Consider the following 113,170-nt stretch of genomic DNA (forward strand, 5'->3'; position numbering starts at 1 on the left):
CGCTTTGCGATCCGGTAAACCATGGACTGAGGTCAAACGTCGGCATTGACGTTCGTCCGCAGTGATTGATCCCATGAATAGGTGATCGATCATGCCACTACGACCAGGAGTCAGGAGATGTCGACCAATCGCAGGGTGCTCGGGTGGGCACTCACTCTTGCGTGCGTGGCGGGGGCCGTGATCGCGCTGGCCGGAATCGACACCCCTCTCCGGATCGTCCTCACTCCGCTGTTCCTCTTGGTCACTCCGGGTGCCGCGGCGATGGGACTGTTGCGTGATCGTGACCCTCTTGCGGCACTATCAGTGGGTGCGGCGGCAAGCCTGGTCGTGAACGTACTCCTTGCCGTGGCCATGCTGTCCTTTGACAAGTGGTCGCCTCGCGCCGGGGTGGCGACGATCGCGGTGCTCGGTGGGTTCATATACGTGTTACGCGTGTTGTACCGGGGGAGCGCAAGCTTGCAGACCGAACAGGGGGCCAGGTCAAGGTGAACATCGTCGTCGTTCGCCCCGGTGACCTCGGGGAGTCCGAGATATCCCGATGGCGGGAGTTGCAGGGGGCCGATCCGTCCCTCGACAACCCCTTCCTCTCCGTGGAGTTCGCCCTGGCCATGGGCCGTCTCCGCGACTACGTCCGGGTCGCCGTCATCCAGGACGGTGGCCGGACGGTCGGATTCTTTCCCTACGAGCGCCACAACTTCGGCATCGGCAAACCCCTGGGCGGTTTCCTCACCACCTGCCACGGCCTGATCTCGGTTCCCGACCTGGTCCTGGACGCCAAACAGCTGTTGCGCGCCTGCAAGCTCTCCGTCTTCGACTTCGACCACCTCGTCGCCGGTCAGCCGACCTTCGCCGAACACCAGTCGGACGTACGGCCCGCGCCGGTCATGGACCTGAGCTCGGGTTTCGACTCCTATATCGATCAGGTGAAGCAGAACTCACCGAAGAACTACAAGACCGTCCGCTACAAGGAGCGCAAGCTCGGCCGTGAGCAGGGCGAGATCCGCTTCGAATGGGACTCGACGGACCCCGCGACCCTGCGCACCCTGCTGAACTGGAAGTCGGACCAGTACCGCCGCACCGGGCGGGTGGACCGCTTCGCCCAGCCGTGGATCGTCCGGTTGCTCGACGAGATGCACGCGATGCGCTCGGAGAGCTTCTCGGGCGTGCTGACCATGTTCTACGCCGGTGACACCCCCGTGGCCGGGCACTTCGGCCTGCGTACGGCGCACACCCTGGTCGGCTGGTTCCCCGCCTACGACACCGAGTACGCCCGTTACTCCCCGGGCATCACGCACCACCTCCACATGGCGGAGCACGCGGCCGGCTCGGGGCTGCGCCAAGTGGACATGGGCAAGGGCGGCCGCGAGTACAAGTCCTGGCTGAAGAGCGGCGACCTGTACGTCGCCGAGGGCCGGGTCTCCCGCCCCTCCCCCGCGGCCGCGGTCCACTGGATGGGCCGCACGCCGGTCAACAAGGCCCGCACCATCGTCCTCGATCGACCCCATCTGTATCGGTTTGCCGATCGCGTGCTGAAAGGTTTCGGCCGTATGCGCACCTCAGCGCAGAACCAATCGGCCTCCGCGGTCGTCAAGGAACCATGGGGAGTCGGCTAGGCCGACCCCCGGTAACAGCGAACACTCCCGCCAGGACCCTTCCATGCATCCCTCACCGCATTCGCCATTCCCGCCGCCCCCTCAGGCTGTGTCTGGCTCCGGGTCCTCCCGTCAGTCGTCATGACGACCGCCGAACCGGAAGGACATGTTTCATGAGTCCCGACATCGTCAAGCACAATGCCAAACCGCCGCTGCGAGCGATGCCACCGATTGAGCGGTTCACCCCTATCACCCCTCACATGGCCATCTCTCCCACGGTCAGCGTCGTGGTCCCCGCGATGAACGAGGCGGAGAACCTTCCGCACGTCTTCGCGACCCTGCCCCAGTGGATCGACGAGATCGTCCTCGTCGACGGCAACTCCGTCGACGACACCGTGGCCGTCGCCAAGCGGCTGCGGCCCAACGTCCGCATCGTCACCCAGACCGGCAAGGGCAAGGGCGACGCCCTGGCCGCGGGGTTCGCCGCCTGCACCGGCGACATCATCGTGATGATCGACGCCGACGGCTCGACCGACGGCCGGGAGATCATCCAGTTCGTCGGCGCGCTGGTCACCGGGGCCGACTTCGTCAAGGGGTCGCGCTACGCATCCGGCGGGGGCAGCGACGACCTGACCTTCAACCGCAAGTTCGGCAACAAGGTGCTCACCGGCCTGGTCAACCGGATCTACGGCACCAGCTACAGCGACCTGTGCTACGGCTACAACGCCTTCTGGGCGCGTCACCTGGACGTGCTCAACCTGGACTGCGATGGTTTCGAGGTCGAGACCCTGATGAACATCAGGGCGGCCAAGGCCGGGCTCAAGGTGCATGAGGTTCCCAGCCACGAGCGCTGCCGTATTCACGGCGAGAGCAACCTGCACGCGGTAAGGGACGGGATCCGAGTGCTGAGAACCATCATCAGGGAGTGGCGGAACAACCCCGTCACCACCGCTCCCGAGCCTGCGGCCACCACCCCGGCGGCGGACCAGGGCGCCGCGTAGTCATGAGAACCAGTGTCGTCATCTGCGTCTACACCGAGGAGCGCTGGGAGGACATCCGGGCCGCCGTCGCGTCGGTCGAGAACCAGCGGCGCAGGCCGTACGAGATCATCCTGGTGGTCGACTACAACGCGGACCTGCTACTGAGGCTCAAGCGGGAGTATCCCGATGTGATCGTGGTGGAGAACACGCAGGAGAAGGGGCTGTCCGGGGGCAAGAACACCGGCGCGGCTACGGCCTCGGGCGACATCGTGGCCTATCTCGACGACGACGCGGTGGCGGAGGCGGGGTGGCTGGAAGCACTGGAGGAGGGCTTCCAGGATCCGGCCGTCGTCGGCGTCGGCGGGCTGACCAACCCACTGTGGGCGACGGGACGCCGTCCCGGCTGGTTCCCCCGCGAGTTCGACTGGACCGTCGGGTGCTCCTACCGGGGCATGCCCACCCGGCGGTCACCGATCCGCAACGTCATGGGCGGCAACGCCGCCTTCCGCAGGGAACTCGTCGGGCAGGTCGGCGGGTTCCACACCGGCATCGGCCGCAGTGTGCAGGGGCGCAAGCCCAGGCCCCTGGGGTGCGAGGAGACCGAGTTCTGCATCCGGCTCTCCCAGCGGATGCCCGGCGCGGTGATGCTGTTCGAACCCGCGGCGGTGATCGGCCACAAGGTGCCCGAGGCACGGGCCAGGTTCGCCTACTTCCGGTCCAGGTGTTACGCGGAGGGCCTGTCGAAGGCGCTGGTCACGCACAACGTCGGCGCCGGGGACGGACTGGCGAGTGAGCGGGCGCACGCGCTGAAGGCGCTGCCGCTCGGCGCGCTGCGGGGCCTGGGAGACGTACTGCGTGGCGATTTGTCAGGGTTCGGCAGGGCTGTGGCGATCGTGGTCGGACTCACCTGGACGACCTGGGGTTACATCGTCGGATCTCTCCGGTTGAAGGTGGCGAAATCGTGATCCGCGTGCCGATTCTGATGTATCACTCCATCTCCGACCGGCCGAACCCGGAGACGAAACCGCTGGCCGTACGGCCCTCGGTGTTCGCCGACCAGCTCACCTACCTGAAGGAGCACGGCTTCACCCCGTTGACCGTGGCCGACATGGTCGCCTCGCTGCACAGGAACAACGGGCGTTCCCTGCCCGAGCGGCCGGTCGTGGTGACCTTCGACGACGGCTACGCCGACTTCCACAGCCACGCGCTGCCGGTGCTCGAACGCCTCGGCTTCCCCGCGACGGTCTTCCTGACCAGCGGGTGGGTCAGGGACGCGGGCGAGGACGCGGCGGGCAGGCCGCTGGACACGATGCTGACCTGGAGCCAGGCCCGGGAGGCCGCCTCGTGCGGCATCGAGATCGGCGGCCACAGCCACAGCCACCCCCAGCTCGACCAGTTACCCGACGACCGGCTCCGCCAGGAGCTGCGCCGCAACAAGGCACTGCTCGAAGACAGGATCGGGGCTCCGGTCGCGACCATGGCCTACCCGTACGGCTACTCAAGCGGGCGGGTCAGGCGTGAGGTGCGGCGCGCCGGCTACTGGGCCGCCTGCGCGGTGAGCAACGCCATCGCCGCCGACAGGCACGACGTGCTCGCCCTGCCACGCCTGACCGTGGCCGAGGGCACCTCGATGGGGATGTTCAGCCGGGCCGTCGAGGGCAGCCAGGTCCCGCTGATCTACATGAGGCAACGCGTCCTGACGAAGGGTTACGCCGTCGTCAGGAGGACCCGCTACGGCCTGCGCCGGGTGCGCGGTCTGGCGTGAGGAACACGTCCTCGGACGTGGGGGGAGGCGACACATGAGCGCGACGACGGACGAGCCGCAGGGACGGCTCGCCGGGTTGCGGCAGCGGGTGACGCGCGATCTGCGCAACCCGCTCTTCCGCAACGGCTACGCGCTCATGGCCAACACCGCGATCACCGCGGTGCTCGGCATGGGCTACTGGTGGCTCGCCGCCCAGCTGTACGGCCCCGCGGACTTCGGCAGGGGCCAGGCGCTGATCACCGCCATGCGGCTGTTCGCCTCGCTGACCGCGCTGGGGTTCGTCGGGGCGCTGGCACGCTTCATCCCGGTGGCCGGACGGCGCACGCCCGCGCTCATCGTCAGGGCGTACGCGGTCGCCGGGGCGACCGGCGTGGTCGCCGCGCTCGGGTTCCTGCTCACGTTGCCGTGGTGGGGGCCGACCTACGCCTCGCTCGACGGCCTCGGCCCCGGGCTGTTCTTCCTGGCCTCGACGCTGGTCTGGTCGGTGTTCACGCTGGAGGACGTGACGCTGGCCGGGCTGCGCAAGGCCACGTGGGTGCCGGTGAGCAGCCTGTGCTACGGCCTGGTCAAGATGGCCATGCTGGTGGGCCTGGCGTTCGCGCTGCCCCGCGACGGCATCTTCGTCTCATGGATCATCCCGGCCGCGATGGCCCTGATCCCGATCAACCTCCTGCTGTTCAGGAAGGTCATCCCCCGGCACGTCGCGCGCACGGAGGGTACGGCCAGGCCGCTCGCCTTCGGCGAGGTGGGCCGCTTCCTCGCCGGAGACTACCCGGGCACGCTGTCGATCCTGGCGAGCGTCTACCTGATCCCGGTCCTGATCGCGGCCAGGGTGGACGAGGTCACCTTCGGCCTCTTCTCCATGGCCCACACGCTGGGCTCGCTGATCGAGCTGCTGGCGATGAACATGGCCACCTCACTGACCGTCGAGGGATCCTTCGACCGGGACCGGTTCGCGTCGAACTCCCGCAGGGCGCTGCGCCGGGCCTTCATGATCATTGTCCCGATCGTTATCGTGACGATCCTCGCGGCGCCCCTGATCCTGCGCGTCTTCGGCCCGGACTTCGCCGACCGGGGAACACTGCTGCTGCAGCTGATGGCCCTGGCGGTGCTGCCCAGGGTGCTGATCGAGATCTATCTGAGCGGCCTGCGGGCCCTGGGGAAGGCTCGCAGGCTCGCGTTCGTCCAGGTCTCCCTGGCCGTACTCGTGCTCACCAGCACCCTGGCGCTGTTCCCCTCTGCGGGGATCGAGGCCGTTGGCTACGCGCTGCTGCTGAGTGAGCTGCTGATCGCCGCGCTGATCTTCCCCGACCTTCGCAAAATGCTCAACGGTGGGAAAAGATCAAATACGGTCGTCACGGCCGGCTCCGTATAACCCCCATGATGTAGACGTGAGGCAACGCTCAGGTGATGACGTGAAATCGGAGGCCGCAGAGGCGGGGGAGCATTCCCCCGCCTCCGAGGAGACGCACGCCGGACCCGAGGACAGTCCCACTCCCCCGGCCGCTCCCGAGAGCCTTGAGGACCGCGACTCCAAGGACTTCGAGGACCCCGAGGGCTCTGGGAGCTCCGGAGGCCTGGAGGACGCCGAGGAGAACGTGGGGCCCGGGGATCAGGAGGAGCCGGACGTCTCCGGCGACGACGACCCCTCGCCGACCGCGGTCCTCCGCATCCCCGGCCACACGCACGAGGAGTCCTCCGAGGACGCGATCGCCTCGATCATGGGCACCTCGGTCCTCGGTTCCTCGGTCACGGACTCCTCCGTCGTCGACTTCTCGGTCGTCGACCTGCCGGGGGTCGCCGACGACGACCTCGAGAGCGAGGCGGATCCCGAGCCCGAGCCGGATCCCGAACCGGGCCCCGAGCCGGGCCCCGGGTCAGGCGAAGACGGTGACGGTGACGGTGATGGTGAGGGCGCCGACGGCGAGGACGTGGAGGCGACCGCCGAGGTACGGCTGCCCGCCGCCCGGCGTGCCGGACTCCCCGGCTCCGCCCAGAAGGCCGACCCGGAAGCCACCAGAAACGTCAGGGTGTCGGCGTCCATATCGGTGCCCACGCTCCGGCCCCGCGTCCCGTTGACGGAGCGGCTGGCGCGCTCGGCGATGGCGTGGCTCCCGCCGCTGCTGACCGTCGAGGGCCTGATCATGTACGTGCTGGCCCTGCGTGCCACGCCGGGCCCGCTGCGAGGTGTCGACCTGTCGCACATCGACGGTCTCGGGCTGATCTCCGCGCTGCCCGCAACCTCGTTCGTCGCGATCCTGCTGATGATCACGGCGTTCTTCGTCACGATCGCGCAGAACACCGACCGCAAGTTCCTGCTGCTCTTCCAGCTGGCGGTGATCACCTTCGCGTTGCACGGCGCCGCCGCGCTCATCGAGGACACACCGCGCTTCCACACGGCCTACGTCCACGCGGGCTTCGTCGAGTTCATCAACCGCACCGGGACGTCCTCACCGATCCTCGACGCCCGTTTCGCGTGGCCGGGGTTCTTCGCGCTGGTCGCGTTCGTCACGAAGGCCGCCGGAGTCACCGACCTGACGCTGGTCCTGCGCTGGACGCCACTGCTGTCCAACCTGCTCTACCTGCTGCCGTTCGTGCTGATCCTGCGCCAGGTGGTCGCGACGACCCGGGCCCGCTGGTTCGCGGCGCTGCTGTTCATCCTCGTGCAGTGGATCGGCCAGGACTACTTCTCGCCGCAGGGCTTCACCTACGCGATCTACCTGGCCTTCGTGGCGATCGTGCTGCGCTGGTTCGGCAAGGTGGAGGTCCGTGACGCGGCCGCGCCGCCCAAGGGCCGCATCCGGCGGCTGCTGGCCAGGCTGGACGGGCTGGCCCCGGGCGAGCTGACCCACTCGACCAGCGTCTACGACCGCTCGATCATGCTCATCCTGCTGATCGTCCTGTTCGCGACGGCGACGGCCTCGCACCAGATCACGCCGTTCATGATGCTCGGCGCGCTGACCGGTCTGATCCTGCTGCGGCGTTCCTCGCTGAGCTGGGCCCTGCCGTTCCTCCTCGGGCTGATCGTGCTGTCGTGGATCAGCTACCAGACGGTCACCTTCTGGAGCGGCCACATCGAGGAACTGTTCGGCGGTCTCGGCCGGATCCTGGAGAACCTCCAGCGCAACACCGGCGACCGGATCGAGGGCAGCGACAGCAGGCACACGCTGGTGCTGCTGGCCCGTCTGGGCATCTGCGCGGTCATCCTGCTGCTGGCCGCGGTCGGCCTGCTGCGCCGTCTGCGCCGGGGGGTCGGCGACCGGGCCGCCCTGCTCCTGCTGTGCGTTCCGGTGCTCGCCCTCGCGCTGCAGAGCTACGGCGGCGAGATCGGTCTGCGCATCTACCTGTTCGCGCTGCCCGGGGCGTGCATCCTCGCCGCCTACGCCTTCTTCCCGAACCTGCCCGCCGGTACGGCCGACGCCCCCGAGGAGGCGGTTCCGGCCCGCAGACGCGTCATCAGGCTCGACCCGTTGCTGACCCGCAGGATCTCACTGCTGCTCGCCGCCGCGTGCGCGATGGCGCTGTCGATGTCCTTCCTGATCGCCCGCTACGGCAACGAGCAGTTCGAGCGGGTCTCCAGCGACGAGGTCCAGGCGATGCACTACGTCTACGGGCACGACAAGCCCAGCGGCAGGGTGCTGTTCCTGGTCCCGATCATCGGGCCCGAGGTCACGCCGACCATCCCGTGGGGCGAGCGCGACTTCGACAAGATCGAGTATCAGCAGGTGCTCGTGGACAAGAACCCGGAGCAGCTGTCCTCCGTGATCGACAAGTTCCGTGTCTCCCCACCGAACACCTACCTGGTCGCGAGCCGTGGCCAGGCCGCCTACCTGCAGCTCAACCATGGTTTCCCGACCGACTGGAGCAAGCGTTTCCGGGCCGCCCTCGACGCGTCACCGGAGCTCAAGCGGGTCTTCGACAGCCCCGACGCCGCCGTGTACACGCTGAAGACGTATCCGAAGAACGCCGAGATCCCCCAGCCACGTCCTCTTACGGGCTTCGGCGACCGTGGGTCCCCTATGACCCCGATCGGCCTCGGTGCCCTCGGAGTCACCTGGATTGCACTGTTTGTCTATGAGATGCAAAAGCTGCGCGATCCCGGCCGTGTTTCGAAGAGGGGACGACGCATCCTGTTTGTCGCGGTTCCCGCATTCCTGCTGGCGGTCGCGGTGATTGTCGAACGCTTCATCGTCATCGGGTTCAACCAGATCCAATAGGCGTGAGCCTCCGGGGTCCCCCGGTATATCGACCAACTATCGCCGGGGGCGCGTGACGCGCGCGGCACGTTGAAGGACGGTTCGATGGTCATGGGAGAGCATCATCGCCTGGTGAAACCTGTCGTGGCCATGACCATGGCCGTCCAGGATCGCAGGATCGCGGCCGTGGACGCCCTGCGCGGGTTCGCGCTGTTCGGCATCGTGGTCGTCAACATCGCCTACCTGGCCTCGGGGTACCGTATGGCGGGCCTGGCCGAACCGGCCTTCTCCGCGCCGCTCGACTGGGAGGTGCGCTGGGTCGTCACGGTGTTCTTCGAGAACAAGTTCTATCTGCTGTTCTCGTTCCTGTTCGGCTACAGCTTCACCCTTCAGCTCGACTCGGCCGCGGCCTCGGGGACCGCCTTCGTGCCGCGTTTCCTGCGCCGTCTGACCGGGCTGTTCCTGCTCGGCCTGGCCCACGCCGTACTGCTGTTCCCCGGGGACATCCTGGCCACCTACGCGGTGGTGGGGCTGGTGCTGCTGGCCGTACGGAGGATCAAGCCGCGGACCGCGGTGCTCTTCGCGGTGGCGCTGACCCTGCTGCTCGCGACGGGGTTCGTCCTGATGGCCGGGCTCGCGCTGCTGGGGACGGACCTCTCGGGCACCGTGGCCGGGGGTGCCGCGCAGGCGGCCAAGTCGGACGCGGCCCTGCAGAGCTCGGTGCCCATGATCATCTCGGATCACCTGCACAAGCTCGGCAGGATCGTGGTGCTCCGGGTGCTCTTCCAGGGGCCCGCGGTGCTCGCCGCCTGCCTGGTGGGGCTGGCCGTCGGCAAGCGGCGGCTGCTCGCCGACTCCGATCGGCACACCGCCACACTGCGCCAGATCCAGTGGGTGGGATTCCCGGTCGGCATCCTGGGGGCGATCTTCTACGCGCACTCGACCTGGTCGGGCGGCACGAGCGTCCACCACATGCTCGGCCAGGCGGTCGACCTGATCACCGCGCCGCTGCTGGCCGCGGCGTACGTCGCGACCCTGCTGCGGGTGTTTCCCCGTGCCCCGCGCCTGACCTCCGTGCTGGTGCCGCCGGGTCGGACGGCGCTGACCAACTATCTGAGCCAGTCGCTGATCTGCTCGCTGATCTTCACCGGCTACGGGTTCGCCCTGATCGACCGGCTCAGCCCGCTCGCCGTCTCCTCGATCGCCGTGGCGATCTTCGCGTTCCAGGCGGCCGCCAGCGGGATGTGGCTGCGCAGCCACCGGTACGGTCCCGTCGAATGGCTGCTGCGCTGGTTCACCAACTGGCGCAGACCCGCCGTCAGGCTCCATCCCGCCCGCTCCACCTGACCTCGTACGGTTCCAGCTCGAACTGTTTGCCGTCGATCGTCGTGGTCGCGGCGGCGTCGGTGGTGTTGACCATCACGAACTGGCGTTCCTGGGCCAGCACCCGCACCGCGGGATTGGCCGAGGTGAGCGGTACCAGGGGGACGCCCTCGGGGAACCACTTGGTGAACCCGCTCAGCACCCCCGCCATCGGCAGTTCCTCCCCCGTGCCCGGACGCCACAGGCAGCCGGGGCAGTCCTCGCCCGGTTTGCGTTGCGGGTTCCAGTAGAGGGCGGTGGACGCGCCGCTGGTGGCGAACTCCATCATGGCGACGGTCTGCACGGCGGTCCTGCGCTCCTCCGTCCAGTCGGCGTTGTCCGGCGCGACGTACCATTCGGCCCACCAGACCGGCAGGCCGCCGCTCCTCTGTTTGAGCCAGGTGGTGACGGCGCCGAACTTGGCGAGCGCGCCGAAGTCGTCGGGGTGGGCCCCGGCGTCCCTGGTCATGGAGGCGCCGTCGACCACGATGAAGTCGGCGCCCTTCTTGTTGCGGATCCAGTACTCGACGGCGTCGAGGTCGCGCTGGTCGACCACGCCCCAGGGACCCTGGAGTTCGGAGCCCCGGCCGTTCTTGTCGCTGACGATCGGGATGTAGGGACCGCCGACCTTGATGTCGGCGTTCACCTCCTTCAGCGCCGTGTAGACCTTGTTGTACAGCTCGGTGTAGGCCTCGGCGTCCCAGCGGTTGGTGGCCGAGTTCCAGAATCCCTTGAACTCGTTCCACACCATGAAGTGCTCGACGGTGGGGTAACGCCTGGCGACCGTGGCGGCGAGCTTGGCGAAGTCGTCGAAGTTCTCGCGGTTCGGCGGCGACTCCAGGGTGTTCCAGTCGGTACGCCCGTCGGTGCCGCCCTTCATCCAGTCGGGGGCGCAGCACAGGGTGATGACGGGCAGGGCCTGTGAGCGGCCCATGAACTGCACCCGGCGGTCGAGGTTGCGGAAGTCGTACTTGCCGCGTACGGGCTCGGGGTTGTCCGCGCCCCAGCCCATGATGTGCTGGTTCTGCACCAGCGGGACCCGGGCCAGGAGGTGCGAGGCCGTCTCGGTGACCTCCTCCCGCTCCGCGTCGCCGCTGAACTCGGTGTGGGTGACGCCCCAGCGAGGCCAGGCGCCGAAGTCCGGGGGCTGCTCGACGGCGGGCGCGGGCTGCGGAGGCGGGATCGCGACGGCCCGCCCTCTCGGCTTGCCGTGCCCTGTCGACATGACGACGATCCCGACCAGGAGCGCGAGAGCGACGACTCCCGCTCCCGTCGCGATCAGCCAGTTCGGAATCCGCCGGCGCGGTCCGTCAGTCGGTATCACCGCTCGTCCTCGATCCTGGGCACGGTCCAATGAAGCGTTCCACAGCGACGGCGGACGTGACCGTGAGAGGACGCGGCTCACAGCCAAGCGTTATCGGCCGCATCGTCAGGCTATCCACGCGACTTGCAGAACACTTGAAACTTCTATCGCAGATTGGCACCTGACCGGTAACCCACGGTGATCATCACGGGTGGTACGGAGCGCCTTCTCCCATGGAGCCTCGGAACGTTACATCCTGGGAGAACCCTGGGAAAACCACCTACGACCCGATCCTTTACCGCTACATTACGCACCGTGCCGCACGCTGTGAGTACGCATATCCTGTGCGCATTCATGCCCGAAGGCGCATCGGGGAAGTCGCAACCCCAGTAGGAGCCCATGCACGTCTCTATCGTTCATCCTCGCGAACTGGCGGAGTCCGACATCGAGCGATGGCGGACCCTTCAGGACGCGGACCCCGCCTTCGACAGCCCCTTCCTGTCCCCCGAGTTCACGATCATCGTCGGCGAGCTGCAGGAACAGGTCCGGGTGGCGGTCCTGCAGGATGGCCGGGAGACGGTCGGCTTCCTCCCCTTCGAGCGCCACGCGATGGGCATCGGCAAACCGGTCGCCGCGGGGCTGACCGACGCCCAGGGGCTGGTCCACGTCAAGGACCTCGAACTCGACCCACGAGAGCTGATCAGGTCATGTGGCCTGGGGGTCTTCGAGTTCGACCACCTGGTGGCCGGGCAGCCGCTGCTGTCCGGACGGCACACCCGTCACCCGTCACCGATCATCGACCTGCGCGACGGCTACGACTCCTACGTCGAGACGGTGAAACGCGACTCGGGCAAGACCTACCGCTCCACGGCCTACAAGGCGCGTAAGCTTCAACGGGACCATGGAGCGATCCAACACGACTACGCCACGACCGACCGTGCGGCGCTGCGGACGCTGCTCGGCTGGAAGACCGACCAGTACCGCCGCACCGGCAGGACCGACCGTTTCGCCCGGCCGTGGATCGTCAAGCTGGTCGAACGGCTGCTCGCCACCGACACCGAACGCTTCGGGGGGGTCTTCGACGTGCTACGGGTCGACGGACAGCCGGTCGCGGGCCACTTCGGCCTGCGCACCGCCACCACCCTCGCGGGCTGGTTCCCCGCCTACGACATCGCCTACGCCAAGTACTCCCCCGGCCTGATCCACCACCTCGCCATGGCGGAGAAGGCGGCCGCCGCGGGCATCGAGGTCATCGACCTGGGACGCGGCGAGAAGGAGTACAAGGAGAAGCTCAAGAACGGGGAGTACGAAGTGATGGAGGGCCGCATCGCCAGGCCGAGCGCCGGGGCGGGCATCCACTGGGCGCTCAGCGTGCCGGTCCGTAAGGCACGGGGAACCGTCCTGGCCAACCCGGTCCTGCGGACCACGGCCGACCGGGCACTGAAGACCTTCGGCCGCCTGCGCACCTCCTTGTCGTCGTGAGCGCCCGGTGACCCCCGAGGGCCTGGTGGCCACGCGAACGGGGCGTCACTGCTTAGCCGTACCGTCCAACCGGCTCGGCCTCTATCTCGCGCTGCGGCACTGGTGCCTTCCCGGGCAGCGGCTGCTGATGTCGCCGATCTCCGCCGACGAGATCCTCTTCCTGGTGCTGGCCGCCGGGCTGCGTCCCGTCATCGCGCCGCTCTCACCGAGTGACGGCAACATCGACGTCGGCTCCGTCGATCTCGGCACCGTCGACGCCGTGCTGACCACCAACCTGTACGGCCTGCCCGACCGGGTGGCCGCGTTCGCGGGCAAGACGCTGATCGAGGACGTCGCCCACGCCATGGAGACGACGGTCGGGGGCAGGCCGCTCGGCACGTTCGGGGTGGCCGGGGTCTTCAGCATGTCCAAGCACGCGGGGGCGGGTTCCGGCGGGGTGATCGCGGTCGAGGACGAGGCCGACCTGCGTCCCCTTGAGATCGCCCGTGACCTGCTGCTGCGGCCGTACCGGCCGGTGGCCGAGGCGCGGTCGGTGCTGACCTCGGCCGCCAGGCACTCGACGGTCCGGCTCGGCCTGGTCAGGCCCGCGCTGTGGGCGATGCGCGCGCTCGGCCTGGAGGAGAAGCGCGAGGGCCTGCGGATCGCCACGCGCCCGGAGGAACTCGCCGAGGCCATGAAGCGGGTGCCCGACCTGCCGCCGTTCGACTCCTGGGTCAGGGCCGACCTGCACGACTACCGGACCAGACGGGGGCCGCTCTCCCGTCGCTACCAGGTGAGACGGCTGCGCGGGCTGCCCGGGCAGCGGGCCCGGCGGATCGCCGGGGTGCGCGCGCTCGCCGAGTTGCCCACGGTCGCCGCGGGCGTGCTCGCCCACCTCGACCAGCCGCTGTTCCGGGTGCCGCTGCTGGTCGCCGACCGGGACGCGGCCATCGCGGCGCTGGAGCGGCGCGGGGTGGCCACCGGCTACCTCTACGACCCGCCCTACGACGACTATCTGCCCGGCCTCGTGGAGCCCTCCGACGATCCGGGGGTCGCGCGGTGGTGGGGGCGGCACGCGCTGCCCGTCGATCCGCTCCAGGCCCGCCGCGCGCTGCCCGTGGTCAGGGAACTCGCTCCGGCGCCGCCCCCTCCTCCGCGAGCCGCAGCTCCCCGATCAGCTCCGCGATCACCGCTACCCCCCGCCTGACCTCGGGCAGCGAGGCGGAGCCGTAGCCGATCACCAGACCGTGCCTGTCGGCGGCGCCGTGGTCGTCGCGGTTCATCCCCTTGAGCAGGACCCCGCGCTCGGCCGCGGCGGCGACCAGCGGCCCGACCACGTGCTCGGGCAGCCCGACCATGACGTGCAGCCCCGCGGTGTCGCCCGTCACCAGCGTGCCGAGGCCGGCGACGACCTCCGCCCGGCGGCGGGCGTATTCGAGCCGCATCCGGCGCAGGTGCCTGTCGAGGTCTCCGCGTTCGAGCAGCACGGCCATCGCCTGCTGGGTCGGGCCGCTGGTGCGGTCTCCCAGGTCGGCCCGGACCTCGGCGACCGCCGCGAGCAGGCCCGGCGAGGCGACCAGCCAGCCGACGCCGACGTCGGGGGCCAGGGACTTCGACAGCGTGCCGAGCAGCACGACCCGCTCCGGTCCGAGGCCGTACAGGGCGGGCAGCGGGGCGACGTCGTAGCGGAACTCGGCGTCGTAGTCGTCCTCGACCACGACCGCCCCGGTACGGCGGGCCCAGGCGAGCAGGCGTTCCCTGCGCGGGACGGGCAGACGACCGCCGAGGGGGTACTGGTGGGCCGGGGTGGTGTACAGCACGCGCAGGTCGTCGGGGAGGGCCTCGACGATGACGCCGTCCTCGTCGACCGGGCACGACACGACATCGGCGCCCCGCGCGGCGAAGACGTTCCTGGCGACCCGGTAGCCGGGGTCCTCGACGCCCGCCCGGTCGCCGGGCCGCAGCAGGGTCGCCGCGACGAGGTCGAGGCCGTTGCCCGTCCCCCGGGTGACCATGACGTTCTCGGGACCGGCCGCGACCGCCCTGGTCCTGCGCAGATGCTCGGCCAGCGCCCGGCGGAGCCTGGGCAGGCCGTACGGGTCGGGGTTGCTCCCCGGCGGCAGGTCGGCGGCGGCGCGCCACGCCCTGCGCCAGGCCGCCCGGTCGTAGTCACGCACCCACGGCTTGCCCGGGCGCAGGTCGATCACGGGCCCGGCTGGGGCCTCCCGCGTGGGGGCGGAGACGGGTGAGGGGTCCACCGGGACCTCCGGCTCGCGCGGGGCCAGGTCGACCACGTAGGTTCCGGAGCCGTGGCGGCCTTCGAGCCAGCCCTCCGCGTAGAGCTGCTGGTAGGCCTCGGTCACGACGGTCCTGCTGACCGAGAGCTGGCGGGCCAGGGCCCGGGAGGAGGGCAGCCGCTCCCCGGACTTGAGCGTGCCGTCGCGCATCGCGGTGCGCAGCAGGTCGCCGAGCTGGGTCATGAGTGCGGCGGGAGCCTGGCGGTCAACCGACAGGGGCAGGTCAACGGGGATGCGCGGCAAAGTGGTCTCCCAGAGGCGACACGAAGTGGACGTGGTTTCGATATCCACTTCTTCCTAGGGTAGGGGGCATGCTCTCCACGACCTCACGCACCACGCTCAACCGTTCCAAGGAGCGGGGCCGTACCTCCCGCGATGATCTCTACGCCGTGCTCGACGCCGGGCTCATCTGTCACCTGGGGGTCGTGGTCGACGGAGCTCCCCGGGTGGTGCCGACCGGCTACGGGCGCGTCGGCGACACCCTCTACCTGCACGGCTCGACCGGTTCGGTCTCCCTGCGCGGCACCGGCGAGGTCTGTGTGACGGTGACGCACGTGGACGGCGTGGTGCTGGCCAGGTCGGTCTTCAACCACTCGATGAACTACCGGTCCGCGATGATCTACGGCCGCCCGCGTCTCGTGCTCGACGAGGACGAGCGCCTCGCGGGCCTGCGCGCGATCACCGAGCAGCTCGCCCCCGGCCAGTGGGACGCGGCTCGCACGCCGACCAGGAAGGAGCTCGCCGCGACCGCCGTGGTGGCCCTCTCCCTGACCGAGGCGTCGGTCAAGGTACGGCAGGGCCCGCCGAGCGACGAGCCCGAGGACTACGCGCTGCCGGTCTGGGCCGGGGTGCTGCCGCTGCGCCTGTCGTGGGGCGCGCCGGAGACCGATCCGGCCATGACGTCCGAGGTCGAGGTGCCCGAGCACGTCTCCTCCCGGCCCGCGCCGGGACGGTAGGAAGGCGGGCGAACGGGGGCCGTTCGCCGCGACCTACCGGGTCTCCCAGCCTTCCGAGACTGATTTGTGATTCATGAGTAAATTTTCGCGATCTCCGGCTAAGCTACGGTTCGCCTGTTGTGGGTGGGGGCCCAAGCAACTGAGGAGACCGCATGTACGGCACGTCATCAGGCTGGCGAGTCCCCGGATACACCGAGATACGCGAGCTGGGAGCCGGTGCCGGCGGACGCGTGGTGATGGCGCGGCACGAGGTCGACGGCATGCAGGTCGCGATCAAGTACCTGTCCGACGAACTCAGGGGTGACGTCGGGTTCGTCGCGCGTTTCCGGCACGAGGCCAGGGTGCTCAACACCCTGGACAGCCCGCACGCCGTACGGCTCTACGACTACGTGGAGACCGGTGAGGGCGCCGCCATCGTCATGGAGCTGGTCAACGGCGTCCCGCTGCGGGCGATCCTGCGCTCGGAGGGGCCGACCGGGCCTGAGGCGGCGCTGGTCGTGCTCAAGGGAGCCCTCCTCGGCCTGTCGACCGCGCACATGGCGGGCGTCGTGCACCGCGACTTCAAGCCGGAAAACGTGATGGTCGAGGCGGACGGGACGAGCAAGCTCGTCGACTTCGGCATCGCGATCCGCTCGGGCGACGGGGACACCCCCGCGGGCACGCCTCCCTACATGGCCCCCGAACAGTGGACGGGCTCACCCTCCGGCCCCTCGACCGACGTCTACGCCGCGACGGCCGTGTTCTTCGAGTGCCTGACGGGCGCCCGGCCGTTCCGGGCGTCGAACGTCGCCGCGCTGGCCAGGCAGCACCAGGTCACGCCGCCGCCGATCGAGGAGGTGCCGCCCGCGCTGCAGGGCCTGGTCGAGCGGGGACTCGCCAAGCATCCCGCGGACCGGCCGCCGACCGCCGCCGCCTTCATCACCGAACTGGAGGCCGTCGCCGCCGACGCCTACGGGAGCGACTGGCAGGAGAAGGGGCGCCGCCGCCTGGCCGGTCTCGCCGCGCTCCTGCCCGCCCTGTTCCCTGTCGAGGCCCCCAAGACCGGCACCGGTTCCTCCTCCGTCGCCGAGACGAACCTCAGAAGCGGCGGCGCGCGCCGCAGGGCGTCGTCGTCCCTGGGCAAGATGGGCGTCAAGATCCTGGTCGGCGTCGGGTGCGTCGCGGTGATCGGCGGGGTGACCGCCGTGCTGGTCAACTCCGCGAGCAGCACCGCGATCACGCCGCAGAGCCTGGTCTACTCGGCACCCCCCGAGACGGACGAGTCGCTGCTTCCCGAGAACCAGCCCGACGACCCCACTCCGACGCCGTCGAAGAAACCCACGCACAAGGCCTCAAGCCCCGCCCCCACTCCGACTCCCGCCGCGACGACCGCCGCGCCTCCCCCACCGGTCCAGCCGACCCAGGCGGCCGTCCCGTCCAAGTCGCCCAAACCCACGCCGAAGCCGTCGGCGACCCGTACCAGGAAGCCGACCAAGAGCCCGGCTCCGAAGCCCACGCCGACCGCCTCCGAGGAGGAGGAGACCTCCTCCATCGACACCTCGGACACTCCGACCAAGGCCCCGTCCAAGACGCCGACGCCGACCCCCACGCCGACCAAGACGGCCTCCCCGTCGTCGCCGTCCCCCAGGCCCACCAGGACTCCGACCCCGACGCCGACGCCGAGCAGCCCGTCGCCGACGGAGACCTCGACAGACGGGGGGACGCCTCCGAGCCTGAGCGCGTCTCCGACGCCTCCCGAGACCTTCCCGGTGACGCTGCTGGCGTTCGGCCTGGTGACGAGCGGCACCGTGCCCATCACACTGGCGGTGAGGCGCGGGATGGCCGGTCGCCACCGGAGGCGGCGCGTGCGCTAGAGAACGGCGGAACAGGTCATGGACATCGAACGGGGGAACGTCGCAGGGTTCCTGCTGACCGGCGAGAGCCGTACCGGTGAACCGGGAACGTGGTCGTCGGCGACCGCGCCCGGCGGACGGCAGGCGGGCGCGCTCAGGCTCGACCCGCGTTTCACCTCGGACCCGGCGGCGCGGGAACGGCTGGTCGCCGCGGTGCTCGCCGAACGCGCGCTGATCCAGGCGGGCCTGACCGGGCTGGTCCCGGTCACCGACCTGGTCTCGGCCGGGCGGGAGATCTGGCTGCTCACCGGCGAGCCGGTCAGCCCCACCCTCGCCGACCTGCTCGTCGCGCCCGCAGGCGCTCCTGGTCCCGGTGCGGGTGAGGCGGCCGTCGTGCTGCTGGAGACCGCGCGGACCCTGCTCGCCCTGCACGCCGCGGGGCTCGCCCACGGGGCGCTGCGCCCGGACACCGTGGTGATCTCCGCCGACGGGTCCGCCCTGCTCGCCGAACGGGGGCTGGCCGACGCGCTGCACGGACGCCCGGCCCACCCCGGCCGTGACGCGGCCGCCTGGGCCGCGCTCGCCCGTGGCCTGGCCGCGAACTGGGCCGCCGCCGACCCCGGAGCCGCCACCCTGTTCGAGCGGGCCGCGGCCGTCGCCGACGCGGACGGGCTCGGCCGGGCCCGTGACGTGCTGCTCTCCGGGCAGGACACGCTGCCCGCGGGCTCTCTGACCAGGAACGGTCTCGCCCAGGCCGTACGGCTGCGCCCCGCCCCCGGCCTCCTACCCGCGAACGTTCCGCCGGTGCCCGTCCCCGACGAGGGCGAGGTCGTCACGCTGCTGCGGGCCGACGTGCCGACCGCCGCCCAGGAGAACGTCGTCATGCGCTTCGGTCCCGGCGTGCCGCCGGAGACCACGGCGGCGCAGATCTGGCGGGCGGGCCGTGACCGGCAACGGACCGAACAGCCCTCCGACGGGTTGCGGGCGCTCGGGATCGCCGCCAGACGCAGGCGCCGCCGTACGGCGCTGGCCACCGTGGTCCTCGCGCTGATGGTCGTCGGTGTCCTGGCGGTCTGGCTGCTGCGCGGTTCGGCGACCCCGCTCGCGGTCACCGGCGTCGAGGTGAGCGCGCCGAAGAAGCAGCAGGCGTGCGACGCGACGGTCAGGATCACGGGCGTCTTCGCCACGAACGGCTCCGGCGGGGAGATCCGCTACGAGTGGCGGCGCAGCGACCGCAAGACCCCGATCGAGCAGACCGACACCGTTCCCTCCGGGGCGGCCTCGCACGAGGTGAGCCTGGAGTGGACGGTCAAGGGCGAGGGCCGCTTCCGTGGAACGGCGACGCTGCGGCTGCTCTCCCCGCTGGCCGGGGGACAGAAGGTCCAGGACAAGGCAAGTTTCACCTACAAGTGCCCCTAAGCCTCCCAAGCCACCGCAATGCACTGCTAACCGGTTCTTACTACTCTGACGGCCATGACCACGCAGACCCCTGCCGGCTGGTACCCCGACCCCTACGGTTCACCGCTGTTGCGGTGGTGGGACGGCAACCAGTGGACCGACGCCACGCACCCCAGGGACACCTCTCCCCAGGGGCAGGCCGCGCCCCTCGCCCAGCCGACGGGGCAGACCGGCCCGTTCCCCCAGCCCACGCACCCGCAGACCGGCGCCGCCGCCCAGCCTCCGGCCCAACCCGCCCCCCAGCCCGCCCAGTCCCCCGCCCAGCCCGCCGGACCGCCTGCCGGTCCCCCCGTTCCCGGCGGGCCCACCGGGCCGCAGACCAGCCCCTTCGCGGCGCCGTCCGGCCAGACGCCCTCCTTCTCACCCCCCTCGGGACCCCCCTCGGGACCCCCTGAGGGGGTGGGCCAGACCGCGCAGTGGAACGGGGCGCAGAGCCAGGCACCGCAGGGGCAGCCCTCCTGGGGCGGCGGGCCCGGGGGCGGTAACACGATGCAGCTGCCCGCCGGGGGGTACAGCCTCCCGCCGGGGACCACTCCGCGTAAGAGCAGCCCGTGGCCCTGGATCCTCGGAGGCGGCGGAGCCGTGATCCTGGTGGCCGTCGTCGTGGCCGCGGTCATGTTCCTGGCGAACCCCACGTCCAGGCCGACCGCGGACGACCCGACCCTGCCGCCCGCCGTACCCACGCAGGAGCCCACCCCCTTCCCGACCGAGCCCGAGACCACCGAGCCTCCGCAGGAGACTCCCGCGCCGGAGGCGTCCGATTTCCCCCGGCCGCAGAACGGGCGCATCCAGGACCCGGTGAGCGGCATGTCCTACGCCTTCCCCGGCTCCCCCTGGCAGATCCCCGCGAACGCGGGCACCGACCCGCTCGGTTTCACCTGGAACAGCGGGACCCTGGCGGTCGCCCAGGACGACTACGACGGCAAGGGCGGCAGGTGGCTCGGCAACATCCTCACCGGTGAGCTCCCCGACAAATACGGCTATGACGGGGTCCCCAGCATGCGCGGGATCGCCGCGACACTGCTGCACGCGACCGAGGCGGCCTACTACAGCCCCGAACACGATCGGAAGGTCGTCAAGGACGAGGCGATCAAGGTGAGCGGCCGGGACGGCTGGCTGTTCATGTTCGACCTCGACTTCTCCGCCCAGTCCAAGGCCAACGGCTGGAAGTGGAAGAAGGAACGGGCCGCCTTCGTGATCGTGGACCGGGGCGAGGGCAGGAGGCCCGCGCTTATGTACCTTTCCATCCCCGACAATCTGGACACTTCTCTCGCCGACCGGGTGGTCAAGTCGCTCAAGGTCTCCTGACGGGAGTACTACCCTGAAGGCTATGAGTGACCTGCTGGTCTGGATCGACTGTGAGATGACCGGGCTCGACCTCGGCCGAGACGCGCTGATCGAGGTGGCCTGTGTGGTCACGGACGGTGAGCTGAACCAGCTCGACGAGGGCGTTGACGTGGTCATCAAGCCTCCGCCCGAGGCTCTGGAGCAGATGTCGCAGATCGTCCGTGAGATGCACACCGCCTCGGGTCTGCTGGAGACGCTGAGCACGGGCGTCACGCTGGCCGAGGCGGAGGCCATGGTCCTTGACTACATCAAGGGGCACATCCCCGAGCCCAAGCGGGCCCCGCTGTGCGGCAACTCCATCGCCACCGACCGTTCGTTCATCTCGCGCGACATGCCGGCCGTCGACACGTTCCTGCACTACCGGATGATCGACGTGTCCTCGATCAAGGAGCTCGCCCGGCGGTGGTACCCCCGCGTCTACTTCGCCTCGCCGGAGAAGCAGGGCGGTCACCGCGCGCTGGCCGACATCACCGAGAGCATCCGCGAGCTGCGCTACTACCGCGCGGCGGTCTTCGTGCCCCAGCCGGGACCCGACTCCGCGACGGCCCGTGAGCTCGCGGAGACGATCTCGGCCACCGCCACCTGAGCGACGCGCGAAAACCAGGGGCGAAACGACTCCCAAAGACCGCTACACTTTTCATGTGCTGCTGCGGCAGACATGGTGGGCGTAGCTCAGTTGGCAGAGCGCCAGGTTGTGGTCCTGGATGTCGAGGGTTCAAGTCCCTTCGCTCACCCCATGAGAACGGCCGGTCCCCAAGGACCGGCCGTTCTGCGTTTTTCATCACTCCGGACTTGTCCACCAAAGACGGATGTCGCGGGTTATGCTCGCTGCTATCGCTACGCCGTTAGACGGGGGGGTTCGGCGACCTGAACGTGTTGCTGCAACGGAGGCCGTATGAGAGTCGACGACGCACCGTTCGACGCCGAACCCACAGTCGCGGCGAGCTTGAGCAGGCGTGAGACCGAGGTCATGGAGCTGATCGCCACCGGCTGCTCCAACTCGCAGATCGCCCAGCACCTGTTCCTCAGCGAGAAGACGGTGAAGAACCACGTCAACCGGATCTACGCCAAACTCGGCGCCGACTCCCGGATGACGGCCATAGGACTGTGGCGCAGCCGTACTGAGATATAGGCGCCGCCTTCGGCGGCGCGGGTTCGGGCGCCTCAGGCCAACGCTTTCCCTCGTCGCTCATCCGCTGCGCTCCTTCGCTCCTCAGTCCAAGCGTCGGCACGCCCGAACCGACACTCCTCACACACAGCACCGGTACCCCCAACCGAAACCCTTCACGACCCCGAACCCCTGAGGGCCGCCAACGCCGTGCGTGAAGATCTTGATCTTGTGCTTTACCGGCGCCAAGTATGAGGAGTGTCCGGCTTGGGCGCGTCGGTGCTTGGACTGAGGAACGCAGGAGCGAAGCGACGCAGTGACGAGGGAAAGCACCGACCCGGGGCGCCCAAGCCCGCGACGCCGAAGGCGGCGCAAAGAGACACCGTCACGCGGAGAGGCGAAGGTCCTGGGAGGCCTCCAGGGCTCTGGTGAGGGCGTTCGTGCCCTCGGCGAGTTCCTCGGCGGTCACCGAGAGGGCGGGGCGCAGCCGTACCGACTGGTCGCCGCAGGGCAGGACCAGCACGCCCTCCTCGCGCCTGAGCCTGGCGACCAGGCGGTCGCGGGCGGTGGTGTCCGGCAGGTCGAAGGCGCACATGAGGCCGCGACCCCTGGCGTTGCGGACCAGGCCGGGGAAGCGGGCCTGGATCTTCTGCAGCGAGGTGAGCAGGTCCTGACCGAGTTCGCCCGCGCGGGTGATCAGGTCGTCGCGTTCGATGATCTCCAGCATCCTGCGGGAACGGACCATGTCGACCAGGCCGCCACCCCAGGTCGAGTTGATCCGGCCGCTGACGCGGAACACGTTGTCGGGCACCTGGTCGACCCTGCGGCCGGCCATGATCCCGCCGACCTGGATCTTCTTGGCGAAGGCCACGATGTCGGGACGCAGGCCGAGTTGCTGGTGCGCCCACGGGGTCCCGGTGACCCCGGCGCCCGTCTGTACCTCGTCCATGACGAACAGGGCGTCGTACTCGTGGCACATGCGTTCCATGGCCTGCAGGAACTCGGGGCGCATGTGGTTGTCGCCGCCCTCGCCCTGGATGGGCTCGGCGATGAAGCAGGCGATGTCGTGCGGGTGGCGTTCGAAGGCGGCCCGCGCCTGGGCCAGTGCCCGCGTCTCGGCCGCCTCGACGTTCCCGAAGTGGATGGCGGGCACCTCGATCCTGGGCCAGTCGAACATCGGGAAGCGGTCGGTCTTGACCGGGTCGGTGTTGGTCAGGGAGAGGGTGTAGCCGCTGCGGCCGTGGAAGGCGCGGGTGAGGTGGAGCACCCTGGTGCCGAGGCTCCTGGGACGGCCCGCCGCCTCGTTGCGCCGGCTCTTCCAGTCGAAGGCGCACTTCAGCGCGTTCTCCACGGCCAGGGCTCCGCCTTCGACGAAGAACAGGTGCGGGAGTTCCGGGTCGCCGAGCACGCGGTCGAACGTTTCGACGAAGTCGGCGAGGTGGCCGGTGTAGAGGTCGGAGTTGGCGGGTTTGTTGGCGGCGATCCTGCCGAGCAGGGCCAGGAACTCGGGGTCGTCGTCGAAGGGGTTCAGGCCCAGCGGCGCCGAGGCGAAGAAGGTGTAGAAGTCCAGGTAGCGGCGATCCGTCCGGGCGTCGACGAGCCGGGAGCCCTTGCTCCGGTCGAGGTCGAGGACCAGCCGGTAGCCGTCCACGAGCAGATGTCGAGCGAGGCGGTCGTGCACGTCCATGTCCCCTCCACAGGTCTCCCCCATAGCGATTCGAAGGGATTATTCCCCGTAAATGACACTTCTATATGGAGACATTACGCGGAGAAGCTGATTTTTCGGGAGATTGTCCTGGATCACACGACGCGAGGGGTGCCCGAGGGCCCTCGCCACCGGGAGGCGAGCCCCTTGATCCGGAAGGACAGCGCCACCAGGGCGATGCCGTACAGGATGGCCATGATGCCGATGAGCCAGACGAGGGCCAGCGCGCCAGGAGCCGGCCGGATGAACAGCAGGACGCCGAACAGCACCGAGAGCGCGCCGCTGATGACGAACATCCACTCGTTCGCCGCGGTCCCGCGCAGCCTGATCCCCGCCACGATCTCCAGGACGCCGGTGACGACGGCCCAGGCCGCGATGAAGAACAGCAGGACCAGGGCCGTGATGCCCGGCCAGACGAAGACCGCGACGCCCGTCAGGATGCTGACGACGCCGTAGAAGATCATCCATCCCCGGGAACCGAGGCCCGCTCCCCTGCCCGCGCCGAACAGGGCGAAGACACCGTCCACGATGGCGTAGGCGCCGAAGACGACGACCAGGGCGAGGACGGTGATGGCGGGCCAGATCAGCGCCAGCACGCCGAACAGGATCGCGCAGACACCACGGGCCAGATACACCCACCAGGTGCGTGCCAGCTCTTCCATGTGACCTCCCCGTTCCTCGGGGATTCCTATCCGGCAACAGGACAAGACGAGACCACCGGCCGGTTAAATCGGGTTATCGTGCGATCAATTCGTCGAGCCGCCAGAAGGAATGATCGATGTCGTTTCGTGAATCCGCCGCCGACATGCGGGACGAGCTGGTCCGCCTCAGGCACTCCCTGCACCGGGAGCCCGAGCTGGGCCTCGACCTGCCGCGCACCCAGGAGAAGGTGCTGGAGGCGATCTCCGGTCTCCCTCTGGAGGTACGGCTCGGCGAACGGCTCAGCTCCGTCACCGCGGTGCTGCGCGGAGCCCTTCCCGGCCCGACCGTCCTGCTGCGGGGTGACATGGACGCCCTGCCGGTCTCCGAACGCCCCGGGGCGGGCGGGGTGACGGCCTCGCGGTTCGAGGGCAGGATGCACGCCTGCGGTCACGACCTGCACACCACCATGCTGGCCGGGGCCGCGCACCTGCTGTCCGCGGGGCGCGACCGGCTCGCCGGGAACGTGGTCTTCATGTTCCAGCCCGGCGAGGAGGGGCACGACGGGGCCAAACTCATGATCGAGGAGGGAACGCTCGACGCGGCGGGCGAACGTCCTGTCGCGGCCTACGCCCTGCACGTGACCAGCGCGATGCTTCCGCAGGGGACGTTCCTCACCAAGGGTGGCCCGATGATGTCGGCCATCGACGAGCTGACGGTGACCGTGCGCGGCGCGGGCGGTCACGGCTCGACGCCGCACCGCGCCAAGGACCCCGTCCCCGCCGCGTGCGAGATGGTCCTGGCGCTGCAGTCCATGGTGACGCGGAGCTTCGACGTCTTCGACCCGGTGGTGGTCACTGTCGGCAGCTTCCACGCGGGCACGGTCAGCAACGTGATTCCCGAGGAGGCCCGCTTCGCGGTGACGATCAGGTCGTTCTCCCCGTCCGCGCGGGAGCGGCTCCAGGAACGGACGGTCACCCTGGTCAGGGGCATCGCCGCGGCCCACGGGCTGGACGTCGAGGCCGACTACCAGGGGATCTATCCGGTCACGGTCAACGACGCCGGCGAGGCCTGCTTCGTCGCCGAGACCGTCAGGGAGGTCTACGGCGAGCAGCGCTTCCGGCAGGCGGCGAACCCGTTCACCGGCTCCGAGGACTTCTCCTACGTCTGCGACCAGATCCCCTCGGTGTTCGTCGCGCTCGGCGCGTGCCCGGCCGACCGTGATCCGGAGCGGGCCGCCTACAACCACGCCCCGGACGCGGAGTTCGACGACGCGGTGCTGCCCGACGGGGCCACGCTCTACGCCGAACTCGCGGCGCGCCGCCTGGCCGGTGCCACGGCCTGAGCAGCGGCTCGGACAGTTGACTCAAGCGGCGGCCTGAGCAGCGGCTCAAACAGTGACCTGGACCGGTCGCCTTCTTGTGACCGGTTCAGGCCTCGCCGACGATCCGGACACCGACCGTACCGTGCTCGCCCCTGCGGAACCTGCTGACGATCATCAGGACCCTGGCGAACAGGCCGTACTTCCGCAGGATCAGCCGGCGCACCCGCTCGGTCTCCTCCGCGGGCAGCACCGAGGCCCGTCCCTCGACCTGCTCGCCCCGCGTGTTGCCCCGCACGTCGCAGGCCGCCAGGACGACGCGCGGATCGGCGTTCAGGCGTCTGACCTTGCCCGAGGAGGCGACCGTCCAGACGACCAGCCCCTCACCGTCCGGCGCGACCCACACGGGGGTGGGCACCGCGGCCCCGTTCCTCCTGAAGGTCGTCACGGAGACATAGCGCTCGGCCGCGAGCTCCTTGATCGTCGTCATGTACGGCACCCTACGCCGCCGTGTAGACCACCAGGAAGACCGCGGCGTACTGCACGAGGTAGGCGGCGACGGTGAGGGCGTGGAAGACCTCGTGGAAGCCGAACCAGCGGGGCGAGGGGTCGGGGCGGCGTGTGCCGTACACGACTCCGCCCGCGGTGTAGAGCAGGCCGCCGGTCAGGACGAGGGCGACCGCGACGGCCCCGGCTCCCGCGAGCAGCTGGGGGAGGACGAGGGCGGCCGTCCAGCCGAGGGCGATGTAGAGCGCCGTGGACAGCCAGCGGGGGGCCGAGGTCCACAGCACCTTGAACAGCACGCCCGCGAGGGCCCCCGTCCAGACCACGGCCAGGACCGCGGTCCTGGCCGGGCCGTCGAGGGCGAGCATCGCGAAGGGCGTGTGGGTGCCCGCGATGATCAGGAAGATGTTGGCGTGGTCGAGGCGGCGCAGCACCCCGGCCAGGCGCGGGGAGAGGGTGCTCCGGTGGTAGGTGGCCGAGACGCCGAAGAGCAGGCCGGAGGTGACGGCGTAGACGGCCGCCGCCAGCCGGGCCTGGAGGGTCGGCCCCAGGGCGACGAGAACGAATCCGGCGATGAGGGAGACGGGCAGGGCTCCGGCGTGCAACCAGCCCCGCAGGCGGGGCTTGGCGCCCCCGGGGAGAGCGAGGCCCTCGGCGGTGGTCGTGACCATGAACCTACGCTAGCGTAGGTTACGTCTCCGTAGGTTGTGATCTGCCCGACATCGTCACAGGGCTCTGAGGAACCTGGCCGCGACGGGGACCGCCGCCTCCCCGCCGTTCTCGACGAGGACGGCGAAGGCCAGGTCGCCCCGGTAGCCGACGAACCAGGCGTGTTCCCGCCCGTCCGCCGCCCGCGCGGTGCCCGCCTTGCCCGCCGTACCCGGAGGGAGGCCGCGGGTTCCGTCGGCGGACACGGCGCCGTCGGAGGTCCCGGTGGTGTCGGCGACGGCCGCCCTCATCATGGACCGCAGGGCGGTGACCGTGGCCTCCGGTAACGAGGCCCGCCGGGAGACCTGCCGCACCCGCGACGACCGGCTGGGGACCAGCACCGGCCCGTGCCAGGAACCGTCCTGTACGGCCGCCGCGACCAGCGCCATGCACAGCGGGCTCGCCACGACCGAGCCCTGCCCGATGGCGTCCGAGGCCAGTTCGTCGACGTCGCCGGGCGGCGTGATCCTGCCGCAGGACTCGCCGAGGCCGGGCACCTCCGCGTTGAAGCCGAACAGCTCGGCCGCCCGCACCAGGCCCCGGCCGTTCGAGGGCAGGTGGGCCGCCGCCTGCTCGACGAAGGCCGTGTCGCACGACAGCGCGAAGGCCGTCGTCAGGGTGACCGCCTCCGAGGCCGGGTGGTCGGCGGCGTTGCGGAAGATCCTGCCCTTGGGGGGCGTGTAGGTCCGCGGGCAGCCGACCCGTGTCGCCGGGGTGAGCCCCTCGGAGAGCAGGGCGGTCGCGGTGACCACCTTGAACGCGGGGCCGGGGGGATACAGCCCGCGGAAGGCGCTCTGCCCGCCGTTGCCCTCGCCCAGCCGGTCGGCCACCGCCAGGACCTCCCCGGTGCCTGGCCGTACCGCGACGATGGCGGCGGGGTGGTCGACACCGTCGAGCGCCCGCGCCGCGGCGGCCTGGACGGGGCGGGACAGGCTCGTCCTGAGCTTTTTGACGTGCGGCGGCCGGAAGACGGCCAGTTCCCTCTTGCTCCCGTCCGCCGCCGTCGCCTCAAGGGCGTAGCCGGTGGTCTCCTCGGCTCCCGCGCCGAACAGCCCGCGGTAGCCCTCCGCCCCGCTGTCTTGCGGCAGCGGCGCCCCCGAACCGGTGACCGGTTCGGTCTCCGGCGCGGGGATCTCCTTGAAGGCGATCCTGCCGCCGCCCGCCAGCGCCGGGTGGAGCGTCTCCGGCAGCCACACCACCCTCCAGCGGCCCTCGCGCAGGACCATCCGCAGTGTCGACTCGAACGGCCAGTCGCCGAGGTTCCTGACCTTCCTGACGCCGTGGAAGGGTAACTCCGCGTGCAGGCCGTCCCCGCGCACCAGCGTGCCCGGGACGAGTCTCACCGACTCGATGTCCAGGTCCTGGGCGAAGTCCAGATGCCGCTGGGCGAAATCGGCGGGCGGCGAGACGACCATCCGGCCCATCTCGCTGAGGTCGCCGTCCTGCCAGGAGGCCAGGTAGGCGCGGCCCGTCTCCTCGGGCCCCGGGCCCACGGCGCGCACCTGCGCGCCGGTCGGCCGCAGCAGCACGTAGACGCCCGCGCCGATCATGATGAGCACGACGGCGACGAGCACGAGGACCGGTCGAGTACGCATACGGTTTCTCCCAGATGTGTCCTCTCGGTTGTACAGGAACAGAAGTGGAAAGTGGGGCAAAAGTGATCAGGCGGAAACCGGAGGGGCCGATGCCCGGCCGCTATCCGGTGAGCTTCGGCGAGGTCGACCTGCTGGAGGACCTGGACAGGCCCTCGGGGTGGGTCGTCTCCAAGGAGGGCGTGCCCCAGTCCTACGTCGACCTGGAGGACCCCACCTACCTCGACTTCGAGTACGTCCAGCTGATGGCCGTCGTGGTCGACCTGCTTCCCGAGGGACCTCTCGACGCCGTGCACGTGGGAGGTTGCGCGTGCACCCTGCCCCGCTACGTGGCGGCGACCAGGCCCGGGTCCCGGCAGATCGTCGTGGAGCCGGACGCCGGTCTGGTCCAGCTGGTCAGGGACCAGCTCAGGCTCAAGTCGGTGCCCCGGCTCAAGGTCAGGATCCTCGACGGCCGTACGGCCACCGCCGCCCTGCCCGACGCCTCGGCCGACCTGCTCGTGCTCGACGCGTTCAGCGGCGCCACAATGCCGCTCGACCTGGCGAGCGTCGAGTACATGGCCGAGGTCGCGCGCGTCCTGCGGCCCGCGGGGACGCTGGTCGTCAACGTCGCCGACGGCAAGGGGCTCGCCTTCGCGCGCAGGGTGCTGGCCACGATCGGCGGTTCCTTCGGCCATGTCGCCCTGCTCGGTGAGCCCGGCATCATGCGGGGGCGGCGTTTCGGCAACCTCATCGTCGCCGCCTCCCGCGTCGCGCTGCCGTACGCCGACCTGACCCGCAGGGCCGCGAGCGGCCTGACCGTGGCCCGCTGCCTGTCCGGGGAGGAACTGACCAGGTTCGTCGCCGGGGCGAGGCCGTTGCGTGACGGCGACCCGGTGGTCGTGCCGGTGCCGCCGCCCGAGGTCTTCGGCTGAGACCGTCGGCCGGGGCCTTCGGCCGGAGGACTCAGGCGGGCACCCAGGCCCGTACCGCCGTGCCCTCCCCCGGGGCGCTGGCCAGCCTCAGCCCACCGCCGAGGGCGTTCATCCGGTCCGCGAGCGCGGCCAGTCCCCCGCGGTCCGCCGTGGCCGGTTCGAACCCTCTGCCGTCGTCGGAGACCACGGCCTGCAGCCTCCCCTCCTCCAGCGACAGCCGTACCTCGATCCTGGAGGCGGAGGCGTGTTTGAGCGCGTTGGCGATGGACTCGCTCACCGTGAAGTACAGCGCGCCCTCGACCTCGTCGGGGAAGCGGCGCGCGCGCAGCCCGGGGTCCGCGATCACCGTGGTGGTCGTCGGCAGCCGTGAGCAGCGCTCCTCGACCGCCTCGACCAGCCCGCCCTGGCTGAGCACGGACGGATGGATGCCCGCCGCCAGCTCCCGCAGGTCGGTCAGGGTCTGCCTGGCCTCCTCGCGCAGCAGGGTCATGGTCCGCGCGTCCCCACCCGTCGCCCGCGCCAGCTCCAGGCCCGCGATCAGCGCAACGAGCTGCTGCTGCACCCCGTCATGGATGTTGCGCTCGATCCGCCGCCGCTCGGCCTCCTGGGCGTTGACCAGCCTGGCGGCCAGCCCCACGCTCTGGATCGCCAGGCCGACCGGCACCGCCAGCGCCCCGAGCAGCCTGCGGTCCTCCGAGGTCAGCCGCCCCACCGTCTTCGGGCCGCACACGATGCGCCCGAGCCCGGCGGGAACCGTGAGCGCGGCCTCGCCGTCCTCCTCGCCCGCGACGACCCGCGTGCCGTCCGCCAGCTCCACGGCCGCCCAGCTGGTCTCCAGCCCCGCCCGTACGGCCCCCGCCAGCCTGCCCAGTTGCTCGACCGGCTCGGTCTCCTCAAGCGACGGGCCGAGTTCGGTCAGCAGCTCGTCGACCGTCGGTCTGAGGTCGAAGACCAGGAAGATCCGGTGTCCCCTGATGCCGATCCTGATGTCGAGGAGCTGGTGCCTGAACACGGTCATGGTGATCACGATGGGCAGCGCGGCGATGGAGGTGAACAGCCCCAGCCCCAGGCCGGCGCCGTAATCGCTGGGCCCGAAGAACGTGATCAGCAGGAACCCGCCCAGGGTGCCCGTGAGCCCGGCGATCATCCAGCGGAGCACGCGGCGCCCCGCGACGTCGGCACGCCACCAGCGCAGTACCAGGGAGACCAGCACGGCCAGCGCGACCAGGTAGACCACCCCCTGCCCCACCGCACCCGCCAGGGCGGCGACCAGGCCGGGTGTGCCCTTGAGACCGATCGGGTTGCCCCTGGCGAAAATGGACTCGTAGACCGCGTCCGCGCCCAGCAGAAGACCCGCCCAGTGGACCGTGATCGCCACCGCCGCGATCCACGCCCCGACCCGCCAGCGGGGTGAGGGCAGGCGGCCGTCGGGGAAGAGCAGCGGGACGAAGACCCAGGTCAGCCCGTAGAAGACGGTGAAGAGCGAGCTCAGCACGACGGCGACGACGGCCAGTGGTCCCCGCAGCGTGGGGTCACTGATCAGCAGGCCCGCCCCGAACGCGCCGAGCCCCAGGCAGTCGGCGGCGACGAGCAGCAGCCAGCCGTAGACGTTGTCCGGCCGTCTGGCCGCGATGAGCCAGCCGACCGTGGGCGTGATCAGGCATACGGCGACGAACGCCCACACGCTCAGCGGCACGGGGAAGCCGGTCTCCAGCACCCCGCCGGCGACGATGCCGCCCGCGGCCACGGCGGCCATCGCCCCGGCGAGGGCGGCGGGCGGAATCACACGGGTCATGACCGCAGCCTGCCGCCCGGGACGGGGCGCCGTCCATGAGGTTGTCCACACATCCGATGCAGTCTGCCTCACCTCGGGAAACGGAGGACGGCCGGGTGTTCCCGCAGGTCCCGCCGTCCCTACCTTCGAATCGAGGCCGCCGAGGGTGCGGCCGGAAGAACCCGCCTCCCACCAAGGAGATCCTCGTGAGACCGCCGTTCAGATCGACGCGCATGCTCGCTCTCGCCCTCGCCGCGACCGTCGTTCCGGTGAGCACCGTGGCCGCCGGAGGGCAGAGCGTGGCCGCCACCTCTTCCGTAACCCTTTCCGGGACCGCTCTGACGGTCGCCGCCGCCCCCCGGATCCCGGACACCCCGGCGGGCAGGCAGCTGACCTGGCTCCTCGACGCGCTGTCCCGCGCCCCCCTGCCCGAGAGCGAGCTGCGGGAGCACTTCGCGGCCGGCTTCCTGCAGGAGGTCCCCCCCGACGAGATCAACAAGTTCGTCGCCGCACTCAAGGGGCTGACGCTGCAGACCCTGAACGAGGCCGACCCCACGTCGCTGTACGGCACGGCGAAGCTCGGCGGCGAGGACTACGTCGTCACGCTCTCCGTGGACGACGACGGGAAGATCAACAGCCTGCGGGTCCAACAGCCGCAGCCCCTGCCGCCCGGCCCGAAGAACTGGCGGGAGCTGGACGCCCGGATGCGTTCGGTCGCACCGAACGTCGGCTTCCTCGCCGCCGAGATCGACTCCCGGGGACGGTGCCAGGTCGTGCACGGCGTGAACGTGGACAAGCCCAGGCCGCTCGGCTCGATCTTCAAGCTCTACGTGCTGGGCGCGGTGGCCGAGAAGGTCCGCGACGGCAAGCTCAGCTGGGACACCGAGCTCACGATCAAGCCGGAGTGGAAGAGCCCCAGCGAGGGCGGCCTGTGGGAGCGCCCGGACAACAGCAAGGTCACCGTGCGCGAGGCCGCCAAGCTGATGATCTCGATCAGCGACAACACCGCGGCCGACATCCTCATCCACACCGTCGGCCGCAGGGCCGTCGAGGCCAAGGTCCGCCAGTGGTCCGACCACCCCAAGCTGAACATCCCCTTCCTGACCACCAGGGAGCTCTTCCTGCTCAAGGGGATCGACCACCCCCGGCAGGCCAGGACCTACCTGGGCCTCAGCACCGCCAAGAAGCGGAAGTACCTGCGTGACGTCGTCGCCAAGCAGGACGGCTCCGGCATGAAGCCGTGGACCACGCCCCGCGAGGTCGACACGATCGAGTGGTTCGGCTCCCCGCGTGACATCTGCCGCGCCTACGTGGGCCTGAGCAGGCTGAACTCCAAGACCCTGAACGAGACGCTGTCCGGCTTCGACGGCCTGGGCCTCGACGCCAAGAAGTGGCCGACCGTCTGGTTCAAGGGCGGCTCGGAGCCCGGCCTGCTGGACCTGGCCTACCTCGGGCGTTCGGCCTCGGGGAAGACCTACGTCGTCACCGCGCTGGCCTACGACAAGAGGAAGGCCCTCCCCGAGGAGCGGGCCGCCCCCCAGATGGTCTCCCTCGTCAAGGGCTCCTTCTCCCTGGTCAGGTCCAGGTAACCCGTCGCCGGGGCCGCGGTCAGGCCGTGGTCCCGGCGTCCACGGTGACGGAGGTTCCGGTGATGTTGCGCGCGCCGGGCCCGGCCAGGTGCGCCACGGTCGCGGCGATGTCGTCGGGGTCGCAGTAGCGGCCGAGCGCCGTGTAGGAGCGCTCCCCCTCCGCGTCCGGCCCGTCCGCCGGGTTCATGTCGGTGTCGGTCGAGCCGGGGTGGACGAGGTTGACGGTGATGCCCCGGGGCCCGAGGTCACGGGCCAGTCCCTTGGTGAGCCCGATGAGCGCGGACTTGCTCATCGAGTACAGCGTCCAGCCGGGCGAGGTCACCCGCTCGACCAGGCTGCTGCCGATGCTGATGATCCGCCCGCCGTCCCCCATGTGCCGGACCGCCGCCTGGGCCAGCAGGAACGACGCCCTCGCGTGGACGGCCAGCGTCCGGTCCACCTCCTCCAGGGTGAAGTCCTCGATCGGGCCGTAGGGGGCGATCCCGGCGTTGTTCACCAGGATGTCCAGCCCGCCCAGTGTGGAGACGGTGCGCTCGACCGCCTCCGCCAGCGCCGTCGCGTCGGTCGCCTCGGCGGGTACGGCGAGGCCCCGGCCACCGGCCGCCTCGATCTCCCGCACCACCTCCCGCGCCTTCTCCCCGGCGCGGGCGTAGGTGATCGCGACGTCCGCGCCCTCGGCCGCCAGCCTGCGTGCGATCGCCGCACCGATGCCGCGGCTGCCTCCGGTGACGAGCGCCACCCGTCCGTTGAGCATGACATTGCCCCCTCAATGCGGAATTGATTCCGTTTCAGAGAATAGGCGGAATCGATTCCGGATCGCAAGTCGATAGGGTTGGGGGGTGCCTCGGAGCCGACGACCTCAAGCAGCGGACCCCCCAGCCGGGGATCCCCCGGCCGCGGACGCTTCAACCGCGGACACCCCGTCCGCGGGCGGCTCGGCCGTGGGCGGGCCGGTCACGGGTGACCGGCCGGGCGACAGGCGCGCGGACGCGGCGCGCAACCGTGCGAAGATCCTCGCCGCCGCGGAGGAGATCGTGGCGACCCGGGGCGTCGAGGCACTGGCGATGGCGGACGTGGCCGCCGCGGCGGGTGTCGGCGTCGGCACGCTCTACCGCCGCTTCGGCGACAGGTCCGGCCTCGCCCACGCGCTCATCGACCGGCGGGAGCGGGAGTTCCAGACGACCTATCTGAGCGGCCCGCCCCCGCTCGGTCCCGGCGCGCCCGCCGCCGAACGGATCCGCGCCTTCCTGCACGCGCTGGCCCGCCGTACGGTCGACCAGCTCGACCTGCTGCTCGTGGCGGAGACCACCGGACCGTTCGCCCGCTTCGGCGGGGCCTACCACGCCTACCACCGCCACCTGGCGATCCTGATCGCCGACGCCCGGCCCGACCGCGACCCGTCCTTCCTGGCCGACGCCCTGCTCGCCCCGCTGGCCGCGAACCTGCTCGCCTACCGGCGGGACCTCACCCTCGACGGCGTCCAGGCCGGACTCGACGACCTCCTGACCGGCGTCCTGCCGGAGTAGCCGCGGCCTTCACGTCGCCGAGGTGCCGTGGGTGGTGGCCAGGTCGAGGAAGAGGGCGCTGGACCAGCCGAACCCCTGGGTGGCCCGGCAGGCCCGGCCGCCGGTGAGGGGATTCCAGTACTCGTACAGGCCGCCGCCGTCGTTCACCATCCGCAGCGTCCGCACGGCCAGCTCGTCGGCGGCCTCGGCGAAGCCGGAGCGGCGCAGCCCCTCGACGAGCAGGTGGTTGACGTTGAGCCACACCGGCCCGCGCCACATCGCGTCGGGGTCGAAGTCCGGGTCGTCGAAGGCGACCGTCGGCACCGGGCGTTCGGCCCAGAAGCTCGGCGAGAGCAGGTCGGCGAGGAGCCTCTCCGCGATCGCCTCGGGCAGGCGGCCGGTGAACAGCGGCATCAGCTCAAGCGGGGTACGGCAGGCCACCTCGACCTCCCGGGAGGTCTTGGCCAGGGTGGTGAAGCGCTCGCCGTTCCAGCGCCTGGCGACGAGCAGTTCGACGTGCCCGGCGGCCCGCTCCCGCCACCCGGCCGCCTCCGCCGTACGGCCGAGCGCCTCGGCGATGTCGCCGAGCCGGTCCGCCTGCAGGGCGAGGTAGGAGTTGAGGTCGGGGGGCTCGGCCCTGGGGCCGTGGTCCCAGATCGGGCTGTCGTCCAGGCCGGACGAGTAGGGGTGGAGATACTCGGCCAGCCCGTCCCCGTCGGGGTCGGAGACGGTCAGCCACCACTCGTGGGAGCGGGCGATCGGCTCGTAGACCTCGGCGAGGAAGCCCGGGTCAGGCGCCACCTCGTGGATCTTCCAGACGGCCCAGGCAAGCAGCGGTGGCTTGGTGACCGGCACGACGCCGCCGATCGGCTGCCCGGCCTCACCCGGCTCCGGCCCGCCGACCGCCGTACCGACGTGCTGGGCCAGGCGGGCGTGGTCGGAGCGGGGCAGGTCGGTGGTCTCGGCGAGCACGCCCAGGTCGTGCACCACGTCGGGGACGAGCCCGTCGGGGCGCTGGTGACCGAGCAGGATGCGGATCTGGTCACGGGCCAGTTCGGGGGCGCCGTGGCGCAGGCCGACCGCGTGGAAGCAGGCGTCCCAGTTCCAGACGCCGACGTAGCCGAACTTGGAGGGGACGACGCCCAGCCTGCCCCGCGCCTGAGCGATGGGCAGCAGGTTCACCCCGAGCGTCCACCACGCCTGTTCGGCCCGTTCCCGCAGGTCATCGGGTACGGCGGGCATCCGCCCGAACCACTCCCGCCACCGTGACGCGGCCCGTTCGAGCAGGGTGGGGCCGTCGAGGGTGGAGGCTCCGGTCAGGACCAGCGTCCCCTCGACCGCTCCCCCGCCGCCGTCCCAGACGGCCCGTGCGCCGGAGCCGGTCAGCACCAGCGTCTCCGCGTCGGCGAACACCAGCTCGACGCCACCCTCGAAGGTGAGACGGTCGGCGTGGGCCCCCCGTACGGGCAGTTCGACGGCGCCGGAGAACAGCCGCAGACCGGTCAGCACGGTCGTGTCCGCCAGCCGGGTCTCGTACTCGGCGCGGGCGATCCACAGGGAGCCGTCGTCGGCGGGCATCACCAGCAGCCGGGAGCCCCGGTCGGTGAAGGGGGTCCGCCCCAGGTCGCGTAGCTCGAACGTCATCAGCGTCCTCCCAGGCCGGACATGGCCATGCTGTTGAGGATGCGCCGCTGGCCGATCAGGAAGGCGATCATCATCGGGACGACCGAGATGGCCGAGGCGGCGAGGGTGAGCCCGTACTCGGTCGCGCCGTGCTGTCCGGCGAACTGGCTGACCAGCAGCGGGACGGTGGCCAGCTCGGGCGAGTTCAGGAAGATGAGCGGGAAGAAGAAGCTGTTCCAGCTCGCGAGGAAGACGATGATGCCGAGCGCGCCCATGCCGGGCCTGACGTTGGGCAGCACGATCCGCCAGAAGATCGTCCAGCGGCCCGCCCCGTCGAGACGGGCGGCCTCCTCAAGCTCGATCGGGACCGCCCTGATGAACTGGCGCAGCAGGAAGACCGCGAACGGGTTGACGTAGCCGGGCACGATCAGCGCCAGGTGGGAGTCGATCCAGCCGAGCTTGGAGAGCATCAGGTACAGCGGCACGATCGTCACCTGCGCCGGCACCATCTGGGTCGCCAGGAAGAGTCCGAACAGCAGCCCCGAGCCCCTGAAGCGGATCCTGGCGAAGGCGTAGGCGGCCATCGCCGAGGTCAGCAGGGTCAGCGCCACGTTGAGGACCGCGATGTAGAAGCTGTTCCAGTAGGCCTGGGCGAAGGGCAGCGCGCCGAAGGCGTCGGGGTAGTTCTGCGCCCGCCAGGGGTTGGGCAGCCAGTCCAGGGGCGAGTTGAGCATCTGGTGCGTGCCCTTGAACGACGTCAGCAGCATCCAGACGAACGGGAACAGCATGACGAGCCCGCCGACGGCGAGTGCGACGTGCAGGGCGATCCCGCCCAGGCGGCGGGGCAGGGAGACACCCGTGGGGATCACGGACATGGACGTCCCCCTTTCACGAGTCGTAGTGGACGAAGCGCCGTTGCACTCCGAACTGGACGAGGGTGACCAGCAGCGTCAGCGCGAGCAGGATCAGCGCGGCGGCGCTGCTCATCCCGAACTCGAACCGTTTGAAGCCCAGGTCGTAGACCTGGTAGACGATCGTGCGGGCGCCGTCGTTGTGGTCGGGGTCGACCAGCACGTAGATCTGGTCGAACGCCTGGAAGGAGCTGATCACCGCGACCACGGTCGAGAAGAAGAGGGTCGGGGAGATCATGGGCAGGGTCACCGAGCGGAAGACCCTGATCGGCCCTGCCCCGTCGATGCGGGCGGCCTCGTTCAGCGAGGGCGGGATGGTCTGCAGCCCGGCCAGGAAGATCACGACGTTGAGGCCGAGTGAGGACCAGATGGTCACGACCGCGATGGCGACGATCACCCAGTTCGGGTCTTCGAGCCAGTCGGGCGGCGTGATCCCGAACCAGTCCTGGACGGTCCTGTTCAGCACGCCGTAGTCGCCTCCGGCCAGGATGATCTGCCACATCACCGCGACCGCCACCGAGCTGGTGACGACCGGCATGAAGTAGACGACCCGGTAGAGGGTCTTGCCCCTGACGTGGTTGAGCGCGACGGCGATGAGCAGCGCGAGGCCGAGACCGAACGGGACGGTCAGGAAGGCGAGTTCGACGGTGTTCCAGACGGCCGTGCCGAAGGCGGGGTCGGACAGCTGCGCGGCGAAGTTGTCGAAGCCGACCCAGGACTTCTCGCCGAGCCCGTCCCACTTCATGAAGGCGAGCACGACGGCGAAGCCGAGGGGAAGGACCAGGAAGACGAGCAGGCCGACGACCTGCGGGGCGAGGAAGAACGCGGCCCACCAGCCGTCCCGGCTCCGCACGCGCGCCGCCGCGCGCGCGGAGCCGGGTTTCGCGGTGGGGCGCGTCTCGGTGACGACGCCTGCCACCGCTAGCCGATCTTGCCGTCGACGAGTGCCTGCAGCTCGGTCATGCCCTGCTCGAAGGGGACCTTGCCCGTCCAGACCTTCAGCAGGTGGTCGTTGATGTCCTTGGTGAGGCCGGGGATCGCCACCTCCTCCGGGTAGTTGGCGAAGCCGGTGTCGCGGACGTCGAGGAAGGTCTGGGCGTGCGCGGGGTAGTCGCCTTCGAGCACGACCTGCTCGGCCCCCTTCACGGAAGGTACGGCGCCGCCGCCCTTGAGCCGCAGGAGCTGGCCCTCCTTGCTGACGAACTCGCTCAGGAAGGTGAAGGCCTCCTTGGGGTTGGCGGAGTCCTTGTTCAGCGACAGGTAGGAGGCGGCGACCGCGCCGGGCATCGGCTGGCCCGTCTCGGACGGGAACGGCACGATGTCGTAGTTGGGCAGGTCACCGCCCTTGCGCAGGGAGTCGATCATCCAGCGTCCGCCCGCGTAGAAGCCCGCGGTCCCCTTGAGGAACTGGGTGCTGGCGCCGTTGCTCGCGGGCAGCACGTCGGCCGAAAGGAAGGTCTTGTCGGCGTAGCCCTTGGCGAGGGTCTCCAGGGCCTGGCGGGACTTGGGGTCGGTGGTGGCGACGAACTTCCCGCCGTCCCAGACCTTGCCGCCGAAGCCGCCGATGACGCTGTAGGTGGAGCCGTACCAGTTCCAGAAGATGGACCCGGCCTTGCCCGCCGCCTTGAGCTTGGCGTTCATCTCCAGGTACTTGGCCATGGTCCACTTGCCCGCGGCGTTGAGCTCGGCGGGGTCCTCGGTGATGCCGGCGTCCTTGAGGGCCTTCTTGCCGTACCAGAGGACCTCGGGGTTGGTGTCGTTGGGGACGCCGTAGATCTGGCCGTCCTTCCTGGCGCCGCCGTAGATGCCCTCGAAGAAGTCCTCCGGCTTGCTCTTGCTGTCGGGGCCGGCGAGCTTGTCGTTGAGCGGGGCGAGCACCCCGGCGGCGACGAACTTGCCCACGTTGTCGTCGCCGACGAAGAAGACGTCGGGGGCGGTCTTCGAGGTGAGCTGGGTCAGCAGCTTGGGGTGGTAGTCCTCGTACTTGGGGACGGTCTCCATCTTCAGCACGATGTTCGGGTGGCGCTTCATGAAGTCGTCGTTGAAGCCCTTGAAGAGGGCGACGTCCTCGGCCGAGCCCCAGGTCGACCATCTGATGGTGACCTTCCCTCCCTCCGCGGCGCCGCCGGTCGCGGCCTCGCCGCCACCACCGCCACCGCCGCCGCTGCCGCTGCACGCCGCGGTCGCGGCGGTCGCGACGAGGGCCGCCGCGGCCAGGAACTTCTTGGACGGGGAAAAGGACACGGTGTGCCTCCTGGAGCTTTCCTTGCGGGGGGTGGGGGTGCTTTTCTCACGAAAAATCAGGCTTTGTGGGCGATCAGGCCTCGCGAAGGGACCTGCGGAAGGTCACGCGAGGCCGCCACCGTCGACGACCAGCGCCGCGCCGGTGACGTAGCTGGCGGCGTCGCTCGCCAGGAACAGGACGGCCTGGGCGATCTCGTCGGGGGTTCCCGCGCGGCCCATCGGGCGGTCGGCGGCGTCGGCGGCGAAGGCCGTCCAGTCCTCGGACAGCTGCCTGGCCTCCTCACGGAGCATCGGGGTGTCGGTGTCGCCGGGGTTGACGGAGTTGACGCGGATTCCGGCCTTGGCGTGGTCGATGGCCAGGGCGCGGGTCATGTTGACCACGGCGGCCTTGGAGGCGCAGTAGGACAGAGCGTCGCCGCCGCCCTTGAGGCCCCAGCCCGAGCCGGTGTTGACGATCGAGCCGCCGTCCCTCATCGCGGGGATGGCGTGCTTGCACATGAGGAAGACCGAGCGGACGTTGACCGCCATGACGCGGTCCCACTCGTCGGCGGTCAGTTCGAGCGCGGTGGCGCGGCGGATGATCCCGGCGTTGTTGAACACCACGTGCAGCCCGCCGAAGGTCTCGACGGCGGTCCGTACGGCCCGCTCGCAGTCGGCCTCGGCGGCCACGTCCGTCTCGACGGCGACGGCCCTGCCACCCGCGGCCTCGATCTCGCGCGCGACCCGCTCCGCGCCCTGGCCGTCGATGTCGGCCACGACGACGGCCGCGCCCTGGCGGCCGAACAGCAGCGCGGTGGCCGCGCCGATGCCGGACGCGCCGCCGGTGACGATGGCGACCTTGCCGCTCAGCGTGTTGGTCATGATGGTCATCGGAACTCCTCGGTGGCGGATCGAATCCGGTACAGCGCGCTCTCGCGGTGCCCGGTGATGACGGGGACGTAGCCCTCGACGAGGGCGTCCGTCGCGGGGTCTCCGGTGTCGGCCAGCAGCGGTCGTCCGCCGAGCCCGGCGAGCTTGCGCTGGGTCGCCAGGACGACGAGCCCGCCGGAGGCCATGACCTTTCTCAGTACGGCCGGGCTGATCTGCTGGTTTCCCCGGCCGAGCACGAATCCCTGCCCCCCGATCACCGAGACGACGGCGTGGGTCTCCCGCCCGTCCACGAGGTCGAGGAGCTGCCCTTCTGTCACGTCGGCGGCGACCAGCGCGCCGTCCTGGACCACGTCCACGCCCAGCAGGGTGGTGGCCAGGCCGAGCCGCCCGCCGACGGCCATGGTGGTGGCGCCGGGGCCCAGGACGTAGCGGACGCCGGGCCGCATGCGGGCGACGACCTCGGCCGCGACGGCCTCCGTCGTGCCCGGGGAGGCGGCCGATCCCAGCTTGCGGCCGGACAGGCGTTCCCTGGCCGCGGGCACGCGCAGGGCCCCGTACAGCCTGGGGCCGACCTCGCCCCGCCGGTAGGCGTCCTCGTCGAGGTCGACGACCTCGGCCTCGGCCGTTTCGCGGGCGTCGGCGAACTCGGCGGCCATGGCCCCCGCGGTGGCCGGGCTGAGGGCGAAGCAGCCGGAGTAGACCTTCACCCCGGCCGGGACGCCCAGCACCGGGCACGACGGCGCCCCGTCGAGCACGTCCCGCGCGGTGCCGTCTCCTCCGGCGAACAGCAGCAGGTCGACCGCCTCCCGCATGGCCTCGACGGCCGCCGTGGTGTCCCGGCCCCCGGAGGGGGCGCCGGGAACGAACGGCACCAGCCGGGGGTCGGCTCCCGCGGCCCGCGCGCTGTCCTCCCCCATCGGCCCCGCGACGGTCAGGATCGGCGTGCCGGGCCGCCTGGCCAGCAGCGCCCGTACGGCCTGCGCCGCCCGCTCCCCCGCCTTCGGGGAGGAGCCCCTGGCCAGCGCGAGCCGCTGGGCCCGCTCGCCGTCGCTGCCCTTGAGCCCGGCCGGGCCGCCGATCCCGGCGACCGGGTTGACGAGCAGGCCGACCGTGAAGCCGGGGGCGCCGGGCCGTACGGACGTCATGTCAGATGCTTGCGGGTGTAGGCGCGCCAGGTCGGCGACCACTGCTTGGGGTCGTCGAGCGAGGCGGGGTCGATCTTGTGGATCGTCTGGTTGTAGGGGGCTCCCTTGACGAACTCCGGGTCGCGGCGGGCCTCGTCGGCGACGTGGGCGAGGATCGCGGCGTACTCGTCGAGGTCCTCCTTGGAGTAGGACTCGGTGGGTTCGAGGGTGAAGGGCTCAGGGACCAGGAAGGGGTGGTGGCTGGTCCAGTAGTGCACGCCGAAGTCGGCGGCGCGCACGCCGATCTCCTCCGAGTGCACGCCCGTCTCCTCGAACAGCCCCTGCCAGGAGTAGCGGACCTGTTCGAGGCGGTTCCTGTCCCAGTGAGCGCCCGCGCCGGGAATGTCCAGCACCTTGCGCATGAGGTAGTTGTTGTTGAGCACCGCGGTCTCGGCGACCTCGCGCAGCCCGTCGGCGCCCAGCGCCATGATCCAGGCGTAGGCGCGCACCACGTTGGGGGTGACTCCCAGGAAGGGCCGCATCTTGCCGACGGACAGCGGCCGGTCGTCGTCGAGACGGTAGCCCTCGCCGTCGAACTCGACGGTCGGGGACGGCAGGAAGGGCGCCAGCGCCTCGGAGACGCAGCTGGCCCCCGCCGCCGGGCCACCGCAGGCGTGCGGGGTCGAGAAGGTCTTGTGCAGGTTGAAGTGGCACAGGTCGAACCCGGCGTCGGCCGCGCGGGTGACGCCCAGCAGCCCGTTGGCGTTGGCCTGGTCGTAGCAGGCCAGGCCACCGGCCTCGTGCACGATCCTGACGAACTCCTCGATACGCGGGTTGAAGATGCCCGTGTCCTCGGGGTTGGTGATCAGCAGGGCCGCGGTCCTGGGCCCGGCGGCGGCGCGCAGCGCCTCGATGTCCGGGTAGCCGTTCTCGTCGGGCAGCAGCGTGATGACCTCGTACCCGGCGGCCTTGGCGCAGGCGGCGTTCGACGGGTGGGAGAACATCGTGGTGATGACCTGGTCGCGCTGTTCCGCCTCGCCCCGGGAGGCGTGGTAGGCGCGGATCATCGCGACGTTGGCGTAGATCGCGGCCGACCCTGAGGCGGGCTGGAGCGAGACCCGGTGCATGCCGGAGATCTCGGCGAGCATCCGTTCGAGGCGCCAGTAGATCTCCAGGACGCCCTGCACGGTGTCCTCCGGCTGGAGGGGGTGCAGCTCGGCGATCCTGGGGTCGTTGACGAACCGGTCGTTGACCTTGGGGCTGTACTTCATCGTGCAGGTCCCCTGGCCCACGGCGATGGCCTGGTCGACGCCCAGGTTCTCCTGGGAGAGCCTGACGTAGTGCCGCAGCACGTGCAGCTGCGACATCTCCGGCAGCCTCGGCGGCTCGGCGCGCCGTACCGAGGCGGGCAGCTCGACCGCGGGCACCCCGGCGGCCGGTACGGCCACGCCCCTGCGTCCCGGCCGTGACTGCTCGAAGATGATCGGCTCGTCCCAGCGGGCCTGGTGGAAGCGGCGCAGCGGCGGCTTCGGCGCGACCGGCAGCTCGGCGAACGGCTCTCCCGCGTGCCCACTCATGCCAGCCCCTCCCGTACGGCTGCCGCCAGCCGGTCGATGTCGTCCTTCGAGTGCAGTTCGGTCACGCAGACCAGCAGCGTGCGGTCGTCCAGACGGACGCCGCCGAGGATGCCGTGCTCCCGGAGCACGGCCAGGAGCGCGTCGCAGGACGGCACCTCGATCGTGAACTCGCGGAAGTGCACGGAGCCGGAGTGCGGCACCGTGGCCCCGGCCTCCGCCAGGCGGTCCATGGCGTAGCGGGTGCGGGCCAGGATGGTCTCGCCGATCTCGCGCATGCCCTGCGGGCCCATCAGCGCGAGGTAGACGCCCGCGGTGATGCCCCACAGGGCGGCCGCGGTGCCCACCCACTCCTTGCCCTCCTCGCGCAGGGCGAAGGAGGTCCGGTCGTAGAAGACGTCGCCGAAGCCGTACTCGCCGGGGACCGTGGTCGGCGCGATGCCGAACAGGCGCGAGGGGAACTCCGCGACCAGGCGCTCCTCGTCGCGGGTCGCGATGTATCCCGCCTGGCCGCCGCCGTAGTTCTGGTGCATGCCGAGCGACTGGATGTCGCCGCAGGCGATGTCGGCGCCGTAGGAGGCGGGCGGGGCGAGCACGCCCAGCGAGATCGGGTCGGCGGAGACGACCAGGAGGGCGCCCGCCGCGTGCGCGAGGTCGGCCAGCTCCCGGCCCCTGGTCTCCACGACGCCGTAGACGTTGGGGGTCTCCAGGTAGATCGCGGCGTAGGTCTCGTCGATCTCGACCTCGCCGATCTCACCGTCCGGCCCGACGGGGGCGACGACCAGGTCGATGTCGTGGCCGAGGAAGTCGCGCAGCTTGCTCATCCTGTCGGCGGAGACGGCTCCGCTGACCAGCGCCCTGGACCGACCCGTGTAGCGGGCCGCCATCCTGATCGCGGTCCCGGCCGCCTGGTGGCCGTCGTAGGTGGGGACGTTGACGACGTCCATCTCCAGCAGCTCGGCCATCATGCTGACGTACTCGAAGATCGCCTGGAAACGCCCGTGGTCCTCGTACGGCTCGCCCGCGTAGGCGGTGAGGAACTCGCTCCTGCCGTTGACCTCGTCGCAGACGGCCGGCACGTGGTGCGGGTAGCAGCCGTGCCCCAGGAAGCTGAGCACCTGGGTGGTGTCGACGTTGCGCGCCAGCAGGGCGCGCATGTGGGCGACCAGCTCCTGTTCCGAGGCCAGCGGCGCGGGCAGGTCGAGCGGCCTGCGCAGGCGCAGCCCCTCCGGGATGTCCGCGTATAGGTCCTCGACGCTCGCGGCGCCGACGGCGGCGAGCATCTCGGCCCGTACGCCGGGCTCGGCGTTCGGGATGTAGGGGTGTGTCACCGTGCTCCTTCGTTCGTCAGCGGGCTCTCCGTGTCCGTACGGCGGGCGCCGGAGTTCGCCAGGCGCAGCACGACGGCGTCGCGGCCCGGGATCTCGATCGGGCCCGCGAGGTCACGGCCGGTGAGCAGGTCGGTTCCCGGCTCGGCGAGGTCCACCTTCACCGGGTCTGTCGTGTGGTTGAGCAGGAAGAGGTGGTCGCCTCTGCGGGTGGCCTCGACGCCCTCCGGCACCACGGCCACCGGCTCGACTCCCGCGGCGGCCAGGACCTCCGTCAGGACCGGGGTGACGTCTTCAGGCAGGCAACCGAGGTAGACGGCGTTGCCGCGCCTGGTGATCGCGGCCTGTCCGTCCAGGTCGCCGCCCTCGTAGCGGGCGAGCACCTCGGTGCCCCCGGAGGCGTCCCCGGAGGCGTCCTCGACGCGCAGCCACTCGGCCCAGGTCCGCGCCGGTACGACCCGCCCGGCCAGCCGCAGGGGTTGGACCGTTCCCTCGGGCAGCGGCCAGAACTCGTCGACCGTCACACCGAGCAGGGCGCGCAACGGGCCGGGGGCGCCGCCCTCGTGGACCTGGTCGTCGGAGTCGACGACGCCGCTGAACGGGCCGACGACGAGGTGGCCGGGGAAGGCTTCGAGCCAGGCGGCCTGTTCCCCGGTGCACATGTAGAGGTTGGGGGCGATCACCACGCGGTAGCCGGACAGGTCGCCCAGCGGCGGGACCAGGTCGACCGCGACGCCCGCGGCGTGCAGCGGTCCGTACCACGCCTGCAGGAGTTCCTTGAGCCTGAGCCGGTTGGACGGCATCGACTCCGGCGCCTCAAGACCCCACCAGCTGTCCCAGCCGAGGACCAGGGCGACGTGCGCCGTGGTCGGGGTTCCGGCGACCTCGGCGAGCCGTTTGAGGTCGGCGCCGAGGGCGAGGGTGTCCCGCCAGCCCCGGGAGGCGACGCCGCCGTGCGGCAGCAGCGCCGAGTGGAACTTCTCCGGCCCGTACTTCGCCTGCCGCCACTGGAAGAACATGGCGCCGTCGGCGCCGTGCGCCACGGCCTGCAGGCTGTGCAGGCGCATCATCCCCGGCGGCTTGGGCGCGTTGACCTCGCGCCAGCTCACCGCGCTCGCGGCCTGTTCGAGCAGGATCCACGGCTGCCGCCGCAGCGAGCGCATGAGGTCGTAGCTGAGCGCGACGGTCACGTGCGAGGTGGGGTCGGCGGGGTCGGGGTAGGCGTCGTCGCTGACGACGTCCTCGGCCCCGGCCCACTTCCAGTAGTCCAGGCCGTGCAGGACGCTCATGAAGTTGGTGGTCACCGGGATCTCCGGGGTGACCTCCCGCAGCACCTCCCGCTCCAGTTCGAAGCATTCGAGCAGCGCGTCGGAGCAGAAGCGGCGCCAGTCGAGCAGTTGCGCGGGGTTGACCGGCCCCGGCGCCTTCCTGGGCGGGTTGACCTGGTCGAACGCGGTGTAGTGCTGCCCCCAGCAGGAGGTGCCCCAGGCGGCGTTGAGGCCGTCGACCGATCCGTGGCGTTCGCGCAGCCAGCGGCGGAAGTGCCTGGCCGACTCCTCACAGAAGCATTCGAGCGTGTGGTCGGCGTACTCGTTGCTGATGTGCCACATGGCCAGCGCCGGGTGGTCGCCGTAGCGTTCGGCCATGGCGCGGGCCAGCCGTACGGTCGCGGTGCGGAAGACCGGGGAGCTCGGGCAGTAGCTCTGCCGGGAGCCGAAGTCGAGGCGGGTGCCGGTGGCGTCCACGGGGAGCACCTGCGGGTACTCGCGGACCAGCCAGGGCGGCGGGGTCGCGGTCGCGGTGGCCAGGTCGGCGGCGACGCCGTTGGCGTGGAGCAGGTCCATGACGCGGTCGAGCCAGCCGAAGTCGTACTCGCCGGGGCGGGGTTCCAAGCGTGACCAGGAGAAGACCGCGACGGTCGCCATGTTCACCCCCGCCTCGGCCATCAGCCGGACGTCCTCGTCCCAGACGTGCTCCGGCCACTGTTCGGGGTTGTAGTCCCCGCCGAACAGCAGACCGGAAACCCTGGTCAGGCCCACCCGAAACTCCAATCTGTGCCATGTACTATTTTGTATGCAGAATTCATAGTGCAGTATTTTGTACTGCGTCAAGTGGTAGGTTTCGGTCAAGATCAATCCCGAGGAGAGCCATGCCGATCGAGCGGCGCCCCCTCCGCGAACAGATCCGCGACGAGCTCATGCTCAGGCTCGACCGAGGGGACTTCGCGGCCGGAACGGACATCAACGAGGCCGCGCTGGCCGCCGAACTGGGCGTCAGCCGTACGCCGCTGCGCGAGGCGCTGATCACGCTCGCCGGCGAGGGCGTGCTGGAGAGCAACCAGGGCAGGGGTTTTCGGTTCGCCCCGGTGAGCCGTAAGGAGTTCCGCGAGCTGTGCGCCATCGTGGCGGCCCTTGAGGCGCTGGCGCTGGACAGCTCCGACCCCGCCTACCTCGGACGGACCGCCCCCGAACTGCTCAGGCTCGCCCAGGGGTTCTCCGACGACGTCGCCGAACAGCAGGACATCGAACGGCACGACGACGAGTGGCACGACCTGCTGCTCGGCGGCTGCGGCAACGAGCGGCTGCTCGACCTGATCACCAGCGTCAAGGCGGGGATGCGCCGCTACTCACACCTGGTCGCCGGGGAGAGCACCCCGATGGAACGCGCCGCCGAGGAGCACTGCCGGATCGCCGAGTGCCTGATCGCCGGCGACCTCGAAGGGGCCGCCACGGCCCTGCGGGACAACTGGGTCAACGGCATGGAGCGGATGATGTCCCGCATCCCCGAGACGCCCTGAGAGCCGCTCGCAGGAAAGCGCCTCTCAGTCTCCCGGAGAGCGCCTCTCACTACCGGCCCACCTGACGCGAACCCATCATGGGATGCGACAGGCAAGCACGAAGGTGGTGACAGAGTGCGGTCCTCTGTGGAAGAACCCGTGAAAGAGACGGACGTCGAGCGCGTCCTCGGACGCTACGCCGGAACGTGGTCCATCTGGCGCAGCGACACCGGCCGGTGGTACGCGACCCGGCTGACCAGGGCCCTTTCCAGGGTCCAGCTGGACGCGAACCTCTCCATGACCGTCCACGCGGACGACGCCGAGGCGCTGGACGAGCTTCTCACGGAGCAGGAACGGATGGCCTCCGCCGCCCCGTCATGAGCCGCCGCGGGGACGGCGCGGCCCTCGCGGCCCGACATCCCGCGCCCCCCGCGGCTCAGCTGTACGGCGTGGCGATCTCGTCGATCCGGGCGGCGAGGGTGAGGTCCAGGTCGGTCAGGCCGCCCGCGTCGTGGGTGGACAGCGCCAGGTGGAGAGTGCGCCAGCGGATGTCGATGTCGGGATGGTGGTTCATCCGCTCGGCCTCCACGGCGACCTCGTCCACGATGCGGATGGCCGAGGGGAAGTCCTTCGCGGTGATCGTCCGGCGGATCTCGTCACCCTCGCGCCGCCAGCCGGGCAGGTCGGCCAGTCTCCGGTCGATCGCGGAGTCGTCAAGCAGGTCCATCGGTCCAGGAGATCACGCCGGTCGTCACGGCGCCAAGCCCGCACGGCGCTTCGGCGCGCCGGGAGAACGCCGAAGGCGTGTCCCGCGGAGAGGTCCGCGGGACACGCCTGTTGTTCGTTACTTGACGGCGCCCGAGGTCAGACCCGACTGGATCTGCCGCTGGAAGATGATGTAAACGATCATGACGGGGATGATCGCCATGCTCAGCGCGGCGAACAGGCCCGGCCAGTCGGCCTCGTAGCCCGCGTTCGTCGAGATGTTCGCCACGCCCTGGGTGATCAGCCACTTGTCCTCGACGTTGCCGGAAAGCAACACGATCGGCAGGAGGTACTGGTTCCACTGGCCCAGGATGTTGAAGATCGTGATGCTGATCAGGCCGGGCTTGGCCATCGGCACCATGATCTGGAAGAACGTCCTGGTGTGCGAACAGCCGTCCATCATCGCCGCCTCGGCCACCGAGGTGGGCAGCGTCTTGAAGAACGCCGACAGGAAGAACACCGTGAAGGGCAGCGAGTAGGCGACGTAGACCAGGATCACCCCGAAGTGGGTGTCGATCAGTCCGAGCTGGCGCACCACGAAGAACAGCGGCACCAGCGCGAGGAAGACCGGGAAGGTCATGCCCGAGACGAACAGGAAGTAGATCGCCCGGTTGCCGGGGAAGCTGTAACGCGCCAGCACGTAGGCCGCCATCGAGCCGAGCAGCATGGTCAGCGCCGTGCTGCAGGTCACCACGAAGACGGTGTTGAGCATGTACTGGCCGATGTGGGCTTTCTGGAAGGCCCTTCCCCAGGCGTCCCAGTGGTAGGACGAGGGAAGCGTGATGGGGTCGCCGAAGATCTCGGCGTTGGTCTTGAAGGACCCCAGGAACGTCCACAGGATCGGGCCGATGATCAGGATCGCCCAGACGAGCAGCGCCACGTGGGACAGCGCGCCGAAGGCCCCGAGGGGGTTGCGCCTGCGCCTCGGCCTGCCATGGGAGGCGGGCTTGGAAACCATCAGAACTCGATCCTCTCGCGCCTGGTCACGCGCAGGGTGAGCGCGGCGAAGGTGATGGTCATGAAGAAGAGCACCACGCCCATCGCCGACGCGTAGCCGAACTTGGAGAAGTTGAACGCGGTCCGCCAGATCTCCAGCGGCAGGACCGTGGTCGAGTTGTCCGGACCACCCCGGTCGACCGAGAGCACCTGTACCAGGGCGAAGGCGTCGAAGGCCGCGATGCCCAGATAGACCCAGGCGACCTGCATGGTGTCCCACAGCAGCGGGAGCGTGATCTTGAAGAAGAGGGTGGCGCGGTTCGCGCCGTCAAGCTCGGCGGCCTCGAAGACGTCCTTGGGGATGGAGGACATTCCCGCGGAGAACAGCACCACGTAGAAGCCGACCGCCTGCCAGACCATCACGCCGATGATCGACCACAGCGCCAGGTCGGGGGCGATCAGCCAGCCGACCGGGTCGATGCCGACCAGATCGAGCAGGCCGTTGAGGACACCGCTCTCGTCGGGACGGTAGATCGCCTGGAAGAGCACACCGACGATGGCCACCGCCAGGACCTGGGGCAGGAAGAAGATCACACGATAGACCTTCGAACCCCAGATCCCGCTCATCTTGCCCCCCCGCTGCCCTCCGCTCAGGTTGAGCAGGAAGGAGAAGAACAGGGCGATCACAATGGTGACCAGCGGCATGACAAGCAACAGAACACCATGGTGACGCACCGCGGCCCAGAAGACCTCGTCGTCCAGCAGCCGGGTGTAGTTCTCCAGGCCGATGAACTGAGGGTTCGCCGAGATGCCCTTCCAGTTGGTCAACGAGATGTAGAAAGCCTGTAGGTACGGGCTGATCACGAAGACCACGTAGAGGATCACCGGCGCGGCGAGAAAGCCGAAGATGAACCGGTACCTGCCATGCCGCATGGGGGACTACACCGTCCGCTTCTGCTTGGTGATCGAAGAGTCGGACTTCGACTTGTCGGCGGCCTTCTGCATCTTGTCGCAGAACTCGTCGGCGGAGATACGACCGAACATGAGGGCGTTGGTCTGCTTGCGCAGCTCGGTCTCCAGCTCCTTGTACCAGTTCTCGAAGGCGCTGAAGGTGACGATGTTCTGGCCCGCGGCGGTCTGCGCGGCGCTGAGGCTCGCGTTACCGGGCGACAGGTCCAGGCCGTCGGCGGCACCGGTCACGACGGTGATGTTGCCGGACTTCTCGGTGAAGCCGCGCGCGCCCTCCTTGGAGAGCATGATGCGCAGGTACTCAAGGCCGCCCTTGGGGTTCTTGGCCTTGGCGGGGACGATGTAGGCCTCGCCGGCGGCGGCGCGGATGGCCTCGAAGGGCATCTTGTCCGCGGCGGTGACGCTGGGGGTGGGCGTCAGGGCGTACTTGAACCCCTCGGGGGTCTGGCTCTTCTGCTCGTTCTCCAGCCAGGAGCCCGACGGGTAGAGGGCGACCTTGCCCTGGTTCTGGCGGGTCTGCACCTCGGTGTGGATCAGGCCCTCGAAGGACTTGTCCATGTACTTGCCGATCTCGGCCCAGGCGGCGGCGGCCTGCTTGACCGAGTCGCGCTTCCAGACGCCGTCCTCAAGGTTGTCGATGTCGATCAGGACCTGGTTGCCCTCGATCTTCGCGGCGGAGATGAGGATCATCCAGTACGCGTAGTAGGAGGCGTTCTTGCCCGCGTAGGCGAACGGGGTGATGCCCGCGGCCTTGATCTTCTCGCAGAGGGCCTTGAACTCGTCGAAGGTCTTCGGCGCGGTCCAGCCGTTCTTCTCGAACAGGGCCGAGTCGTACCACAGGCCGTAGGCCGAGAACACGTAGTTCATCAGGAACGGCTTGTTGTCGATGAGACCCGACTCGATGGTGCCCGGGGCGACGGTGTCGCGCACCTTCTTGGCGGGGTCGTCCATCGAGGGGGCGTCCCACAGCTCGGTGAGGTCCAGGAGCTGGCCCTCCTGCTGCAGGGCGCCGGTGTCCATGAGGTCGGTGCCGGAGTTGGCGATGACGTCGGGCACCTCGCCGCTGGCGAAGCGCGGCTGCAGGGTCTGCGCGATCTGCTGGGTGGCGACGTGCTTGACGGTGGCCTGCGGGAAGGCCTTCTTGTACATCGGCTCGTGGACGTCGGTGGCGTAGCTGTCGCCGAGACCGCCCTTGAAGATGACGACTTCGAGGGGGGCGTTGGCGGCGACACCGAACGGGTTGGCCGGGGAGACCGCACCGCCCGAGGAGGGGGCCGCGGAGGTGGTGGCGGCGGGAGCGTTGCTGCCCCCGGTCGCGCACGCGCTGAGCAGTCCTGCGGCGGGGCCTGCGACGAGGGCGGTCAGGCCGATCCGGCGGAGCATCTGCCGCCGGGTGATATCTCCGGGCGTACCGGCCGAGTAGGACATTGTAACCCTCCTGGGCGGGGGATCAATTAGGAAAGTTTCCTAAACGTTTGCCTGAAGGTACGTAGCCCCGGACTACAGCGTCAAGGGTTCGCAGCCGGTCTAGACCGAGCCGTGATGTCTCTGCGACAAATCCGGTAGCAACGAGACAGCAAAGCAATCCTGACCTTGGCAGATTTGCACACAGTACCCGATACTTCGCACATCGCCATTGACTCGCGACATGCGTGTGGGTAAAGAATCTAGGTCCTGAAGCAACCCTTTGGGAAGAGCCGGTCTAGACCAGATAATGACGGTTTGCCGCATACCGCCGCAAGACCCTACTTTTGGGGCATGTTGCTGGCGGAGCAGCGTCGGCTGCTGTGTGAACACGGTCGCCGGATCGTGGAGACCGGGCTCGTTCTCGGGACGTCGGGCAATCTCAGCGTCCGTCTCGGCGACCTGGTCGCGGTGACCCCGGGCGGTCTGGCCCTGGACCGGCTCGAACCCGAGGCCTGCCCGGTCGTCGGCGTCGGGGGCGACCTCGTCGAGGGAGACCTGTCGCCCTCCTCCGAGACCCCCATGCACCTGGCGATCTACGCGGCGACGGGGACGACGGCCGTGGTGCACACCCACTCGACCTTCGCCACCGTGGTCTCGGCGGTCATGACCGAGCTGCCTCCGGTTCACTACAACACGACACTGCTCGGTGGCGTGGTCAAGGTGGCGGACTACGCCACGTACGGCACCGCCGAGCTGGCCGGGAACGTCATGACCGCCCTCGGCGACCGGCAGGCGGTACTGCTGGCCAACCACGGCGGGGTGACCCTCGGCGACGACCTCCCGCAGGCCTTCGAGGCGGCCAGGCTGCTCGAATGGCTCTGCGAGGTCTACGTGCGGGCCAGGGCCCTCGGCGAGCCGAGGACGCTCACCGGGGACCAGCTCTCCGCCGTCGTACGGCGCCGCCGGGCTCCCGCCTTCCCCCTCGGCGAGGACTGACCCTCCCGCGAGCCTCCCACCAGGCCCCCCGCGGGGACGACGTCCCCGCCCTGTCGACGTGAGGATCGACGCGATGCCCCTGCAGCTCACCGGCACCCCGAGCGACCCGGACCTGATCCGGCTGCCCTGGGACATCCCTCTTGAGAACTGGCCCGACCACCATCTGGTCGCCCTGCCCCGGGGTATCTCCCGGCACGTGGTGCGCTTCGCCAGGCTCTCCGGGAAGGTCTACGCGATCAAGGAGATCAGCGAGCACTACGCCAAACGCGAGTACCGCCTGCTGTGGGACCTGAACCGGCTTGACGCCCCGGCGGTCGAGCCGGTCGCCGTGGTGACCGGCAGGACCGACGCCGACGGTGAGCCGCTCGACTCCGCGCTGGTCACCGAGCACCTGCAGTTCTCCCTGCCCTACCGCGCGGTCATGTCGGGCACCATCCGCCCCGAGACGCTCACCCGGCTGCTCGACGCGCTGGCCGTACTGCTGGTGCGGCTGCACCTGACCGGTTTCTACTGGGGTGACTGCTCGCTGTCGAACGTGCTGTTCCGCAGGGACGCCGACTCCTTCGCCGCCTACCTGGTCGACGCGGAGACCGGGGAGCTGCACCCCATGATCAGCGAGGGGCAGCGGCTGCACGACATCGACGTCGCGCACGTCAACCTGTTCGGCGAGATGCTCGACCTGCAGGCGGGCGAGCTGCTGCACTCCTCGATCGACCCCGAGGAGGTCGCCGACTCGGTCTGCGCGCGCTACCACAGGCTCTGGGGCGAGCTCACCTCCGACGAGATCATCGAGGAGGTGGACTGGCACCGGATCGACCAGCGGATCCGCAAGCTGAACGACCTCGGTTTCGACGTCGCCGAGATGATGGTCCGCCGCAAGGCGGGCACGGGACGGCTGGTCGTGCGCCCCAAGGTGGTCGACGCGGGACACCACCAGCACAGGCTGTTCAGGCTCACCGGTCTGGACGTCGAGGAGAACCAGGCCAGGCGGCTGCTCAACGACCTCGACGCCTTCCGGGTCGCGCGCGGCCTGCGCCACGAGGACGAGGCGGTCGTGGCCCACCGGTGGCTGGCCGAGGTGTTCCAGCCGACGATCGAGGCCGTACCGGCGAACATGCGGCGCAAACTGGAGCCGGCCCAGCTCTTCCACGAGGTGCTCGACCACCGCTGGTTCATCTCCGAGAAAGCCGGGCAGGACGTCGGACTGCCCGCCTCGACCGAGTCATATGTGAAGAACGTTCTTGTCCACAAACCCGACGAGAAAGCCCTCCTCCCCGACGAGTAGTAAACGTTCCCCCGTCGGTTGACAAACCTTCTACCGCCCGGCGGAATTCTTTTCCTCGCCATATCTGACTTTTCATGAATAGCTCCGGGTTCGGAGAGGTTTCCCTACGCTGACCGGGCGGCGTTGTGGAGTCGTTGGCGAGGGGGACCCCGTGCTCGGAATCGAAGGCTGCCTGGCCGAGGCCATGGCCATCCCCGGTGCGCTGGACGCGGTGCTGATCGACCAGACCGGCGGGACGGCCGTGGCGGGCGGTGGCGCGGCCCGCGAAACCGGCGCGGGCAGGGCCGTCGCGGGGCTCGGCGAGACCTTACGGGCGATGCTCGACGGCCTCGCCGTGAGCCTCCCCGGCGAGCCCACTGGAATCCGTGAAGTGATCATAACCACCGACGACGGATACCATTTACTAAAACCATTGGAAACGGTGTTCGACGGCCTGCTCGTGATTTATGTCCGTCTTGATGTACATCACGCTGATCTGGCCCTGGCGCGGCATCGTCTCCAGTCCCTGTCGGGTCACCTGACCGCCCGTGCCGGGGGTCTCACCGCCCCGCCGTTCCCGCGTGAGGAACGGCACCGGTCCGGCCCGCGAGGGTGCTTCGACACGGCCGGGCCACCGTGCCCGCCCGCGACGGGACCTCCCGCCGGGGCTCCCGGGGGGACCGTGACGGCGGGCGACCCCGCCGACGTCGACCTGCTCATCCGGCTGAGGAACGCGCTGAGGGCACTTGCCTGAGCCCGGTCCGACGCCTTCGAGGACGCCCGTGAAACCGCGGACGCCGAAGCGGACCAGAAGGAGGGTGCCGGTGGAAATCCGCGACGAGGTACGCCAGGAGATGACCCGGCTACGTGAGCGGACACCCGATGTGGACGGAAGCGTCGTGTGCGGCGCGGACGGCCTGACGATAGCCAGTGACCTGGACGGCGGTTTCGCCGAGCAGACCGGCGCCCTCTCCTCGGCGCTGCTGGCCCTCAGCCGCCGGATGGCGGACATGACGGGCAGGGGAACCTTCGAGGAGACGCTGGTCTCCGCGGCCGGCGGCTACGCGCTCCTCTACACCGCGGGCCCGAAGATCGTCCTCACGATCCTCGCCCGCCCGGGGTCCAACCTCGGATTGCTGCGGCTTGAGGGACGCAGGACGGCGGAGAACCTGGCCGCCATCACCTCCCGCACTCGGACGCCCCGGTGACCGGAGCGGCGAGGACGACCGCGAGGGACCACGCGACGCCGAGGAGAGACCGAGGGTCCGGCCCGCGGGCCGTACGGCACGGCCGGTGAACGCGGAACGAGGGCGGGCACCTGTGCGGGGTGCCCGCCCTCGTCCTTCCTGAGGGGGTCTCGGACTCCGAGGGGGATCGGAGGAGGGGTCCCGGGAGAGGAGCGGGACCTTCGGGGATCTCAGGAAGCGGGGATCCGAAGGGGGTCGGGGGTCTTCGGGGTTGGGGGATATTTCGCGATGAGGGGTTACGGCCGCGGCGCGTCGGCCAGGGCGGTCTGCGGCGGCGTGGCCGGGTTGTGGTCCATGAGCTTCCAGGCTCCGCTGGAGAAGGCCACGGGGTAGTTCTTCTTGCCGACGCCGTCGCCCCACTTGGTGATGACGTACTCGACCTTGATGTGCCCCTGGCCGTCGACACCGTCCACGCCCAGCGTGTCGGAGTTGAAGCTGCCACCGGTCAGGTCGGCGAAGGTCTTGGCGTCGAGGTCGATCATGACGCCGCTGCTCGACGGCACGCCGGGGCCGCGGTCGCCGACGAAGAACTTGGCCTTCTTGCCGTTGTAGAGGACGTAGCCCTCGGTGAACAGCGGCCAGCTCGGGCTGGCGATCATGCCCTTCTGCATGGGCTTGCCGCTCGCGGGCAGACCGGTGTCACCGGCGCGGCCGGAGGAGTCGTCCCAGAAGTAGGAGGCCTTGGTCGAGCCCTTGAGCAGGACGGGCTCAGCGGCGGCCGGGGCGGTGGCGGTGGTTCCGGTGCCGGTGTCGGCTGCGGCGGGCAGCGCGGAGACGACACCCGCGGAGGTCAGGACGCTCGCGCTCAGAAGGGTGGCGGCGAGCAGACGATGGCGCAGGGCAGCGGAGAAACGCATGAAGACAGGGCTCTTTCACGAGGGAACAGGACAGCCGCTCGTGCCGGGCCGAAGACGTTCGGCGATCAGTGGGGCACGGGGCGTGAGCGCTCACAGGGAAGAGAGGCCGCACCAGGAAACAGGCGGGCGTACACGGAGCGCGGTGCGGGGCGGGGGTGCCGCGGTCAGGCGCGGCGGAAGTCTCAGTCGATCCGCGCGAAGGCGGTGCGTGCCGGTGGGTAGGCGACGACGTGATCCATGAGGGGATCTCCTCTCCATCTCGTCTACCGGGTTAGCTGACGGGTTCGGGCGGTGGAGTTGCCCTACCGCCGCGTTGTCGCGGCGGATTCACCCCAAAAGGTGGGTCCCCGGCTCCCGTCGCCCTCGGGAGGCTTCGGGATTCGACGTCGACCGACCGCTCCTTCTCGTGAGGGGCAAGTCACCGGTCGAGAACAACTAGGACACTACCCACCACAAACGGACAAAGCAAAGCAAAAGCCATGAAAACCCCAGAAGATCTACCTTCAACCCCCAAGAAAGGGACATTGGCCAGGTCTTGACCCCACTCCGCCCATGGCGTTAAGTTCAGTGAAACTGTTAGGAAACTTACCTAATAATTAACCCGTAATCATGGGCCTGACCTGCACGTTCTCCGCCCTTATACCCCCCAGGAGAAGCCCTTCATGAACAATCGGAAGCTTGGTGCGATCGCCGTCGCGGCGGCCGTACCCGTCCTGCTCTCGACGGTCATGGCCGGTTCGGCGTCCGCCCATGGATCGATGGGAACACCCGTCAGCCGGGTCTACGCCTGCTATCTGGAGAACCCGGAGTCGCCCGACACCCCGGCCTGCAAGGCCGCCGTCGGCAAATGGGACACCCAGCCGCTCTACGACTGGGACGAGTTGAACATCGGCACCGCCAACGGAAAGCACAGGGAGATCATCCCTGACGGGCAGCTGTGCAGCGCCGGACGCGCCAAGTACCGGGCCTACGACGCGGCCCGCACCGACTGGCCCTCCACGGCCATGCCGACCGGCGGCGGCGCCTACACCTTCCGCTACCCCTACACCGCCGACCACCCCGGCACCTTCGAGATCTACATCACGAAGGACGGCTTCGACCCGCTCCAGCCGCTGAAGTGGTCGGACCTGGACTCCACCCTGCTGGCGAAGGTCAGGAACCCGTCCAAGGTCAACGGCGAGTACGTCATCCAGGGCCAGCTGCCCCCGAAGACCGGCCGCCACATCATCTACTCGATCTGGCAGCGCTCGGACAGCGCCGAGGCGTTCTACACCTGCTCCGACGTGACCTTCGGCAACGTGTCGACCCCATCCCCGACCCCGACCGCCACGGCGACCGCGACGGCGACGCCCACGGTGACGCCGACGCTCACCCCGACCCCCACCCCGACCGTCTCCCCCTCCTCGACGCCCACGCTGACGACGACCGCGACGCCGCCCGCGCAGCCCTGGGCCGCCGGTGTCTCCTACTACGCCGGGAGCGTGGTGACCTACGGCGGCTCCGCCTACCGGTGCCTGCAGGCGCACACCTCCCTGCCCGGCTGGGAGCCCGCCAACGTCCCCGCGCTCTGGCAGCGCGTGTGACCCGGTACCCGCCGTACGGGCCGTGAGGCCGTAGGGCACGCGAGCCCCTCCCATCGGCTCCCGGGCGCGGGGCCGGTGGGAGGCTCGTTCTTCCGGACATCACGGGCGAACCCGGTAGCGTGAGCGCGTGTCACTGACCCTCGGCTGTTGCCTGGCCGCGCTGGTGACCGTCGCGGCGCTCTACGCGCTGGCCCTGTACGGCACGGCGGGAACCGCGGCGGCCGGGGCCGTCGCCGTCACCCTCGTGGTGGCGATCACGATCGGCGTCGTGAACGGAAGCCTCAGGGACGCCGCCGGCTTCGGCACGCTCGCCGCGGGCGCCGCCGCCGTCGTGTGGTCCCTCGGCCGCTCCCACCGGCGGCGCAGGACGGGCCGGGCCTCGCTCGCCGCCTACCGCGCCGCCTCGGCCGCCATCCCCAGACTCGCCGCGACCACCGAGCGCGACCGGCTGGCCGCCGAACTCCACGACGTGGCCGCGCACCGGCTGACCGGCATCGCGGTCGCCTCGGCCGCGGCCCTGCGGCTCGCCGACCCCGTCATGACCGCGGAGGCGACCGCCCACGCCGCCGAGGCGGGCCGTCTGGCCGTCGCCGAACTCGACCGCCTGGCCCGCATCGACCGGCGCGGCGGCGAGACGACGCTGGCCGACGTCGACGCCCTGGCGGGCCATCACCCCGGGGCCGACTACCGGCGCACGGCCGCCTCCGCGCCACCCGGGACCGCGGCGCTCGCCCTGCGCATCGTCAGGGAGAGCCTGACAAACGCGATGCGTTACGCCACCGGCGCCGCCGTACGCGTCCGGGTCGAGGAGAACGCGGGACACCTGGTGGTCACGGTCACCGACGGGGGCGGTCCCGCCGCCGGAGGGCTCGGCACCGGAACCGGCCTGGCCTCCCTCGGCAGGGCCGTACGCGCCGTGGGAGGGACGCTGAGCGCGGGCCCCGAGGGGGCCGGATGGGCCGTCAGAGCGGCGCTCCCGCTGCCCTCCCCGGCCACGGGGCCTGCTGCGCCCACCGCGCCCACCGCGTCTTCTACGTCCCCTGAGCCCCCGCGGCCCCTGTGGTCACGCCGTACGGCGGGCTGGCGGGGCGCCGCCGCACTCGACTGGGCCCTCGTGGTGCTGGCGGTCGCACTGCCCGCGGGATTCGGGCTGCTGGCCACGGAGGCGCCGCGGCCGTTCGTCTCCCCCGCCTCGGGCACGCTGCTGCTGGTCCTGCTCGTCCTGCACGCCCTGCCGCTGCGCGGGCGCAGGCTGGCGCCGAAGCTGAGCCTGGCCGTGGCGCAGGGGACGTTGCTGGCCTGGCTGGCGTGCGACGCGGCGGGGCTGACCGTGCCGCACTCCGCCCAGCTGGTCCTCGTGTGCTGGTGGGTCGAGCTGACGCTGCTGTACACCGTCGGCGCGTACGGCTCCCGCGGCTGGCCCGCCCCGCTCGTGGTCGCCGGGCTCGCCGCCTTTCCCCTCGTCCCGGGCATGACGGGCCCTCCCCTGGCCGTCTGGGCCACGCTGAGCGCGGGGATGGCCGTACCGACGGGGCTGGCGTGGGGGTCGGGGCTGCTGGTCGGCGGGCGCAGGCGCAGGCGGTGGCGGGCCGAGGCCCTCGACCGGGAACGCCTCGACCGCCGCACGGCCGAGGCCGCGGGCGCCGAGCGGAACCGGATCGCCGCGGGGCTGCGCCGTACGGCGGGGGCACGGGCGCGGGCCGTGGTCGAGGCATCGGAACAGGGACGGCTCGACCTGGTCCTCACCGAGTCCAGGGCCGGGCTCACCGCGCTCAGGGAGCTCCTCGACGAGCTTCGCGGCGGCTGCGACCCGGCGGACGACACGCCTCCCCCGGTCGTCGCCGGGATCGCGGCGCTGGCCGTCAGGCGCGGGGCCTTTGTCGAGCACGAGGGACGGCGCCGTCCCCTGCCCGCGACGGTCGAGGTGGCCGCCTACCGCCTGGCCGAGGCGCTGCTGGCCGACGGCGTGACGGTGACGGTGACCTACCGCGACGACGGCCTGGTGCTCTCCGGTCCCGGAGAGGCCAGGAAGGTGCGTGCCATGGTGGACGCGGCGGGCGGTACGGTCACCGAGACGAAGGACGGGATTCGGGTATGGCTGCCGGAGGTGTTCCCAGCGTGATCCGGGTGACGGTCGCCGACGACCAGGCGGTGGTCAGGATCGGCATCACCGCGGTGCTCGACGCCGAGCCGGACATGACGGTCGTCGGCCAGGCCGCCGACGGCGAGACCGCGGTCGCGCAGGCCACGGCCCTGCGCCCGGACGTGGCGGTGCTGGACATCCGGATGCCCGGGCTCGACGGGCTGGCCGCGACGGCCAGGATCACCGCCGAGGTCCCGGCGACGCGGGTGGTGGTCCTGACCACCTTCGGCCTGGACGAGTACGTGTTCGCGGCGCTGCGCGCGGGGGCGGCGGGGTTCATGCTGAAGGACGCCGACCCCGGGCGGATCATCGACGCGGTCCGGGTGGTCGCCGGGGGCGACGCGCTGCTCGACCCCGGGGTGACCCGCAGGTTGATCGACCGTTTCACCGGCAGGCCCGGCCCCGAGGAGGCCGCCAGGCTCTCCGGCCTGACCCCCCGTGAGACGGAGGTCCTCCTCCACGTGGCCCGCGGCCTGTCGAACGCCGAGATCGCGGCGGCGCTGGGCATCAGCCCGGCGACCGTCAAGGACCACGTCGCGCGGATCCTCGCCGAACTCGGGGTCCGCGACCGGGTGCAGGCCACCATCGCGGCCTACGAGGCCGGTCTGGTCCGTCCCGGGGCGCGGTGACCCCCCGCCGCGCGGCGGGGTGGGAAACGGTTCTCCGGCAGGACGATCACCTGGAGTGACGTTCCTAGCGTGAGTTCCATGACAGAACCATCCCCTTCCCTGCCCGCCTCCAGGGCGCCGCTCGTACGGCGCCTGGCCGGGGGCCTGCTGCTCGTGGTCACCGCCCTGGCCGCCTCCGCCGCCGGTGTGGCCGCCTTCCTCGGCACGGCCGCCGCAACCGCGTCGGTCCCGGCGCTGTGCGCGGCGGGCCTGGTCACGCTCGTGATCGTCGCGTTCCTGCTCGGCCTGCCCTGCCTCGCCCTGTACGGCGCGCGCCGCCGTACGGTCGCCTCCGCCGTGTTCGCGGCCGTGGTCGCCGTCGTGGTCGCGGGGACGGCCACCGTCACGGTGTTCCGGCCGCTGCCGGTGATCGCCCACGGCCCCGCCCCCGCCGGTGTCGGGTTCTGGGACCTGCCGACCGGCTCCAGGATCGCCTACGTCTCCCTCAAGGCCGCCAAGCCCCGCCCCACCCCGGTGATCTTCCTGCACGGCGGTCCCGGCACCCCGGACGAGGGACTTCCCGACAGCGGCGCGGAGCTGGCCGCGCTGGGCTTCGACGTCTACTCCTACGACCAGCTCGGGGCGGGCAGGTCGACCCGGCTCGCCGACGTCTCCGGCTACACCGTCGCCCGGCACGTCGCCGACCTCGACGCGATCAGGAAGACCATCGGCGCGGAACGGGTGATCCTGGTCGGGGAGTCGTGGGGCGGCTCGCTCACCGCCCAGTACATGGCCGCCCACCCGGACAACGTGGCCAAGGCGGTCTTCGTCTCGCCGGGACCGATCTGGGAGGGCGCCTTCCCCGGCGGGAACTACGGCAGCCCCTGGGACCGGGTCGCCCCGCAGGACCGCGCCCGTTTCGACGAGCTGAACGAGGAGCCGAGGGTGCTGGCCCTGTTCACGCTGATGGGGATCAACCCTGAGGCGGCGCACGCGCTGGTCCCCGACGCCGAGGCCGACTCCCACCTGCACCGGCTCGCGCTCGCCGGCAAGGACGGGACCGGGTGCACGGCGGGCCCGCCGACCAAACCGCACGACAACCCGCAGGGCTTCTACGTCAACCAGGTCACCAACGCCGACTTCGCCGGGATCACCGACCCCAGGCCCGCCCTGCGCCAGGTGCGGGTGCCCTCGCTCATCATGCGGGGCGAGTGCGACTACGTCGCCTGGCCGGTGACCCGCGACTACCGGCGCACGCTGCCGGAGTCGAGGCTGGTCTACGTACGGGGCGCGGGGCACGCCGTCGAGCGGGGGCAGCCGAAGGTGTACCGCTCGCTGCTGCTGGACTTCCTGCTCGACCGGCCGCTCGCGCTGCCCGACCACTCCTCGGCGCAGCCTCCGAAGTGACCCGGGCGCCCCGGACGGTCAGTCCCACCAGAACGACCAGGCGTTCCTCCCCGTGATCCGCTCGGCGTAGTCGATCAGCGTGCCCGAGCTGTAGGTGACGCTGTCCGGGCAGAACGTCCAGTGCTCCGCGGCGACGTGCAGGGCGTGCTCGGGGGTGACGGGGGGCGCGGCGACGCTGAGGTCCAGGGTGTTGAACCCCAGGCCGACGACCCTGGCCCCGAACCTGTCCTCCCAGCTGCGCAGGACGGCGGCCAGCGGGACCATCCACTCGTTGTGGTTGAGCGCGCCCTGCCAGCCCATGACGGCCAGCACGTCCGCGCCCCGCTCCGCGGCCACCAGGCCGAGCGGGGCCCTGCGCTCGGCGACCAGCCCGGCGTACCAGTCGGCGACCACGTCGGGATCGGCGACGAGACTGCCCGCGGGGGCGGGTCCCGGGCACTGCGGGCCGTAGGGGGCCAGCAGGTCCAGCTGGTCGGCTCGGGCCCGTTCCACCCAGTCCGACCACACCTCGGCCATGAACGCGTCCGCGCGGTAGTTGTCGATCTCGGCCGCGGCGTCGGGGGCGATCTGCCCGGCCGACCACGGCTGTACGGAGTCCTCAAGGAGCACCGGCCACAGCCCCGAGTGCTCGTGTTCGGCCCGCAGCCTGGTCCACAGGTCGGCGGAGACCGCCTCGTCACTGAGCCAGAAGGCCGGGAGATGGTCCAGCGAGAACTGCGAGTAGTCGGGGTCGGGCCACACCAAGTCTCCCGGGGGCAACTCGGCCGCGATGCTGCGTCCCTGCCCGCCGTCGGCGAACAGCTGGCCCAGCAGCGGCGGAAGTTGCCCACGCTCGCAATCGCTCATCCCCACCGATCCGATCCTGACCACGGACCAATTTTGGCGCGTCAGGCGTGCCGAGCGACAGTTATCCCCCTCACCGACGGTAAACGCCCAGTACAGGGCTCATAGGACGGGCGCCCCGCCCCCTCGCGCAGGCGCCTGCGCGTGACGAAAGAGGGCGGGGCGCGTGACGGACAGGAAAGCGTTACGGGTGGGCGGGCCCCTCGCCGACGCCGAACCCGGCGATCACCGCCTCACGGTCGGCCCTGCTCATCGGCCAGCCGGGCGCGTCGGGGCGGCTCTGCCACGGTTTCGGCCCCTCCTTCGGCCGGTACTCGACCCCCAGCGCGTCGAGCCTGGCCGTGTGGACCTCCAGCCTCCCGGCGAACTCCTCGTACGGCGTGCGCTCCGCCGCCCACACGACCTCGGCGAACGCGCACAGCCTGGGGAAGACCATGTAGTCGACGGCCCTGGCGTCCTCCATGTGCTCGGTCCAGACGTTGCACTGGGCGCCGATCACCAGGGGGCGGTCCCGCTCGTCCATGCCGGCGGGGACGGGGTCGAAGGCGTGGACGTCCCGCAGGGTGAGCGGCGGCCCGATCGGGATGGGCTCGTCGGGCGACTCCGACTGCCGATAATCCAGATAGACCGACATGTCAGGACAGGCGACCACCCGGTGACCGGCCCGCGCCGCCACCGTCGTCGCCTTGGGCCCACGCCAGGCCGCCACCGTCGTCCCCGGCGTCGCACCGCCCTCCAGGATCTCGTCCCACGCGTACGGCGTGCGCCCGGCGGCGGCGACGTGCTCCGCGACGGCCCCGATGAAGACGGCGCGCGCGGCCGGGTCCCCCGGGCACTCGTCCCCGCCGATGCCGATGTGGGAGGAGGGGAAGAGCTCCATGACCTCGTCCAGGACGTCACGGCAGAACTCCAGGGCCGCCGGCGAGGTGAGGTCGAGGATGTCCTCGGAGACCCCCCATCCGGTACGGACCTCCGTGGGCCGCAGCCCCAGCTCCGGATAGGCCGCGACGACGGCCTGGGTGTGGCCGGGCAGGTCGATCTCGGGGACGACGGTGACGAACCTCTCGGCCGCGTAGGCGACGATCTCCCGCACGTCGTCGGCGGTGTAGAAGCCGCCATGCGGGCGTCCGACGACGGTCTCGTGCTGGCGGGAGCCGAGCATGCTCGCCGGGCGCCAGCCGCCGACCGAGGTCAGGCGGGGATACTTGGCGATCTCAAGACGCCATCCCTGGTCGTCGGTCAGGTGCAGGTGGAGCACGTTCAGCCGGTGCAGGGCCAGCAGGTCGACGAAGCGCAGCAGGTCGGCCTTGGGCATGAAGTGCCTGGCGACGTCCAGCATGCAGCCGCGCCAGCCGTACGCCGGACGGTCCTCGATCTCGACGGCGGGGGCGGTCATCGGCGCGCCCGCGACGGGGGCGCGCCGCAGCGCGGCGGGCGGCAGCAGCTGCCGGAACACCTGGGCGCCGTTGAAGGCCCCCGCCGCGTCGCCCCCGGTGATCCACACGCCGGAGGAGGTGACCCGCAGCCGGTACGCCTCGGCCCCCAGGTCCGGGTCGAGGGCCAGGGTGAGGCGCCCCTGCTCGGGCCCCTGCGGCGGCAGCAGCGCGCAGCCGGTCGGCGGGCCGAGCGTGGCGCGCAGCCAGGCGGCGACCGACGCCAGCTCCCGAGGGGCGTCGAGCGCGGTCTCCGGGACCAGGGTGAAGACACCCGGGCCCGGCTTGACCGTGGACGGTCGCGGAAGCAGGCCGTGGGCGTTCAATCCTTCACCGCCCCGCCGAGCCCGGCCACCAGCCTGCGCTGGACGGCCACGAAGAAGATCAGCACGGGAATTGTCATCAGCGTCGAGGCCGCCATGATTCCCCCCCAGTCGTTCTCGTCGGGTTTGAAGAAGACCAGCAGGGCCGCGGGCAGGGTCTGGTTGCCCGTGGCCGAGATGATGAAGGTCCTGGCGAAGACGAAGTCGTTCCAGGCCGCGATGAAGGAGAACACACTGGTCGCCACCAGACCCGGCGCGACCAGCGGAAACAGGATGCGCCACAGCACGACGGGCCTGCTCGCCCCGTCGATCATCGCGGCCTCCTCAAGAGACTCGGGGACCGCGGCGACGAAGCCCCGCATCATCCAGACCGCGAACGGCAGGCTGAAGGCCAGGTGTACCAGGACGAGCGAGCCCAGTGTGTTGAGGCCGACACCGGGCACCGCCGTACCCAGGTCGCGGATCAGGAAGAACAGCGGGATGGTCAGCGCCTCGACGGGCACCATCTGCGCGATCAGGAACATGATCAGCACCGTGGTGCGGAACCTGAAGCGGAACCGGGTCACCGCGACGGCGGCCAGGAAGGCCACCACGCCGGAGAGCACGACGACGGACATGGCGACGACGAGACTGTTGAGGAAGTAGCGGCCGAAGTTCTCCCCGTCGAGCACCCGCTGGAAGTTCTCCAGGGTCGGCGCCAGGGTCCACGGACGCACCTGGAGCGACTGGATCTCCCCCGCCGGCTTCACCGCGGACAGGACCATCCAGTAGATCGGGAAGAAGGTGACGAACGCCGCGACCACCGCCACGACGTTGGCGACCAGGCGGGACCTGCTCACAGCTTCTCCCCGTTGCGGTGGATGGCGCGGATGTAGAACAGGGTGACCACCAGCAGGATCAGCGTCATGACCACGCCGATCGCCGAGCCGAGGCCGTACTCGGAGGAGCCGAAGGCCGTCTGGTAGGCGTAGACGTTGAGCACCGAGTTCTGGCCCGCGATGCCGCCCCCGTTGGTCATCACGTAGATCTGCGTGAAGATCTTGAAGTCCCAGATGATCGACTGGATGACGACGATCGTGATCAACGGCCGCAGCATCGGCACGATGATCCGCCAGAAGGACTGCCAGACCGAGGCTCCGTCGAGTGAGGCCGCTTCGAGCACCGAGCCGGGGATGGCCTGAATGCCCGCGTAGAGGGTCACCATGACGAAGGGGAAGGAGTGCCAGACCACGGTGACGCCGACGACGCCGAAGGTGATCCACCGGTCGTAGAACCAGTTGAAGCCCTCGATGCCGAGGACCTGGTTGACCAGCCCCAGGTCGGCGTCGAACAGGAACATCCAGACGGTCGAGCCGGTCATCGCGGGCGCCGCCCACGCGGCCATCGCGGCCAGCGAGAGCAGCAGCCGGGGCACCCTGCCCGCCCTGGTGAGCACCACGGCCAGCGCCGCGCCGACCGCGAGCGTCGAGACCACCAGCGCCGCGGCGAACACCAGCGTCTGCCCGAGCACCGACCAGAAACGGCCGTCGGCGGCCAGGAGGGCGTAGTTGCCCAGCCCCACGAACCGGGTCGGCTGCCCACCGCTGACCTGGGCCTGCCGGTAGTCGAAGACCGACAGCAGGCCGAGCATGTAGAGCGGGTAGCCGAACAGCGGCACCAGCACCGCGGCGGACGGCAGCAGGTAGAGCCACGGCCGCAGGCGGCCACCCCCGCGGGCCCGGAGTCCCGGGCCCGCGGGTACCTTCGGCGTCTTGGACGCCCCCGGTGCCACGGTCGCGGTGGTCGCCGAGGTCATGACCGGCCGAAGGCGGTCTTCACCGCCGCCGCGGCCTCGTCGGTCGCCTGCTCGACGGTGGCCTGCTTGGTGGCGATCTTCTGGAGCATGGTCGGGATGACCTTCTGGTTGTCGATCTTCACCCAGGCCGGGTCGATCGGCACGAAACGGGTGCCCGCGGCGACGGTGTCGAGGAACGGCTTGAGGAAGGAGTCCTTGGCCGCCAGTTCGTCACGCGCCGAGGTCAGGGTGGGCAGGTTGCCCATGGCCTCGTACATCTTGGTCTGGTAGGTCTTGCCGCCGAGCAGCTGCAGGAACTTCACCGCCAGCGTGCGGTGCCGGCTGTTCTTCATGACGCCGAGGTTGTTGCCGCCGGAGAAGGCCGGGGCGGGGGTGCCCGCCTTCGAACCGGGCAGCGGGATCACGGCGTACTTGCCCGCCGCGGCGCCCGCGTCGACCGCGGCGCGGTTGAAGTTGCCGAGGATGCCCATGGCCGCCTTGCCGCTGGCGAACAGTTCGACGGTCTTGCCGCCGGTCAGGCTCGCGCAGGCCTGCGGCGGGCAGACGTCGTCGCTGAGCAGGTCGGTGTAGGCCTTGACGCCCGCGCGGGACTCGGGGCCTGCGAGGTTCTCGATGTCGCCGCCGGCGTCCCAGACGAACGGCATGGCGCCGAAGGTGTACTCGCCGCCGACGGCGATGCCGTACAGGTCCGGCTTCTTCTTGCGGATCTCGCGGGCGGTCTCGGTCAGCTCGCCCAGGGTGGCCGGGGGCTTGAGGCCCAGCTCCTCGAAGACGTCGGTGCGGTAGTAGAGGGCGCGGATGCCGATGTACCACGGCAGGCCGTAGACCTTGCCGTCCACGGTCGCGGACTTCAGCAGGTCGGCGCCGACGTCCTTGCCCTCGGACCAGGCCGACAGGTCGGGGCCCAGGTCGGAGAAGCCGCCGGCGGCGGCGTACTCGGCCAGGTCGGTGTTGCCGTACTCGGCGACGTCGGGCGCGCTCGCCGGGTCGTTGAATGCGCCCTTGAACTTCTCGTGTCTGGCGGGGGTCGTCGGGATGTAGGCGACCTCGACCTTCACGCCCGCGTTGGCGGCGGTGAACTCCTTGATCGCCTCACCGACGACCTTCTCCTTGGGGGCGCGGTTGGGCTCGTCGAACAGCCACACCCTCAGGGTCCCGGACTTCTCGTCACCCCCGCTCGCGGCCGGGGCGGTCGACGGCGCGCACGCGGCCAGGGCCAGCAGGGCCACACCCGCGGCGGCCCAGTTCAGGATCTTCACAGGTCTCTCCTCCCGTTGGCGGCAGACCCTAAGAAGGGGGCGCCTGTCACCGGAAGGGGGGAATGTCCTTTGTTCTGCACTGCAGAACCTTGTGTCGCAAACTGGAAAGAAGACTTCCAATTCCCATAGTTTGTGGTTCGTGCCCGACTCAGCCTGATGACCACACGTGAGGGCGTGATGAACGAACCTGCGCCGGAACGCAACCAGTCAGCCTCGCTGCGGCGAGCCCTGGCGGTACTGGAACACGTCCGTGACCACGCGGGGGCGGGCCAGGGACTCTCACTCACCCGGCTCGCCGAGGCCACCGGCCTGTCCAAGAGCACCGTGCTCCGGCTGACCCTCCCGCTCATCGAGACCAGGCTGCTCGACCGGGACCGCAAGACCGGGGCCTACCGGCTCGGGCACGGCTCGCTCCACCTGGGCCAGGCCTACCTGTCCACGCTCGACCTGCGGACCGTCGCCGCCGAGGAGTCGCACCGGCTGATGACCGAGGTCAAGGAGACCGTCCACCTCGTGGTCTACGACCCTCCCGAGGTGGTCTACATCGACAAGGTCGAGAACGAGGCCACCGTGCGGATGGCCTCGCGGATCGGCAGCAGGGCTCCCGTCTACCGCACCGCCGTCGGCAAGGCCATCCTCGCCTGGCAGCAGGACGAGGACGTCGAACGGGTCGTGGCCGCCGGGATGCCGCGGATGACCCGCCACACCATCGTGGACGCCGACCGCCTGCGCACCGAACTCGGCCGCATCCGGCAGCGGGGCTACGCCGTCGACGACCGCGAGAACGAGCCCGAGGTGCGCTGCGTCGCGGCGCCGATCTTCAACCACGCCGACAGCGTGACCTCGGCCATCTCCATCTCCGGGCTCACCTCAAGGATCACCGCCGTCCGGGTTCGCGATCTGGGACCGTTGGTCGCGGAGACGGCGCTGCGCATCTCCAGGAAGCTGGGATCGACCCGCTGACCGTTCACAGACGGGGCCCGGCGTCGGGGGGGACGCCGGGCCCGTGGAGGCAGGGGACCGCCTCCACCCGCATGTCCGACGAGACCAAAAGGACCAACCTTTGATGATCGACCTGGTGACGCTCGGGGAGAGCATGGCGCTGTTCACCGCACGCCGTACCGGGCTGCTCCGGCACGCCCGCGACTTCGGCCTCGGTGTGGGTGGCGCCGAGTCGAACCTGGCGATCGGCGTCAGTCGCATGGGCCGCCGCGCGGCCTGGTTCGGCCGGGTGGGAGCCGACGAGTTCGGAGAGCTGCTGCGCTCGACACTGGCCGGCGAGGGGGTGGACGTCCGGGGAATGATCGTCGACCCCGAGGCGCCGACGGGCCTGATGGTCAAGAGCAGGCGGACCGCCGAACTGGTCGACGTGCGCTACTACCGCTCGGGCAGCGCCGGGTCCCGGCTCCGCCCTGGCGACCTCGACCTGCCGACGTTGCGCTCCGCCCGGGTGCTGCACGTCACCGGCATCACCCTCGCGATCTCCGCCTCCGCCGCCGAGACCGTGCGCGCCGCGGTCGCCGAGGCCCGCGCCGCCGGGGTGACGGTCTCGCTCGACGTCAACTACCGCCGCGCCCTGTGGAGCCCCGCCGAGGCCTCGGCCGCCCTGCGGGACGTCGTGGCCTCCACCGACGTCCTGTTCGCCACCGAGGCCGAGGGCGGCCTCCTCGCCGAGGGCGACGACCCGGTCCGCCTGGCCAAGTCCCTGTCCGCCCTCGGCCCCCGCCACGTGCTCGTCAAACGCGGCGCGCTCGGCGCCGTCGAACTGTCCGACGGGGTGCTGCGGCACGCCGAGCCGTACCGGGTGACCGAGCTCGACCCGGTCGGGGCGGGTGACGCCTTCGCCGCGGCCTGGCTCGCCGAGACCATGGAGGAGGCCGACCCGGAACGGCGCCTGGCCACCGCCTGCGCGGCCGGGGCGTTCGCGGTCACCTCGGAGGGCGACTGGGAGAGCCTCCCCCGCCGCCGCGACCTCTCCCTGCTCTCCCCCTCCGACGCCGTCAGCCGCTGACCGTCCGAGGCGCCCGCCCCCTGACCCGCCGACGGTTCCGTGGGACGCTTGGCACGCGAACAAGATCCGATCTGGAGGACGTGAATGAGCGGCATCAGAGACGACTTCCTGTCCGCGGCGCGTTCCGCCGCCGCCCTGCTGCGTGACCCCGCGGTCACCGCGGCGTGGGAGGAGCCGAGCGCGCTGCCGGAGTTCGGCGTCGGTGCCCTGGCCGGGCACATGGTCAACCAGATCCTGCTCGTCCCCCGGCTCCTTGAGGACCCCGTGCCCGAGGAGCCGGTCGTCTCCCTCGTCGATCACTACGGCCGCTCCCTGTGGGTGGACGCCGGCCTCGACGACGAGGTCAACGTCACCATCCGCCTGGGCGGTGAGCAGATCGCGGCCGAGGGCCCGCGGGCGCTGGCGGAACACGTCGACTCGGTCGTCGAGGAGCTGGCCGTACGGCTGCCCTCCGCACCGGAGCGGCCGGTGCGCTTCCCGTGGTGGGGGCCGTGGTCGCTGACGTTCGACGACGCCCTGGTCACCAGGACGGTCGAACTGGTCGTCCACTCCGACGACCTGGCGGTCAGCGTGGGCGTCCCGACGCCGCCGCTGCCGGAGAGCGTCGTGGACAGGGTGATCGTCCTGCTGTCCAAGGTGGCCGCGCGACGGCACGGCCCGACCGCCGTCCTGCGCGCCCTCAGCCGCGCCGAACGCGCCCCGTCGAACATCACCGCCTTCTGACACCTGTCCTGTCCAGGAGGGGCTTCCCAGGCCCTTCCCGGCACCTTCTCAAGCCGCCTTCCCGGCGCCTACCGGGGTGCCGTCCCGGGTGACCACCGGGCCGTCCCCCCGGATGCCTTCCGGGCATCTGTCCGGACGCCCTCCCGGGCGCCTTCACCGGCGCCCGGGTACGGCGACGCCGGTCACCGGGACGCGGGGAGCCTGCCGAGGGCACGGGCGAGGACGGTGGCGGTCTCGGCGACGACCTTCTCCTCGTACGGCGCGCCGGAGGCACGCCGGGTGGTGTAGACGGCCATGACCAGGGGCGCGGCCGACCCGGAGGGGCGGACGACGGCGATGTCGTTGGCGGCGCCGTAGGCGGCGCCGGAGCCGGTCTTGTCCCCGACGACCCAGCTCTTGGGCAGCCCGGCGCGGATGCGCGCCCCGCCGGTCCTGTTCGCCCGCAGCCAGCCCTCCAGCCTCGCCCTGTCCTCGGCGACGAGCGCGTCCCCGAGGACGACCGCCCGCAGGTCACCCGCCACGGCCGCCGGAGTGGTGGTGTCCCTTCTCTCGCCGGGACTCCAGTCGTTGAGCTCGCTCTCCCAGCGGTCCAGGCGGGAGACCGGGTCTCCCAGCGCGCGGAGGTATCCCGTCAGCCCGGCCGGGCCGCCGATCCGCCTCAGCAGCAGGTTGCCCGCCGTGTTGTCGCTGCGGGTGACGGCCGCCTCGCACAGCTCCGCGACGGTCAGCCCGTCCCTCACGTGCTTCTCGGTGACCGGGGAGTTCGGCTTCAGGTCACCGCGCCGCCAGTGGACGACGCGCTCCATCAGCCCGGGACTCGTGGTGCGGGCCTTGTGCAGTACGGCCGCCGCCGCCAGCGCCTTGAAGGTGGACAGCAACGGGAAGCGTTCGCCGGCCCGGTAGGCGATCGTCCTTCCGGTGCCCGTGTCGAGGGCGTAGGCGCCGATACGGCCCCCGAAGGACCTCTCCAGCGCGCGCAGTCTCCGGTGGGCGTCGGCCTCGGCGGACGGGCGTGCCACCGAGGCGCGCGCCAGGTGGCCGCCGGCGGTGACCTGGCCGTACGCGGCACTCGGGCCGTACGGGAGGGTACCGGCCAGGAACGCGAGCACGGGGGCGGTCGTCCTCAGGGCCGCCGCGAGGCGGCGGGGGCGGTTGCGCATTCCTCATTCTCACCCCCGCCCGGCCCCCGGGCCCGGCACGGGGCGGAGCCCTCCAGGTGACGACGGCGTGTCGCCCCGGGTCATCTCTCCGCGCGTCGTACGGCCTCCGCGGCGTTGATCAGACCGATGTGGCTGAAGGCCTGGGGGAAGTTGCCGATGGGCTCCCCGGTCACCGAGTCGACCTCCTCGGCGAGCAGACCGACGTCGTTGGCGTACGACGCCGCGGTCTCGAACGTCCGCCTGGCCGGGCCGCTCCTGCCCGCCATGGCCTGGGCGTGGGCCAGCCAGAACGTGCACAGCAGGAACGTGCCCTCGTCCCCGGGCAACCCGTCGGCCGCCTGGTAGCGGCGCACCAGGCCGTGCCCGTCGGTCAGCCGTGTGGCGACGGCGTCGACGGTCGCGCACACCCTGGGGTCGTCACCGGGCAGGAAGCCGACCATGGGCAGCATGAGCGCGGCGGCGTCCAGGTCCCGTGAACCGAAGGCCTGGGTGAAGGCGCCCACCTCCGGGTTCCAGCCGTGCGTCAGGATCGCCTCACGGATGCGCTCCCCGGTCTCCTTCCAGGCGGCGACGCGTTCGTCCGCCCCCAGGAGCGGGGCCAGGGACACGGCCCTGTCCATGGCGACCCAGCACATCAGCTTGGAGTGCAGGTAGTGCCGCTCGGGGCCGCGCACCTCCCACAGTCCCTGGTCGGGCTCCTGCCAGCGGCGGGCCGCCGTCTCCGCGACGCCGACGAGGAAGGCACGGGTCAGCGGGTCGGGCCGGTGCGCGTTCCGGTGGAGCAGACCGGCCGCGTCGAGCAGTTCGCCGTAGACGTCGATCTGGCGCTGCCGCCAGGCGTCGTTACCGACCCGCACCGGGGCGCTGCCGCGCCAGCCGGTCAGGTGGGGCAGCGACCGTTCGCTCAGGTCGCGTTCGCCGCCGACGCCGTACATGATCTGCAGGTCGGCGCCCTGGTCAAGCTGGGTGGCCGAGGCGCGGGCGAGGAAGGTGAAGAACTCCGCCTCCTCGACGTCGCACGTCGCGGTCGCCAGCGCCTGGAGGGTGAAGCTGGTGTCACGGACCCAGGTGTAGCGGTAGTCCCAGTTACGCTCCCCGCCGATGCTCTCCGGCAGGGAGGTGGTCGCCGCGGCGACGATGGCGCCGGTCGGGGCGAAGGTCAGGGCGCGCAGCACCCGCCCGCTCCGGTCCACCTCCCGCTCCCACGGCCCCCGGTAGCCCAGGTGCGTGTCCGACCAGGAGCGCCATCCGGCGACGGTGTCCGTGATACGGCGGTGGATCCGCTCCTGACTCCTGCGCGGCGGGTCCGGCGCCCAGCCCGAACTGGCCTGCAGCGCCATGCTCAGGCGCTCGCCCGCCTCAAGCGTCACGGTGCCGTGCGCGGTCGATCCGCTCACCCGCAGCGGCACCGGGACCGACAGCGTCAGGACGTTCGCGCCGCCCCGCGCGACCAGGCCGCCGGGCACGGACTCCATCAACGGCTGGACGAGCCCGAACTCGGGGCGGGGCGCGTACTCCACCTCAAGCGTCATCCGTCCCTCGACGCACGTCGCCTCGCGCAGCAGCAGGCCCGGCGACCCGGTGCCCAGCGCGTGCCCGCGTTCCCCCTGGCCGAGGGCGAGCGCGTCGCGCAGGACCACGGTCCCGTCCCGGCCGCGGAAGGTGGTCTCCAGCACCAGGCTGTGTTCCAGGTATCCCCGCTCGACCCCGACGGGGCAGGCGGGCCGTACGGACCAGTGTCCCGCGTCCTCGTCGAGGAGCCTGGCGAAGAGGGCCGGGCTGTCGAACCGGGGCAGGCACAGCCAGTCGATCGAGCCGTCCGAGGTGACGAGGGCCGCCGAACGGCAGTCGGACAGCATGGCGTGGTCACTGATCGGTCGTGTGCTCAAGGACGTGCACCTCGCCAACCGCCGGTGAGGATCATGGGTCACGCATCCCGGGCCCGGCACACCCCATTTGCCCCAAACTCCCCTTTTTCTGGATATACCCCCAGGTAGAGAGGCCAAGCCGTACCGGCGACCGGCCTGCCCCGTACGAACCAAGCCGGGTGCCCTGTCCGCTTCAGGACAGGAGGATGTCTGATTTACGACAACACACCTGGCGGTTCCCCTGCATCGTTGGCAGAGCCGAGGCCCCACAGGAGGTTCGCCATGGAGAAGTACGGCGCGCTGCTCACCGTCGACGCCGAGAAGTTCAGCAGACACCGGGACGTCGACCTGCCCCACCTCCACATGGAGATCCGCCGCGCCCTCTCCGCCGCCTGTACGGCCTGCGGCCTGGCCGAGACCTGGGAGTCCGCCCGGTTCAAGGAGAGCACCGGGGACGGAATCCTCGCCGTCCTGCCCGGTGAGGCGATCCCCACGCTCGTCGATCCCTTCCCCGCCCGGCTCCAGGAGGCCCTGGCCGCCGCCGCGCCGGAGCTGCGGGCCAGAGGGCTGAGGTTACGGCTGCGCGCCGCCCTGCACGCGGGCCTCGTGGACGACGAACGGGAGGAGGCCCCCGGCGTCTCGGCCGCCACCGTCACCGTCTGCCGTCTCTGCGACAGCGAACCCCTCCGGGACGCCATCGGGGGGAGCGACCCCGACGTCACCTTCGCCGCGTTCCTGCTGTCGGACCAGGTCTTCCGCGACTACGTCGCCGGAGGCCGTACGGCGTTGCGGGAGAGCCAGTTCACGGAGGTCCGGGTCCGGATGGACGACAAACAGTTCTCCGAGACCGCCTATCTGCGCGTTCCCGTACCGTCCGCCGTCGCCGCGCCGCTCCCCGAGACCGGTGTTCCCGCCCGGAACGACGGAACCTCGATCAGCGGGGTGACGATCAACGGGCGGGGATCAAGAAACGCCTTCGGCAACACGGTGAACGGCGACTTCAGGATGGGCTGAGCATGACCACGATCGAGGACGTCACGATCACCGGGGACGGCTCCCAGAACGTCTTCGGGAACACCGTCGCGCGGGACCTCATCCTCAACCAGCTCACCATCGTGCGGGGCCGTCCCGCGATGGTGCTGTCCGAGGACGAGGTCGCCGAACGGGTCAGGGCCTACATCCCCGCCTTCAACCACGGCCGGATCGTCGAGATCCTCGCGGCGGACCACGTCATCGCGCTGGCGGGCCCGGAGGGGGCGGGCGTGGTCACCACGGCCATCGCGGCGCTGCGGCGGCTGCACCCGGCCCTGCGCATCCGGTTCTTCTCCACCGGGGAGGACGACGTCGAGGAGGCCGCCGCGGCGTCCACGCCCTGCGGATACCTGATCCGCGCCCGCGACGAGGAGCCCTCGCGGCTGCGGTCCTTCCTGGCCGCGGTGCGCGCGTCGAACGCGTTCGCCGTCGTCGTCGGCACGGCGGCCGAACAGCGGCACCTCACCGAGTTCCTGACCTCGGTCACCGTCGAACCACCGCCCGCCAACGCCGTCTACCGCAGCCACCTCGCCCGCCGGGGTCTGTTCGACTCCCCCTGGCAGGACTGGTCCGGAGGGACACGGCTGCTGTGGGGCGCCTCCCCCGGCGACGCCGCCCGCCTGGCCAGGATCGTCTACGAGGTGAGCCGCAGGGGCGGCGACGAGCACGAGGTCGAGCGCGCCTACCTCGGCTGGGCCGAGGAGCTGCGCAAGTGGTTCGGCTCCCACCCCGGCCTGCTGGACCAGACCCTGATGATCGCCGCGGCGACGATCACCCCCGCCGACGAGACCCAGGTGTACGGCGCCGCGTCGTCCCTGGCCAGGCACCTGGAGATCACCCTGGCGGGGGGCGGCCTCGCCTGGACCCCGACCACCGGCCTGAGCGAACTGCTCGACGCCGAACGCGACGAGGACCAGATCGTCTTCCGCCGATACGGCTACGCCGAGTCGCTCCTGCCCCACGTCTTCGCCGAGTACCCCCTGGCCAGGATGGAGCTGCTCTCCTGGCTTGCCAAGCTGCCGACCGACACCGTCCTCGCGCTGGAAAGAACGCTCGGCCACCGGCTCGTCAGGACGTTCGCCGACCTCGCGGCCAGATACAACAAGTACGAGAAGATCACCCAGATGGCGCGGGCCTGGGCCACCGGATCGGCCGCCGACCTGGCCTACATCGCGCTCACCCAGACCTGCCTGCACCCCCTCGTCGGCGGCCGGGTGCGGACCAAGCTCTACGAGTGGTCGCGGGAACGCCAGGCCCCCCAGAGCCTGAAGCTCACCGTCGTGCAGGTCTGCGAGGTCCTCGGCCAGACCCACCTGTCGATCGCCATGACCCGGCTCAAGCACCTGGCGACCCACGGTGACGAGCGGGTCAGGCTTGAGGTCCTCGACGTGGCCCGCGCCCTGGCCGACCTCGACCCGGCGGCGGTCTTCTCCACGGCGCTGAAGTGGGCCGCGAGCACGGCCCAGGGCACCGGCGCGGACATGATCGGCAGGCTCGACGTCGCCATGCGTCTCCTGCTCGACCTGCTCCCCTCCTTCGGCGGCCCCGAACTCCGTCAGGTCCTGGAGACCGTCGACCACCTGGTCACGAACGGCACCCCCCAGCTCCGCTCCCGCCTGCTGGGATGGGCCAGGGAACTGGCCGCCGGCTACCCGGTCCACGTCCTCATCCTGGCGCTGTCCCTCACCAGGAACGACATCCCCTCCGTCCGGCAGCGGACGACCTTCGGCACCGATCTCTTCCTGACCCTGACCGTCTCCCTGGACTTCGAGGAGCACTCGTCGGTGCTGGAGATGTCCGGTCCCGTCGACCCGATGTCCTGCACCCTCGCCTGGCGGGCCGCCTTCGCCGCCACCCGGGAGTTCCCCCACTTCGGTGAGGCCCTGCGTGTCTGGCTGGACACCGCGGCCGCCCGCGAGGATCTGCGTACCGCTCTGGTCTCGGCTCTCACCGACGCCGCCCACCCCAGCCCGGCCTCCCGCCAGCTCCTGACGGACGTGGTCCGTTCCTGGGCCGCCGCGGGACCCGGCCGCCGTACGGTCAGGGAGGCGATCCTCACCCGCGTCCTGCTGCCCGAGTGGCGACGCTGGCTCCTGCTCGCCTGGGTACGGCTGCGCCCCACGATCCTCTGACCGTCCTGTGCGGGCTGTCCCGTCGAGACCGTTTCAACGGGACTCCCTGTTCGTCAGGACCACTTCACCGGGGCTGTGCCGTCGGGGCTTTCGTCGGGGCTTTCGTCGGGGCTTTCGTCGGGGCTTTCGTCGAGGCTTTTTGTCGGGGGCGGCTGCCACACTGCGGGGATGGCGACATGGCAACAGTTCGAGCGTGAGGCCGGTGAGCTGGCCTCGGTGGTGAGGGCCCGGTTCGAGGCGAGCAAGAGCCACGTGCTCGCGACCCTGCGCAGGGACGGCTCCCCCAGGGTGAGCGGCAGCGAGGTCGACTTCCAGGGGCCCGACCTGTCGTTCGGCTCGATGCTCGGCGCGGTCAAGGCCCTCGACCTGCGGCGCGACGGCCGGTGCGCGATCCACGCCCACCCGCACGACGACGGTGACGCCAAGGTCGCCGGGGTCGCGGTCGAGATCACCGATCCCGGCGAGAAGCTCGCCTACACCACGGGCGACGAGCCCCCCGGCGACTTCCACGCCTTCCGCCTCGACCTCCACGAGGCCGTCCTCACCTCGGTCGAAGGCGACGAACTCGTCATCCGCCTCTGGCGCCCCGGCCAACCGGTACGAACCATCCGCCGCAAATAGGGCCGTCAGGCGGCCAGGGCCTGTTTTATGGATCTTCACCACGGCGAGGATCCGCAAAGCAAGCCCTAAGGGGGATCGGAGGGGTCTCGGCCTTCATCGTTGGTGCAGGGCCGCCGCGTCATCAGGTGCTGAGAGAGCTCCAGCCGGTGATGCAGTCCTTTGCCCAGGCGGTGAGGCGTTCTGGAAAGCCTTCGGCGGGGAACGTGCCGTCCTGGGCAACGTCGTGGATGGTGACGCTGAAGGCTGTGGGCGGCGGGATGAGGGTGACCGGTGCACCGAAGGCGGCTTCAGAGGGTCGGGTGTCGCGGTGGCTGTTGGCGCGGCGGGTGTGTTCGGTGAGCCGGGTGACGGCGGTGAGCCCTCCGTCGAGGTAGGTGTGCAGGATCGTCCAGGGACGGGTTGGAGCGGCCCCGAGCAGGCGGCTGGGATGTTGGAGCAGGAAACAGGACACCGTGACACCGTGCAGAGAACCCCAGGGTGGGAGCCGAGAGTGGTCGAGTGCGAGCACGATCTCGAAGAGTTCCTGACACGGGTGAGGCCGAGTGGGTGCTCCGCATTCGGGGCAGCGGGTCACGGGTACCTCCTGTTCTCACCGGGTGAGCGTAGGTGTTCGGCACACCTCTTGCCGGTCCTGGCCGAGGTCTGATCGACGAACGGCCGCCGACATCGGGCACATTGTTTGACTCTTGCGAACCCGTCGTCCAGGATCACCAGCTTCGCCAAGGTGAAAGCGGCTTGCGCCGACACGCTGGAGGACTCGTAGCGCAGCCGCCAGCGGCCCTTTTCCGGGACCAGGACCGCGGACCCTTGGGCCAGGTGTTCGTTGAGAACCTCGGCCACGGCGTGCTCATCGGGGAGCAGGGCCACCAGTTCGCCAAGCGACGAGACGGCCAGCGCCCGCTCAGCGTTGATCAGGACGTGGCTCCAGGCTTCACATCGTCTGGCAGACATGCCCCTCCTGTATGACGAATTCATCGATGTCAAGCAATGCGCTGCGAGGCTAGGGGCTCCCCTCGCCGGAAGGTCAAGCGAGCCGTCGGCGAGCAGCCGATCTCAGCCGACCTCGGGGATGTCGAGCAGGAGTCCATGTCCAGACGAGAGCGGACATAGGGCTGACGCGCGCCCCGAACAGGGGCTGGGACATGAACGGGATCAGCGATGAGCGGTCATTCGCATGGAGCCGATGTGGGGGACTAACCACCCTGTAAAACGACACCGGCACGCCCACGATCGGAATCGTGAACGTGCCGGTGATCTCGCTGTGCGCCGCCAGGGACTCGAACCCCGGACCCGCTGATTAAGAGTCAGCTGCTCTAACCAACTGAGCTAGCGGCGCTTGAAGCCCTTGAAGGATAGCGCACTTCGGCCACAGGCCCGTAATCCGGCGGGAGTCAGTTCATCCCGCGCGACAAGCCGGGAAGTGCCGTCCGCGCTCTCACGGCTGACGGGGTGAGGCGTCAGTTCATCCTGCGCAGGACGCGGGCCGCGGTCCTGGCGAGCACCTCGACCTGCTCCGCGTCGAGATCCATGCGTGGCCCGGCCAGGATCCAGCGGGCGACCAGGCGCGGCTTGAGCAGGGTGAGCCCCTCGGCGCTGACCGTCCGCCTGAGTTCGCCGCCGTGTACGGCCAGCAGCGGCTCGATCGTCACGGGGATGTTCGTCTCGCGGGAGAGAACCTCGGCCAGGGAGTCGGCGGCCTTGACGAGCGCCTTGGCGACCGACGTGCCGTACTTCTCGCCGAGGAACAGCCGCTCGCCGTACTTGGCGATCTCGGTGTCCGGGGACCAGGCCTCGTTGTCGACCACCCAGACGCCGCCGGGCCCGATGACCAGGTGGTCGATCGAGGCCTCTCCGGGTATGGCCCGGCCGTCGAGGACGCGGTAACCGCGCCTGCGGAGGCTGCGGCGCAGCCGCCTTCCCGTGATGGTCTCGCCCCGGCGCCTGCCCCGCCAGACCGCGGTCGCCTCGTAGGAGCGCCAGGCCCAGAACAGGTCGCCCGCGCCGACCAGCAGTCCGCACACGAGCCCGAAGAAAGCGGGCGAGGGGATGGCGAACCGGTAGGCGATGACCAGCCCCACGGCCAGCCCTCCGGCGGCCTTGAGCCCGCGCATTTTCCAGCGCTGGTCCGCCTCCTTGCGCCAGAACTGCTCGTACATGACCTGGGGGGACAACCCGTGGACCGGGTCGTCGCTCGTCACGTAGATCGATCCGCCGGGCACAGCGAACTCCCGAGAGTCGAACGGTCAGGAAGACACGTGGATCTGCGGCGTTGAAGATCCTTGGTCATCAAATACCCGGCGGAGGGTTGGGGGCACCCCGGACCGTCCAAAGGTGATGGAACTAACACAAGCCGGATAGCCTTCGGGCCCCACCGGGGTCACGCCGTCTTCGCGGCGACGGGCGAGGAGGCCTCCACGACCTTCCTGGTGACCAGCCGTCCGATCAGGGCGGAGAGCCTGCGCGGACGGTCGGGCACGATGTGGGCCATGAAGAGGTTGCCCACCCCCGGCACGACGTAGCCCCGGTCTCGGTCGAGCGCGCGCAGCGCGCCGCGGACCACCCGGTCCGGCGTCATCATGCGCGCTCCGATCGCCGCGGCCCTGGTGCCGATCACGTCGAAGAACGCGGTCTCCACCGGCCCCGGGGTGACGGCGAGCACCTTGACCCCCCGGCCCCTGTACTCACTCCACAGCGCCAGGCTGAAGTTGAGCACGAACGACTTGGACGCGCCGTAGGTCGCGAAGTAGGGCGCGACGTGGAAGCCCGCGGTCGATCCCACGTTGACGACGGCACCGCCACCGCGGGCGACCATGCCGGGGACGAACGCGTGGGTCAGGCCGACCAGGGACACGACGTTGACCATGAGTTCCTCGTGCTCGCGCTCTGCCGGGATCTCCTCGAAGCGGCCCGCGGTGCCGAAGCCCGCGTTGTTGACCAGCAGGTCGACGGTCATCCCCCTGGCGGCGACCTCCTCGGCCACCCGTGAGGCGGCGTCGGGTGCGGCGAGGTCCTGGACGACGACCTCGGCCCGCACGCCGTGCGCCCCGCGCAGTTCCCCGGCCAGGCTCTCCAGCTTCTCCGCCGAACGGGCGACGAGCACGAGGTCGTGTCCGCGCGCGGCGAGCTGACGGGCGAACTCGGCGCCGATCCCCGAGGAGGCGCCGGTCACGAGAGCGGTGCTGTTCATCGCGAAACTCCCTCAACTTGGTTTCCTGGGTCATCAAGGTAGCAGCTATGGAGTTATCCGCAACATCTATGTTGCAGTTAACTTTCGAAATGGTGCGGTGATGTAGCCTCTGAGCATGGCAACGACAGGTCGACGGCTACGGGCTGACGCGGAGCGCAGCATCAGGACGATCCTGGAGGCGGCCGAGCGACTGCTCAGCGAGAACCCCGGCGCCACCATGGAACAGATCGCCGAGGCCGCCGGAGTCGCCAGGACCACCGTCCACCGGCGCTTCTCCAGCCGCGAGGCCCTCGTCGAGACCATGGCGACCTCCGCCTGGCAGGAGATCAGCGACGCCGTCGACGCGGCCAGGCCGTACACCGCGCCGCCGCTGGTCGCCATGCACCAGGCGACCGCCAACGTGGTCCAGATCAAGTCCGGCTGGCGCTTCGCCCTCGGCACCCTGCCCCCGCCCGGCGAGGAGGCCGCCCGCATCCACAACGAGGTGATGGCCAAGTGCGACGCGGTGTTCGCGCGCGCGCTCGAAGCCGGGCTGCTGCGCCCCGGCACCGACCCGCTCTGGGCCCGGCAGGTCTACCTCGCGCTGATCAGCGAGGCGGTGCACCACTCCCCCGCCGGCATGCGGGCTCAGGCCCCCGACGACCCCGACGCCCTCGCCGCCCTGATCATCGACACCCTCCTGTACGGCCTGGCACCCCGCAGGCCCGGTCCACCCGTCGCCCAGGACACGCAGGAAGTGGACCTTTCCGCAGGTCACGACCGGCCATAAGGTCGTCTCATGACCGCGACCATGCCGTCCCCCGTGACCCTCGAAGGTGAAGCCGTACGGCTCGAACCGCTGAGCGAGGCCCACGTCCCCGACCTGTTCCTCGCCGGAGGGGGCGACGACGAGGTGTGGCGCTGGCTCCCGGCCATCACCCCGCGCACCGAGATGGAACTGGCCGCGATCGTGACGCAGCTCGTCCACGACCGGCGCCACGTGCCGTTCGCGGTGATCCTCAAGGCGACCGGCCGCGCGGTCGGCTGGACCTCCTACATCGACACCCAGGGCTTCGACGAGAGCATCGAGATCGGCTGGACCTGGTACGGCAGGGCCGTGTGGCGCTCCGAGGTGAACACCGCCTGCAAGGTCCTGCTGCTCGACCACGCCTTCGGAGAGCTCGGCCTGAACCGCGTCCAGCTCAAGACCGACATCCTCAACCTCCGTTCGCAGGCGGCGATCCGCAGGCTCGGCGGCGTCCAGGAGGGGGTTCTGCGCCGCCACCGCCGCAGGCCCGACGGCTCCTGGCGTGACACTGCCTACTTCAGCATCCTGGACGACGAGTGGCCCGCGCACCGCAGCAGGTTGTGCTCCTTCGCGGTGAGGTGACCCGAAGACCGCACGGCCGGTCACTCGACGCGGCCCGGCCGCGACGCGTCACCGCGCGCGTACACACGGGCCGATCACGCCTTCCACAGCGTTGACGTGGAGCCGCATCTCACCGCGCGTACACACGGGCCGATCGTCCCGGCGGGGGAGGAATCCCACGTCCCGGTACGCCGGGAAAAACCGGGTGAATCCCCGCCGGGGCCCTCGCTACCCTCCTTGTACGGCACACACGCCTGCATGGCTCAGTCGGTGAGAGCGCCGCACTCATAACGCGGAGGTCCCAGGTTCGAGTCCTGGTGCAGGTACTTCACCGCCGCCCTCGCCGGGCAGCATTCCCCGTAGCAGTTCGGCGAGGCCGAGGCGGAGGTCGTCGAGGGTCGGCTCGCTTCCCGCTCCGGCGACGGTGTCGAACATCAGGCCCTCCCCGAACGCGACGACCTGGCGGCCGTGCCGTACCGGGTCGGGGGACCCGGCGGCGGCGAGGACCGCGACGGCTGGGTCGCGGAAGCGGCTGCCCGCCCGGTCGTAGACCTCACGCAGTTCGGGACGCCGGGTGGCCTCCAGGGCGAGTTCGTATCGGGCGATCGTCCGGTGGCGGCCCGCGGTGAGCTGCTCCCACAGCGTCCTGGCGGCCAGCTCGACGAGTGTCTCGGGCGAGCCGGGACCGGCGGCGTCGAGGAGGGCGGCGAAGGTGGCGGCCTCCAGCTCGGTGAGCCGTTCCAGGGTCAGTTCGAGCAGCGCGAGGCGGGTACGGGCGAGGTTGGAGGTCGACCCCGGCGGCAACCCCGCCTCCTCGTCGACCGCCCGGTGGGTCAGGCCGCGCATCCCACGTTCGGCCAGCAGGGCGATGGCGGTCTCCGCGATCAACTCGGCGCGTTGGGACTTCACCGTCCAATACTACGGTTGTAGTTACCCCGGGAAGAGGAGTAACCTTCACTACGCCTGTAGTGACTACACCTGTAGTGAAGGAGTGCGACGTGGCGCGCGCTGTGGTGATCGGAGCGGGGATCGGCGGCCTGACGGCGGCGGCGGCGCTCCAGGGGCGGGGCTGGGACGTGACGGTGTGCGAGCGCGCGCCCGCCCTCGAACCGGTCGGTTCCGGGCTCGCGGTCGCGGCGAACGCCCTGCGCGCTCTGGACACGATCGGCGTCGGCGACACGGTCCGCGGCCTGTCGGCGGTCAGGGGTGAGCTGGGCCTGCGGCGCCCCGACGGAAGCTGGCTGGCGCGCACGACCGAGGAGGAGGCCTCGGCGCGTTACGGCGACTCCGTGGTGCTGCTGCGGCGCGCGGATCTCGTCGGCGCGCTGCACGCCGCCCTCGCCCCCGGCACCCTACGGCTGGGCACCACGGTCCTGGCGGCCGATCCCGGCGGGGAGGTGCACACCGAGGCGGAGACCCTGCACGCGGACCTGGTGGTCGCCGCGGACGGCGTCTCCTCCCCCGTCAGGGCCACGCTGTTCCCGGGCCACCCGGCACCGCGCTACGCCGGGGTCACCAGCTGGCGGGTGCTGGTGCCGGGCGGCGGGGCCGTCCAGGCCTCGGAGACCTGGGGCGCGGGCAGGGTCTTCGGGGTGATGCCGCTGGCGGGCGGGCTGACCTACTGCTACGCGACCGACACGGTCCCCGCCGGCACCGGCGACGGCGACCAGCGCGCCGAGCTGCTGCGCCTGTTCGGCCGCTGGCACTCCCCGATCCCCGGACTGCTCGCCGCCGCCGAGCCCGGGGACGTGCTCAGGAACGACGTGTACCACCTGACGGCCCCGCTGCCCGCGATGCACCGGGGCAGGATCGCGCTGATCGGCGACGCCGCCCACCCGATGACCCCCAACCTCGGCCAGGGGGCCTGCCAGGCGATCGAGGACGCCGTCGTGCTGGCCCACGTCGTGAGCACGGGCGGGGATCTGGCCGCCTACACCTCGGCGAGGCTGGCGCGGACCGCACGGATCACCGCCAGGTCCGCCTCGATCTGCCGGGCAACCCGGCTGCGCAGGCCGCTGGCCGTACGGCTGCGCGACACCGCGACGGCGCTCACCTGGCGGTTCGCCTCCGGGCGGATGACCGCCGCGATGGACGACGTCCTCGGCTGGCGGCCCCCGCACGACCAGGGCTAGGAGGAGACCGTCGCGGGTTCGCGCACGGCCGTACGGCTGCCGCCGTGGTCGGGGGAGAGCCGCCCCAGGGTGACGGTCCCCCAGATGAGCACCGCGGCGGCCAGCAGGGCGGGGATCACGTTGGCCGCCCCGGTCGGCATGGGCTCCTTCAGCAGGATGGCCCCGGCGAGGATCGAGGTGATCGGGTCGACGACCTGGACCGCGGCGTAGGCGATGCCGAAGTAACCCACCTCGTAGGACTTCTGCAGCAGCACCACGGCGCAGACGAGCAGCACCGGGATCGCCACGGTGAACCAGGTCAGCAACCTGCTCAGATCACCTTCGAGACCGCCGCCGACCACCCGCACGAAGGTGGAGACGCTGGCGGTGACCGCCCCCGCCCCGACCGAGAGCAACAGCGCCTTGAGCGATCCGTTGGCCTTGCGCGCGGTCAGGTGGGTGACCAGCACGATCAGCCCGACGCAGGCGAGGAAGCCGAACGCCTGGCCGTTGGTCATGTGGGGTGTCCCGGCGTGCGCGGGGACCAGCAGCATCAGGCCGAGCAGTCCGACGGCGACCGCGATCGACCCGAGGATCTCCTGCCTGCGCGGGCGCCTGCCGTGCAGCACCGCCGCCAGCGGCACCGCGAAGACCAGCGTCGCCACGCTGATCGGCTGCACCACGACCAGCGGCGCGAGGCTCAGCGCGACCGCGTGCAGACAGGCGCCGGTGAAACCGATCACTCCGCCGAGCCACCAGCGGGGCCGTCTCATCAGCTTGAGCGAGGCCCCTTCCGAGACCGCCTCGAACTGCTGAAGCGCCGCTCCGAGGGCGTAGCCGAGCGCGCCGATCAGAGCGATCGACATACCGACCCAGGTCATCGCCACCCACCGGAAGCGACCAGACATGAGTAAAGAAGCGATTCTTGGGTCATCCCGCAAGCTTAAAGCGCGCCAAGGGCGGGTAAGGGGCCTCTCTCGTGCGCCAAGAGCGATTTTGGCCACAAAAATCCGCCCTAGTCAGCTTTTCTGCGGATTTTTTCGGTCCTGCACCGCCTTGTCCCCGCCCCTCCGGTACGGCGCCCGCTCCGGCCCCTCCCCTGCGAAGGCTCCGGAGCGGACTGCCCACCGGACCTACTGCTGGGGCGGGCAGACGCAGAACAGGTGGCCCTCCGGGTCGGCCAGGACGACCCAGTGCCCTCCCGGCTGGAAGTCCGGCCTGGTCGCCCCGAGCTCCAGGTAGTCCTTGACGGCCTGTTCCACGTCGGGGACCCGTACGTCCAGATGGAACTGCTTGTCCGGACCCGGCCAGACGGCGGGCGTGCGGTCGGGGTTGCGCTGGAAGTAGATGGTCATCGTGCCGTCGCCGACGGCGGCGTAGTCGTCCTCGGCGTACTGGACCTCGCAACCGAAGACCGCCGCGTAGAACTCCGCGAGCTTCCTGGGCTCCGCGCAGTCGATGTTCACGGCGATGAGCTGAGCGATCGTTGTCATGCAGCCCATCGTCACGCCCATACCTGTCAGCTCATGTCAGGATTGCGAAATCCTTTCCCGAACGCGCCGTTCCGCCCTCGGGCTACACGATGATCCGTTCGGTCGGTACGGTGAGGCTCGTTGTGAACCTCGTTGGAACGTGAACCCGGGGACGGGCGTTGGAGGAGACGTGGCCTCGATAACTCAGCGCATCAGACGGCTCCTCGAACGTCCCGGGTCGATCGACCTGGCCCCCTTCGAGCGGATCGTCGCCGCGGCGGGAAAAAGGGAGGATCGGGTTCGCGAACTCGACGAGCTGCCCGAGCCCTCGCTCGACGACCTGACCGAGTTCTGCGCCATCGTCCGGGAGGCCGCGCGGCGGACCCTGGGGCTGCGGCCGTACGACGTGCAGCTGGTCGGCATGCTCGCCATGCTCTCCGGCAACGTCGCCGAGATGGCCACCGGCGAGGGCAAGACCCTGTCGGGGGCGATGGCCGCCGCCGGATACGCCCTGCAGGGCAAGCGCGTCCACGTGATCTCGGTCAACGACTACCTGGCCCAGCGCGACGCCGAGTGGATGGGCCCGCTGTACGAGACGCTGGGCGTCTCGGTCGGCTGGATCGGCCAGACCTCGACGCACGAGGAGCGCAGGGACGCCTACGCCAAGGACGTGACCTACGGCCCGGTCAGTGAGATCGGCTTCGACGTGCTGCGCGACCGCACCCGCGTCGACGCGGCCGACCTGATCATGCCCGACCCCGAGGTCGCGCTGGTCGACGAGGCCGACTCGGTGCTGGTCGACGAGGCCAGGGTGCCGCTGGTTCTCGCCGGGGCCACCGACCCGGGCAACGCGGTCCCGGAGATGGCGGCGCTGGTCCGCCAGCTCGTCAGGGGTTACCACTACGAGCTCGACGACCAGGCGCGCAACGTGCACCTGACGAGCAAGGGCATCGACACCGTCGAGCAGGCGCTCGGGATCGACCTCTACGACACCCCGGCCACGCTGACCGAGGTCAACCTCGCCCTGCACGCGCACGCCCTGCTGGCCAAGGACGTCGACTACATCATCCGCGACGGCAAGGTGCACCTGATCAACCCGTCCCGGGGCCGGGTCGCGCTGCTGCAGCGCTGGCCGGACGGCCTGCAGGCGGCGGTCGAGGCCAAGGAGGCGCTGCCGCCCTCGGCGACCGGCGAGATCCTCGACTCGATCACCGTGCAGGGCCTGATCACCCGCTACCCGCAGCGGTGCGGCATGACCGGGACCGCGGTCGCGGTCGGCGACCAGCTCCGTGAGTTCTACGACCTCAAGGTCGCCGTGGTTCCCCCCAACCGGCCCTGCGTGCGGACCGACGCCCCCGACCGGCTCTTCGAGTACCGGATGGACAAGGACCGCGCCCTGGTCGAGGAGATCGTCGAGGTGCACGCGACCGGGCGGCCGATCCTGATCGGCACCCTGGACGTCGCCGAGTCCGAGCGCCTCTCGCTGACCCTGAGCGGCCGTGGCCTGGAGTGCGTGGTCCTCAACGCGAAGAACGACGCCGAGGAGGCCTCGATCATCGCGAAGGCCGGTGAGCGCGGCTCCATCACGGTCTCCACCCAGATGGCCGGGCGCGGCACCGACATCCGCCTCGGTGAGGGCGTCGAGGAGCTCGGCGGGCTGTACGTCATCGGTTCCGGGCGGCAGACCAGCAGCCGCCTGGACGACCAGCTCCGCGGCCGGGCCGGGCGGCAGGGCGACCCCGGCGGCTCGGTCTTCTTCGTCAGCGGCGAGGACGAACTGATCACCCACTACGTGGCCGACGAGTACGCCAGGGGCGTGCCCGACCACAGTCTCGTCGGCCACGCCCAGCGGGTCGCCGAGGGGGTGGACATGGAGATCCACCGCAACACCTGGCGCTACACCCGGCTGCTCGAACAGCACCGGGGCCAGGTGCTCGAACTCCGCGGCAAGGTCCTGCACGGCGACTCCGCGGCCCAGGCGCTGGCCTCCGCCGCCGCCGAGCGATGGTCCTCCCTTGAGGAGACGGTCGGGGAGGAGGTGCTGAAGGAGGCCGCCAGGCAGATCGTCCTCTTCCACCTCGACCGTTCGTGGGCCGACCACCTGGCCTACCTCGCCGAGCTGCGCGAGGGCATCCACCTGCGCGCGCTCGGCCGCCTCAGCCCGATCGACGAGTTCAACAAGGAGGCCAAGCCCGCCTACGAGCGGATGCTCGCCGAGGTCGAGTCGCGTTCGATCGAGACGTTCGAGGCGGCCACGATCACCGCCGACGGTCTCGACCACGAGGAGGCGGGCATCAAACGGCCGACCGCCACCTGGACCTACCTCGTCCAGGAGAACCCCTTCGGCACCGAGTGGGAGCGCATCCTCAACCGTCTGGTCACCAAGGTCCGCCGCCGCTGACACGCTTCTCCCCCGGGGCAGTGGGTAATGGTTTTGCCAACATGCCCCCGATATCGTGTTAATTGTGACCACCACCAGCGTGTCCCGCCCAGTCGGTGAACTGCTGCGCCAGTGGCGGGAACGACGGCGGATGAGCCAGATGGACCTCGCCCTCCAGGCCGAGATCTCCACCAGGCACCTGAGCTTCGTGGAGACCGGCCGCTCGAAACCGAGCCGGGAGATGATCCTGCGCCTGGCCGAGGAGCTCGACCTGCCGCTGCGCGAGCGCAACCACCTGCTGCTGTCCGGGGGGTTCGCGCCGGTCTACTCGGAGACACCGCTCAGCTCTCCGGAGATGGCCTCGGTGCGCGAGGCCCTCGGCCAGGTGCTGAGCGGGCACGAGCCGTACCCCGCGGTGGTCGTCGACCAGCGCTGGAACGTGGTCGACCGCAACTCCGCGACCGGGCTGCTGCTGCGCGGCGTGGCCCCGGAGCTGCTCGTCCCGCCGGTCAACGTGCTGCGGCTGAGCCTGCATCCCAAGGGGATGTCCCAGCGGATCATCAACCTGGGCGAGTGGCGGGCCCACCTGCTGCACCGGTTACGCCGTCAGATCAGCCTCACCGCCGACCCGGAGCTCGGCGCCCTCTGGCGGGAGCTGGACGACTACCCCTGTGACCAGCCGGTGCCCGAGATCGACCGGCCGGGCCCCGGTCACATCGTGATCCCGCTCAGGATCCGCAGGGGCTACCGCGAACTCGCCTTCTTCAGCACGATGGCCACCTTCGGCACGCCGCTCGACATCACGGTCGCCGAGCTGGCCATCGAGGCCTACTTCCCCGCCAACCCGGAGACGGCCGCCTACCTGCAACATCAGCACCACCCGGACTGACTCCGCGGTCACGGCCCGCGACCCCGCAGGCCGGGTGCCGCGGCCCCCGGGGACCGTGGCTCTCAGGTGACGGGGGCGATCTCGGCCTCGACGAGACGGCCGTCCTCGATCCGCAGGAGGCCCACGGTGCCGTGGGGCTGGCGCCGCCGGTCGGTGGGCGAGCCGGGGTTGAAGACGCGGAAGCCGCCCTCGCTCTCGTCGAACGGGATGTGGGAGTGACCGAAGACGACGAGGTCGGCGGTGGGAAACCGGCGGCGCATCCGGGCGATCCGCCCCTTGGCCGCGCCGCTGTCGTGGATCATCGCGACCCGCAGTCCGCCGAGGTCGAGTTCGAGCGTCTCCGGCGCCCGTACGTCCGGCCCGTCGTTGTTGCCCTTGACCACATGGACCGGGGCGTAGGCGGCCAGCTCGTCCAGGACCCCGGGGACACAGACGTCTCCCGCGTGCAGGATCAGGTCCGCGCCGTGCAAGTGCTCCGCCACCCGTGGCGGGCAGGACTTCCAGCGCCGGGGCGCGTGCGTGTCAGCGAGGACGACCACCTTCACGCCACACCCCTTCCCCCCTCTCACCCGCTTCCACCGCCGGAGGGCGGCGTTTTCCGCCCGCCTCGCCGGGCACAAACCCACCATGAGTCACAAAACGGACTATCCCGCCATAATCACTCCATGTGAGGACGGGCCGCTGCTGCTCCGGGGGACGTTCACGCTGACGACTCAGGATGGAGAGGTCATCGACCCCGGCCGGGCGACGGTGGCGCTGTGCCGCTGCGGGCGTTCCTCGGCCAAGCCGTTCTGCGACGGCTCGCACAAGTCCACCGGGTTCCGGGCCACGAGCGAACCCGACCTCTGAGCGCGTTCCCCGAGCCCGCGAACCGGATGCGCGGCGGTCAGCATCCGGTGCCCCGCGTAGGGGATCCCGCCGCAGAGGAACCGGGCCACCAGAGCGGGCCAGCTGCAGACGGCCCGCTCCAGCACCCACACCGGGGCGAACAACGAGGCGGTGAAGGGGAAGACCCGCCGGCCACCCGCCCGGCGGCGGCCGATCTCCGCCACCCCCACGCAGACGGCGGCTCCTGTCAGCACCGCCCCGTACCTGCGTCGCAGCAGGGCGACGGCCGACACCGGCAGCACGGCCAGGAAGAACAGCATCCGGGGCGGCTGCGCCAGGTCGTCGTAGGCCTGCCGTACGCGCTGGGACCAGAACCTCCCGGCGGAGGGCGGCAGACGGCGGACGTAGAGATCGTGCGCGCGGTGTTCGCGCCCGCCGTTGGCGCGGACCGTGCGGATGAGTTCCAGGTTCTCGAACAGCACGTCCCCGTCGTAGCCGCCCATCTTCAGGAAGGCCGACCGGCGCACCCCGAAGGTGCCCGGGTAGTCGGCGCCGAAGCCACGGTTGAGCAGCATGCGGGCGGTGTCCCAGCGGGCGTGCCAGGGCAGCGGGTCGAAGTGGTTCTGCGGCCTGACCAGGTCGGCCGTCTCCAGCAGGGTGTCCATTCTGGCCAGTTCCGCCGCGCCGTAACGGACGTCGTCGTCGGCGATGACCACGTGCTCGGCGCGGGCCAGGCGCATCCCGGTGATCACCCCGTTGACCTTGCCGTTGGCGAAGCGGAGGTCGGCGTCGGGCCGCACGTGCAGGACGAGGCCGTTCCAGCGGGCGGCGTGCCGGTCGAAGAGCGCGGGCGGGGAGCCGTCGACGACGATGACGCGGACCCGGCTCCCCAGCCACCGCAGGTAGCCGGTCAGCTCCGTCAGGCCCGAGTCGTCCTCCCAGCGCAGCGGCAGCACGTAGTCCAGGTCCGTCACGGGCTCCCCACCGCCAGGCTCGCCTCGCGCAGCGACGTGGTCCCCCGGCTCCAGCGGTCCAGGACGTGCTCGGCGAAGAGGCGGTCGAGGGTCAGGGCGCAGGCGGCGCCGTACAGTATGTCGCCGGTCAGGGCGGGTTCGGTGGCGGCCAGATCGCCGCACATGTCGTGCGCGGCGATCTGCTCGTGTACGGCGTCGGCCAGCACGTGCTCGTCGTAGAAGCGGCAGGCCGTCGCGTCGCCGCCCAGTCTCCGCAGGCCCCGGCCGTACCTGAGGTTGGGCAGCGAGGAGGTCATCTCGAAGACCGCCAGGTGCCCGAGCAGGGCACCCCGGCGCGCGCGGTGCAGGCCGAACAGCGACATGAGGTTGACGGTCGCCAGCGTGATCGCCGGCACCCGGTCGAGGTAGGCGCCGTAGGAGTCGTCCAGGTCCAGCCCGCGCATCGTGGCCCGGAACAGCTCCGAGTGCATCCGCTCCCGGCGGCCTCCGCCGTACTCGTCGGCCTGGATCTCCGCCAGGGCCGCCTTGGCGCGGCCGCACAGCCGGGGCAACGCCCAGGTGTGCGGGTCGGCCTCCTTCAGGTGGTAGATCGAGCGGTGGACGACGAACTCCCTGAACTGGTCCGGACCGGCCTTCCTCTCCAGGAACGCCGCGAGCGGCGGCCCCTCCGCCTCGGCGACCAGATCGGTCAGGGCACGGCAGACCCGCTCCGGTTCCCCGGTCGTGGGGGGCGGCGGTACGGTCCGCGCGAGCCACTCCTCGAAGCGCCGTTCCAGCGTCCGCCTGACCGCCAGCAGCGACGGTTCCCACTCCCAGGCGTCGTCGACCTCCTCGAACCCCTGGTAGTGCAGCTCGTAACAGGTGAAGAGCGCGAGCTGCAGGTCCTCGTCGTCCTCCACGCCGAGGGACGGCGGGTCGAACGGGTGGGGCGGGCGGGTGAGCCGTTCGAAGAGCACCGTGGTGACGGGGCCTCGCGGCGCGGGCAGCCGCATCACGGCCTCCCCGGGGACGAGCGGTAGACCGAGACGTGCGAGCGGCTGTCGTCGGTGTAGGGAGAGCCGTCCCAGCCTGCCCAGCGGTGCTCACGTTCCAGGCCGGCGAGCAGCCCCATCAGGTCGAGCTCTGCGGGCCAGGCGTAGCGGTGGTTGGCGGGCAGCAACCTCAGTCCGTCGGAGGTCAGGTTGACCTTCGTCGTGTACATCATCTGGTCGGCGGCCGACAGCCGCGCCGCCTCGACCAGCACCCTCTCCTCGCTCAGCGACAGCAGACGCAACGTCGTGCCGTCCCTGAACGCCCCGGGATCGGGGACCCACGCCTCGACCACGAACCGGCCCCCCGGGCGCAGGTGGGCGGCCGCGTTGCGGAAGCAGGCGACCTGCGCCTCCTGCGAGGGCAACGCGAAGATCGTGTTGATCGCCAGGACGACCAGGCCGAACTCGCCCTCGACCCGGGTCGTGGCGAAGTCTCCCAGCGTCACCGGGACACGGTCGCCGCCGGGCTTGGCACGTAACCGCCGCACCATCTCCGCCGAGCCGTCCACGCCCGCGACGACCAGTCCCCGCGCCGCGAGCGGCAGCGCCAGCCGTCCCGTGCCGACGCCGAACTCCAGGACCGGCCCCCCGTCGGCGAGTTCCGCCAGCCGGTTCACCGCGGACTCGGTGTCGGGAATGGTCGTCCCGTAGACGCCGTCGTAGACGTCGGCGACGGCACGGCCGTACGCGGACGGGTCGAACATCTGCGCCATGGGACCCCCGTTCCCTCGCCTAGAGGCTGCCCCCTCTTTGACCTGGGAAAACGACAGGCCGGACCTCGGGGTCCCCAAGGTCCGGCCTCGTGGCGTGGCGGATCAGACGGGTTCGACCGGGACGGGGAAGCGTTCCCAGACCCGGTGCCCGCCCAGCAGGCGGACGACCTCCGCCAGCACCGCCTCGCCGCCGTCCCCGACGACCACGCCGGGCGCCGCCGGATCGATCCCGGCGGCGGTGAGCGCCTGTACGGCGTCCGCCCAGCCGCCGATCGGCTTGGCGTGCCGGAACGCCTCACCGAGCATGAGCAGCACCCGCGGGTCGGTGGGCGCCCCCGCGGTGCCGTTCCCGGCCTTGGCGTCCCTGGCGCCGTCCGCGTCCTTGCCCCGCGCCGGGGTTCCGGCCAGCAGCAGGGCGTCGAACTCGACGGACCTGGCGGTGACGAACGTGCGCTGCACCGTTACGGGGCCGTCGCCGTCCGCGCCGAGCACGCCACCGGCCGGGGCGATGACCAGCGGCACCATGCCGCCGTCCAGGACCGCCTGGCGGACGGCCTCGACCGTCGCCAGGTCGCCGTGGCCGTCGGCGACGATGCCGATGATCCGGCCGGTGGTCGGCCAGGTCCTGCCCACCTGGGACAGGGCCGGGCTCGGATCGACGGCCGGCAGGGAGTTGACCGGTTTCGGAACGGGCAGGCCGAGGCCCTGCGCCACCTGCTCGCACAGGTAGGGGTCGATCTCGGCGAGAACACGCAGGTTGCGCTCCTTGATCGCCTGCTCGTAGACCTTGCCGAGTTCGAAGGTGTAGGCGGCGATGACGTGCTCGCGTTCGACCGGGCTCAGGCTCAGCCAGAACAGGCGAGGCTGGCTGAAGTGGTCGGCGAACGACGCCGGAGCCTCACGCACCTTCCGTGCCGCGGCCACCTGAACGGGCGTCTCCACGTATCCCCCCTCGTGCGCCCCCGCGAAGAAGGGGCAGCCGCCGTCCAGCGAGTTCGGCTTGTACGGCGCCACGCCCGCGTGCACGGCGTCCTGGTGGAAGCCGTCGCGCAGCATGTCGTTGACGGGGGCGTGCGTGCGGTTGATCGGGATCTGCCCGAAGTTGGGACCGCCCAGGCGGGTGATCTGCGTGTCCAGGTAGGAGAACAGCCGCCCGGCGAGCAGTGGGTCGTCGGTGACGTCGATGCCGGGCACCAGGTGACCGACGTGGAAGGCGACCTGTTCGGTCTCGGCGAAGTAGTTCACCGGGTTGGCGTTGAGGGTGAGCAGGCCGATCGGCTGGACCGGCGCCAGTTCCTCAGGGACGATCTTCGTCGGGTCCAGCAGGTCGATGCCCTCGAACGTCTGCTCCGGAGTGTCGGGGAAGACCTGGATGCCCAGCTCCCACTGCGGGAAGGCGCCGGCCTCGATCGCGTCGGCGAGGTCACGCCGGTGGAAGTCCGGGTCGGCGCCGCCGATCAGCTGCGCCTCCTCCCACACCAGGGAGTGCACCCCGGCCCTGGGCTTCCAGTGGAACTTCACCAGCGTCGTCGCCCCCTCCGCGTCGACCAGCCGGAAGGTGTGGACGCCGAAGCCCTCCATGGTCCGGTAGGAGCGGGGGATGCCGCGGTCGGACATGTTCCACAGCGTGTGGTGGGTGGCCTCGGTGTGCAGGGAGACGAAGTCCCAGAACGTGTCGTGCGCGCTCTGCGCCTGGGGGATCTCCCGGTCCGGATGCGGCTTGGCCGCGTGGATGACGTCGGGGAACTTGATCGCGTCCTGGATGAAGAACACCGGGATGTTGTTGCCGACCAGGTCGAAGACGCCCTCGTCGGTGTAGAACTTCGTGGCGAAGCCCCGGGTGTCGCGCACCGTGTCGGCCGAGCCCCGCGACCCGAGGACCGTGGAGAAGCGCACGAAGACCGGCGTCTCGACGTCCTTGGCGAGGAAGGCGGCCCTGGTCACCGAGGCCGCGGTGCCGTACGACCGGAAGACGCCGTGCGCGGCGGCGCCGCGGGCGTGCACGACGCGCTCGGGGATGCGCTCGTGGTCGAAGTGCATGACCTTCTCACGCAGGTGGTGGTCCTGCAGCAGCACCGGCCCTTGGGGACCGGCCTTGAGCGAGTGGTCGGTGTCGGCCAGGCGCAGCCCCTGGGCCGTGGTGAGGCGGTCACCGCCCTGCGCCCGCTCCCCGGGGGACACGTCCACTCTCTGCCCCGTGGCGCTGAACGGATCGGGGCCGTGCTGGTCGGGCTTGGGCCTGAGCGGCCCCTGGGCTCGGTCGGCTCGTCGACCGACGGCGGTTCGCTTCCCGGACGGCCGGGAATCTCGGCCGAATGATCTGACAGTTTGTCAGCGATCTTGTCAATGACACCCTTGACCGGGTTGGACTTCTCCATCGTTCTCTCCTTGAGCTGCGGTGGCGGTTCCTCGGGTGAGGACCAGCGCCGGTCGGGCCGCGGAGACCCGGTGGCGGTACGCCATACCCCTGTTCGGGTGCTCAAAGCGACGACACTCGGGAAGACGGAAAAATCCTGACAGAACCATTCAGAGGAAGGCCCCTCCGGGCTCTCGGAGGGGCCTTTCCCCGGCTGTCACCGGAGCAGCTTGGCGATCTCCGGGTCGACGGCGTCCGCGACGGTGATCTTCCGGTCGATGAGGCCGTTGGCGTGGAAGAGGTCGGCGGCGCGCTGCTGCTCGGCGACGAACTCCTCGGTCACCGGGTGCAGCCCGAAGGGACGCTTGCGCAGGGCGTTCTCCCAGTGGTCGAGGTCACCGCCGTCGTCGGCGGCGAACAGCCCGGCCGCCTCACGATGGTTCTCGGTGATCCAGGCGTCGGACTCCTGCAGGGCCGCGACGATCGCGGCGAGCTGCTCGGGGTGCTTCTCGGCGAAGTCACGCCGGGTGAACCAGAGCGAACGGTGGCTGAACAGCCCGTCGGTGGCGACCAGCTCACGGACCGGCGCCTGCGCCTCGACCTTGCTGAGCGAGGGGTAGGAGCCGACCCAGGCGTCGACCTCCCCGTTGAGGAACAACTCGCCCGCGTCCACCCCGGCGTCGACGGGGACGATGTCCTTCCAGGTCAGCCCGGCCTTGTCGAGGGCGAACAGCAGCAGCGTCGTCTGCCAGGAGCCGTGCCCGAGCGCGACCCTCCTACCCTTCAGGTCCTCCAGGGAGGTGATCGGGGAGTCCTCCTTCACCACCAGCCTGCCGTTCTCGTGGCGGGAACCGGAGACGGCCACGTAGACCACGTCGTGGCCCTTGCCCTGGGCGGTGACCGGCGGCGTCGAACCGGTGCCGATGAAGTCGTAGCCGCCGTCGAAGAGGTGGTCGCCGTGGACCGAGGGCAGGCCCTTGGTCGGGTCCGTCCTGTCACCGGCCGGGAGGTCGCGCAGGTCGACCCACTCGACGTCGGGGATCGCGCGCTCCAGAATGCCCCGGTGACGCAGGACCCACAGCGAGTTGTTGTGCGGGAAGTAGCCGACGCGGACGCTCATGAGGGTGTTCCTTCCAGTAGGGGTGATGCGACGCGGAGGTCACGGCCACGCAGCAGCGGCAGAACGTTCTCGCCGACGCGGTAGGCCTCCTCCAGATGGGGCACGCCGGCGAGGATGAACGCGCCGACGCCAAGATTGATCAGTTCGTCGAGCCGTTCCGCGACCTGCTCGTAGCTGCCGACGAGCCCGAAGGCGGGCCCGCCCCGCAGCAGGTGGAAGCCGCCCCACACGTTGGGGGTGACCTCAAGGTCGCGGTGGCCGTTGACCGCGCCGGTGACGAACGACTGGCTGCGCTGCCAGCCGATGGAGTCGCCGGTCGCGCCGCGGAGCACCGACGGGTCGATGTTGTCCCAGCCTCTGCGGATCTCCTCCCAGGCCTCCTCCTCGGTCTCGCGGGCGAGCACGTCGATGCGGACGGCGAACTTGGGTGTGCGGTCGCTGTTGGCCCTGACCTGGTCGAACTTCTCGCTCAACGCGTGGAAGGGCTCCAGCCACGACAGGTAGTGGTCCGCGTGCCGCCCGGCGGCGTCGATGGCCGCCTTCGACGACCCGGAGAAGTAGATCTCGGGGAACGGCTGCCCGGTCAGCTCCTCGGGCAGCCCGGCTCCCCTGACCCGGTAGAAACGTCCCTCGAAGTCGTACGGCCCGCCGTCCCAGACGCCCCTGAGCACGTCGAGGAACTCCGAGGTCCGCGCGTAGCGGTCGTCGTGGGCGACCTTGTCGCCCCACCAGAGCTGGTCGGGGCCGCCGCCACCGGAGATGACGTTGTAGACGACCCGCCCGCCCGTCGCGCGCTGGAGGCTCGCCGACATGCGCGCGGCCTGCACCGGGTGGAGGAAGCCCGGCTGGAAGGCGATCATGAACCGGTAGGTCGTCGTCTCCCTGGCCAGCGTCGCCGCCGTCGCCCACGGGTCGTCGGTGTTGGGGAAGGAGGGCAGCAGCCCGCCGACGAAGCCGGAGACCTCGGAGGCCCTGGCGACGTCCCCCATGTGCTCGACGTAGCTGTAGCCGTCACGCCGCCCGTCCCGCACTCCCGGGGCCAGGCTGCCCGGCACGACCGGGGCCCACTCCCCCCGGCTGGCGACCCTCCTGCGCAGCGAGGGCTGGTCGCCGTGCGTGCCGATCCGCCAGTAGATGTCAACGGACATGGCTGTTCTCCTTGACCAGCAGCGGCAGCAGCCGCTCCCCGAGCCGATAGGTCTCCTCGACGTACGGCGTCGCCTCAAGGACGAAGGCGCCGATCCCCCGGTCCGCGTAGTCCCTGATCCCGGCCGCCACGCTCTCGTAGGAGCCGACGAGGCCGGGGCCGGGGAAGCCGTTCCACAGCCGGGTCTGCGGGTCGGGTTCGGGCAGGGTGTCCTCGGTGCCGCCGCCGCGCAGCCACAGGCGGCGTGCCGCCCGCCAGGCCTCGGCGTCGTCGTCGCGGGCCAGCACCGGGAGGCGCAGGCCGTAGGTGACGCCCTGGAGGCCGGAGGCCTCGAAGTCGTCGCCGGGGTCGAAGACGTGCACGTCGGCGTGGCGCGCGGACAGTTCGAGGGCCTGCGGAGAGGTCCCCGACAGGTGGACCCTGGGGAAGGCCCTGCCGGCGAGCGGCGACAGGAAGCCTCCGGCGAGCACCTGGTAGAAACGTCCCTCGTAGCCGTAGCCCTCCTGCGTCCAGACCCCCTTGGCGACGGTGAGGAACTCCTCGGCCCGCGCGTAGCGGTCCGCCCCTTCGAGGAAGTCGCCCTGCGCCCTGGCGACCTCGGGGTCGAGGTCGACGACGACCCGCCAGTCGAGCCGGTCGCCGGAGAAGCGCTGCAGCGAGGCCGAGACCTTGGCGGCGTAGACGGGGGTCGCGACGCCGGGGTGGAACCCGGCGGCGACCCGCAGCCAGCGGCTCTGCCTGAGCAGGCTCCCCGCGGCGACCAGCGACTCCTCGCCTCGGGGGTCGAAGGGCAGCAGCGCGCCGTCGAAGGCCGCCAGCTCCGCGGCCCTGCCCGCCTGCAGCAGGTGGTCGAACGGGCCGAAGGGCGCCCTGGGGTCGGTGACGAAGCCCGGCAGGTCGGCCCTGGCCCCGCGCCCGCCGTTGTCGCGGGTCGGCAGTGTGATCAGGAACGTGGTCATCGGACCGCCAGCCGTTCCCCGATGAACGCGCCGCCGAACCGGGCCGTCACCTCGCCGGGCGCGTCCGTCCAAAGGCCGTCGGAGCGCCGCCCGGCGAGCAGTTCCCGCGCCGCGGCCAGTGGCTCGTGGGCCGTCCAGGCGTCGAGGTCGACGTCGGCGGCGAGGAAGCCGTGCAGCAGCAGGAAGTCCTTCTGCCGCCCCAGCAGCGTGAGCCGCTCCGGCGACAGGTCCGGGTGGAGGCCACGGTGGAAGTCGCCCCGGTAGGCGGTGGCGACGCCGTCCGCCTCCGAGCGGGTCTCCGCGGCCAGGATGCCGCGTACGGCCTCCAGGTTGTCCGCCGCCCAGTCCGCGGCCCGCAGCGTCTGGGCCAGGAAGGCGACGACCAGGTCCGGGTGCTCGGCGAGCAGGTCCTCGTGCACGGTGATGGGCCTGGGGGTGCCGTTGTTGACGCGGGTACGGCGGTCCTCCGCGGCGTCCAGGTCGACGGCGACGACGGCGCCGATCTCCCTGGCCTGGTCGGCGGAGCGGGCGCCCTTGACGTAGATCGCGTCGACCTCGCCCGCGGCCAGTTCCTCGATGCCCGGCCAGGACCAGGCCCGTTCCGCGGCGCCCCGCCCGACGTCGGACCTCGGCTGGCCGACCTCGACGAACGTCACGTCGTCGAAGCCGAGCCCGGCCTGGGACAGCGCCCCCTTGAACCCGTGCAGCGCCATCGCCCTGGGGAAGCTCCTGGCGCGCGTCTCGGCCCACCTCGGCAGCGCGACGCGGGCACCGCGCAGCCCGGCCGCGTCGGTGATCCCCGAGTCGGGGCGGACCAGGATCGACTGCCACTCCTCGATCCAGGTCAGCCCGATCAGGCGGGTCGGGGCCCCCTCCGAGCGGGCGGCCAGCGCGGGAACGTTCCCGCCCTCCCGGAACAGCCCGAGGAGCCGGTGGTCGAAGTGGTGTTCCGACAGCTCGGGGCCCGCGTCCTGCAGGACGCCGACCTCGCCGAACTCCTCGTCGAGCCAGCCCAGGTTGTAGGCCAGCCCGCTCGCGGTGGGAACCGGGCAACGGGTGAACCAGATCTTGTCGATCGCGGACATGCGAGTCCTCCGTACTGTTCTTCGGGTGGTCAGTGCGCGGCGGCGGCGACGCCGAGATGGGACAGGAACAGCCGCCGGTGGGCGATGAACGCCGGGTCGTTGCGGTCACGCGGATGGGGCAGGTCGATCGGCTGCTCGACCGCGAAGGCGCCGTCCCGCAGCACCACGACCCGGTCCGCCAGCCGTACGGCCTCGTCGACGTCGTGGGTGACGAGCACGACGGCGGGCCGGTGCCGTTCGCACAGCTCGGCGACCAGTTCCTGCATCTGCAGGCGGGTCAGCGCGTCGAGCGCGGCGAACGGCTCGTCGAGCAGCAGCAGCTCCGGGTCGCGGACCAGGGCCCTGGCCAGGGCGACCCGCTGCGCCTCCCCGCCGGACAGGGTCGCGGGCCACGCCCCGCCGTACCCGGCGAGGCCGACCTCCTCAAGCGCGGCGAGCCCGGCCTCGCGCGCCGACCTGGGCAGCCCGAGGACGACGTTGGCGAGCACCCTGCGGGCCTGGACCAGGCGCGGCTCCTGGTAGACGGTCGTACGGCGCCGCGGCGCCAGGACGGTTCCCGAGTCGGGGAGTTCGAGACCGGCCAGGATGCGCAGCAGCGTGGTCTTTCCCGTGCCGCTCGGCCCGAGCAGGACGAAGAACTCCCCCCGCCCGATCTCCAGGTCGATCCCGTCCAGGACGGTCTTGGCGCCGAAGGCCTTGCGCAGCCCCCTGATGTCCACGGCGGTGGTGCTCATCGGGCCGTCACCTGCCCGCGCCAGGGCATGGCGACCCGTTCGACGGCCCGGATGACCAGGTCGATCAGCAGGCCCAGCACGGCGTAGATCACGACGCACAGGACCATGTAGTCGGTGCGGTAGTACTGCTGGGCGAGCGTGACGAGGTAGCCGATCCCCTCGGTCGCGCCGATCTGCTCGGCCGCGATCAGGCCGGTGAGCGAGACCGAGAGGCACACGCGCAGGGCCATCAGGACGCTGGGCAGCGCGGTCGGGATGATCACGCCGAAGGCGAGTCCCGCCCCGGTGAGCCCGAAGCCCCTGGCGGCCTCGACGACCTTCCGGTCCACGCCGCGGACGCCGAGATAGGTGTAGGCGTACATGGGGCCGGCCGCGGCGACCGCGATCAGGACCACCTTGAACGTCTCCTCGACGCCGAACCAGGAGATGAACAGCGGGACCAGGGCCAGGAACGGCACGGCCCGCTTCATCTGCATGGTCGGATCGACCAGTTCCTCCCCCAGGACGGACAGTCCGGCGACCACGCCGAGCAGGAGGCCGACGCCCCCACCGGCCAGCACGCCGAGCCCGGCCCGCCGTGCGGAGGCGAGCAGGTAGTCGCCGAGCTGCCCGGTGGCGGCCAGCTCGCCGAGCGCCCCGACGACGGCTCCCGGTCCGGCGAGGATCTCCGGGGAGATGAGGCCACCGGCCGTGCCGTACCACCAGGCGGCCAGCAGTACCAGCGGGACCAGCAGGCGCAGCGGGACGGACAGCCCGGGGGCGCGTCTGCGGGAGCCCAGGTAGCGGGGCGGTTCGAGCGGGGACGGCCGTGTGGCCGTGGGGATCTTCTCCAGCGTCATGACGCGGGCTTGAGGTCGAAGATCACGGCTTTGGGGTCGATCGCGCCCGGCAGCACGCCGTACCTCTGGAAGACCGAGGCCACGTCGGCCACGTAGGAGGCGTCGGCGGGGGTGGCGAAGCGCGGCACGTTGGCGTACCGGGACTTGGCGTTCTCCTCCTCAAGACGGGCGCCGGACAGGGCGGTCGGTCCCTGGGTGAGGAAGACGTTCTGGAATTTACCCGGGTCGCGCCTGGCCTCCTCGGTGAGCTCCTGCAGGACCTTGAGGTAGACCCGGACGACCTCGGGGTGCTCGGTGAGCAGTTCGGTCCTGGCGGCCTGCATGTTCAGGTCCTTGTCCGGCAGGTCACGGCCGTGCACGACGACCCGCGCCCCCTTGGCGACCGCCTCGGGGTAGGCCCGCACGATCGCCCACCAGGCGTCGACCTTGCCGGTGGCGAAGGCGGAGGCGCCCTGGTCGGGGTTGAGGTAGACCCGTTTGACCTGGTCGGCGGGGATCCCGGCCTCCTGGAGGGCGAGCAGCAGGAGATACTCCCCACGTCCGCCCTTGTTGACGGCGACCTGCTTGCCGACCAGGTCCTTGACGGTCCTGATGGGGCTGTCCGGCCTGACGACGAGGCCGTCGGTCTGCGGCGCGGCGGCGTCGGTCTCCGGGTCGGTGAAGGCGAAGATCTTGATGTCCTTGCTGCTGACGAGGTAGCCGAGGACCGGGGAGATCGCCCCTTCGAGCACGTTGATCGAGCCGGAGCGGACGGCGTCCACGGTGGCCGTGAAGGAGGCGTAGGAGCCGCCCCACTCCACCTTCGCCCCGACCTCGGCCAGCCGCCTCTCCAGGATTCCCTCCTTCTTGGCCACCGCCAGCGGTCCCGCGTTGCCCGGGTCCTTGATCCTGAGTACGGCTCCGCCGTCCTTGCCCGCCGGGTTCCCGGCGGCCGCGACCGCCGTACCTCCCGAGCCGGTTCCCCCGCAGGCGGCGGTGAGGGCGGTGAGTGACAGCGCCGCGAGCACGAGCGCGGCGCGCGTCCGTGGAGGAGATGTCCGCATGATGACTGGCCCCTTTGGAAGGTCGAGAAGACGAGAAAGGTCGGGATATGGGGAGACACACGTGTCCGGCGCACGGGAACGGCGGCCCTCGGACATACGGGCGTGGGCGCACGGAGACGGGAGGAGGAGAGGTCGACAGGCTCAACGTGGAGGACGGAGCGCGTCACGGACAGAGGCTGCTGTCCAGGCGCATGAGATCGACGACCCGCCGGAGGGTCAGGGGTACTCGCGACACATTTCCTATATTTCAGGTAGGTTTAATCCACGTCAACCCGTATCCCACATCATGGGATCGGAAATGTCATGACTTCCAGCCTCCTGATGCCAGGATCTCGATCATCAAGGCGCGGAGGCCACATCATGGGAAGCCAAGCTCCCGCCGGGCCGGAGGCATCGGCCGAGGTCAGCGGAGAGCCCGTAGAGTTACGGGCCCATGGGAGCAGGAGGATCATGACCGTGCGACGTTCCACCGACGACCTCGCCGACCACCGCAGCCGCGTGCGGGGCAGCCTGCTCGGCGGTGCCCTGGGTGACGCGCTCGGCGCGCCCGTCGAGTTCGACTCGATCACCGACATCCGGGGCCGGTACGGCTTCGCGGGGGTGACCGGCCTGGTCCCCGACCACCGCGGCAGGATCGGCCTGGTCACCGACGACACGCAGATGACGCTGTTCACCGTCGAGGGCCTGATCCGCGGCGGAGACGTCCCCGCCGTACGGCACGCCTACCTGCGCTGGCTGGACACCCAGCGGTACCCGGCGCCCCAGCGGGACCGGCCGCACGGAACGGGCCGGCTGCGGGAGCAGGGCTGGCTCTACGCGCGGCGGGCCCCGGGCAACGCGTGCCTGTCCGGCCTCGCGTACGGCCCCGCGGCCCCGGCGCCCTTCGGCGAGCCGGGGCCGGTCAACCCCGGCTCGAAGGGCTGCGGCACGGTCATGCGCTCGGCCCCCTTCGGGTACGGCGCGCCGGACGCCCGGCACGCCTTCGAACTCGCGGCCCGGTGCGCGCAGATCACCCACGGCCATCCGACCGGCTATCTCGCGGCGGGCGCCTTCGCCGCCATGATCCATCTCGTGCTGGCCGGTGAGCCGCTGGGCCAGGCCGTACGGGGGGCCGCCGAACTGCTGACGGACTACCCCTCCCACGAGGAGACGAGCCTGGCCCTGCGCGCCGCCGTCCGCCTCGCCGCCCAGGGTGACCCGAGCCCGGAACGGGTCGAGTCGCTCGGCGGGGCCTGGGTCGCCGAGGAGGCGCTGGCCATCGCGGTCTACTGCGCGCTGGCCCACCCCTGGCCGGGCGAACTGCGGCAGGCGCTGCTGCTCGCGGTCAACCACTCCGGCGACAGCGACTCGACCGGCGCCGTCTGCGGAAACCTCCTGGGCGCCCTGCACGGGCAGCGGGCCCTGCCCGCCGACTGGCTCGCCGACCTCGAAGGCCGCGAGACCATCACCGAAATCGCCGACGACTTCGCGGCCTGGACGGCCGGGGAGCCCCCGGTGAACGACTCCTGGGCGGAGCGGTATCCCCTCGACTGACACGGTCGCCCGAAAAAAGCCATCCATCTTACCCATCCGGCGGGATTTCTGCCGGGCCGTCAGGAAAAGCCATCGGCGAGGTCCATTGCGAGTCCGAATGGATCATGTGAAACTCGGGGGACGTTGGGGAGATCGACGAATCGAGGGCATCATGTCTCGTCCTTGGGAGGCCGATCCGCGCGCCGAGCTACGCAGGCGCCTCGGCAGTTCACCACTGGAACTCGGCAACACGACCGCGAGCCCGGACTGCCCGGACATCTGGGAACTCTCCAACGGGGACATCGCCGTGATCGGCCGCGACCTCACCGAGGCCTACCTGAACCGGCTCCCCGAAGGGGTGAGCCTCTCGCGTGACGAGCGCCTCGTGGTGATTCCCCGGAACCAGCTCATCTCCGCAAAACGGGATATACCAGATGATTGATGATATAAGCACATATAAAGCGGAGACCCTGAGCGCAGAAGAGTATATTTCGGATTTCTGGCCATATTTTCAGGAGATCGAAGGGGTTTTCTGGAAGCTCGAATACCGCCAGTCGTTCCGGGAGCCACGCAACCCCAGCTGGCAGGCCCTGGACCGGGGAGACTGGGACGAGGCGCTGCGCATCATCGACGAGACCCGTGACGAGATCCAGGGTCCCGTCCTCGACGCCCCCGGGTTCCCGATGCGCCGCCTGCGTGTCGTGCGGCGGCCGTACACGCCCTATCTGCGCTGGGAGCTGTACTTCATCCGGCTGAGGGCACAGGCGGGAGAACTCATCCGCGTCCTGGACGCCGGGGAGCTGGGCGAGAGCCGCGACCTGCCCGAGCTGGTCATCCTGGGATCCTCGGTCATGTACGAGGTCGTCTACGACGAGGGCGGTACGCTCAGCGGCGCCCGTAAGATCGCCGACCCCGGTCTGATCGAGGCCTGCACGCGCGAACTTGAGGACCTCTACGCGCGCGGCGAGGACCTGCTGCCCTTCCTCGACCGGGAGCGTCAGGCGCTTCCTCCCCTGTTACCGACCACGGGCAGAAAGCTCGGGTAGTGCGCGGCGGCCCCCTGTTCAACCGACTCGCCGGAGGCGGGCGCCGCTTCCTTCTCATCGCACTGCTCTTCCTTCTGGTTCTGGCGGTACCCGGTTTCGTGGTGATATCTCCCTTCTTCCTCACCCTGCTCAACGACCAGGGCGCCGACTGGAGCAGGCTGAGCGACATCGGCCAAACCTACGGGGCGGCCTCGGCCGTCCTGGCCGTCTTCGCCCTCATGGGGGTGACGGCCTCGCTGATCCTGCAGGCCCGCGAGGCCAAGGCGGGCCGCGAGCAGACGCTGCGCGCCCTGCACACCGACCTCATGCGGATGGCCATGGACGACCCGCTCTACCGGGCCTGCTGGGGGACGTTCTTCACCTCCCAGGACGCGGACGAGCAGCGCGCCCACATGTACGTCAACATGATCGTCAACCACTGGCTGATGATGTGGGAACTGCGCGCCATCACCGAGGCGCACCTGCGGTCGGTCGCGGCGGTCGTGCTGGCCGGCCCCATGGGGTGGCGGTTCTGGACCGACGCCAGGAGACGCCGCCTGGTGAGCGCGGGCACCCGCAGGGAACGACGTTTCAACCGCATCCTCGACGAGGTCTACCGTACGGTCCCCGCCCCGGCCGCCCGCCGCCCCGAGCCTCCCAGACGGCCTTCCCGGTTCCCCCGGCTTCCCTGGCGTCACCCGGACGCCCGTGCCGTACGGGGCGGGCTGCTGTTCCTCGCGCTGCTGGCCGCCGTGGCCTCCGCCGTACGGCGTCTCAGGGCGCCCCGCGCGCGACCGGATGACGTCTGAACATCCGGCACGAAGGACACAACCCGTCATTACGGCGATTCTCCGTGTCACCGTAACGATCACGCCTTTCTTCCTTTGACAGATCCGCCGTATGCCGAAATGATCACGCTTTTCGGCGGCGTGCACCGGGTCCATCGGACCGGCGGGCGGCGCCCAGCGTCATCGAGGAGGGGACGTCGAGTGTCCGTGACGGACCAGGAGCTTGCCGCCGAGCTTCGCGAGCTTGCCGATCACCCCCACCTGGCGGCCCGCCAGGACCAGCTGTACGACCTCGCCGAGGCGGTCGTCGACCCCGGCGAGGCGGAACGCTGGTGTGAGATCGACCTGTTCGCCGCCTTCTCCCCCGAAGACACCATCCTCACCGACGCCGGGCAGGAGCGCGGACGGCGGTTCGGGCTGGGCGCCGCGGTCGGCCCCGCCCTGGTCTTCGTGCCGATCTTCATCACCTGGCTCGGACTGATGATGGCCACGGGCGCCTACGGCGACGTCCTCGACGAGGGAGGCCCGGAGGCGGCCCGCCGCCCCTTCCTTGAGATGTGGCAGCAGGGCTTCGACGGCAGGCTGCCCGAGTTCTTCAAGTTCGACAACATCGCGCTGTGCACCCTCGCGGCGATCTTCTGCCTCATCCTCTGGACGGTCCTGGAGAACGTCACGAAGAACAGGAAGGAGGAGAACGCGGAACGCGACCTGGCCGCCCTGCGCGTACGGCTGCGCGCCGCGCTGACCCGGGCGAGCCTCCTGCTCGGCGCCGTACGGCTGTCCTCCCCCGCCCGCTTCGGCACCGAACTGAGCAAGACGGCGGCCGACATCGGCTCCGTCGGCACGATGGCGCGCAAGGTGCACACCGAACTGGTCGAGGCGCTCACCCTGACCCTGGAGGCCACCAGGAAGACCACCGACGCGCTGACCGCGAGCGCGCTCGACGTGCGCGACGGCGTCGAGCTCCTCGGCAGGCAGCTGGCGGCCGTCAACAGCACCTGCGACGACCTCACCACGGTCGTCGCGCGGGCCTCGGCCATGATCGACAGCGCGGGCACCAAGACCGGCCAGGCCGTGGCCAAGGCGGGCAACCAGCTTTCGACGACCATCTCGCAGACCACCCTCGACATGCGGCGCTCGTTCAACGACGAGCTCGTCCGCTCCATGCGTTCGGTGCAGGGAACCGTCTCGGGCCTGGACAGCCGGATCGACAAGCTGGTCGACGCCACCAAGAGCATCGGCTACGCGGTCGACCGCGCCGCCCTGTCGATCGACGCGGTCGGCTCCTCGACGGAGAAGGCCGTCGACCTCCTCGGGGAGCGGGTCAACGACACCCTCCTCGGCACGACCGAGGAGTTCCGCCGCACCTTCGGCGGCACCGGCGCCGAGATCAGGGAGGCCCTCGAAGGCTGGTCGGCCACCACCGAGACTCGTCTGTCCCGCGTCGAACGCCTGGCCGCCCGCGCGGGCGCTCGTTCGGACGCTCGTTCGGACGACGACTACCGCGACGGCTCTCGTGTCGGCGGTACCGACGGCTCCCGGGTGAGCGGTGCCGAGGGCGACCAGGACGTCCGGCGGGTCCGGTGACCCCCCGCCGCAGGACCTCGACCTCGACTCTGCTGGCGGGCTGGCTCTTCGCCGACCTGCTGCTCGGCGTCACGATCATCATGCTGGGCGCCCAGTCCCCCGCCGCTCCGTCCCAGGCCGCCGCGGAGACCCGCCCCACGGCAGGGGCTCAGGCGTCGGCGGACACTCGGGCTTCGGCCGCCTCCCAGAGCGCGGGGAAGCCCGAGACCGCCGGACCCCAGGACACCGGCACCGGTTCTCAGGACGACGAGAAGCCTCAGGGCACCACGGAGCCCCAGCCCACCACGGAATCACAGCCCTCCACGGAGGCTCCGTCCTCCACGGCCCCCCGGCCTTCCGAGGGGGCGAGTCCCACGGCCACGGGCACCACCCGTCCACTGCGGGACACCGTCCGGGCCCTGCCGACCCCCACCCCCACGCCCGACCGGCCCTCACCGGACGCCACCGTGCCCACCACTGTGCCCACCACCAAGCCTCGCTCCCCCCGCAAACCCACTCCGTCCCCCTGTGTCAGCCGCCTCGGGGACGTCCAGGCGAAGCCGATCACGATCTCCTTCCAGCTCTCCCCGGGCATGCGTGACGAGGCGCTCGCCGTACAGGTCAGGCAGGAGTTGCTGCGGCACCGCGACCAGCTGGCCGGACGGCACGCCGGCATGGTGCTGACCTTCGGCGCCGACGGCGGCGCGGACAACGGCGTCCGGCTGGCCACCCGGGTCAACACGGCCATCCGCGAGACCTACCCGCGCATCTTCGGCGCCGCCGTGACCCGCAACTTCCACGACCTCGCCGCCCCTCCCGGCTCGATCTCCATGGAGATCTACCTCATGACCTACAGCTGCTCCCCGGTGTCCGGCTCCTAGATGGACCGGGACGAGCTGGAGCTGCTGTCGGTGAGCCTGATCGAACAAGGCGCCGGAGAAAGAGGACCGGCCGAGCTGATCGCCGCCCTCAAGAGAGACGGCCGCTCGATGGTGGAGTCCATATACCTCGTCTCCAAAGTGCTCTCCCTTTCCCTCGCGGACGCCAAAACGTCAGTGGTGACCAGCCCGTCCTGGTCGAGGGAGAACAGGGAACACGAGAGGTTCCACGAAAAGCTGATCGAGGTGTTCGAGGGTGAGGAACAGCCCCGTGCCGACCGCTGATCCCCTCGCGTCTCGACCGTGATGACCTCTGGGATCATGCGACGCGTGAGAAAGGGAGCCCCTGACGTGGACGACGTCCTGGAGCGAGGGCCGATCGGTCGCTGGCGTACGGCCTGCGGTACGGCGGCCGTGCTGGTCGGCGAGGAGGTGGTGTTCGCCCCGGACGGCACGGGCGTGCTCCACACCCGTTCGGTGGCCTTCGGCGCGGCGGCCCTGGAGTTCCGCTGGCGCATGCTGGGCCGGGCACGCCTGTGGATCGAGTCCGAGGACACGCCGATCCCTCTGGAGTTCCGCTCTCACGAGACGGACACCGGCCGGCGGACGGTCCTGGCGGAAGCCGGTCAGGACGGCTTCTGGATTCTCCTCGACCCTCTGGAGTGGGTCGGCGACGCCTGAGGCGGCCCGTCCACCGTACGGGCCCTACGCGCGTTCGACCGCTCGCCGTACGGATCTGATGCGCGTCCGGCTGTTCACCACCTGCCGTACGGGCCTGACACGTTCGGCTGTTGGCTACCTGCCGTGTGGGTCGGAGGCGTTGAGCGTCTCGACGACCTGGTCGTAGTCGCCGCGCGCCTCGCCGTAGCGCAGGAACTTCACCCGCTCGACCTGGATCTCCCTGGCGTCCGGCTGGTCCCTGAACAGGGTGACGACCTCCGTCACGAACTCGTCGAGCGGCATCGCGAAGTCGCTGTCCTCCTGGCCGGGCAGCAGGGCCGTACGGACGGCCGGCGGTTCGAGCTCCACGACCTTCACGTTCGTGTCGGCCAGCTGCAGCCTGATCGACTCGCTGAGCATGTGGATCGCGGCCTTCGAGGCGTTGTAGCTGGGTGTGGCCCGAAGCGGCGCGAACGCCAGGCCCGAGGAGACGGTGACGATGGTGGCGTCCGGCTGCTCCCTCAGGTGCTCGACGAAGGCGGCGATGAGACGGATCGGGCCGAGCACGTTGGTGGTGATGATCTCCTCCGCCGAGGCGAGGAACGTCTCCGGCCGGTGCCAGTCCTCGACGCGCATGATCCCGGCCATGGTGATCAGGACGTTGAGATCCGGGTGCCCGGCCAGCACCTCCTTGGCGGCGGACTCGATGCTCGCGGGGTCTGCCGTGTCGATCCGTACGGTGTCGACGCCCGGATGCTCGGCGGCGATCCGTTCGAGCACGTCCACGCGCCTGCCGCCGACGATGACCTTGTTCCCCCTGGCCTCCAGTTCGAGGGCGAGAGCCAGGCCGATGCCACTCGTCGAGCCCGGGATGAAGACGGTGTTCCCTGAGATGTTCATACGTCCAGCCTGCTCCGGGGCCTCCCTCGTGTGCAGGGAACCCCCCATCGGGGGATCGGCGATCCCTGGTTCACGGCCCTCGGCACGGGAGTGTGGAGCGGATACTGAATCCATGGATCGCAGCGCACTCGCCGACTTCCTGCGCCGCCGTCGTGAGGCGCTCCAGCCGCAGGACGTGGGCCTGCCGACCGGCGCGCGCCGCCGGGCCCCGGGGCTACGGCGTGAGGAGGTGGCGGCCCTCGCCGCGATGTCGGCCGACTACTACACGCGACTCGAACAGCGGCGCGGCCCGCAGCCGAGTGAGCAGATGCTCGCCTCGCTCGCCCGCGCGCTACGGCTGACGGCCGACGAACGTGACTACCTGTTCCAGATGGCGGGGCACAACCCTCCGGCGCCGGTCTCGGTCGCGGCGCACGTGGCTCCGGCCCTGCTGCGGGTGCTCGACCGTCTCGACGACACCCCGGCGCTCATCATGTCCAACCTGGCCGAACCGCTGGTGCAGAACCGGATGGCCGACGCCCTGCTCGGCGACAGGTCCCACCACACGGGCCTGGCCCGCAGCGAGACCTACCGCTGGTTCACCGACCCCTCGGCGCGGTCGCGCTACCCCGAGGAGGACCACGACAGGCACAGCCGCACCCAGGTGGCGAACCTGCGGGCCGCCTACGGATCGATGGGCCCCCGCTCCAGGGCGGGCGAGCTGGTCCGGGCGCTGCGGAAGACGAGTGCCGAGTTCGCCGAACTGTGGGACCGGCACGAGGTCGCCAGGCGCTTCGAGGATCACAAGACCTTGATCCACCCCGAACTCGGCCCGATCGAGCTGGACTGTCAGGTCCTGTTCACCGAGGACCAGTCCCAGGCCCTGCTCGTGCTCACCGCTCCCCCGCACACCGAGGCCCACGAGAAGCTCCGCCTTCTGGCGGTCCTGGGTCACCAACACTTCCCCATCTCCGAGAAAACGTCCTTCGCATAGGGCCGCGAAACCGCCCCCACGGGGGATGTGGCACCGTGGACGCACACACCGGATGATCAAGGACTGGAGAGATCATGTCGAAGCCGCCACTTCCCGAAGAGGCCGTCGCCGTACTCAGGAAGGCGAACCCCGCCGTCATCGCCACGCTCCAGCCCGACGGCCAGCCGGTCTCCACGGCCACCTGGTACCTCTGGGACGACGGCCGGATCCTGGTCAACATGGACGAGGGCCGCAAACGTCTCGACCATCTCCGCAACGACCCCCGCGTCACCCTCACCGTGCTCGACGAGGGCGACTGGTACACCCACATCAGCGTCATCGGCCGCGTCACCGAGATCCGCGACGACAAGGACCTGACCGACATCGACCGGGTCTCCGAGCACTACACCGGAGAGAAGTACCCCCGCCGGGACCGCGGCCGGGTGAGCGCCTTGATAGAGATAGACCGCTGGCACGGCTGGGGCACCCTGAAGGACAACGCCCAGGCCTGACGCACGTCGAAACGCCGCAGGCGGATGGTGTTGCGCTGCACCCCGAAGGACAACACCCGGGCCTGACCCCGATGCGCCACCCCCTGACCTCGAACAGCAGGTCAGGGGCGGGCTTTCGCCCCTCTGCCCGGCCGCTGACGGCGGGCCGGCCGTGCCTCATGTTCCCGACCGCTTCCCCCCCGCCCGCTCCATCAGTGATCCGCTCATCGCGATCAAGGGCGCAGGTGGGGCCGAACGCGTCGGCCTCCCGTAACGACCGGCGCGTTCATACCGGCCTTTCAGGCTCCTCGTCGTCCCCGCGCCGACGGAGCACTCGCCCGGCGATCCCGCTGGAGAGCCTGCCCGTCACCGATCTGGCTCGGTCGAGGGTCTCGTTGCCGAGGCGCCTGGCGGCATCGACCCCCTCTGCTCCCGTTTCGAGCATCTTGTCCCTCGCCTCCGCGGCCGCGTCCCCCCATCGTCTCGCGTCCAACGACTGCCGACCGTGCTCGATCCCGAGCCGCTCGTGAAAGTCGACGACGGCGATCGCGACATGGTTGCCCGCATGCACCACGGCCGGGGACGCGGCCGGGTGCAGCAGCACCTTCGTGTTGGCCGCACCGGCAGCGGCGACGACGCGGGCCATCAGACGCTCGGTGCTCCGGGAGATGAGTTCCATCCGGTTCCGCCGGGCGACTCGCAGTGCGAGGCGATGCCGGTCCAGCTCATCCGGAGACGCGTCCAGCACACGGTCGAGTTCGAGCACGGCGATCGCGTCGTGCAGTTGGAAGCAACGAGCCAGAACGGCGAGCCACTCTCGAACGGTGGACTCCGCGTCCTTGGACGCCTTGGCGAGATCAACGATCTTGGTCTTGCTCTCCAGTTTCTCGGCGAGCGCGTCGAGTTGACGCAGCGCGTAGGCCTGGGTTCGCGCGATCGTCATCGGCGTGGCCTGGACCTTCGACCACGTGACCTCGGAGACCCGGCCCACCTGCTCCCGGACGGTCATGGCCTCCTCGATGACGAGACCCGCTCCGATCATGTCCGCCACCACCGCGTCCTTCTGGGCGCGGAGCACATCGTCGACCTTCTCATCGATCGCGGCGAGATAGTCGGTGATCTCGTCCATGGTCTGCTGCATCGCGAGCTGCGCCATGAGCCCCGCGGCACCGGCCAGAATCGCCGGATTGGCCAGGAGTGATCCGGGTGTCCTCGTCAGTTGGAGGATTCCCTTGATCTTGCCCTTCTCCGTCAAGACAGCACGACTGGCACCCGCGGTCGAACCTTTCATCAGCTCGTACTTCTTGAGAGCTCGCGCGGACTCCTTGGTCAACTTCACCCAACGGCCCGAGTTGGCCGCGACCTCGGAACCCAGCTGCGCGGCCCCGGCCACGGCGCCGAAGGTGGAGCCGAGCCTTGGCAGTCCGAGGTCCTTCGACGGCAGCCCTTCGGAGACGAGGAAGCGTTCGACAGCCGTCGGACTTCCGATGACCGCAAGGCCATCGCCGTCACTGATCAGCTGAATGTCGTCATCCATCGTCGGCTCCTGAAGTGGTTCTTCGCAGTTGGGTGCGTGGGCGGTGCGCGCGGCGGCCGGACAGGGGTCGAGGTTTTCGGTGAAAAACTCTCAAACCGTCTGTCTGGAAGACCTCGACGTGCCTGACGTTACCTCCGTCTGCCCTGATCTGATCATGTTTTGTCACCTTGATGAGCTCGGCCGCCATCGGAACGGCGTCGAGGTTTTCACCCGCTTCGGCGAGGACACCGCCCTCTATCGCAGGCCGTGTGGAGGAAGTCCGAAAGCGGATCGTCGCCACACGTTCTCAACTGCGGAGACTTGAGGAAGGGCTCGCCCGGCTGGGCGAGTAGCGGAGTCGCGAGTCGTCTCATGGTGTCGCAGGGCGGGTCTACCTCTCCCATGAGTGCCCGCCATGCCGCGTTTGGGATGGTGAATCCCGATAGGAGCACCTACTAAATCGACAATTGCCCCTATGTCACACAGATCTCATATTCAGCACTTGATATCCCTACTACATGGCTAGAGTGAAATAACTACATATAGGACGAAAGGATGCGGTGGAGCCGATGACGTCGGGAGCGGGGCCTCTGTCACCGGACTTCAGCGGGATCGACCCCGAGCTGATGCAGGGCTTCATCGGCGCGTTGGAACGTGGCCGCGACGTGATCGGCGAGCAGTCCGAGCGGATCCGGCAGTTGCTGGCGAGGGCCGAGGTGTCGGCGGTGGGACTGCGGCCGATCAAGGAGATCGAGGGCTGGATCGACGGCGAGCTGCCAGGGCTGCGTAAGCGCCTGCAGACGATCAATCAAGACCTCCCCATGCTGGGAGAGGCATCGGGCCTTCCGGGGCCGATCTCGGCATGGACCAATGGGCAACCCCGGGATCCGGTCGAGTGGGGGTTGTTGTCATACAACGAGAAGACGGGGAAATCCTCAGCGGGCGAAAGCGCCAAGCAGGGCACCGAGCTCGCCTTCCAGCTCGGGCAGCTTCCCCCGTCTTCCCTTGGCCTGCCGGACACCGCCTACGACCGGATTCTCGACAAGCTCGCCGACGGGCAGAAGGACCCCTACCTCGCCGCCGGGTTCTTCCGGGTCATCGGCCCCAAGGGCGTACAGGACATGATCCACCGCCTGGAACGGTACGACAGGAAGACCGCCGAGAAGCACCAGCGGACCATCGGCGACGCGCTGGGCACGGCGATCGGGGCACAGCCGGGACTGCTCGGCTCCGCGTGGAAGACGGCCAGCCTCAAGAAGGCCTCGGACGGCGAGCTGGCGTCCCTGCTGCAGTACGGAACGTTCCCCGCCGCGTGGCTCACCGCCCTGGTGAAGGACAAGGTGGGAAAGGCGGACGGCGAAGGCGACGGCACCCGTCCGCGACGGTGGAAGACCGACCTCGTCCCGTTCCTGCCTGCCCTGGCGAACAACCCCGACGTCGCCAGAGACCTGTTCAACGCCATGCCGCGCGCGGACCTCAGAGACCTGTTCACCGAGCTCAACCGTACGGAGACGCCGCTGCCCTTCAAGCGTCCCGGAGGGATGGACTTCGATGTCAGCGCGGAGTTCGGCCGGATGCTCGCCGCAGCTGGCGGAGCCTACGACAAGGGTCCGCACAGCCCCGAGGCCGCGGAGTTCGCCTTCAACACCATGCTCATCATGGGAGACCTCAGAGACACCGACGGCACCGAGGAAACTCCGGGCAAACCCATGGAGGTCGCGCCGAAGGCCAGGGTCTTCCTGTCGGAACTGGCCGGCGCCTACGCCGCCGAGCTCACCGAGGGCGCCAACATCGGCGACGCCAACATGACCGAGAAAAGCACGCTGAAGCCTTTCACCTCGGCCTTCGGCATGACGTCGGCGTTCACCCTGAGCCCGAAGGACACCTACCGTTTCCTGAAGACCTTCGCCGACTCCGACAAGAACCTCGCCCCGTTCGAGAAGGGGATGGGCGTCCTCAGCATGAAACTGATCACCGACGCCTCCGCGGCGGCGCGGAGCAGTGGTGACGTCAAACGGATGGACCAGGTGTTCACCGCCCTGGGCAACCTACGCGGCTTCGAGCTGGCTGCCGTCGAGAAGGTCCAAGGCAACCTGGACAAGATCGACAAGAAGCAGGCGGACGCGTTCAAGTATCTGCGCGACACCGCCGTTGGATTGGCGGGCCTCTACCTCTCTCCGACCGTGGCGGCTTCGTACTTCTGGACCCTGGTGGGCTTTTCCATCTCCACCTACGACACCGCCAACGACGTCTTCGGCGAAGAGGACGAGACCCGGGTGGACCGGGCCGACAAGAAGGACGCCATCGAGACCCTCGGCCGCCAGCACACGTACGCGCAGATCCTCATGGCCAACGGCTTCGCCCCCAAGGTGACACCCGCCGAGTGGCAGGCCAACTGCCCGCCGGGCGTGTCCCTCACCGACGCCAAGGGCAACCTCAGGCCGTTCTCCGAACTGATCAAGCAGGGCAACAAGGGGTTGGAGAGCTTTGAGAGATGGATGGCCGCCAATGGGATGGGGAGTGAGAACGAAAAGCCGACGCTCGGAAGGCTGTCCAACGACACAGCGAACTGGTTCGAGAGTGGTAATAAGCGTGGCCGAGCACGCGCCCTGGTCTTCGATAGCTGATTTACGAGGTCGGCAGGCACTCAGTCTCGCCACTAACCGAATATTTTCCGTTACCCGGCGACTCCAAGGTCATTTTTGTCTTGTACTCGTCGTTGGCAAGCTTGAGAGGGGCATCGCCATGATCTTCGACAATACGATAGTCGGCTACTCCGGAAAGGGCTCCTAGTAGGAGGCTGTTGAGACTGTCCGCTTCGGTTCGCGGGTTAGGGTCTCTGCCGATCGCCGCGAAGGTTCGCTTGGCCTTGCCTTCACCGCAGGGAACATCACGCCCGCCCGAATCGGTGATTTGAACGTCCAGA

General features: G+C 70.4%; 104 protein-coding genes, 3 tRNA genes, 1 pseudogene and 1 riboswitch (1 of these 109 only partly in view). Of the genes and pseudogenes, 55 read left to right on the forward strand and 53 right to left on the reverse strand.

Annotation, left to right across the window (positions count from 1 at the left end; all coding sequences use genetic code 11):
* Positions 1-117 precede the first annotated feature (117 nt).
* The 8 genes from ABZ463_RS06530 to ABZ463_RS06565 all read left to right on the forward strand — a co-directional run bounded on the left by ABZ463_RS06530 (position 118) and on the right by ABZ463_RS06565 (position 9,880).
* The gene (locus ABZ463_RS06530; protein ID WP_352010533.1) at positions 118-489 is read left to right on the forward strand and encodes a hypothetical protein; all 372 of its coding nucleotides are present in this window, start codon (positions 118-120) and stop codon (positions 487-489) included.
* Positions 486-1,613 carry a GNAT family N-acetyltransferase gene (locus ABZ463_RS06535; RefSeq protein WP_352010532.1) on the forward strand — a complete coding sequence of 376 codons (1,128 nt, stop codon included), beginning with the start codon at positions 486-488 and terminating at the stop codon, positions 1,611-1,613. Before ABZ463_RS06530 ends, ABZ463_RS06535 begins: the two co-directional genes overlap by 4 nt.
* 239 nt (positions 1,614-1,852) lie before the next feature.
* Positions 1,853-2,593, forward strand: a complete 741-nt coding sequence (locus ABZ463_RS06540; RefSeq protein WP_352010531.1) for a glycosyltransferase family 2 protein — start codon at positions 1,853-1,855, stop codon at positions 2,591-2,593.
* Between the two features lie 2 nt (positions 2,594-2,595).
* Complete coding sequence (locus ABZ463_RS06545; RefSeq protein WP_362773702.1) at positions 2,596-3,537, forward strand: glycosyltransferase family 2 protein; 942 nt, start codon at positions 2,596-2,598, stop codon at positions 3,535-3,537.
* Positions 3,538-3,542: 5 nt separating this feature from the next.
* Complete coding sequence (locus ABZ463_RS06550; RefSeq protein ID WP_352010529.1) at positions 3,543-4,337, forward strand: polysaccharide deacetylase family protein; 795 nt, start codon at positions 3,543-3,545, stop codon at positions 4,335-4,337.
* Between the two features lie 34 nt (positions 4,338-4,371).
* Positions 4,372-5,712, forward strand: a complete 1,341-nt coding sequence (locus ABZ463_RS06555; RefSeq protein ID WP_352010528.1) for a hypothetical protein — start codon at positions 4,372-4,374, stop codon at positions 5,710-5,712.
* A gap of 40 nt (positions 5,713-5,752) precedes the next feature.
* On the forward strand, positions 5,753-8,554 hold the full coding sequence (locus ABZ463_RS06560; RefSeq protein ID WP_362773707.1) for a hypothetical protein: 2,802 nt from the start codon (positions 5,753-5,755) through the stop codon (positions 8,552-8,554).
* A gap of 111 nt (positions 8,555-8,665) precedes the next feature.
* Complete coding sequence (locus tag ABZ463_RS06565) at positions 8,666-9,880, forward strand: DUF418 domain-containing protein (RefSeq protein WP_362773710.1); 1,215 nt, start codon at positions 8,666-8,668, stop codon at positions 9,878-9,880.
* Here ABZ463_RS06565 and ABZ463_RS06570 read toward each other — a convergent pair.
* Positions 9,852-11,219: a xylan 1,4-beta-xylosidase gene (locus ABZ463_RS06570; RefSeq protein ID WP_352010525.1), complete on the reverse strand. Its 1,368-nt coding sequence runs from the start codon at positions 11,217-11,219 to the stop codon at positions 9,852-9,854. The genes ABZ463_RS06565 and ABZ463_RS06570 overlap by 29 nt on opposite strands.
* 378 nt (positions 11,220-11,597) lie before the next feature.
* Between ABZ463_RS06570 and ABZ463_RS06575 the strand changes: the two genes are divergently transcribed.
* Entirely contained in the window at positions 11,598-12,680 is a 1,083-nt protein-coding gene (locus ABZ463_RS06575; protein WP_352010524.1) for a GNAT family N-acetyltransferase, read from the forward strand.
* A gap of 7 nt (positions 12,681-12,687) precedes the next feature.
* On the forward strand, positions 12,688-13,866 hold the full coding sequence (locus tag ABZ463_RS06580) for a DegT/DnrJ/EryC1/StrS family aminotransferase (RefSeq protein ID WP_352010523.1): 1,179 nt from the start codon (positions 12,688-12,690) through the stop codon (positions 13,864-13,866).
* Here ABZ463_RS06580 and ABZ463_RS06585 read toward each other — a convergent pair.
* Complete coding sequence (locus ABZ463_RS06585; protein ID WP_362773715.1) at positions 13,781-15,199, reverse strand: PLP-dependent aminotransferase family protein; 1,419 nt, start codon at positions 15,197-15,199, stop codon at positions 13,781-13,783. The two genes, ABZ463_RS06580 and ABZ463_RS06585, sit on opposite strands and share 86 nt — an antisense overlap.
* Before the next feature lie 68 nt (positions 15,200-15,267).
* Here ABZ463_RS06585 and ABZ463_RS06590 point away from each other — a divergent pair, with 68 nt between their 5' ends.
* From ABZ463_RS06590 to ABZ463_RS06620, 7 genes are all read left to right on the forward strand, one after another.
* Positions 15,268-15,912, forward strand: coding sequence for a pyridoxamine 5'-phosphate oxidase family protein (locus tag ABZ463_RS06590; protein ID WP_352010521.1), 645 nt, complete (start codon positions 15,268-15,270; stop codon positions 15,910-15,912).
* 152 nt (positions 15,913-16,064) lie between these two features.
* On the forward strand, positions 16,065-17,765 hold the full coding sequence (locus ABZ463_RS06595; RefSeq protein ID WP_362773719.1) for a protein kinase: 1,701 nt from the start codon (positions 16,065-16,067) through the stop codon (positions 17,763-17,765).
* 18 nt (positions 17,766-17,783) lie between these two features.
* On the forward strand, positions 17,784-19,163 hold the full coding sequence (locus tag ABZ463_RS06600) for a hypothetical protein (RefSeq protein ID WP_362773722.1): 1,380 nt from the start codon (positions 17,784-17,786) through the stop codon (positions 19,161-19,163).
* A 54-nt stretch (positions 19,164-19,217) separates the two neighbouring features.
* Positions 19,218-20,510 carry a DUF2510 domain-containing protein gene (locus tag ABZ463_RS06605; protein ID WP_362773725.1) on the forward strand — a complete coding sequence of 431 codons (1,293 nt, stop codon included), beginning with the start codon at positions 19,218-19,220 and terminating at the stop codon, positions 20,508-20,510.
* 22 nt (positions 20,511-20,532) lie between these two features.
* The gene (gene orn / locus ABZ463_RS06610; RefSeq protein ID WP_352010517.1) at positions 20,533-21,135 is read left to right on the forward strand and encodes an oligoribonuclease; all 603 of its coding nucleotides are present in this window, start codon (positions 20,533-20,535) and stop codon (positions 21,133-21,135) included.
* A 75-nt stretch (positions 21,136-21,210) separates the two neighbouring features.
* A tRNA-His gene (locus ABZ463_RS06615) sits at positions 21,211-21,286 on the forward strand.
* A 158-nt stretch (positions 21,287-21,444) separates the two neighbouring features.
* Positions 21,445-21,681 (forward strand): LuxR C-terminal-related transcriptional regulator, encoded by a 237-nt coding sequence (locus ABZ463_RS06620; protein ID WP_362773728.1) that lies wholly within the window; start codon positions 21,445-21,447, stop codon positions 21,679-21,681.
* A 361-nt stretch (positions 21,682-22,042) separates the two neighbouring features.
* On the opposite strand, the gene lat is transcribed toward ABZ463_RS06620, so the two are convergent.
* Positions 22,043-23,344, reverse strand: coding sequence for an L-lysine 6-transaminase (gene lat, locus ABZ463_RS06625; RefSeq protein WP_352010515.1), 1,302 nt, complete (start codon positions 23,342-23,344; stop codon positions 22,043-22,045).
* A gap of 113 nt (positions 23,345-23,457) precedes the next feature.
* On the reverse strand, positions 23,458-24,024 hold the full coding sequence (locus ABZ463_RS06630) for an HdeD family acid-resistance protein (protein WP_362773731.1): 567 nt from the start codon (positions 24,022-24,024) through the stop codon (positions 23,458-23,460).
* Positions 24,025-24,140: 116 nt separating this feature from the next.
* Between ABZ463_RS06630 and ABZ463_RS06635 the strand changes: the two genes are divergently transcribed.
* Positions 24,141-25,346 (forward strand): M20 family metallopeptidase, encoded by a 1,206-nt coding sequence (locus ABZ463_RS06635; RefSeq protein ID WP_362773734.1) that lies wholly within the window; start codon positions 24,141-24,143, stop codon positions 25,344-25,346.
* A gap of 85 nt (positions 25,347-25,431) precedes the next feature.
* On the opposite strand, the gene ABZ463_RS06640 is transcribed toward ABZ463_RS06635, so the two are convergent.
* The 3 genes from ABZ463_RS06640 to ABZ463_RS06650 are packed head-to-tail and all read right to left on the reverse strand — an operon-like array spanning position 25,432 to position 28,129.
* Entirely contained in the window at positions 25,432-25,812 is a 381-nt protein-coding gene (locus ABZ463_RS06640; RefSeq protein WP_352010512.1) for a PPOX class F420-dependent oxidoreductase, read from the reverse strand.
* Positions 25,813-25,822: 10 nt separating this feature from the next.
* Entirely contained in the window at positions 25,823-26,497 is a 675-nt protein-coding gene (locus ABZ463_RS06645; RefSeq protein WP_362773737.1) for a hemolysin III family protein, read from the reverse strand.
* A gap of 54 nt (positions 26,498-26,551) precedes the next feature.
* Positions 26,552-28,129 carry a penicillin-binding transpeptidase domain-containing protein gene (locus ABZ463_RS06650; RefSeq protein WP_362773740.1) on the reverse strand — a complete coding sequence of 526 codons (1,578 nt, stop codon included), beginning with the start codon at positions 28,127-28,129 and terminating at the stop codon, positions 26,552-26,554.
* 89 nt (positions 28,130-28,218) lie between these two features.
* Between ABZ463_RS06650 and ABZ463_RS06655 the strand changes: the two genes are divergently transcribed.
* A complete protein-coding gene (locus ABZ463_RS06655; RefSeq protein WP_352010509.1) occupies positions 28,219-29,040 on the forward strand; it encodes a fused MFS/spermidine synthase in 822 nt (273 codons plus the stop codon).
* Positions 29,041-29,071: 31 nt separating this feature from the next.
* Here ABZ463_RS06655 and ABZ463_RS06660 read toward each other — a convergent pair whose 3' ends face one another.
* Positions 29,072-30,835 (reverse strand): histidine kinase, encoded by a 1,764-nt coding sequence (locus ABZ463_RS06660; RefSeq protein WP_352010508.1) that lies wholly within the window; start codon positions 30,833-30,835, stop codon positions 29,072-29,074.
* Positions 30,836-31,020: 185 nt separating this feature from the next.
* Here ABZ463_RS06660 and ABZ463_RS06665 point away from each other — a divergent pair, with 185 nt between their 5' ends.
* Positions 31,021-32,403 (forward strand): serine hydrolase, encoded by a 1,383-nt coding sequence (locus ABZ463_RS06665; RefSeq protein WP_362773743.1) that lies wholly within the window; start codon positions 31,021-31,023, stop codon positions 32,401-32,403.
* Positions 32,404-32,422: 19 nt separating this feature from the next.
* Here ABZ463_RS06665 and ABZ463_RS06670 read toward each other — a convergent pair whose 3' ends face one another.
* The gene (locus ABZ463_RS06670; RefSeq protein ID WP_362773746.1) at positions 32,423-33,157 is read right to left on the reverse strand and encodes a 3-oxoacyl-ACP reductase family protein; all 735 of its coding nucleotides are present in this window, start codon (positions 33,155-33,157) and stop codon (positions 32,423-32,425) included.
* A 187-nt stretch (positions 33,158-33,344) separates the two neighbouring features.
* Between ABZ463_RS06670 and ABZ463_RS06675 the strand changes: the two genes are divergently transcribed.
* Complete coding sequence (locus tag ABZ463_RS06675) at positions 33,345-33,929, forward strand: TetR family transcriptional regulator (RefSeq protein WP_362773749.1); 585 nt, start codon at positions 33,345-33,347, stop codon at positions 33,927-33,929.
* Between the two features lie 9 nt (positions 33,930-33,938).
* On the opposite strand, the gene ABZ463_RS06680 is transcribed toward ABZ463_RS06675, so the two are convergent.
* From ABZ463_RS06680 to ABZ463_RS06720, 9 genes are all read right to left on the reverse strand, one after another.
* The gene (locus ABZ463_RS06680) at positions 33,939-35,552 is read right to left on the reverse strand and encodes a trehalase family glycosidase (protein ID WP_352010504.1); all 1,614 of its coding nucleotides are present in this window, start codon (positions 35,550-35,552) and stop codon (positions 33,939-33,941) included.
* A complete protein-coding gene (locus tag ABZ463_RS06685) occupies positions 35,552-36,406 on the reverse strand; it encodes a carbohydrate ABC transporter permease (protein WP_352010503.1) in 855 nt (284 codons plus the stop codon). The genes ABZ463_RS06680 and ABZ463_RS06685 overlap by 1 nt, the downstream gene beginning before the upstream one ends.
* Positions 36,407-36,419: 13 nt before the next feature.
* Positions 36,420-37,361, reverse strand: a complete 942-nt coding sequence (locus tag ABZ463_RS06690) for a sugar ABC transporter permease (protein ID WP_362773754.1) — start codon at positions 37,359-37,361, stop codon at positions 36,420-36,422.
* Between the two features lie 2 nt (positions 37,362-37,363).
* Positions 37,364-38,686 (reverse strand): sugar ABC transporter substrate-binding protein, encoded by a 1,323-nt coding sequence (locus ABZ463_RS06695; protein WP_362773757.1) that lies wholly within the window; start codon positions 38,684-38,686, stop codon positions 37,364-37,366.
* 102 nt (positions 38,687-38,788) lie between these two features.
* Positions 38,789-39,556 carry an SDR family NAD(P)-dependent oxidoreductase gene (locus tag ABZ463_RS06700; protein ID WP_362773760.1) on the reverse strand — a complete coding sequence of 256 codons (768 nt, stop codon included), beginning with the start codon at positions 39,554-39,556 and terminating at the stop codon, positions 38,789-38,791.
* The gene (locus ABZ463_RS06705) at positions 39,553-40,701 is read right to left on the reverse strand and encodes an ATP-NAD kinase family protein (protein WP_362773763.1); all 1,149 of its coding nucleotides are present in this window, start codon (positions 40,699-40,701) and stop codon (positions 39,553-39,555) included. The genes ABZ463_RS06700 and ABZ463_RS06705 overlap by 4 nt, the downstream gene beginning before the upstream one ends.
* Positions 40,698-42,257 carry an aminomethyl-transferring glycine dehydrogenase subunit GcvPB gene (gene gcvPB, locus ABZ463_RS06710; RefSeq protein ID WP_362773766.1) on the reverse strand — a complete coding sequence of 520 codons (1,560 nt, stop codon included), beginning with the start codon at positions 42,255-42,257 and terminating at the stop codon, positions 40,698-40,700. The genes ABZ463_RS06705 and gcvPB overlap by 4 nt, the downstream gene beginning before the upstream one ends.
* Positions 42,254-43,585 (reverse strand): aminomethyl-transferring glycine dehydrogenase subunit GcvPA, encoded by a 1,332-nt coding sequence (gene gcvPA / locus ABZ463_RS06715; protein WP_362773769.1) that lies wholly within the window; start codon positions 43,583-43,585, stop codon positions 42,254-42,256. Before gcvPA ends, gcvPB begins: the two co-directional genes overlap by 4 nt.
* Entirely contained in the window at positions 43,582-45,621 is a 2,040-nt protein-coding gene (locus ABZ463_RS06720) for a beta-galactosidase (protein WP_362773772.1), read from the reverse strand. Before ABZ463_RS06720 ends, gcvPA begins: the two co-directional genes overlap by 4 nt.
* Before the next feature lie 110 nt (positions 45,622-45,731).
* Here ABZ463_RS06720 and ABZ463_RS06725 point away from each other — a divergent pair, with 110 nt between their 5' ends.
* Both ABZ463_RS06725 and ABZ463_RS06730 read left to right on the forward strand, forming a co-directional pair.
* Positions 45,732-46,379 carry a GntR family transcriptional regulator gene (locus ABZ463_RS06725; protein WP_352010495.1) on the forward strand — a complete coding sequence of 216 codons (648 nt, stop codon included), beginning with the start codon at positions 45,732-45,734 and terminating at the stop codon, positions 46,377-46,379.
* Positions 46,380-46,517: 138 nt separating this feature from the next.
* Positions 46,518-46,739 carry a hypothetical protein gene (locus ABZ463_RS06730; protein WP_352010494.1) on the forward strand — a complete coding sequence of 74 codons (222 nt, stop codon included), beginning with the start codon at positions 46,518-46,520 and terminating at the stop codon, positions 46,737-46,739.
* A 55-nt stretch (positions 46,740-46,794) separates the two neighbouring features.
* On the opposite strand, the gene ABZ463_RS06735 is transcribed toward ABZ463_RS06730, so the two are convergent.
* The 4 genes from ABZ463_RS06735 to ngcE all read right to left on the reverse strand — a co-directional run bounded on the left by ABZ463_RS06735 (position 46,795) and on the right by ngcE (position 50,456).
* A complete protein-coding gene (locus tag ABZ463_RS06735) occupies positions 46,795-47,085 on the reverse strand; it encodes a 4a-hydroxytetrahydrobiopterin dehydratase (protein WP_352010493.1) in 291 nt (96 codons plus the stop codon).
* Positions 47,086-47,202: 117 nt separating this feature from the next.
* Complete coding sequence (locus ABZ463_RS06740) at positions 47,203-48,081, reverse strand: carbohydrate ABC transporter permease (protein WP_362773777.1); 879 nt, start codon at positions 48,079-48,081, stop codon at positions 47,203-47,205.
* Positions 48,081-48,992 (reverse strand): sugar ABC transporter permease, encoded by a 912-nt coding sequence (locus ABZ463_RS06745; RefSeq protein ID WP_362773780.1) that lies wholly within the window; start codon positions 48,990-48,992, stop codon positions 48,081-48,083. The genes ABZ463_RS06740 and ABZ463_RS06745 overlap by 1 nt, the downstream gene beginning before the upstream one ends.
* 6 nt (positions 48,993-48,998) lie before the next feature.
* Entirely contained in the window at positions 48,999-50,456 is a 1,458-nt protein-coding gene (gene ngcE, locus ABZ463_RS06750; protein WP_352010490.1) for an N-acetylglucosamine/diacetylchitobiose ABC transporter substrate-binding protein, read from the reverse strand.
* A 330-nt stretch (positions 50,457-50,786) separates the two neighbouring features.
* Between ngcE and ABZ463_RS06755 the strand changes: the two genes are divergently transcribed.
* The 4 genes from ABZ463_RS06755 (at position 50,787) to ABZ463_RS06770 (ending at position 53,903) form a co-directional block, all read left to right on the forward strand.
* Positions 50,787-51,431 (forward strand): class II aldolase/adducin family protein, encoded by a 645-nt coding sequence (locus ABZ463_RS06755; protein WP_352010489.1) that lies wholly within the window; start codon positions 50,787-50,789, stop codon positions 51,429-51,431.
* A gap of 73 nt (positions 51,432-51,504) precedes the next feature.
* A complete protein-coding gene (locus ABZ463_RS06760) occupies positions 51,505-52,716 on the forward strand; it encodes a DUF4032 domain-containing protein (RefSeq protein ID WP_362773784.1) in 1,212 nt (403 codons plus the stop codon).
* 151 nt (positions 52,717-52,867) lie between these two features.
* Positions 52,868-53,449, forward strand: coding sequence for a hypothetical protein (locus ABZ463_RS06765; protein ID WP_352010487.1), 582 nt, complete (start codon positions 52,868-52,870; stop codon positions 53,447-53,449).
* Between the two features lie 70 nt (positions 53,450-53,519).
* Complete coding sequence (locus tag ABZ463_RS06770) at positions 53,520-53,903, forward strand: roadblock/LC7 domain-containing protein (protein WP_362773787.1); 384 nt, start codon at positions 53,520-53,522, stop codon at positions 53,901-53,903.
* A gap of 275 nt (positions 53,904-54,178) precedes the next feature.
* On the opposite strand, the gene ABZ463_RS06775 is transcribed toward ABZ463_RS06770, so the two are convergent.
* Positions 54,179-54,799, reverse strand: a complete 621-nt coding sequence (locus ABZ463_RS06775) for a hypothetical protein (RefSeq protein ID WP_362773790.1) — start codon at positions 54,797-54,799, stop codon at positions 54,179-54,181.
* Between the two features lie 245 nt (positions 54,800-55,044).
* Positions 55,045-55,195: riboswitch (cyclic di-AMP (ydaO/yuaA leader) on the reverse strand.
* A 266-nt stretch (positions 55,196-55,461) separates the two neighbouring features.
* Between ABZ463_RS06775 and ABZ463_RS06780 the strand changes: the two genes are divergently transcribed.
* The 4 genes from ABZ463_RS06780 to ABZ463_RS06795 all read left to right on the forward strand — a co-directional run bounded on the left by ABZ463_RS06780 (position 55,462) and on the right by ABZ463_RS06795 (position 60,540).
* Complete coding sequence (locus tag ABZ463_RS06780; protein WP_362773793.1) at positions 55,462-56,382, forward strand: lytic polysaccharide monooxygenase; 921 nt, start codon at positions 55,462-55,464, stop codon at positions 56,380-56,382.
* A 127-nt stretch (positions 56,383-56,509) separates the two neighbouring features.
* Positions 56,510-58,504, forward strand: a complete 1,995-nt coding sequence (locus ABZ463_RS06785; protein WP_362773796.1) for an ATP-binding protein — start codon at positions 56,510-56,512, stop codon at positions 58,502-58,504.
* The gene (locus ABZ463_RS06790; protein ID WP_352010482.1) at positions 58,501-59,154 is read left to right on the forward strand and encodes a response regulator transcription factor; all 654 of its coding nucleotides are present in this window, start codon (positions 58,501-58,503) and stop codon (positions 59,152-59,154) included. The genes ABZ463_RS06785 and ABZ463_RS06790 overlap by 4 nt, the downstream gene beginning before the upstream one ends.
* Before the next feature lie 78 nt (positions 59,155-59,232).
* Positions 59,233-60,540, forward strand: a complete 1,308-nt coding sequence (locus tag ABZ463_RS06795) for an alpha/beta fold hydrolase (protein WP_352010481.1) — start codon at positions 59,233-59,235, stop codon at positions 60,538-60,540.
* An 18-nt stretch (positions 60,541-60,558) separates the two neighbouring features.
* Here ABZ463_RS06795 and ABZ463_RS06800 read toward each other — a convergent pair whose 3' ends face one another.
* The 5 genes from ABZ463_RS06800 to ABZ463_RS06820 form a co-directional block, all read right to left on the reverse strand.
* Complete coding sequence (locus ABZ463_RS06800) at positions 60,559-61,386, reverse strand: DUF4253 domain-containing protein (RefSeq protein WP_352010735.1); 828 nt, start codon at positions 61,384-61,386, stop codon at positions 60,559-60,561.
* Positions 61,387-61,567: 181 nt separating this feature from the next.
* Positions 61,568-63,142, reverse strand: coding sequence for a beta-N-acetylhexosaminidase (locus ABZ463_RS06805; protein ID WP_362773801.1), 1,575 nt, complete (start codon positions 63,140-63,142; stop codon positions 61,568-61,570).
* Positions 63,139-63,978 carry a carbohydrate ABC transporter permease gene (locus tag ABZ463_RS06810; protein WP_362773804.1) on the reverse strand — a complete coding sequence of 280 codons (840 nt, stop codon included), beginning with the start codon at positions 63,976-63,978 and terminating at the stop codon, positions 63,139-63,141. Before ABZ463_RS06810 ends, ABZ463_RS06805 begins: the two co-directional genes overlap by 4 nt.
* Positions 63,975-64,934, reverse strand: coding sequence for a sugar ABC transporter permease (locus ABZ463_RS06815; RefSeq protein WP_352010478.1), 960 nt, complete (start codon positions 64,932-64,934; stop codon positions 63,975-63,977). Before ABZ463_RS06815 ends, ABZ463_RS06810 begins: the two co-directional genes overlap by 4 nt.
* On the reverse strand, positions 64,931-66,193 hold the full coding sequence (locus ABZ463_RS06820) for an extracellular solute-binding protein (RefSeq protein ID WP_352010477.1): 1,263 nt from the start codon (positions 66,191-66,193) through the stop codon (positions 64,931-64,933). Before ABZ463_RS06820 ends, ABZ463_RS06815 begins: the two co-directional genes overlap by 4 nt.
* Positions 66,194-66,349: 156 nt before the next feature.
* Here ABZ463_RS06820 and ABZ463_RS06825 point away from each other — a divergent pair, with 156 nt between their 5' ends.
* The 3 genes from ABZ463_RS06825 to ABZ463_RS06835 all read left to right on the forward strand — a co-directional run bounded on the left by ABZ463_RS06825 (position 66,350) and on the right by ABZ463_RS06835 (position 68,927).
* Positions 66,350-67,156: an IclR family transcriptional regulator gene (locus tag ABZ463_RS06825; protein WP_352010476.1), complete on the forward strand. Its 807-nt coding sequence runs from the start codon at positions 66,350-66,352 to the stop codon at positions 67,154-67,156.
* A 103-nt stretch (positions 67,157-67,259) separates the two neighbouring features.
* Complete coding sequence (locus ABZ463_RS06830; RefSeq protein WP_352010475.1) at positions 67,260-68,204, forward strand: sugar kinase; 945 nt, start codon at positions 67,260-67,262, stop codon at positions 68,202-68,204.
* An 84-nt stretch (positions 68,205-68,288) separates the two neighbouring features.
* Entirely contained in the window at positions 68,289-68,927 is a 639-nt protein-coding gene (locus tag ABZ463_RS06835) for a maleylpyruvate isomerase N-terminal domain-containing protein (protein ID WP_352010474.1), read from the forward strand.
* 182 nt (positions 68,928-69,109) lie between these two features.
* Here the strand turns inward: ABZ463_RS06835 and bla are convergent, their stop codons facing one another.
* Positions 69,110-70,087 (reverse strand): class A beta-lactamase, encoded by a 978-nt coding sequence (gene bla, locus ABZ463_RS06840; RefSeq protein WP_362773811.1) that lies wholly within the window; start codon positions 70,085-70,087, stop codon positions 69,110-69,112.
* Positions 70,088-70,167: 80 nt separating this feature from the next.
* On the reverse strand, positions 70,168-71,976 hold the full coding sequence (locus ABZ463_RS06845; RefSeq protein WP_362773814.1) for a glycoside hydrolase family 15 protein: 1,809 nt from the start codon (positions 71,974-71,976) through the stop codon (positions 70,168-70,170).
* Positions 71,977-72,237: 261 nt separating this feature from the next.
* Here ABZ463_RS06845 and ABZ463_RS06850 point away from each other — a divergent pair, with 261 nt between their 5' ends.
* The 3 genes from ABZ463_RS06850 (at position 72,238) to ABZ463_RS06860 (ending at position 75,740) form a co-directional block, all read left to right on the forward strand.
* On the forward strand, positions 72,238-72,969 hold the full coding sequence (locus ABZ463_RS06850; protein ID WP_352010471.1) for a hypothetical protein: 732 nt from the start codon (positions 72,238-72,240) through the stop codon (positions 72,967-72,969).
* A 2-nt stretch (positions 72,970-72,971) separates the two neighbouring features.
* Positions 72,972-75,119, forward strand: coding sequence for a hypothetical protein (locus ABZ463_RS06855; protein ID WP_362773817.1), 2,148 nt, complete (start codon positions 72,972-72,974; stop codon positions 75,117-75,119).
* A 168-nt stretch (positions 75,120-75,287) separates the two neighbouring features.
* Entirely contained in the window at positions 75,288-75,740 is a 453-nt protein-coding gene (locus tag ABZ463_RS06860; protein ID WP_352010469.1) for a pyridoxamine 5'-phosphate oxidase family protein, read from the forward strand.
* A 121-nt stretch (positions 75,741-75,861) separates the two neighbouring features.
* On the opposite strand, the gene ABZ463_RS06865 is transcribed toward ABZ463_RS06860, so the two are convergent.
* From ABZ463_RS06865 to ABZ463_RS06885, 5 genes are all read right to left on the reverse strand, one after another.
* Complete coding sequence (locus tag ABZ463_RS06865) at positions 75,862-76,314, reverse strand: DUF5946 family protein (RefSeq protein ID WP_352010468.1); 453 nt, start codon at positions 76,312-76,314, stop codon at positions 75,862-75,864.
* Complete coding sequence (locus tag ABZ463_RS06870) at positions 76,311-76,691, reverse strand: hypothetical protein (RefSeq protein WP_362773822.1); 381 nt, start codon at positions 76,689-76,691, stop codon at positions 76,311-76,313. Before ABZ463_RS06870 ends, ABZ463_RS06865 begins: the two co-directional genes overlap by 4 nt.
* 311 nt (positions 76,692-77,002) lie before the next feature.
* Positions 77,003-77,076, reverse strand: a tRNA-Lys gene (locus tag ABZ463_RS06875).
* A gap of 121 nt (positions 77,077-77,197) precedes the next feature.
* Positions 77,198-77,959: a nuclease-related domain-containing protein gene (locus tag ABZ463_RS06880; RefSeq protein WP_362773825.1), complete on the reverse strand. Its 762-nt coding sequence runs from the start codon at positions 77,957-77,959 to the stop codon at positions 77,198-77,200.
* Between the two features lie 158 nt (positions 77,960-78,117).
* Positions 78,118-78,927: an SDR family oxidoreductase gene (locus ABZ463_RS06885; protein WP_362773828.1), complete on the reverse strand. Its 810-nt coding sequence runs from the start codon at positions 78,925-78,927 to the stop codon at positions 78,118-78,120.
* Positions 78,928-79,042: 115 nt separating this feature from the next.
* On the opposite strand from ABZ463_RS06885, the gene ABZ463_RS06890 reads away from it, so the two are divergent.
* The 3 genes from ABZ463_RS06890 (at position 79,043) to ABZ463_RS06900 (ending at position 80,601) form a co-directional block, all read left to right on the forward strand.
* Positions 79,043-79,696: a helix-turn-helix domain-containing protein gene (locus ABZ463_RS06890; RefSeq protein WP_362773831.1), complete on the forward strand. Its 654-nt coding sequence runs from the start codon at positions 79,043-79,045 to the stop codon at positions 79,694-79,696.
* Between the two features lie 9 nt (positions 79,697-79,705).
* Complete coding sequence (locus ABZ463_RS06895; protein WP_352010463.1) at positions 79,706-80,296, forward strand: GNAT family protein; 591 nt, start codon at positions 79,706-79,708, stop codon at positions 80,294-80,296.
* A 231-nt stretch (positions 80,297-80,527) separates the two neighbouring features.
* Positions 80,528-80,601: transfer RNA gene (locus ABZ463_RS06900), tRNA-Met, on the forward strand.
* Here the strand turns inward: ABZ463_RS06900 and ABZ463_RS06905 are convergent.
* On the reverse strand, positions 80,561-81,121 hold the full coding sequence (locus ABZ463_RS06905; RefSeq protein ID WP_362774290.1) for a TetR/AcrR family transcriptional regulator: 561 nt from the start codon (positions 81,119-81,121) through the stop codon (positions 80,561-80,563). The two genes, ABZ463_RS06900 and ABZ463_RS06905, sit on opposite strands and share 41 nt — an antisense overlap.
* A gap of 152 nt (positions 81,122-81,273) precedes the next feature.
* Here ABZ463_RS06905 and ABZ463_RS06910 point away from each other — a divergent pair, with 152 nt between their 5' ends.
* Positions 81,274-82,407 (forward strand): FAD-dependent monooxygenase, encoded by a 1,134-nt coding sequence (locus ABZ463_RS06910; protein ID WP_362773834.1) that lies wholly within the window; start codon positions 81,274-81,276, stop codon positions 82,405-82,407.
* Here ABZ463_RS06910 and ABZ463_RS06915 read toward each other — a convergent pair.
* Both ABZ463_RS06915 and ABZ463_RS06920 read right to left on the reverse strand, forming a co-directional pair.
* Complete coding sequence (locus tag ABZ463_RS06915; protein WP_352010460.1) at positions 82,404-83,267, reverse strand: DMT family transporter; 864 nt, start codon at positions 83,265-83,267, stop codon at positions 82,404-82,406. The two genes, ABZ463_RS06910 and ABZ463_RS06915, sit on opposite strands and share 4 nt — an antisense overlap.
* 252 nt (positions 83,268-83,519) lie before the next feature.
* A complete protein-coding gene (locus tag ABZ463_RS06920; RefSeq protein WP_352010459.1) occupies positions 83,520-83,879 on the reverse strand; it encodes a VOC family protein in 360 nt (119 codons plus the stop codon).
* A 178-nt stretch (positions 83,880-84,057) separates the two neighbouring features.
* Between ABZ463_RS06920 and secA2 the strand changes: the two genes are divergently transcribed.
* Positions 84,058-86,259 carry an accessory Sec system translocase SecA2 gene (secA2, locus tag ABZ463_RS06925; protein WP_352010734.1) on the forward strand — a complete coding sequence of 734 codons (2,202 nt, stop codon included), beginning with the start codon at positions 84,058-84,060 and terminating at the stop codon, positions 86,257-86,259.
* Between the two features lie 64 nt (positions 86,260-86,323).
* The gene (locus ABZ463_RS06930; protein WP_352010458.1) at positions 86,324-87,127 is read left to right on the forward strand and encodes a helix-turn-helix transcriptional regulator; all 804 of its coding nucleotides are present in this window, start codon (positions 86,324-86,326) and stop codon (positions 87,125-87,127) included.
* Positions 87,128-87,189: 62 nt separating this feature from the next.
* On the opposite strand, the gene ABZ463_RS06935 is transcribed toward ABZ463_RS06930, so the two are convergent.
* Complete coding sequence (locus ABZ463_RS06935) at positions 87,190-87,672, reverse strand: metallophosphoesterase family protein (RefSeq protein WP_362773839.1); 483 nt, start codon at positions 87,670-87,672, stop codon at positions 87,190-87,192.
* A gap of 82 nt (positions 87,673-87,754) precedes the next feature.
* On the opposite strand from ABZ463_RS06935, the pseudogene ABZ463_RS06940 reads away from it, so the two are divergent.
* Positions 87,755-87,877 (forward strand): annotated as a pseudogene (locus ABZ463_RS06940) (hypothetical protein); the annotation flags it as partial.
* Here ABZ463_RS06940 and ABZ463_RS06945 read toward each other — a convergent pair.
* The 11 genes from ABZ463_RS06945 to ABZ463_RS06995 all read right to left on the reverse strand — a co-directional run bounded on the left by ABZ463_RS06945 (position 87,841) and on the right by ABZ463_RS06995 (position 99,956).
* Complete coding sequence (locus tag ABZ463_RS06945; RefSeq protein WP_362773842.1) at positions 87,841-88,929, reverse strand: glycosyltransferase family 2 protein; 1,089 nt, start codon at positions 88,927-88,929, stop codon at positions 87,841-87,843. The pseudogene ABZ463_RS06940 and the gene ABZ463_RS06945 sit on opposite strands and share 37 nt — an antisense overlap.
* A complete protein-coding gene (locus ABZ463_RS06950; protein WP_362773845.1) occupies positions 88,926-89,921 on the reverse strand; it encodes an iron-containing redox enzyme family protein in 996 nt (331 codons plus the stop codon). The genes ABZ463_RS06945 and ABZ463_RS06950 overlap by 4 nt, the downstream gene beginning before the upstream one ends.
* The gene (locus tag ABZ463_RS06955) at positions 89,921-90,673 is read right to left on the reverse strand and encodes a class I SAM-dependent methyltransferase (RefSeq protein WP_362773848.1); all 753 of its coding nucleotides are present in this window, start codon (positions 90,671-90,673) and stop codon (positions 89,921-89,923) included. The genes ABZ463_RS06950 and ABZ463_RS06955 overlap by 1 nt, the downstream gene beginning before the upstream one ends.
* Positions 90,674-90,775: 102 nt before the next feature.
* The gene (locus ABZ463_RS06960) at positions 90,776-92,860 is read right to left on the reverse strand and encodes a catalase (RefSeq protein ID WP_362773851.1); all 2,085 of its coding nucleotides are present in this window, start codon (positions 92,858-92,860) and stop codon (positions 90,776-90,778) included.
* A 386-nt stretch (positions 92,861-93,246) separates the two neighbouring features.
* Positions 93,247-94,149, reverse strand: a complete 903-nt coding sequence (locus tag ABZ463_RS06965) for an aliphatic sulfonate ABC transporter substrate-binding protein (protein WP_362773854.1) — start codon at positions 94,147-94,149, stop codon at positions 93,247-93,249.
* Positions 94,146-95,297 (reverse strand): LLM class flavin-dependent oxidoreductase, encoded by a 1,152-nt coding sequence (locus ABZ463_RS06970; RefSeq protein ID WP_362773857.1) that lies wholly within the window; start codon positions 95,295-95,297, stop codon positions 94,146-94,148. The genes ABZ463_RS06965 and ABZ463_RS06970 overlap by 4 nt, the downstream gene beginning before the upstream one ends.
* The gene (locus ABZ463_RS06975; protein WP_362773860.1) at positions 95,287-96,255 is read right to left on the reverse strand and encodes an LLM class flavin-dependent oxidoreductase; all 969 of its coding nucleotides are present in this window, start codon (positions 96,253-96,255) and stop codon (positions 95,287-95,289) included. The genes ABZ463_RS06970 and ABZ463_RS06975 overlap by 11 nt, the downstream gene beginning before the upstream one ends.
* The gene (locus ABZ463_RS06980) at positions 96,252-97,340 is read right to left on the reverse strand and encodes an ABC transporter substrate-binding protein (RefSeq protein WP_352010449.1); all 1,089 of its coding nucleotides are present in this window, start codon (positions 97,338-97,340) and stop codon (positions 96,252-96,254) included. The genes ABZ463_RS06975 and ABZ463_RS06980 overlap by 4 nt, the downstream gene beginning before the upstream one ends.
* Positions 97,341-97,369: 29 nt before the next feature.
* Positions 97,370-98,074, reverse strand: a complete 705-nt coding sequence (locus ABZ463_RS06985; RefSeq protein WP_362773864.1) for an ABC transporter ATP-binding protein — start codon at positions 98,072-98,074, stop codon at positions 97,370-97,372.
* Complete coding sequence (locus ABZ463_RS06990) at positions 98,071-98,913, reverse strand: ABC transporter permease (RefSeq protein ID WP_362773867.1); 843 nt, start codon at positions 98,911-98,913, stop codon at positions 98,071-98,073. Before ABZ463_RS06990 ends, ABZ463_RS06985 begins: the two co-directional genes overlap by 4 nt.
* Positions 98,910-99,956 (reverse strand): NrtA/SsuA/CpmA family ABC transporter substrate-binding protein, encoded by a 1,047-nt coding sequence (locus tag ABZ463_RS06995; protein ID WP_352010446.1) that lies wholly within the window; start codon positions 99,954-99,956, stop codon positions 98,910-98,912. Before ABZ463_RS06995 ends, ABZ463_RS06990 begins: the two co-directional genes overlap by 4 nt.
* A gap of 450 nt (positions 99,957-100,406) precedes the next feature.
* Here ABZ463_RS06995 and ABZ463_RS07000 point away from each other — a divergent pair, with 450 nt between their 5' ends.
* The 8 genes from ABZ463_RS07000 (at position 100,407) to ABZ463_RS07035 (ending at position 106,406) form a co-directional block, all read left to right on the forward strand.
* Entirely contained in the window at positions 100,407-101,489 is a 1,083-nt protein-coding gene (locus ABZ463_RS07000) for an ADP-ribosylglycohydrolase family protein (RefSeq protein WP_362773870.1), read from the forward strand.
* Positions 101,490-101,640: 151 nt separating this feature from the next.
* Positions 101,641-101,910: a hypothetical protein gene (locus ABZ463_RS07005; protein ID WP_352010444.1), complete on the forward strand. Its 270-nt coding sequence runs from the start codon at positions 101,641-101,643 to the stop codon at positions 101,908-101,910.
* Positions 101,903-102,514, forward strand: coding sequence for a DUF6879 family protein (locus ABZ463_RS07010; protein WP_352010443.1), 612 nt, complete (start codon positions 101,903-101,905; stop codon positions 102,512-102,514). Before ABZ463_RS07005 ends, ABZ463_RS07010 begins: the two co-directional genes overlap by 8 nt.
* Positions 102,514-103,302 carry a DUF6082 family protein gene (locus ABZ463_RS07015; RefSeq protein WP_362773875.1) on the forward strand — a complete coding sequence of 263 codons (789 nt, stop codon included), beginning with the start codon at positions 102,514-102,516 and terminating at the stop codon, positions 103,300-103,302. Before ABZ463_RS07010 ends, ABZ463_RS07015 begins: the two co-directional genes overlap by 1 nt.
* Positions 103,303-103,482: 180 nt before the next feature.
* Complete coding sequence (locus ABZ463_RS07020; RefSeq protein ID WP_362773878.1) at positions 103,483-104,868, forward strand: hypothetical protein; 1,386 nt, start codon at positions 103,483-103,485, stop codon at positions 104,866-104,868.
* A complete protein-coding gene (locus ABZ463_RS07025; RefSeq protein ID WP_362773881.1) occupies positions 104,865-105,728 on the forward strand; it encodes a hypothetical protein in 864 nt (287 codons plus the stop codon). The genes ABZ463_RS07020 and ABZ463_RS07025 overlap by 4 nt, the downstream gene beginning before the upstream one ends.
* On the forward strand, positions 105,729-106,010 hold the full coding sequence (locus ABZ463_RS07030) for a hypothetical protein (RefSeq protein ID WP_362773884.1): 282 nt from the start codon (positions 105,729-105,731) through the stop codon (positions 106,008-106,010).
* A 45-nt stretch (positions 106,011-106,055) separates the two neighbouring features.
* Positions 106,056-106,406, forward strand: coding sequence for a hypothetical protein (locus ABZ463_RS07035; protein ID WP_362773887.1), 351 nt, complete (start codon positions 106,056-106,058; stop codon positions 106,404-106,406).
* Between the two features lie 114 nt (positions 106,407-106,520).
* Here the strand turns inward: ABZ463_RS07035 and ABZ463_RS07040 are convergent, their stop codons facing one another.
* A complete protein-coding gene (locus ABZ463_RS07040) occupies positions 106,521-107,285 on the reverse strand; it encodes an SDR family NAD(P)-dependent oxidoreductase (RefSeq protein ID WP_362773890.1) in 765 nt (254 codons plus the stop codon).
* A gap of 112 nt (positions 107,286-107,397) precedes the next feature.
* Here ABZ463_RS07040 and ABZ463_RS07045 point away from each other — a divergent pair, with 112 nt between their 5' ends.
* Both ABZ463_RS07045 and ABZ463_RS07050 read left to right on the forward strand, forming a co-directional pair.
* Positions 107,398-108,258 (forward strand): helix-turn-helix transcriptional regulator, encoded by an 861-nt coding sequence (locus tag ABZ463_RS07045; RefSeq protein WP_352010436.1) that lies wholly within the window; start codon positions 107,398-107,400, stop codon positions 108,256-108,258.
* A 74-nt stretch (positions 108,259-108,332) separates the two neighbouring features.
* A complete protein-coding gene (locus ABZ463_RS07050) occupies positions 108,333-108,749 on the forward strand; it encodes a PPOX class F420-dependent oxidoreductase (RefSeq protein ID WP_362773894.1) in 417 nt (138 codons plus the stop codon).
* A gap of 265 nt (positions 108,750-109,014) precedes the next feature.
* Here ABZ463_RS07050 and ABZ463_RS07055 read toward each other — a convergent pair whose 3' ends face one another.
* The gene (locus tag ABZ463_RS07055) at positions 109,015-110,265 is read right to left on the reverse strand and encodes a hypothetical protein (RefSeq protein ID WP_362773896.1); all 1,251 of its coding nucleotides are present in this window, start codon (positions 110,263-110,265) and stop codon (positions 109,015-109,017) included.
* Between the two features lie 548 nt (positions 110,266-110,813).
* On the opposite strand from ABZ463_RS07055, the gene ABZ463_RS07060 reads away from it, so the two are divergent.
* Positions 110,814-112,871: a hypothetical protein gene (locus ABZ463_RS07060; protein ID WP_362773899.1), complete on the forward strand. Its 2,058-nt coding sequence runs from the start codon at positions 110,814-110,816 to the stop codon at positions 112,869-112,871.
* Between the two features lies 1 nt (position 112,872).
* Here ABZ463_RS07060 and ABZ463_RS07065 read toward each other — a convergent pair whose 3' ends face one another.
* On the reverse strand, positions 112,873-113,170 hold the 3' portion of the coding sequence (locus tag ABZ463_RS07065) for a hypothetical protein (RefSeq protein WP_362773902.1). It continues 146 nt past the right edge of the window; 298 of the gene's 444 nt are visible here — the last part of the coding sequence; its start codon lies beyond the right edge, outside the window — the gene reads right to left on this strand; the stop codon is at positions 112,873-112,875.

The organism is Streptosporangium sp. NPDC020145, from assembly GCF_040631275.1.
Classification (GTDB): domain Bacteria; phylum Actinomycetota; class Actinomycetes; order Streptosporangiales; family Streptosporangiaceae; genus Streptosporangium.

Bases quoted from the DNA above. Each gene is read 5' to 3' on its own strand.
- ABZ463_RS06990 (WP_362773867.1), bottom strand. From the start codon at position 98,913: ATGACGCTGGAGAAGATCCCCACGGCCACACGGCCGTCCCCGCTCGAA.
- ABZ463_RS06540 (WP_352010531.1), top strand. From the start codon at position 1,853: ATGGCCATCTCTCCCACGGTCAGCGTCGTGGTCCCCGCGATGAACGAG.
- ABZ463_RS07030 (WP_362773884.1), top strand. From the start codon at position 105,729: ATGGACCGGGACGAGCTGGAGCTGCTGTCGGTGAGCCTGATCGAACAA.
- ABZ463_RS07000 (WP_362773870.1), top strand. From the start codon at position 100,407: ATGACCGTGCGACGTTCCACCGACGACCTCGCCGACCACCGCAGCCGC.
- ABZ463_RS07060 (WP_362773899.1), top strand. From the start codon at position 110,814: ATGACGTCGGGAGCGGGGCCTCTGTCACCGGACTTCAGCGGGATCGAC.
- ABZ463_RS07040 (WP_362773890.1), bottom strand. From the start codon at position 107,285: ATGAACATCTCAGGGAACACCGTCTTCATCCCGGGCTCGACGAGTGGC.
- ABZ463_RS06970 (WP_362773857.1), bottom strand. From the start codon at position 95,297: ATGTCCGTTGACATCTACTGGCGGATCGGCACGCACGGCGACCAGCCC.
- ABZ463_RS06670 (WP_362773746.1), bottom strand. From the start codon at position 33,157: ATGCTCAACGGACGGGTGGCGCTCGTCACCGGAGGCAGCCGCGGCATC.
- ABZ463_RS06555 (WP_352010528.1), top strand. From the start codon at position 4,372: ATGAGCGCGACGACGGACGAGCCGCAGGGACGGCTCGCCGGGTTGCGG.
- ABZ463_RS06755 (WP_352010489.1), top strand. From the start codon at position 50,787: ATGTTGCTGGCGGAGCAGCGTCGGCTGCTGTGTGAACACGGTCGCCGG.
- ABZ463_RS06660 (WP_352010508.1), bottom strand. From the start codon at position 30,835: ATGACCCGTGTGATTCCGCCCGCCGCCCTCGCCGGGGCGATGGCCGCC.
- ABZ463_RS06775 (WP_362773790.1), bottom strand. From the start codon at position 54,799: ATGCGTTTCTCCGCTGCCCTGCGCCATCGTCTGCTCGCCGCCACCCTT.
- ABZ463_RS06680 (WP_352010504.1), bottom strand. From the start codon at position 35,552: ATGACGTTCGAGCTACGCGACCTGGGGCGGACCCCCTTCACCGACCGG.
- ABZ463_RS06800 (WP_352010735.1), bottom strand. From the start codon at position 61,386: ATGAGCGATTGCGAGCGTGGGCAACTTCCGCCGCTGCTGGGCCAGCTG.
- orn (WP_352010517.1), top strand. From the start codon at position 20,533: ATGAGTGACCTGCTGGTCTGGATCGACTGTGAGATGACCGGGCTCGAC.
- ABZ463_RS06645 (WP_362773737.1), bottom strand. From the start codon at position 26,497: ATGGTCACGACCACCGCCGAGGGCCTCGCTCTCCCCGGGGGCGCCAAG.
- ABZ463_RS06655 (WP_352010509.1), top strand. From the start codon at position 28,219: ATGCCCGGCCGCTATCCGGTGAGCTTCGGCGAGGTCGACCTGCTGGAG.
- lat (WP_352010515.1), bottom strand. From the start codon at position 23,344: ATGGACGTGCACGACCGCCTCGCTCGACATCTGCTCGTGGACGGCTAC.
- gcvPB (WP_362773766.1), bottom strand. From the start codon at position 42,257: ATGAGTGGGCACGCGGGAGAGCCGTTCGCCGAGCTGCCGGTCGCGCCG.
- ABZ463_RS06620 (WP_362773728.1), top strand. From the start codon at position 21,445: ATGAGAGTCGACGACGCACCGTTCGACGCCGAACCCACAGTCGCGGCG.
- ABZ463_RS06640 (WP_352010512.1), bottom strand. From the start codon at position 25,812: ATGACGACGATCAAGGAGCTCGCGGCCGAGCGCTATGTCTCCGTGACG.
- ABZ463_RS06685 (WP_352010503.1), bottom strand. From the start codon at position 36,406: ATGTCCGTGATCCCCACGGGTGTCTCCCTGCCCCGCCGCCTGGGCGGG.
- ABZ463_RS06780 (WP_362773793.1), top strand. From the start codon at position 55,462: ATGAACAATCGGAAGCTTGGTGCGATCGCCGTCGCGGCGGCCGTACCC.
- ABZ463_RS06700 (WP_362773760.1), bottom strand. From the start codon at position 39,556: ATGACCATCATGACCAACACGCTGAGCGGCAAGGTCGCCATCGTCACC.
- ABZ463_RS06980 (WP_352010449.1), bottom strand. From the start codon at position 97,340: ATGTCCGCGATCGACAAGATCTGGTTCACCCGTTGCCCGGTTCCCACC.
- ABZ463_RS06975 (WP_362773860.1), bottom strand. From the start codon at position 96,255: ATGACCACGTTCCTGATCACACTGCCGACCCGCGACAACGGCGGGCGC.
- ABZ463_RS06850 (WP_352010471.1), top strand. From the start codon at position 72,238: ATGGAGAAGTACGGCGCGCTGCTCACCGTCGACGCCGAGAAGTTCAGC.
- ABZ463_RS06855 (WP_362773817.1), top strand. From the start codon at position 72,972: ATGACCACGATCGAGGACGTCACGATCACCGGGGACGGCTCCCAGAAC.
- ABZ463_RS06915 (WP_352010460.1), bottom strand. From the start codon at position 83,267: ATGACCTGGGTCGGTATGTCGATCGCTCTGATCGGCGCGCTCGGCTAC.
- ABZ463_RS06955 (WP_362773848.1), bottom strand. From the start codon at position 90,673: ATGGCGCAGATGTTCGACCCGTCCGCGTACGGCCGTGCCGTCGCCGAC.
- ABZ463_RS07055 (WP_362773896.1), bottom strand. From the start codon at position 110,265: ATGGATGACGACATTCAGCTGATCAGTGACGGCGATGGCCTTGCGGTC.
- ABZ463_RS06740 (WP_362773777.1), bottom strand. From the start codon at position 48,081: ATGGTTTCCAAGCCCGCCTCCCATGGCAGGCCGAGGCGCAGGCGCAAC.
- ABZ463_RS06545 (WP_362773702.1), top strand. From the start codon at position 2,596: ATGAGAACCAGTGTCGTCATCTGCGTCTACACCGAGGAGCGCTGGGAG.
- ABZ463_RS06635 (WP_362773734.1), top strand. From the start codon at position 24,141: ATGTCGTTTCGTGAATCCGCCGCCGACATGCGGGACGAGCTGGTCCGC.
- ABZ463_RS06995 (WP_352010446.1), bottom strand. From the start codon at position 99,956: ATGCGGACATCTCCTCCACGGACGCGCGCCGCGCTCGTGCTCGCGGCG.
- ABZ463_RS07045 (WP_352010436.1), top strand. From the start codon at position 107,398: ATGGATCGCAGCGCACTCGCCGACTTCCTGCGCCGCCGTCGTGAGGCG.
- ABZ463_RS07010 (WP_352010443.1), top strand. From the start codon at position 101,903: ATGATTGATGATATAAGCACATATAAAGCGGAGACCCTGAGCGCAGAA.
- ABZ463_RS06860 (WP_352010469.1), top strand. From the start codon at position 75,288: ATGGCGACATGGCAACAGTTCGAGCGTGAGGCCGGTGAGCTGGCCTCG.
- ABZ463_RS06600 (WP_362773722.1), top strand. From the start codon at position 17,784: ATGGACATCGAACGGGGGAACGTCGCAGGGTTCCTGCTGACCGGCGAG.
- ABZ463_RS06965 (WP_362773854.1), bottom strand. From the start codon at position 94,149: ATGAGCGTCCGCGTCGGCTACTTCCCGCACAACAACTCGCTGTGGGTC.
- ABZ463_RS06575 (WP_352010524.1), top strand. From the start codon at position 11,598: ATGCACGTCTCTATCGTTCATCCTCGCGAACTGGCGGAGTCCGACATC.
- ABZ463_RS06950 (WP_362773845.1), bottom strand. From the start codon at position 89,921: ATGCGGCTGCCCGCGCCGCGAGGCCCCGTCACCACGGTGCTCTTCGAA.
- ABZ463_RS06830 (WP_352010475.1), top strand. From the start codon at position 67,260: ATGATCGACCTGGTGACGCTCGGGGAGAGCATGGCGCTGTTCACCGCA.
- ABZ463_RS06815 (WP_352010478.1), bottom strand. From the start codon at position 64,934: ATGACCTCGGCGACCACCGCGACCGTGGCACCGGGGGCGTCCAAGACG.
- ABZ463_RS06890 (WP_362773831.1), top strand. From the start codon at position 79,043: ATGGCAACGACAGGTCGACGGCTACGGGCTGACGCGGAGCGCAGCATC.
- ABZ463_RS06870 (WP_362773822.1), bottom strand. From the start codon at position 76,691: ATGTCTGCCAGACGATGTGAAGCCTGGAGCCACGTCCTGATCAACGCT.
- ABZ463_RS07050 (WP_362773894.1), top strand. From the start codon at position 108,333: ATGTCGAAGCCGCCACTTCCCGAAGAGGCCGTCGCCGTACTCAGGAAG.
- ABZ463_RS06825 (WP_352010476.1), top strand. From the start codon at position 66,350: ATGACCACACGTGAGGGCGTGATGAACGAACCTGCGCCGGAACGCAAC.
- ABZ463_RS06590 (WP_352010521.1), top strand. From the start codon at position 15,268: ATGCTCTCCACGACCTCACGCACCACGCTCAACCGTTCCAAGGAGCGG.
- ABZ463_RS06630 (WP_362773731.1), bottom strand. From the start codon at position 24,024: ATGGAAGAGCTGGCACGCACCTGGTGGGTGTATCTGGCCCGTGGTGTC.
- ABZ463_RS07005 (WP_352010444.1), top strand. From the start codon at position 101,641: ATGTCTCGTCCTTGGGAGGCCGATCCGCGCGCCGAGCTACGCAGGCGC.
- ABZ463_RS06605 (WP_362773725.1), top strand. From the start codon at position 19,218: ATGACCACGCAGACCCCTGCCGGCTGGTACCCCGACCCCTACGGTTCA.
- ABZ463_RS06835 (WP_352010474.1), top strand. From the start codon at position 68,289: ATGAGCGGCATCAGAGACGACTTCCTGTCCGCGGCGCGTTCCGCCGCC.
- ABZ463_RS06895 (WP_352010463.1), top strand. From the start codon at position 79,706: ATGACCGCGACCATGCCGTCCCCCGTGACCCTCGAAGGTGAAGCCGTA.
- bla (WP_362773811.1), bottom strand. From the start codon at position 70,087: ATGCGCAACCGCCCCCGCCGCCTCGCGGCGGCCCTGAGGACGACCGCC.
- ABZ463_RS06745 (WP_362773780.1), bottom strand. From the start codon at position 48,992: ATGCGGCATGGCAGGTACCGGTTCATCTTCGGCTTTCTCGCCGCGCCG.
- ABZ463_RS06530 (WP_352010533.1), top strand. From the start codon at position 118: ATGTCGACCAATCGCAGGGTGCTCGGGTGGGCACTCACTCTTGCGTGC.
- ABZ463_RS06885 (WP_362773828.1), bottom strand. From the start codon at position 78,927: ATGAACAGCACCGCTCTCGTGACCGGCGCCTCCTCGGGGATCGGCGCC.
- ABZ463_RS06795 (WP_352010481.1), top strand. From the start codon at position 59,233: ATGACAGAACCATCCCCTTCCCTGCCCGCCTCCAGGGCGCCGCTCGTA.
- ABZ463_RS06650 (WP_362773740.1), bottom strand. From the start codon at position 28,129: ATGCGTACTCGACCGGTCCTCGTGCTCGTCGCCGTCGTGCTCATCATG.
- ABZ463_RS06920 (WP_352010459.1), bottom strand. From the start codon at position 83,879: ATGACAACGATCGCTCAGCTCATCGCCGTGAACATCGACTGCGCGGAG.
- ABZ463_RS06985 (WP_362773864.1), bottom strand. From the start codon at position 98,074: ATGAGCACCACCGCCGTGGACATCAGGGGGCTGCGCAAGGCCTTCGGC.
- ABZ463_RS06760 (WP_362773784.1), top strand. From the start codon at position 51,505: ATGCCCCTGCAGCTCACCGGCACCCCGAGCGACCCGGACCTGATCCGG.
- ABZ463_RS06735 (WP_352010493.1), bottom strand. From the start codon at position 47,085: ATGGACCTGCTTGACGACTCCGCGATCGACCGGAGACTGGCCGACCTG.
- ABZ463_RS06905 (WP_362774290.1), bottom strand. From the start codon at position 81,121: ATGCGCGGCCTGACCCACCGGGCGGTCGACGAGGAGGCGGGGTTGCCG.
- ABZ463_RS06705 (WP_362773763.1), bottom strand. From the start codon at position 40,701: ATGACGTCCGTACGGCCCGGCGCCCCCGGCTTCACGGTCGGCCTGCTC.
- ABZ463_RS06595 (WP_362773719.1), top strand. From the start codon at position 16,065: ATGTACGGCACGTCATCAGGCTGGCGAGTCCCCGGATACACCGAGATA.
- ngcE (WP_352010490.1), bottom strand. From the start codon at position 50,456: ATGTCCTACTCGGCCGGTACGCCCGGAGATATCACCCGGCGGCAGATG.
- ABZ463_RS06725 (WP_352010495.1), top strand. From the start codon at position 45,732: ATGCCGATCGAGCGGCGCCCCCTCCGCGAACAGATCCGCGACGAGCTC.